This window comes from Streptomyces europaeiscabiei (genome assembly GCF_036346855.1).
GTDB lineage: Bacteria > Actinomycetota > Actinomycetes > Streptomycetales > Streptomycetaceae > Streptomyces > Streptomyces europaeiscabiei.
Map to the genome: position 1 here is coordinate 9936591 of NZ_CP107841.1, position 115343 is coordinate 10051933.

Sequence of the window (115343 nt, forward strand, 5' to 3'; positions counted from 1 at the left end):
TCGGCATGCTGGTCCCTGACCTGGCCTGGGCCTGGGCCGGCATCGTGCAGGCGGTCGTCGAAACGCTGGAGGCCGAGGGCTTCGGACTGCGCATGCTGACCGTGAACGGCGGTGAGGAGTCACTGCGCAGGCTGGGCCTGCAGGTCGCCGCCAAGTCGTTCGACGGCCTGCTGGTGATAGAGCCCGAGGGGGCCCTGGCAGCCATCACGGAACTGCACGAGGCCGGACTGCCGGTGGTGCTGATAGACGACCGCTTCCAGCGGCCGGGATTCCCCTACGTGGCCACCACCAACCGAGAGGGCGGTGAGCAGGCGGCGCGCCACCTGCTGGACCTCGGCCGCCGTCGCCCTCTGGTGGTGACCGGTCCCGAGGAGTACGGCTGTACTCAGGAACGGCTGGGCGGCTTCGTCGACGTCTATGCGCAGGCCGGGATCGAGCTCGACCCGCGCAGCCTCATCGGCGGTGACTTCCTGTTCGAGACCGCCCGGAGCGCGGTGGCGCAAGCTCTCGCGGACGGCGTGGACTTCGACGCGGTCTTCGGGCACAACGACCCCTCGGCGGCCGGCGTGCTCGCGGCCTTGCACGAGGCCGGCCTCAGGATTCCGCGGGATGTCGCCGTGGTGGGCTTCGATGACGTCGAGCTGGCGTCGTACACCTATCCGGCCTTGACCACCATCCGCCAGCCGATGCGCGAAATGGGTGAGGCAGCGGCGCGTCTGCTGCTCGACCACGTGCGCAGATCGCCCGAGGCCGCCCCCTCGCGCGTCATTCCCACCAGCCTCGTGATCCGCAGCTCGACGTTACAGCCCGAGCCCGAACCGATCTGACGTCATCGCGAGGCGCACATGATGGCGCCTCGCGGTCGGGCGGTGTGTCGCCGGTGAGTGACGCACCGCCCCTGTCTCCCCGAAACCCCGGCGGACCTCTTCGGCCTCGCCTTCCTCGCACCACGTAGCAGCTGCGCCCGCGTTCACACGGCGGCGCCCACCAGCACCTTCCGCTCGCGCGCTCCCGATCCGGGACACCGAACGGCGCGCCTGGCACACCCCGCCCGGCCCCTACCCACTCCGCGTCGGATGCCCCGGCCGCGCCCTGCGGCTGACCGCCGATGCCGCTGTCACCGCGGACGGACCCCACCCGTGCGCCGGCCCATCCGGGCGTCCGCCCGCTCTCACCCTTAGCCCCCCGCGCCTGTATCGCTCAACGGCAAGGAGCCGCATCATGCGTATCACCACCCGTCACGCTGTCAGAACCGTCCAGACCCTGTGCGTCACCGTCACGGCCGCCCTGGTGGCCACCGGCTGTGGCCGGAGCGAGGACTCCGGCCCCGGCAAGGACGCACCCGCCGAGATAGCCGCGGGCAAGGCCAAGGGGACCGTGGTCATGTGGTCCATGGGCGACCCCGACGAGGACCTGAAGGAGCTGGCCAAGAAGTTCGAGCAGGAGAACCCGGACGCGACCGTCAAGATCACAGCGGTCCCGTGGAGCGCCGCCCACGACAAGCTGACCACCGCGGTCGCCGGTGGCAACACCCCGGACATGTCCATGGTCGGGAGCACCTGGATGGCCGAGATGGCCGCCATGAACGCCTTCCAGGCCACCCCGGCGTCGATCAAGGCGTCGGACTTCTACCCCGGCCAGTGGGGCACCACCAAGTACAAGGACACCTCCTACGGCGTCCCGTTCATCGCCGACACCCAAGCGATCTACTACCGGACCGACATCACCACGAAGGCCGGCATCAAGGGCGCCCTGGCGGGCGACCGGGCCGGATACCTGAAGGACCTGGAGGCCATCCAGGCCACCGCCGGCAAGGAGAACCCCAAGCTGCGCCACGCCAGCGGGCTGGTGATGGGCTTCAACTCCTGGATCTTCTGGGTGCCGATGGTGTGGCAGCAGGGCGGTGACATCTACGACGCCAAGACCGGGAAGTTCACCTTCGACTCGCCCGAGGTCGCCAAGGCGCTGGAGTACTACGCGAGCGTCCCGAAGCAGGGCCTGGCGCCGACCGACAGGTCGGACAACGTGCAGGGCTTCAGGGACGGGCTGATCGCCGTCTACCAGGAGGGTGCGTGGGCCGGCGGCAGCTTCCACAAGGACGCCCCGGAACTGGACGGCAAGTGGAAGACCATGCCGGTGCCGTACTCCGAGCAGCCCTCCGGGTTCGCCGGCGGCAGCGACCTGGCGGTGTTCAAGGACGCCAAGAACCCCGACGCGGCATGGAAGTTCGCCCAGTTCCTGACCGAGCCCGCCAATCTCGCGGCCTATTCCAAGGCCACCGGCAGCCTGCCCCCCGCGCCCCAGGCGTGGACGGAGGGCAAGCTGACCGAGGACGAGAACATGAAGGCGTTCGCCGAGCAGCTCGAGGTCAGCAAGGCACCGCCCGCCATCACGACCTGGCAGCAGATCGCCGACGCCATCGACTCCGAACTGGAGAAGCTGATCCTCGGCAAGGCCGGCGTCGCCGAGGTGCAGAAGACGCTGCAGTCCAAGGCCACCAGTATCGGCACGGGCCGCTGAGCGCCACCGCCAAGAGCACCCCTCGTAGGGACGGATGACATCCATGTCCACGAATACGCTCCCCGGGCGGGGCGACACGGGCAAGCAGAACACCGGAGGGCCGGAGCGGAGTGCCGATCGCCGACGCCTCACGTTCCGGAGCCCGGCGCGCGGCAGGCAGGCCCGGGCCGCCTGGCTCCTCGCCGGTCCCTTCCTCGCGCTGTTTGCGGCCTTCATGCTGCTGCCGGTGGTGTGGTCGCTGCTGATGAGTCTGACCGACACACAGAGCGCGGACCTGCGCACCCCTTTGAACGTGTCGTTCGTCGGCTTCGACAACTACGTGCGGCTCTTCCAGGACGATCAGTTCTTCACGGCCCTGCGCAACACCGCCGTGTTCGTCCTGGTGGCCCTGCCCCTCACCCTGGCGGCCGGGCTCGCCGCGGCGGTCGCCCTCGACCGGGGCATCCGCCGCTTCCGGGCCGTCTTCCGGGTCGGCTTCTACCTCCCGGTGATCACCAGCATCGTGGCCGTCGCCGTGGTGTGGAAGACGCTCCTCGAACCCCGCGCGGGACTGGTGAACCTCGTCCTGGGCTGGTTCGGGATCGACGGCCCGGCCTGGCTGGCGGACACCCGCTTCGCCCTGCCCGTCATGATCCTGATGGCCGTATGGCGCAACCTGGGCACCGTCATGATCATCATGCTGGCCGGGCTGCAGTCCGTGCCCCAGTCCCTGATGGAGGCGGCAGAACTCGACGGCGCCGGGCCCTGGCAGCGGTTCTGGCGCGTCACCTTCCCGCTCCTGCGTCCCGCCCTGCTGCTCACCGCCGTCACGACCGGCATCGGCTACCTGCAGTTCTTCGACGAACCGTTCGTCATGACCGACGGCGGACCGCTGGACTCCACCCTCTCGGCCACCTTGTACGCCTACAAACAGTTCGGCAACGGCAACTACGAGATGGCGTCGGCCGCCAGCTACGTCATCTTCGTCCTCATCGTGGCGCTGACCGTGCTGCAGTTCCGCGTGCTGCGAGACAAGGACTGATGCCTCATGAGCACCCTCTCCACTCTCCCCACGGCACAACCGGGCACGGACCGTATCCTGCGGCGCCGCCGCATCCGCCGGACCTGGGGTCAGCCCTGGCTGTATCTGCCGCTCGCCGGCGCCCTGCTGCTGATGATCGCGCCGTTCCTGTGGATGCTGTCCGGGTCGTTCAAACCCGAGGCCGACATCCGCAGCGTCCCGCCCGTCCTGCTCCCCACGGCGCCCACGACCGCCAACTACGGTGAGCTGTTCAGCACGCTCGACTTCACGAGCATGTTCGTCAACTCCGTGATCGTGGCCCTCGCCGTCACCGCCGGGAACCTCATCTTCTGCTCGATGCTCGGATACGCCCTGGCCAAGCTGGAGTTCCGCGGACAGCGCGCCGTTTTCCTGCTGGTCATGGGGACGCTCATGATCCCCGGGCTGGTCACCTTCGTTCCCCTGTACGTGCTGGTGTCCAACATGCAGCTGACCGGGTCCATGCTCGGGCTGATCCTGCCGTTCCTGGCCGGCCCCTTCGGGGTGTTCCTGATGCGGCAGTTCATCTCCACCCTGCCCGACGAGCTGATCGACGCCGCCCGCGTCGACGGCTGCCGCGAACTGGCCATCTTCGCGAAGATCATCCTGCCGCTGACCAAGCCGGCCCTCGCCACCCTCGGGATCATCACCTTCCTCGGCTCCTGGAACAACTTCCTGTGGCCCCTGGTCGTGGCCCAGAACGAGAGCCAGTACACCCTCCCCGTCGGCCTCGCCCTGGCCAGCAGCGGACAGTCCTTCACCCGCTTCGGCATCCTGCTCGCCGGCGCCGTGATCGTCCTGCTGCCGGTGATGATCGTCTTCCTCCTCTTCCAGCGCCAGTTCATCGCCGGCATCGCCACCACCGGCCTGAAGTGACACCTCTGCTCCCACCGCGCCGCCCCCTGCCGCACCGGTTCCGTCCGGGGCGGCGGGCAGGCAGCGCGCGAGCCCCGCCGCGCCGGTCCGAGCTCCACCACGGCAGACGGCAGCGTCCTTGCGACGAAGCGCTCGAAGTCGCCAACCAACTCTCTTACCTGTGACGACTCATCTCTTGGAGAACAACGTGGGACAGCTGGTCCGCTCTGCGGCGTACCTGGATCCGGAATCATCCGTGGAAGCGAGGATCGAGGATCTGCTGTCACGGATGACCCTGCCGGAGAAGGTCGGGCAGCTGCTGATGCTCGACGCACAACACGGGGACCTGGCCGACATCGTGTCGGCCAAACTCGCCGGATCGGTCCTGCACGTGTCTCCCGAGCTGATGCCGCAGGCCATGGAACTGGCCGGGCGGACACGGCTCGGCATTCCGTTGCTGACAGCCGACGACGGCATCCACGGCCACTCGTTCTGGCCGGGCGCCACCATCTTCCCGACACAGCTGGCCATGGCCTGCACCTGGGACCCCTCCTTGCTCCACCGGGTGGCACGCGTGGCCGCGACGGAGATCGCGGCGACCGGAATCCACGGGACGTTCTCCCCGGTGCTGTGCATCACCCGGGACCTGCGCTGGGGCCGGATCAACGAGACGTTCGGCGAGGACCCGTTCCTGATCGGTGAACTCGGGGCGGCGATGGTGCGCGGCTATCAGGGCGAGGGCCTCAGCGACCCGACCGCCGTGCTGGCGTACGCCAAGCACTTCGCGGGCTACTCCGAAACCATGGGCGGGCGCGACGCGAGCGAAGCCGATCTCAGCCCGCGCAAGCTGCGCTCGTGGTTCCTGCCCCCGTTCGAGCAGGCGGTCCGGGCCGGCTGCCGCGGCTTCATGCTCGGGTACCAGTCGATCGACGGCGTGCCCATCACCGCGAACCAGTGGCTGATCAACGATGTGCTCAAGGGCGAGTGGGGCTTCACCGGGACGCTGGTGACCGACTGGGACAACGTCGGCCGGATGGTCTACGACCAGCGAACCTGCGCCGACCACGTCGAGGCGGCGGCGGTCGCCGTCAACTCCGGGAACGACCTCATCATGGCCACGCCGCAGTTCTTCGAGGGCGCGCAGGAGGCGGTCGCCCGCGGCCTGGTCGAGGAGAAACAGATCGATGACGCGGTACGGCGGGTTCTGCGGCTGAAGTTCGAGCTCGGACTCTTCGAGGACCCCCGCACCCCCGACCCCGAACGGCAGGCGCAGGTGATCGGCTGCCGCACCCACGCCGACCTCAACCTCGAAACAGCCCGTCGTTCCCTGGTGCTGCTGCGCAACGAGGGCATCCTGCCCTTCGAGGGCGGGCTGACCTCGGACGGAACCGGCCGCGCCGGGGGCCAGGGCACCCCGCGGACGATCGCGGTCATCGGCCCCAACGCCGACAGCCCGGAAGCCATGCTCGGCGACTGGGCGGGCGCCACCGGCCAGGTCCCGTGGATGCCCGAAGGCCATCCCCGCGAGACGGTGGAGACGGTGCTCGACGGCCTTCGCGCCGTCGCACCCGCCGACTGGACCGTCGCGCACGCCCGCGGAGCCGACATCGCAAGCCCCGCCCACGCCCCCGAGTGGTCCACCGGGCCAGACGGCCAGCCGCTGCCGCCCGTTTTCACCCCCGCCCCGGTCGATCAGGCGCAGCTTCGGGAGGCTGTCGCCGCAGCAGCGGCCGCCGACTACGCCGTCGTGGTCGTGGGGGACAGCATCGCCCTCACGGGCGAGACGCGCTCGACGGCCACGCTCGACCTCCAAGGAAGCCAGATCGCTCTGCTGGACGCGGTCGCCGCCACCGGCACCCCCGTGATCGTCGTACTGGTCCAGTCGAAGCCGAGCGCTCTCCCGGAGTCGGCACTGAACGCGGCAGCACTCATCGAGGCGTTCAACCCGGGCATGCGCGGTGGCCGCGCGATCGCCGAACTCCTCCTCGGCCTCGTCGAACCCAGCGGCCGGCTCCCGGTCTCCTTCGCCCGCCACGTCGGGCAGCAACCGGTCTTCTACAACCAGGTGCGAGGCCAGCACGGGGAGCGCTACGCGGACCTCACCCAAGACCCGTTGTTCGCGTTCGGCGAGGGCCTCACCTACACCACCGTCACCTACTCCGACCTCGTCGTGCACGCTCCGGACGTCCCCGTCGACGGCACCGTCGACGCCACGGTGCGCCTCACCAACAGCGGCAGCCGTCCGGCTCTGGAAACGGTCCAGGCGTACATCAGCGACCTGACCACCAGCGTCACCTGGGCCGAGCAGGAGCTGATGGGATTCACCCAGGTCTCCATCCCTCCCGGCGAAAGCCTGGACGTCCACCTCGGCATCCCTGCCGCGCAGTGCTCACTCGTCACGGCCGACAACCGCCGAGTGGTCGAAGCAGGTGAGTTCATGCTCCGCGTCGGCCCCAGCTCACGGCGGGAGCACCAGCTGAGCGCGGGATTCCGCATCCGGACCTGAAGCCCTCAACCGGGCCTGAAGACCCCCGCCCCGTCGGCCCGCCGCCCCGCGAACCAGAGGGCCGGCGGGGCGGGACCCATCCGACCCGGCCGCTCTGACATACGGAAAGGCACGCGTGTGTCCACCTCACCCCGCGATCCGCACCACCCCGTCGCGCACCTGCGCCCGCCCCGCAACTGGATCAACGACCCCAACGGGCTGGTCTTCCACGACGGCTACTACCACGTGTGCTACCAGTACAACCCGTCCGGAGCGACCCACGCGAACATGCACTGGGGCCACTTCCGCAGCCCCGACCTGCTGACCTGGGAGCCGCTGCCGATCGCCCTGTCCCCGAACCCCGACGGCGTGGACGCCGACGGCTGCTTCTCCGGCAACGCCGTCTCCGACGGCGACCGGCTGGTCGCCTTCTACTCCGCGCACCGCGAGGACCGCTCGTTCCAGCACCAGCCGGTCACCTGCGCCATTTCCCACGACGGCGGCAACAGCTTCCGCCCGCGCGGCGAACTGCTCATCCCCGAGCTGCCCGAGGGCTGCGCCATGTACCGCGACCCGTACGTCTGGCAGGACGGCGACGGCCGGCGGATGCTGGTCGGCGCCGCCCTCGCGGACGGCCGCGCCGCCGCCCTTCTCTACGACTCACCCGACCTGGAGAACTGGACCTACCGGGGGCCCTTCGCGGCCCGCCGTCCGGAGCCCATCGGTGGTACCGACCTGCTCACCGGCGAGGGCTGGGAATGCCCCCAATACCTCCCGGCAGCCGACGGACCCGGCGCCCTCATCGTCAGCACCTGGACCGAACCCACCGGTCCGCAGAGGGTCGCGGCCCTGATCGGCGAAGAACATGACGGCCACTTCGAGGCCGGCCCAGCGGTACTCGCCGACCACGGCCCCGACTGCTACGCGCCCGCTCTCCTGCGCGCACCGGGAAACCGGTGGCTGCTGTGGGGCTGGTCATGGGAAGCCCGCGACGAAGCCTGGGCCGTCGCGGACGGATGGGCCGGCGTCCTCACCCTGCCCCGCGAGATCCATGTCCACGGCGACGGCACACTGCGCCAGCAGCCCGCCACCGAACTGCTCGCCCTGCGCGGCGAACACACCATCCACGCCGAAGGCGCGACGCACGGCCCGCAGCCGGTGGACCTCGGCAGCGTGGGCCGCGCCTTCGACCTGACGGCCCGTCTGGAGCCGACCGGAAACGCCGGTCTGCGGCTGCTCACCACCCCGGACGGCTCCGAGTACCTCGACATCCGCCTCGATGCCGACGCGGGCGAACTGGTCGTCGACCGTGACCACGCCTCACTGGATACTCGGGCCCGCGGCGGCTCCTACCGGATGCCCTGCCCCATTGGTCAGGCGGTCGAGCTGCGCGTGGTCGTCGACCACTCCATCGCCGAAATCTTCCTGACCACCACCGGCCAGGTCCTCACCCTGCGCTTCTACCCCACAGGGCAGAGCCCGTGGCGACTTCAGGCCCGCACCGCCCCGGGTACGCGCCTCGGCTTCGCGGTCGACGCGTGGGAGCTGCACCCGCTCGTGATCAAGGAGCCGAGCACCGGCGCCGCAGAGCCGGCTCCGGCGGCGCCGTAGAACCGACTCCAACCGGTCGATCCCCCACCTCGGCAATGTCCCACCCGCTCTCCCAAGTACTGAACAAGCAGGTCCGAAGGAGGATCTTCCATGAGCTCATACGGTCTCGGACGACGCCAGTTCCTGGCCACCGCCGTCGGTGTCGCCGCCGCCTGGACCTCGGTTTCCGGCAACGCCATCGCCGCCCCGCAACCGAAGCAGACCGCACGCGGCAGTTCCGTCCGCGTGTGGCTGACGGACGTATCGGCCGACAAGCGGGTCGCCGGCCAGGACGATGTGCTGTTCAAGGCGAAGAGAACGGCCAACCCGCTCACGATCAAGATCGACGACAGCGTCAAGTACCAGAAGGTCCACGGCTTCGGCGCGGCCATGACCGACTCCTCCGCCTGGCTCATCGACAAGCTGTCCACCGCCGAGCGGACCAAGCTGATGAAGAAGCTGTTCGATCCCTCGAAGGGAATCGGCCTCAGTCTGCTCCGCTCCCCGATGGGCGCCACGGACTTCAACGCGTCCGGGAACTACTCCTACGACGACATGCCCGCCGGTCAATCGGACCCGACGCTGTCCGACTTCTCCATCCAGCACGACGTGCCGTACATCATTCCGGCCTTGCGGCAGGCCCTCTCACTCAACCCGTCCATCAAGATCATGGCCAACCCGTGGAGCCCACCAGGCTGGATGAAGACCTCCGACTCCATGATCGGAGGCACCCTCAAGAGCGAGTACACCTCCGCGCTCGCCGACTACTTCGTCAAGTTCATCCAGGCCTGTGGCGAAGCCGGCGTACCCATCTCCTACATTTCCCCGCAGAACGAACCCATGGGTACACCCACCTGGCCCGGAATGTTCCTGTCCGCGTACCAGGAAGCGGAGTTGATCCAGGAGATCGGCAAGGCGTTCGAAGCCAACGGAATCTCCACGAAGATCCTGGCCTGGGACCACAACTGGGACGTGCCCTCGTATCCGGAGACGATCTTCAGCGACCCTGCAGCCTCCAAGTACACCGCGGGAACCGGGTGGCACATCTACAGCGGCAACCCGAAGTACCAGACAGTGGTCCACAACGACTACCCGAGCAAGGAAACGTTCATCACGGAAGCCACCGGAGGCGTTTGGCAGGACAGCGACCAGACGGCGTTCAGTGAAGCCTTGGGTACGTGGATCATCAACGGCACGCGCAACTGGGCGAACGGGGTGATGCTGTGGAACATCGCACTCGACCCCGATCGGGGCCCGCTCAACAGTGACACCGCCGGTATACCCATGCTGCGGGGCCTGCTCACGATCGACCCGGCCGACGGACGGGTGACCTACAACGTGGACTACCACGCCCTCGCTCACGCCAGCAGGTTCGTCAAGCCCGGAGCACGTCGGATCTACTCGAACACCTTCGGCGAAGGAAGCGTAGAGAACGTCGCGTTCCAGAACCCGGACGGATCGAAGGTCCTGATCGCCCACAACTCGGGGAGCGCGGCGAAAACCTTCAGCGTCGCGGACGGGACACACTCGTTCGACTACACCCTGAACGCCGGCGACGCCGTCACCTTCACGTACTCCGGACCTGCGCAGAGCGGCCGTACTCCCGCAGCGACCAAGGTCTCGGACCCGACACACGACTTCACCTTCAAGTCGGCATCCGGCCCGGTCACCGTCACGTACGACCCGGCACTGCTGCCCTACCAGAACTCCGTCCGCACCGGAAACAAGCTGGTCACGTACTCCCTGCCGATCGGAGCTTCCGTCCGGACGACGGGAAGGGCGCTGAGCCGCAGCAAGTGGACCGCTACGGCTTCGGCGCAGGCGGATTGGGGGGTGGCCGCGAACGCGATCGACGGCGACATCGACACGCGGTGGAATCTCGGGCACGGACCCACGAGCGGCGACTGGTTCCAGATCGACCTGGGGAGCCCCACGAGCTTCAACAAAATCGTCATCGACACCGGCGTGAACAACTCGTTCGACTACGTCACCAAGTATCAGATCTACGTTTCGGACGACGGTGCCGATTGGGGCAGCGCGATTGCGAGCGGCAGCGGAGGCATCGGCAAGATAGCCGTCACGTTGCCGACCCGAACGGCACAGCACATTCGCGTCGTCAGTACCGCGGCCTCCGGCTTCTGGTGGTCCATCGGCGACATCGAGGTGTACGGGTCCGCGCGTGGAACCGGCTCGATCACGGCTCCGGCAGCGGTATCCAACGGCCTCCAGTTGAAGAACTGGACCAGCAAGGAAGGGGAGCAGGTCACCGCAGTATTCAACGGGACCACCGACAGCAAGAGCTTCAAGATATCCACCGACGGCTCGTACACGTATACGCTGCCAAGCGGCACCTCGGCGATGTTCACCACCAAGAAGCTGTCGAGCTTCCCATCGCCGGCCTTCAGCGATCTGAAGCCGGGTCAAGGCATGCCGCGCTCCAAGTTCATGATTCGCGGCTCTGGTTTCGGCGATGCACAGGGGCTGGGCACGGTGTATTTCGGATCGAGCTATGCCGAAATAGACACCTGGTTGGACACGAGCATCAGCGCCTACGTTCCGAAGGGACTTCCGGCGGGGAAGGTCACGGTTTCCGTGAAGGGGGCCAGCGGAGCAGACGCAGGACGATCATCGTTCGAGGTCATCGATCTAGGTTCTGCACTGCCGCGGACGGGCTGGACCGCAAAGGCTTCGGACGCGAGTCAGTGGGATGCGCCCGGAAACATGCTCGATGGCAATTCCGACACCCGGTACAGCTCCGGAACAGGGCAGTACGACGGCCTCTGGATCCAAGTGGACATGGGGCAGACTCAGGCCTTCGACAGGATCGTGCTGGATGTCGGCGGCAGCGTCAGTGACTATGCGCGGAGCGCAGACGTATACGTATCCACGGATGGAACCGACTGGACCAAGGTCTCTTCCGTGGCGGACGGCCAACGAGTCCACCTGATCTCCTTCCCGACGCAGACGGCTCGCCACATCAAAATCGTCAACACCGGCAACGTTGCGCGTAGCTGGTGGTCAGTCGCAGAATTCAACGTCTACAACTGACCCCGGCTTTCCTGTAGGGCGACCGTCGACCTTTGCCCCCGGCGCAGAGGAAGTGCCTCTTGTCGGCGGGAACAGGGAGTGCTGATGTCCTTGTTCCCGTGGACGAGGCACTTCCGGGTGCCCGTGGCGACTTCGAGCCCGCAGCGCACCGAGTACGCGCATCGGCTATGCCGTCGACATCCGCGTTGCCGGACAGCAACAGGCCCACGACGGGTTCGCCGAACCCGACCCGGCCGTGGTCGACGAACCCATCAGCGGGTCGTGCCCAAAGGTCTTCTTCCAGGTCGCGGCGGCGTCCTGCTTCTCGGAGTGCGCCAGGACGAGGGCGCCATCCAGGGTCCACGATCACATGCTCACCCGCGTCCGGCGCCGCTTCACCGGCCAACCGCCAGACACAGTCGCGCACTTCGGCGCGGGCGGTGCGCAGCGCGGCCAGGGCCCGCTGCCCGCGCCGACGACAGCTTGCTCATCAGTCGGCCGTGTTCGGGTCGGAGGCCACCCGCCCCGAACACGGCCACCAAGGACCTCGACAATCCTCATTCTTGCTGGTCAGAGGGGATTCTAGTTTGTCTGACCGTCCGTCGGACATACGCTGCCTGAAAGCGTGAAACTAGAAGGACAGGGCTCGCTGGGGCCACCTGTCGATCCTCACGGGGGACAACTGCAGATCCTCGCAGCTCGCCGACCTCATCGACGCCCGAGGGCACGGGGTCACCTATCGATCGAAGTCACATCCCGGGCCTGCCGCTCCAGGAACTTGATCAGCCTGACCTCGCTCCGTACGAGGCGTTCTCGCTCGTCGTCGGGCAACGAGGCCGACGGGTCGACGATGACCTGTGTGCGGGGCACATGGACCATCGAGCCGCAGTAGATCCGGCAGCCGGTACACCACGCGAGCCCGATGCAGCGCTCGAACCAGGCGGACTCGGGCGGGTAGAAGCGATACTTGTACGAGCGGACGGGCGTCCGGCAGTCGGCACAGACCCGCCGGTCCCCGTCGACGACCGTGTCCCAGGTCGCGACCTTTCGCCAGATCAGCCGCTCGTTGTGTGCTCTTCAAGTCGTCATGCCGACCATAGTCCCCCATGACCAGGGCCACACGGGAGCGGTTTACGCGTGCTGACGGACCTGGCGGTCCTGAGGTGTCCGGGGGTCATGAGCCCTCGCCGCGAAGGCGTCAGACCTCCCGGCCGAGGAGCACGGCGCGGGATCCCGGGGCGAAGCCCGCGAAGGACTGCTCCCAGGACTCGCCGGGCCAGTGATAGGTCACGCGGCCCTCCGAGGGCCGGTAGTGGGCGGTGTAGACCGTGCCCAGCCCCTCGTCGTACGCGTACTGGTACAGCGGCGGCGTCAGCATGGCTGCAACGTCCGTGCCCATGGCGCGATCGGCGCAGGCCGTGGTGCCGGGGGCGCGGTTCACGCCATGGCCCCGGCCTGCGCTGACGACGACCGGACGGGAGCCGTGCCGTGAGTGGTGCATGGCCCGGACGCCGGACGCCGGACGACATCCGTGGCCGACCGGTGGCGTACCTGCGAGGGTCCGAGGTGGTGATGGGCTCGCCCGGCAGATGGCGGCTCAGCTCCATCCGGGCCGGGGAGTCGAGTGCCGTCAGCCGGTGGTGCGAATCCCGCAGGGTCGGCTCCCCGGCCGACGCCGTAACCGTTCCCTGGGCCCGACCCGTTACGCGGCGAGCGCGGCCGGTTCGCCGAGGTGGGCGGCCGCTGTGCGCCAGGCGGCCGTCACCGCGGCGTGTGCCTGCTCCGTGTTCGTGGAGTGGTCGCCGGTGAGGGTGAGCGGTGCTCCGACGTGGACGTGCAGATCGGGGCGGCGCAGCGGGGCGGTGACCAGCCCCGCGAGTTGCTTGGCCGTGCTTCCCGAGGTGACCCGGCGTGCCCCTGCCTGGCCGACCGGGACGACGGGTGCGCCGGTGCGTTCGGCGAGCCGGGCCAGGCCGCTGCGGAATGCTCCGGGCGCGGCTTCGGCGGAGTCCTTGCGCAGTGGGATCCCGCCCTCGGCGTAGATGAGGACCGTCCGGCCCTCCGCCAGCGCGTCGGCGGCGAGGTCGAGCGCGTCGGCGGCGCGCGGGTCGCCGCGGTACACGGGGACGTACCCCTCGCGGGCGAGCGCACGGCCGAGCAGGGGGATGCGCCACAGGCCCGCGGCGCCCATGGCGACCGGCTGGACGCCGAGGCGGTGCAGCGCGGCGAGAACGATGGCGGGATCGGCGAGCGAGGTGTGGTTCGCGGCGACGATGCTGCCCGGCGCCACTGCGGATCCGGCGTCGACGGTCACCGTGAGACGGCCGACGGTGGGTACCAGGACGTCGGCGAGGCGGCTGAACATGGGATCTCCCGGGCTTGGCGAGGCAGATCCCCATCGTCGGCGTGCTCGCCGCGCGGATCCTGAGTGTTCGTACTCAACTTCGGGGCCGGCCGTACCCAGACGACACGGGTCTACGTCCCCAGGCCGAGATCATCGGGGACGTCGCCAGGTCCAGGCCGCCCGCCGCGATGTTGGTGAGGTGGGTGTCGATCTCCGCCCGCGTCGCGTGGCCCTTGGCCACCAACCGGTCGCGCACCTGTCGCACGGTGGCCGTCTCCAGCGCCCCACAGGCCGGGCCGGTGACAGGGAAGTAGGCGTCCGCCCGGACGTTGGTCAGGCCCGCCTCGCGCAACAGGCGTGGGAGGCGGCGGCCGTACGACAGCTCCGCGCCGCGCTCGGCGAGGAGCTCGCGGAAGCCGTGGCGGAGCTTGTTGGCCAGCCGCTGCTCGCCGGCCGGATTCGTCGGGGCAGAACCACGGCTGGAGCGCGGGGTCGGCATCCTCCAGCAGGAGCCACCCGCCGGGGCGCAGGGCATCCGTCATCACGCGCAGGGCCCGCTCGCGGTCGGCGACGTGGACGAGGACCAGTCGGGCGTGGACGAGGTCGAAGGGGCCGTGCGGTGACTCGTCGGCGGCGACGTCGTGGCGGCGGAGTTCGACCTGCGGTGCTGTCGCGGAGGCCATCCACGACATCGACCTGGTCGTACATGCCGGGGCGGTCGCCGACGCCGGCCACCGCCCCCTCGATCCCGATCCCGACGAGAACGCCCCCGCACAGCACGGTCCCCGCTGCGCTCGGGCCCGGTCGGTCGACATCTACCCCCGGAGGCCCGGGAGGCCCCGGACGATCCGGTCGATGACGGCCGTGGCCTGTTCCGGATGTGTCTCCAGCCATGTGCCGAGGTTTTCTCGGACTGCTTCCGCGACACAGGCACGCACTTCCGCACCGTCGAGCCGGCTCCGCGTGGCGCCTGAGAACTCCGTACGGTCCAGCTTCACCGACACGACCGCCGTCAGGCCCTCGCCGATCCGGTCGGCGTCGAGATCGGGGTCCGCCGCCGTGAGCAGGTGCCGTCGGCGCGCGTACGCGTCGACCGCGGCCGCCAAGCCGTCGCGGAACCCCGCCACATGCGTGCCTCCTTCGTGGGTGGGCCGACTGTTGGCGAAGCTCCGGACCTGTTCCTCGTGACCGGCGCACCATCGCAGGGCCACCTCCACGGTCCCCGCCATCCGTGGGTCCTCCCGTTCGATGGTGATGACGTCCGGGTGGACGGGGGGCTCCGTTCGCGAGTCGAGGAAGGCGACGAAGTCCCGTGTCCCACCGGGGAACCGGAATCGCGCCGACCGGGACTCTCCAGGGGAGCGCTCGTCGGTGAACGAGATGTCCAGACCCCGGTTCAGGAAGGCCAGTTCCCTGAAGCGGTCCGCCAGCACGGTGGACGAGTACTGCACGGTCTCGAAGACGTCGGCGTCGGGCCAGAAGGCGATGGTGGTCCCGCTTCGGGTCGTCGGACCCGCCGCGGTGGGGCGGGTGACGGCGACGCCGCGGGTGTACTCCTGGACCCACCGGACGCCGTCGCGCCGCACCTCGGCCGTCAGGCGGCTGGAGAGGGCGTTGGTGACGAAAGGTCCGATACCGAAGAGCCCCAGGTGGACGGCGTGGCGGTTGTCGGGCGACTCCCGCGTGGTCATACCGGTCAGCAGGGTTTCGAGACCGGGACCGCCGGTGTGACCGGCGGCCTCGACGGGCAGGCCCGGCCCGTCGTCGGCGACCCGCACGCCGCCGTCGGCCGTGAGGACGACATCGACGGATCCGGCGCGGCCGGCCACCACCTCGTTCACCGCCCGGTCGGCGACCTCGAACAGCATCTGGTAGAGGCCGCGTTCGCCGGTCGAGCCGACGTACATACCGGGCCGCTTCCGAATGGCATCCCGTCCCTCCAGCACCTCGATGTGGGCGGCGTCGTATCCGACGTCTTTCTCACTCACCAAGTCCCCCTCCGATGGAGTTCAGCAGACGTCGTCAGCCTAGGCGAATTCATGGAAAGAGCCAGGTCAGAGGCTGTTTGGCGAAGGCGTGGACGGGCGGGTGAGCGCGTGGTGGGAGGCCGTGGGGCAAGGGCTTGCGAACGACGGCCAAATCGCGGCCGGGAGGCCGCCGAGGCCGCGTACGCCTCTGTTCCGGGCGGACCTGAGGCCCCCGATTCCGGTGCCACCGCGGACTCCGTCGACCGCCGTCGGCGGAGTGACCGCGAGCATCCGCCCCGACACGTCCAGGACCACATCGACACTGCCCGGGGCGTCGGCGACCAGCAGTGGAAAGATGTCCGTGGGCGAACTCGCGGAGCGCGTCGGAATCACGCCCGCCAACCTGGCGGTGCTCGAGAACGGCCGGGCCGAGGCGGTCCGCTTCGCTACCCTCGCCGCGCTCTGCGAAGGGCTCGAATCCGGCCGGGGGATTGCTGCGTTGGGAAACATGACTGATCACACGGAGCGCCCGCTGCTCTTCCTGGACGTCGACGGAACGCTCCTGCCCTATGGGGGAGCGCGGCTCCCGTCGGCGGCCGAAGAGTGGGTCGACTGGCAGCACACGTCGAATCCGCAGCTGGCGAAGATCGACCTCGCCCACGGTCCGCGCCTGCTGCGCCTGCCCTGCGTGCTGATGTGGGCCACCGCATGGATGCACGACGCCAACGAGGTCATGGCCCCGCTCCTGGGGCTGCCGGCGCTGCCGGTCGTGGATCTGCCTCAGGCGCCGGAGGAGGACGGCGCGGACCTGCTGCACTGGAAGACCCGGGCCCTCGTCCGAGAAGCGGCCGGACGCCCGTTCATCTGGGTCGACGACGAGATCACCCACCTCGATCGCGCCTGGGTGTCACGACACCACCGAGGCCGGGCCCTCCTCCACCGCGTCGAACCCGAAGTGGGCCTGACCCGGACGGATTTCACCGTGCTCCAGGGATGGTTGGGCGGAGTGTGAAGGTACGCCCGCCGCCCGGGGCGGGGACAGGCCCCGTTCTCCTGGCGCGGCCGAAGTACTCGGTGGTGGGGCGTGCCGCCCCGGGCGGTACGCCCCACCACCGGTCGACGTGCGACTCGGAGAGGTACTACGGGACGAGTTCGAAGTCCTGGGAACCGTCCGTGGTCGCGTTCTGCAAGGTGAGAGGCGCGTCGGTGGCCGTGCCGGTCAGGTAGAGGTCCTTGTTCTTGACCGACTGCAGCTTGACGTGGCCGTTCGCGGACTTGACGACGTTCCACGTGCCCGTGGTGCTGTCGTCGACCCACTGGCCGATCCGCTGGCCGGCCGTCGCGTTGCCCGTCCAGATCGCCGCCGCCCGGCCGCCCGACTTGTTGAGCAGTGTCACGCCGCCGCCCGACTTGGTGACGACATGCCAGTACTGGGTGTCCGGGTCCGCGGCCGCTCCGGCGTCCTCGAGGACGACGTCGGGGGTGTCCCCGTTGCCGATGTTCGCGTCGGTGCTGTTGTTCCCGGTGCCGATCACCTGGCCGGTCTTCCGGTTCACCAACTGCTGGTAGGCGCCGTCGGAGTGGCCGAGATCGACCTCGGCGTGCGCGATGACAGACGTGCCCTGGTTGTTGAGGATCACGATGCGGCCGGTGCCCTCCACGTACTGAAGGTTCCGGCTGTAGCCGGCCCGCGAGGTCGTCTGGTACTCCTTCCACACACCGTCGGAGCGCCCGCTGTCGTTGACCCAGACGTTGCCGCTGCCTGCGGCGTTGTACACCAGGCGTCCGTCGGGGAGCCCGATGAGGACCGGACTGCCGCCCGCCGCGAGGGGACGGGAGCCGGCGACGACCGGCAGCGCGTCGACACCCATGCCGGTGGGGGAACCGCGGAAGAACTTCAGCGGGTCGTCCGCGATCCGGTACCGGGTGTTGGCCCCGCCGGCCCAGTACTCGTAAGTGAGCAGCCACTTGTCGTCCGCCGTCGGGACGATCGTCGTCATTCCGGGCCGGCCGCCGCCGATCTCCGTCTTGCCGCCGCCCATGTCCTCCGTCAGCCCGGCGATGTCGACGACGGGCTCGCTCCACTTCTTGCTCTTGCCGTTCCAGGTCTTGTGGACCAGGATCTGGCCGTGCGAGTCCTTGGCGGTGTCGTTCGCCGGGTCGAGCTTCGGGACGCCGGTGGCCGGATCGAAGCCGAGGTAGTCGTTCTCGTCGGAGTAGTAGCAGACGAGCTTGCCCCTGTGGACCATCAGGTACGGCTCCCAGAGGGGATCCACCTGCTTGTACTTGTTCGCGCTCGCGATGTTCTGGCCGACCGCGCCCGCGCTGCCGCCCTGCCAGCCGCCGGTCGCGACGACGTTGACCACCTGCCACGTCACGCCGTCGTCGGTGCTGGAGTACAGGGCGATCGCCATGTCGCCGCGGTCCCCGTCGTTGGACGGCGTCCAGTTCGGGTCGGCCGCCTTGCGCTCCTTGTAGTACTGGTCGTCGCCCGACACGACACTCGCCAGGAGCAGCGTGCCCGCCTTCAGATCGCCGACGCGCTCCGGCAGCACGTACAGGAACGGGTTCGTCCAGTTGCTCGTGTACTTCGCGTAGCGGGGATCCTCGGACAGGTACGCCGGGGCCTTGACCTCGGCGAGCGGCTGCCACGTCGTTCCGTCGTCGTCGCTCTTGTACACCGGCAGGGTCTGCCGGTCGGCGCTCCCCGTCGCCGTCACGACGGTGGACTTCTCGAACGACGCGACCAGGCGCCCGCTCGGCAGCTGCGCCGACTTGGGGTAGACCGCGCAGTTGCCCCGCCCCTTGAGGCACGGTTCACTGCCGAGTTGGTACACGGTCCCGCCCGTCGGGTTGTACGCCTGGGCGGCGGTCATCGGTATCGCGAGCATCGCCGATACTCCGACGACGCCGCCCAGCGCTCTGCCGAGTCTTCTTCTGTGCACAGCCACTCCTTCGGGGATGGAACAGGGACGGTCGGGGGTCTTGGGCCTCAGGCTGCAAAGCCTCAGGCTTCGGAAGCGGTGTCGGTGTCGGTGTCGGTGTCGGTGCCGGTGGAGACGAGCACGCGCACGTCCCACGGCCCGAGTTCCAGCGACGCTCCCGCCGGGACGGACGTGCCGGTCAGCGCGTCGGACAGGGACACCGGGGCGGGAACGCTCGCGGGCTCCCAGGCCCAGTTGTGGACGATGTGGACGCGGCGGCCGTCGGGTGAGGTGCCGGTCGTCGCGGTCACGGACGCCGGGAGGTCGTGCCAGGCGTGGCGGGCGGACGGTGTCAGCCACTCGGCCAGCGCCCGGCCGAGATCGCGCCCGGGGACGGTGCCGACGGTGGTCACGCGCCCCGCGCCGTGGCGGCGGGTGGTGACGGCGGGCCAGCGGCCGAAGTGCGGGTGGTCGTAGGTGACCAGCACATCGGCGTCGGTGGTGGTCAGACCGTCCGCCCAGCGGGTCGCCGTCGCGCCCTCGGGGAGGTGGAGCGGTCCGCCGGGCGCCGGTCGCACCTGCACTTCCCGCGCGAGGTTGCTGAACTCGTCGTAGCCGACGCCCGCGGCCTCCGTGAGGCGCCCGGGGGCCCGTTCGGCGCGTGCGCGGGCCTCGTGGTCGGCGTAGCCGGTGCGGGGGCCGAGAACGAGGTGGCCTCCCGCGTGGGCGTAGGCGGCGAGCCAGTCGAGGGTCGAGTCGGCGGCGATGTACAGCGCCGGGACGACGAGGACCGGGTGGCGGCGGACGGCCTCCTCGGGCGACAGGCCCTCCCGGTCACCGCTCGGGTCGTGCAGCTGACGGGCGTGCACGATACGGACCTGGCGGCCCGCGTCGAAGGCTCCCCGGTAGAAGGGGTCGAAGATGCGGTGGTAGGCCGTGGGGTCGGGCTCGCCGTCGGGCTTGGCGAGCGGCGGGTACTTCTGCATGAGCCACTTGCTGGGCGTCGAGTACACCATCGTGATGTCGGCGTCCGGTTCGAGTCCGGCGACGAGGGAGCCGGCCGTCTCGAACTCCGCGCCGAGGCGGGCGAGTTCGGCGTACGTGCGGCCGGGCTGCCCGGTGTGGGGGAGGATGCCGCCCCAGTAGGTCTCGGCGCCGAAGTGCAGGGTGTGCCAGTGCCAGTACTCGATCATCCGGGCGCCGCGCGAGACGAGCGCCCAGGCGGCCTGCCGCCACTGGCCGTCGTAGCCGGGGCGGTTGTCCCAGGCCATGCCGATCGAGCCGGCGTTGGTCTCGGTGACGAGGAACGGCTCCTGGCGGGAGGAGAACATCCAGTCGGCGGTCTGGTACAGCGACCACACGCCGGTGGTCTTCCACTTCTGCTCGTGGCCGTCGGGGGTGGGGTCCGGGAGGAGCAGGCCGTCCTGCATGTCGTAGTACGGGTTGCCGGAGGCGACGTCGATGCGGTCGGTCAGCTCGTCGTCCTCCACCCCCTGGCGGGTGTAGGAGATACAGGTGGTGACGAACTGTTCGGGCGCGGCGTACTCGCGGACGAGGTCGGCCTGCCAGCCGATGAAGTCGGTGACCTGCCGGGCCTGGAACTCCCGCCAGGCGACGTCGTATTGAGGCTGTTCGTTGCCGTCCGGCGTCCACAGGTCGGCCCAGGTGGACAGCCGGTGGGACCAGTAGACCAGGCCCCATTCACGGTTGAGGGTCTCCACGTCGCCGTACTTCTCGCGCAGGTGGTCCACGAAGCGCTGGAAGACCCCGTGGTTGTGGAAGAGGTGCAGACCGGGTTCGTTGTCGACCTGGAAGCCGATGACGGCGGGGTGGTCGGCGTACCGGGCGACGATCTTGCGGATGACCCGCTCGGCGTGGAAGCGGAAGGCCGGGTGGGTGAAGTCGATCTCCTGGCGGGCGCCCCAACCCATGCGCTCACCGGTGCGCCGCTCGGCCGTGATCTCCGGGTACTGGCGGGCCAGCCACGGCGGTGCGGCATAGGTCGGGGTGCCGAGTACGACGGAGATGCCGCGCTCGTGGGCGCCGTCCAGGACGGGCTGGAGCCAGTCGAGGTCGAACCTGCCGTTCTCCGGCTCCCAGGTCGACCACACCGACTCCCCGACCCGGATGACGGAGACATGCGCGTCGGCCATCAGGTCCAGGTCGGTCTTGAGACGTTCGGCGGGCCGCTCGTACGGCTGGTACTCGTGGTAGTACGCGGCGCCGAACAGGACGCGGTCAGGCAGAGCCGCCATGAAGAAGAACCTCCGAGAGAAAGAGTGGGGGGGAGTGGTACGAGGGCTGCGTGCCCTACTGCTTGACGCCGCCGGTGGCCAGACCGCTCTGCCAGTACCGCTGGAGCATGAGGAAGGCCACGACGAGCGGGACGATCGAGATCAGGGAGCCGGTCACGACGAGCGCGAGCATGTCGCTGCTGGCGCCGGCCCCGCCGTTCTGCGCCTGTGCGGCCCAGGAGGCCAGGCCCACGGTGATCGGGTACAGGTCGGGGTCGTTGAGCATGATCAGCGGCAGGAAGTAGTTGTTCCAGGTCGCCACCAGGGTGAACAGCAGGACCGTCACCACGCCGGGCCCCATCAGCCGCAGCGCGATCCGGAAGAAGATCCGGGCCTCGCCGGCCCCGTCGATACGGGCGGCCTCCAGGATGCTGTCCGGGACGGCGTCCTCGGCGTAGACGCGCATCAGGTACAGGCCGAACGGGTTGACGAGCGAGGGCAGGATGATCGCCCAGGGAGTGTTGGCCAGGCCCGCCTGCGCGAACAGCAGATAGGTGGGGATGGCCAGCGCGGTGGTCGGGACCATGACGGCGCCGAGGACCAGGTTGAAGGCGGCCCGGTCGCCGCGGAAGCGGTACTTGGCGAAGCCGTACCCCGCGGCGGCCGCGAGCAGAGCGGCCCCGACCGCGCTGACTCCGGCGTACATGACCGTGTTGAGCAGCCAGTGCACGAAGACGCCGTTGTCCTGGGTGAAGGTCTCCTTGATGTTCGTCAGCAGCTGCGGGGCGTCGGAGAACCACAGGCCGAAGGTGTTGAACAAATCCTGTGTGCTCTTGGTCGAGGCGATCAGCAGCCAGAACAGGGGGAGGAGGAAGTAGGCCAGGGCGGCCAGCATGGCGATCGTCAACGGGGTGCTGCGGCGGGCCTGGCGTCCCTTCCGGTGCGCGACGCGCACCGGCTTCTTCGCCGTCGCGGCGACCGTGGGCGCCGGGGATGTCGTCGTCACGGGGTCCTCCTGCGGTTCGCGGTGAGCAGGACGCCGTAGGAGGCGATCACGATGACGAGTCCGAGGAGGAAGGACACCGTGGCCGCGTAGTTGACCTGCTGGCCGGTGAAGGCGAGGGAGTAGGCGTAGAGGTTGGCGGTGTAGGAGCTGGTGATGACGTCCGGGGCGATCTTCATCAGCAGGTTCGGTTCGTTGAAGAGCTGGAAGCTGCCGATCACGGAGAACAGCAGGGTGAGCAGCAGTGCCGGGCGGAGCGCGGGGAGCTTGATCGACCAGGCGATGCGCCAGGCCCCGGCGCCGTCCATCGCGGCGGCCTCGTACAGCTCCTCCGGGATGGTGCGCAGGGCGGCGTACAGGATGATCATGTTGTAGCCGACGAACTCCCAGGTCACGATGTTCGCCAGGCTGCCGAGCATCCAGCTCTCGCTGAGGAAGCTCGGGGCCGGCAGGTCCAGGTTCCGGCTCAGCTGGGCGAACGGGCCGAAGTCCGGCCCGTACAGATAGCCCCACATGAGTGCGGCGACCACGCTGGGCACGGCGTACGGGACGAAGATGCCCAGCCGGATCACGCGCGACAGCCGCAGCAGGCCGCTGTCGAGCGCGAGGGCGAACACCAGGGCAAGCAGCAGCATGACGGGGACCTGGACCACGAAGAACAGCGCCACGCGGCCGACTCCGTGCAGGAACTGGGAGTCGCCGAAGGCCTGGACGTAGTTGTCGAGGCCGACGAAGGTCGTCCCGCCGATCAGTCGTGTCTGGAAGAGGCTGAGGTAGGCGGCGTAGCCGAGCGGGGCGAGGAAGAGCAGCAGGAACAGCACCAGGAAGGGTGCGACGAAGAGCGGTCCCGCCGAGCGGGTCCGGCGCGTGGCGGCCATCTCAGCTCCCCTTGACGGTGAAGCCCTGGTTCTTGGCGTACGTGGTGAGCCGCGACTGCCAGGAGCCGAGGGCGGCGACCGTGTCTCCCTTGTCGGCGAGGGACTTGCCGACGGTCTCGGTCCAGTCGGTCGCCGCCTGGTCGAGGAACGGCGGCCACTGGAAGGAGGGGTCCACGGTGGCGCTGATGTCGGCGAAGACCTGGTTGACCTTCTGTCCGCCGTAGAAGGACGGCGCGTCCGAGACGAACTCCGCGTCCGTGAGCAGGGCCTTGGTCGCCGGGAAGAAGAACTGCTCGGTGGCGAACATCCTGGCGCTGGCGGGGTCGGTGTTGAGGAACTGCGCGAACAGAGCTGCCGCTATGGGGTTCTTGGTGGAGCGGATGACCGAGGTGGTCGAGCCGCCCCAGTTGCCGGCGCTGGGCTTGGCCGCGTCCCACTGGGGGAGCGGGGCCGCGCGCCACTTGCCGGCGGTGGCCTTGGCCGAGCCGGAGAGGAAGGCCGGGCCCCAGGCGGCGGTGATCCAGGTGGCGTACTTGCCCTTGTTGAGCCCGGCGTACCAGCCGTCGGTGAAGTCAGGCTCGACGCTGATCACCCCTTCCTTCGCCAGCCCGCCCCAGTACGCGCCGAGCTTCTTGGAGACGGCGTCGTCGACGCCGATGGTGATGTCGCTCTTGCCGGAGGTGGCGTACGGCTTGGCGCCGGCCTGCCACAGCAGTCCGTGCCAGGCGGCGGGCTGGTTGGCCGCGAGGTTGGTGAGGTAGACGTCGGGATCGGCCTTGTGGAGCTTGCGTGCCGCCCCGGCGAACTCGTCCCAGGTGCCCGGCACGTCGATGCCGTGCTTGTCGAAGATGTCCTTGCGGTACAGCAGGCCCATCGGGCCGGTGTCCTGCGGGATCGCCCACACCTCACCGTCGGCGCCGCTGACCTGACTCCACGTCCAGTCGACGAACCTGTCCTTCAACTTGGCGGCGCCGTACGGCCGCAGGTCCAGCAGGCTGTCGGTGATGGTGAACGTCGGGATCGCCTGGTACTCGATCTGCACCATGTCCGGGGCGCCGCTGCCCGCCTTCAGCGCCGTACGCAGCTTGGTGTACTGCGGGGTGCCCTGGCCGGCGTTGACGACCTTGATCTTGATGGCCGGGTACTTCTTCTCGAAGAGCGCGATCTCCTTGGCGATGTTCGGGACCCAGGTCCAGAACGTCAGCTCGGTCGGCGTCTTCATCGCCTTGTCGATGTCGGCCTGGCCGACCGGCTCCGCGGAGCCGGAGGAGCCGCCTGAGTCACCGCCGCCGCAGGCGGTGAGGGCCGCCCCGAGCGACAGGGCACCCGTCGTGGTGAGGAACAGGCGACGGCTCATGGCGGACGAGGCGAACGTGGACGTGTTTCTGGGCATGGTGAACTCCCGCCGGTGGCGAAGGTGGCGGCACGCCTGAGGAGGGCGTGCGCAGGTGTGTGGGTGGCGAAGGGGTGGACGCGAGGACCGGGTCCGAAGGCCTGTGTGGTCGGGATCGCGTCGTGTGGACGCGGCCGACCGCGTACCGGGTGCTGCCGGTACGGCGTCGGAACGCGGCCGGAAGGAACAGGGCGAGGTGTCCGGGCAGGTGCGGAGAGGCGACTCGGGCACACTGCTGGACTCAGGGGCGGCCCTACGTCGACTGCGTGAGGGGCGCGCCGGAGTGGCGGGGGCGTGACGGGTACAGCGGCTCGATCCAGGGGTCACGCGCCGGCCGTGCGTGGTGCTGTCCGGGCGGGCGGGAGGTGATCAGTGCTGCGGGGCGGCGCCTCCGTTCGCGTGGGGCGGGGCGGGTGTGCCCACTCGGACGCGGGAGACGGTGCGCCGCCCGCGAGCCGGGGTCGTCCGGCTCGGCGGTGGCGCGGTCGAGGCACGGACGACGAGGTCGACCGGTGGGTCGCTCGGCGGCAGGGGGTCCGCGCCGGGGTTCTCGATGGCGTGCACGAGACGCTTGAGCCCCTCCTGCGCCACGGCGTCGAACAGCTGTCGCACCGTGGTCAGGGGAGGAGTCACATAGGCGGCGACCGGGATGTCGTCGAAGCCGACGACGCTGACGTCCTGCGGCACCCGGCGCCCGGCCTCCGCCAGCGCGCGGATCAGACCGATCGCCATGTCGTCGTTGGCGGCGAAGACCGCGGTGACGTCACGGTTCTCGGCCAGTTCCCGCCCGGCCGCGTATCCCGACGCGGCCGACCAGTCGCCCCGGACGACCTCGGGCAGGTCCCTGCCCTGTGCCGTCAGCGTCGACCGCCATCCCTCCAGCCGGTCCCGGGCGGCGTACCAGCGCTGCGGGCCCGCCAGGTGATGGACCGTCGTGTGGCCCAGCCCCAGCAGGTGCTCGGTGGCGGTACGCGCCATCAGCTCGGCACCGTCACCCACGTTCAGCACCGCGGGCGCGGTGACGAACGGCGGCGCGCCGATGACCAGCACCGGCACGGCGGCACGCGGAGCCATGCCGCCGTTCTCCCCCGCCTCGTCTATCGGCTCGGAGATGACGATGCCGTCCACGCCCTGGTCGAGAAGCGAGTCCACGGCCCCTGCGATACCCGCCGGATCGCCCTCCACGGTGTTGACCACGCGGAGCGCGTAGCCGGTGTCCCGCACGACCCGCTCGACCCCCATGAGCAGCGAGGCGGGACCGTACAGAGCCGTCCCCAGCGTCACCACCCCGATGGAGCGGGTCCGCCCCGAGGCCAGTGCCCGGGCGGCGTTGTTACGCCGGTAACCCAGCTGCTCGGCGGCCTCCGTGACCCGTCTGCGCACGTCCGCGGAGACGTACGGTTCGTCGTTGAAGACCCTCGACACGGTCTTCTGCGACACTCCGGCCAGCCGCGCCACATCCGTACTGCTCGGCGCCGCGGGGCCTGCGCCCCGCCCCGTACCTCGCGTCATGATGCCTCCCGGTGACCGTCACGAACAGCCCAATGATGTCAGACATCACCTCTCTGACTGCGCTGTCATGTCTGCGTAGTCATGTCTACGCAGTCACACGGCGGTCGTCAAGAGTCCGGTACGCATCCGTTCCGCGGGTTTCAGGCGTCGGCGGAGCAGTGCCTCACGCGTCGACAGTGGCGGGCCCGCGGCGTCGGGGGCGCGGTCCTCACGCGTCGGGAGCCGCGTGGACGCGTGTCCCCTCCACGAAGGTCTGCAGGACCCGGGTGGCGGCGATGTCCCCGGGCGGGCCCGTGAACGGGTCGCGGTCGAGAACGACCAGGTCGGCCGCCCTGCCGACGGTGATGCTGCCGGTGAGGGCGTCGAGGTGGTTCACATGGGCGCTGCCCGCCGTGTAGGCGGCGACGGCGGTGCCGAGGTCGAGGCGTTGTTCGGGCAGGAACTCGGGAGTGCCCTCGGGGGCGTCCGGGGAGCGCCGGTTGACGGCGACGTGGAGGGCCTGGAGCGGGTCCGGGCTGCTGACCGGCCAGTCGCTGCCGGCAGCCAAAGTCACCCCGGCGCGCAGCAGGTCGCCGAACGGGTACTGCCGGGCGCCGCGTTCGGGGCCGAGGAAGGGCAGGGTGAGTTCGTCCATCTGCGGTTCGTGGGCGGCCCACAGCATCTGGAGGTTGGCGGTGGCGCCGAGTGCCCGGAAGCGTCGCACGTCGTCGGGGTGGACCACCTGGAGGTGTGCCAGGTGATGTCGGGTGTCGCGCTGCCCGTTGGCGGTACGGGCCGCCTCGACGGCGTCGAGCGCCTCACGTACCGCGCGGTCTCCGAGAGCGTGGAAGTGCACCTGGAAGCCGAGCGCGTCGAGTTCGGTGACGTACTTCCTCAGCTCTCCCGGTTCGACGAAGCTGATGCCGCTGCCGTCCGAGGCGCAGCCGCAGCCGCAGCCGGTGAGATACGGGTCGAGCATGGCGGCGGTGTGGTTCTCGGCGATGCCGTCCTGCATGATCTTCACCGTGCCGGCACGGAACCGGCCCCCGCTCAACTCCTCCCGCCGCGCGACGAGTTCGGGGATCTGTTCGGCACCGCGCTCACGGTCCCACCACAGGGCGCCGGTGACGCGCGCGGTGAGGAGCCCCCGCTCCAGGGCAGCCCGGTACGAGGGCGCCGGGTCCGTCATGTTGGCGTACGCGCCGACGATGGCGTCCTGCCAGGCGGTGACCCCGTGGGCGTGCAGCACGGTCTGGGCGCGCAGCAGGGCGGTCAGCTGTTCCTCGGGGGTGAGGTCGGGCACCAGTCGGCCCACGAGGTGGACGGCGCCCTCCTGGAGCATGCCGGTCGGACGGCCCTCGGCGTCGCGTTCGATGCGGCCGTCGGCGGGGTCGGGGGTGCGGGCGTCGATGCCGGCCCGCTCCAGGGCCCGGGTGTTGACCCAGGCCCCGTGGTGGTCGCGGTTGGGCAGGAAGACGGGCCGGTCGGGGACGATCGCGTCGAGGGCGGCGGCGGTGGGGGCGCCGCCGGGGAAGGCCTCCAGTGACCAGCCGCCGCCGGTGATCCATTCGGCGTCCGGGTGGGCGTCGGCGTACGCCCGGATCCGCCGCAGGTACTCGGCGGGGTCGGCCGTGTCGGCGAGGTGGCACAGGCCGAGTTCCAGGCCCGCGCCCTGCGGGTGCACATGGGCGTCCTGGAAGCCGGGCAGCAGCAGCTTCCCGGCGAGGTCGACGACCTCGGTGCCGGGTCCGACGAGGGCGTGCACCTCGTCGTGGCCGACGGCGGTGATCCGCCCGCCGTGCACGGCCACGGCGGTGGCACGGCTGCGGGCGGGATCGACGGTGTGGACGGGCCCGCCGGTGAGGACGAGGTCGGCGGGGCCCGTGACCTGGGACTGCGGCATGGGGAAGAACTCCATGGGGAGATGTGGGGGACGGAGGGTACGGGTGGGCTCAGACGGCCGTGCGGTCCATGGGGAGGGCGATGGCCTCGGCGTCGGTGCCGCGTCCGGTGGCGAAGTACGGCGACCGGCGGACGTACTTGGCGACCGCGGCCATTCCGAGACCCGCCAGGACGATGACGGCGGGCAGGGAGAACATGAACCACCCGTTGTCGGGGCTCAGTTCGAAGTGGTCGCTCATGGTCAGGTACGAGTACCCGAGGTAGCCGCCGAGGCCCAGCAGGATCAGGCCGGACACGGCGGGCACACCCACGGCGAGCACCGCCGCGCGCGGCCCCTCGCGCAGCGCGGACCGGAAGCGCACGGCGCAGGCGAGCGCGGTGAGCCCGTAGTAGAGGGCGACGAGCAGGCCGATGGCGTTGACGGCGGCCAGCAGCATGTCGCTGAGCCGGGGGAGGGCGACGGCCAGCAGGGCGATCGCGGCGGCGATGGACAGCACGACGACCGTTCCGGCGGCAGGGGTGCCGTACCGAGGGTGCACCCGGGTCCACAACGGGCCCATGGTGCGGTCCCGGCCCATCGCGAGCAGCCCGCGCGCCGTGGGGATCAGCGTGGACTGCACCGAGGCCGCTGCGGAGAACATCAGGGCGACCAGGGGCAGGGTGGCCCAGGGCTCGGCGGCCAGCTTCTGTCCGAGGTACGGCAGGGCCTGCGGGCCGTTCCTGACGAGTTCGGCGAGGCTCATCTCGCGCTGGAAGGCGACCGAGGCGAACAGGAACAGCCCGAGCATGGCGAACAGGGCGATCAGCCCGCCGCGGGCCGCGTCGCCCGGCTTCCTGGTCTCCTCGGTGACGCTGAAGGCCGCGTCCCAGCCCCAGAAGAAGAACACCGCGAGGACCATGCCCTGGGCGAAGGCGGTGCCGTCGGCGATCTCGAAGGGATTGAACCAGGAGAAGGAGAAGGACTGGTCGCCGGTGACGAGAGCCCAGCCGCAGAACCCGATCAGCACGGCGTACTCGAAGACCAGCAGCGCGAACTGGAAGCGGGTCGTGGCGCGCGTGCCGGTGACGGCGAGCGCGGTGAGACCGAGCAGGAGCACCAGCCCGACGGCCGTACTGACGCCGGTGGACGTCGGATCGAGGGTGATGCCCGCCAGGGTGTCGAGACCGGCCTTGTTGGCGAAGACCAGGACGACCGAGCCCATGACGGCGCTGGTGTAGGCGCAGAAGATGACCGAGCCGACGATCGTGACCCAGCCGGTCAGGAAGCCGGGCCAGGGACCGAGGGTCTTGCCGACCCAGGTGTAGCCGTTGCCGCAGTTGGGCTCCGAGCGGTTGAGCCGGGCGTAGGCGGTGGCGATGCCGAGCACGGGCAGGAAGGCGAGGAGCAGGAGCGCCGGGCCCTGCAGACCCACGATGGTCGCGATCGTGCCCATGCCGATGGCGATGCTGGTGGTGGCCGCCGTGCTGGAGGCGGCGATGGCGACGCCGTCGACCACGCCGAGGGAACGGCGCAGTGGGATGGATGACATGGATGGCTCCTCGTGGGGAGGGGACGAGGGTGAGCCGCGCGGGACTGTGATGGAACACCGGGCGTTCGTCTTGCGTCAATGCCGTTGACATAAGGGTGCGGGGTCCGTTGACTGCCGGTACGCGGTCCCGACCGACAGGAGCCCCGCCATGACCACCCGTGTCCCGCAGGAGCGCAGACGGCGCCGCCCCACCCGCTCGGGCGTCCTGCTGTCGGAGGACCTGATCGTGCAGACCGCGCTGCGGCTCATCGGCGAGCACGGTCCGGAGGCGCTCAGTGTGCGCAGGCTCGGCACCGCCCTGGGCTGCGACCCCAGCGCCCTCTACCGCTACTTCCGCGACACCGACGACCTGGTGCTCGCCATCGCCGACCGCATCATCGGCGACGCCATGGCGGGCTTCGCCCCGGGCGGCGACTGGGTGGCGGCACTGCGCGAGATGGCCCTGCGCGTCCGCGACGGATACCTCGCCCACCCCCGCGCGGCCGCCTTCGCCTCGTACCGGGTGACCCGGCGCCCGAACGAGATCCGCGCCGTCGACACCGGCATCGGACTCCTGCTCTCCGCGGGCTTCGGACCGGCCGACGCGACCCGTCTGTATCTGGCCTTCATCGACACCGTGCTCAGCCACGCGGCCATGGACGCCGCGTACCAGGCCCTCCCGCGCGGGCAGCGCGAGGCCGACGACCGGGCGTGGCAGGACGTCTATCAAGGGCTGGACCCCGAGTCGTACCCCGCCCTGTCCGCGGTGTGCCAGGACCTGCGCACCGCGGCCAAGAGCTCCTTCGAGGACGCGGTCGACCTGCTGCTCGAAGCGCTGGCCGCCCGCGCGCCGGAGAGACGGCCCGAGGGCCGCGCCTCCCGTGCCTCCGGTCCGGCCGGAATGTGAGGAGGCCGCCCTGTCGCGGCCGGATGAATCCGCTGTTCCGGTTCGCGTTACGGAATGTCGGCGCCGCCCTCTACGGTGGTGATCGGGATGCCGACCAGGCGGTGGGGGAGGGCGACGGGCGTGCGAAGGGTTCCACCCGAGATGTTCCGGTTCACGACAGTGGAGCGGTCCGATCTGTACGGGGCCGTGCTGGACGCCTTCGGCGCGGCCGGCGAGCACCTGGAGACGGCGCTCGGGCTCGACGCGGTCCGTGAGTGGCTGCGCGGGGCGGGCTGGGCGGCCGCGGTCGAGGACGAGGAACTGTATGAGGCACTGCGCAGACTCGTGCAGTGGGAGCTGCTGGACGTGGTGCACAACCACGCGGAGAACTACCGCACGGCCGAGGACTACGAGCGGCGCAACCTGCAGTACTCGCTGACCCGCCGGGGCGAGGCCGCCCTCGCCGGAGTGCGGCACGCGCTGGAGGTCCTCGCCTCCACGGGGGCGCTGCAGACAGCCGTGCTGGAGGCGATCGCCGACCGGCTGGACGAACTGTGCCTGCTGTCCGCCGAACCCGCCTCGGCCGATCGCCGGATCTTCAGCACCCTGCGGGAGCTGGAGGGGCATCTGGACGCCCTGGTGGAGAACACCAAGGCGTTCAACGGCGAACTGCAGCGGCTGCTGCGCGCCGACAGCGCGGATCCGGAGGTGTTCCGCGAGGTCAAGGCCGCCACGGTCGCGTATCTGCAGGAGTTCCTGGTCAACCTGGACCGGCGCGGGCAGGCGGTCGCCGCCGCCGTGGCCCGCGTGGAGGAGCGGGGTATCGCCGTGCTGCGCGAGCGGGCGCTGAGCGGGGCCGAGTTACCGCCCGTGGCCGGGGAGGATCCGGCGGCCGGCTGGCTGGAGAGCCGACGGGCACGCTGGGCGGGCCTGCGGGCGTGGTTCCTGCCCGACGACGGGGCGCGCCCCCGGATCGAGCAACTGCACGACATCGCCCGGCGGGCCATCGTCTCGCTCCTTCAGGTCCTGGAGCGGATCAACGAGTCACGACGCCGTTCCTCCAGCGCCGTGCAGGACTTCCGGGAGCTGGCGCGCTGGTTCGCCGCCGCCCCGGCGGAGGACGACCTGCACCGGCTGTGGTCGGCGGCCTTCGGACTGGGCCCGGCGCGCCATGCCCACCTCGCCCACCCCGACCCGGAGTTGATCCCGTCGTCCCGGTCCTGGGCCGAGACCCCGCCCGTGGAGGTGTCGGCGCTCCTGCGGACCAGCGGACGCACGGAGCGCTTCACCCGCACGGCCAGGGTGCGGGACGTCGCGGCCGTCAGGGCGGAGCGCGCCGAGCGGGCCCGCGCGGAGCGAGCGGAACTCGCGCGGGCCTGGCGGGCGTTGGAGACGGACGGACCCGTGCGGCTGTCCTCCTTCGGAGAGCTGGATCCCGCTGTCTTCGACCGGCTCCTGGACCTGCTGGGCCGCGCCCTGTCCGCCCGGCCGGACGCGGGCGGACAGCGGCGCGCCACCACGGGGGACGGCCGGGTGGAGATCGCACTGGCTCCGCATCCCGACGGCCGGACCGCCCTGCTGCGCACGGCGACGGGTTCGCTCGCCGGACCGGACTACCTCGTCCACATCACGGAGGCGGGAGGGGCCACGGCGTTCCCGGCCCTCCGCGCCGCACGGCAGGAGGCGACGGGATGAGCACCCTCGCCAACCAACTGGCCGCCGCGGAACGGGAGGAGGTCGCCCGCGCCGTCCGCCTCCTGCTGGCCCGCCCCCTGCTCACCGAGGCCTCGGACCCGGCCGGCTTCGAGCTGGTACGACGCCGTCGCGAACCGCTGGCCCAGTGGTTCGACTACACCTGCGGCTGGACCCTGACGGTGGAGCCGCGCCGCGGCTATGCCCGCCTCGCCAAGGTCCGCGCTGACCCGGACGGCTCCCGCCCGGCCCGCAGGGCGCGTTCGGGCCGGGCCCCGTTCGACCGCCGGCGCTACGTGCTGCTGTGCGTGACCGCGGCCGAGCTGCTGTCGATGCCGATGACGACCATCGCCATGCTCGCCGACCGGGTCGTCCGGGCCACCGCCGCCGACCGGGCGCTGCCCGCGTTCGACCCGGTCCACCGCGCGGAGCGGATGGCGTTCGTCGACGTCCTGCGGCTGCTGGAGTCGTACGACGTACTGCGTGCGGTGGACGGGGCGACCGAGGCGTACGTCGCATCCCCGGAGGCGAAGGTCCTCTACCGCGTGGACACCACGCTGCTGATGCGGCTGCCCGCGGCACCCGTCGGCGCCTCCCGCCTCGCCGTACCCCCGGACGAGGTGCCCGCGCGGTTCGAGGACCTCCTCGCGGGCCTGGTGCGCGAGCGACGCTACGGCGGCACGGTCGTGGGCGACGGAACGACGGACGACGAACACGCCGAGACGGCCGCCACGGACGCCCAGCGCAATCTGAGGCTGCGTCACTCGGTGCTGCGCCGCCTCTTCGACGACCCCGTCCTGTACCGGGCGGACCTCGCCGACGACGAGCTGGCGTACGTCACCTCCCTGACCGGACGCCAGATCCTGCGCCGCTCGGTCGAACAGGCCGGCTTCCTCCTGGAGGAACGCGCCGAGGGTTTCCTGCTCGTCGACCCGGACGGGATCGCCACCGACGCCCGTTTCCCCGACGACACCTCGACCGCCCGCGTCGCCGCGCTGCTCCTCCTCGAACCACTCTGCGCCGCGCCCGCAGGGCTGCTCCCCGAACAGCTCGCCGAGGCCGGCACGGATCTGCTGCGCCGCTTCCCGCGCTGGGCCAAGGCCTATCAGTCGGAGGACGGCGCGGCCCGGCTGACCGACGACGCCGTACGCGTCCTGCGTGATGTCGGTCTGGCCCACCGGACCGGGGGCCGTGTGGTCGCGCGCCCGGCCGCACACCGGTACCGCCTGACGGAGACGACGAGTTCGGTCCCGGAAGCAGAGGGAGACAAGCAGTGAGTGTGACGGAGCTTCCGTTCCCGCGGCGGCCGGAGTTCTCCCTCCCCCGGCGGCCGGAGTCCACCGAGCCGGCCGGGACACCGGTGCGGGCGGCGGACGCATCCGGCAGCCGTTGGCAGCCGCACCGGGCGGGTATCCTCAACGTCTGGCGTTACTACGACGAGACCTTCACCTTCCACCAGGGCCGCCTGCTGCTGCGCGGCCAGAACGGCTCGGGCAAGTCCAAGGCCCTGGAACTGCTGCTGCCCTTCCTCTTCGACGCCAGCCTCCGCCCCAACCGCCTTTCCACGTTCGGCGGTTCCGAGCGCACCATGCACTGGAACCTGCTGGGCGAAGGGGCTTCCGGCAAGACCCGCGTCGGGTATGTGTGGATGGAGTTCCGCCGAGTCGCCGACGACGGCACCGAGCGCTGGTTCGGCTGCGGGGCGCGTCTGCAGGCGAGCGTCCACACCACAGGGGTGCACGCCGACTACTTCACCACCGGCGCCAGGATCGCCCACCCCGGCGGTGTGCTCCTGGTCAACGAGGCGGGACAGCCCCTGACCCGGGCCGCCCTCGCCGAAGCCCTGCACGACCGCGGCACCGTGCACGCCTCGGCCACCGACCATCGCACGGCCGTACGACGTGAACTCTTCGCAGGCATGGGGGAGCAGCGGTACGAGTCGCTGCTGTCCGCGCTGCTCCAGCTGCGCCAGCCCAAACTGTCCGAACGGCTCGACCCGTCCCTGCTCTCCACCCTCCTGTCCCGCGCCCTTCCGCCCCTGGGCGAGGGCGAGATCGCCGAACTCGCCGAGGGCTTCGAACGGCTGGACCGCCAGCGGGAACACCTCGGGCGGCTCGACGACGAGGTGGCGGCGGCCGACACGGTCGCCGCCCGGCAGCGCGCCTACGCGCGACGGGTCCTGCGCGCCGGTTCGGCCGCGCTGATCTCGGCCACCACCGAGATGGACGGCCTCACCCGCGCCGCCCGGCAGAGCGCCGAGGAGCTCGAGCAGGCCCTGACACAACGCGAGTCGGCCCGGGTCCTGCGCGAGGATCAGGAGCTGCGCGCACACGCCCTGGAGGAGACCGTCGAGGGCCTGCGGGAGAGCGACGCCTACCAGCAGGGTGAGGAGCTGGACCGGCTCCGCCGCCGCACCCGAGAAGGGGCAGCCGCCGCCGGACGACTGCGCACCACCGCCCAGGCCGCCCGGGCGACGGCGGAGGAGGACCGCAGACACGCCGACGAGGCGGCGGGCCGCGCCCGCACCCTCGAAGAGCACGCGCGCGAGGCCGCCGAGGAAGCACGCCGGTCGGCCCGGTCGGCGGGCCTGGAGTCCATCCACCACGAGGCGAACACGATCCTGCGCGCGGACCCCTCGGTGCCCCTCCCCGACGGCACACGGCGTGCGGTGGGCGCCGGCCGGCCCGAGGAATCCGGCGCCGCGCCGACGGGCGAGAACGGGGCCCGGCAGGCCCGTCGGCTGCTGCGGGGCGCGGTCACCGCCCGACGGCAGCAGGTCGCCCTCATCACGGAGGCGATGGACGACCACGGTCGCGCGGTACGCGACCGGGGCGCCGCCGAGAACCTTTTGGACGAGGCCCGTGCCCGGTTCGCGGAGACGATCGCCCGGCGGGACGAGGCGTCCGGAGCCTGGGACGACGCCCTCGCCGCACAGGCGGAACGGCTGCTCGCCTGGGCCGGGGGCTGCACGGAACTGCGTATCGCCGACCCCGGGGAACTGGCGGCGAGAGCGGCGACCGAGGCCGAGGTGACGGCCCTGGCCGAAGCCGCCGCCCGCCCGCTGGAACTGGAGATCGCCACCGCGGAGGGCACCGCCCGAGCGGCGCGTCAGGGCCTGTGGGACGAGCGGAGCCGGCTCGTGGAGGAGGTGCGGCGGCTCAGCGGCCGGACCGATCTGCCGCCCGCGCCCCCGTCCACCCGCACCACCGTCCGCACGGCGACGGCGGGAGCACCCCTGTGGCGGCTGATCGCCTTCCGCGAAGGCGTCCCGCTCCCCGTCCAGGCCGGGGTGGAGGCCGCACTGGAGGCGTCGGGCCTCCTGGACGCGTGGGTCAGCCCCTACGACGGCATCACACTGCCGGGTCACGACACCCGTGCCGAGGCCGCGCTGGCCGTGGCCGCCCCGGGGCCCAGCCTGCTGGAGGTGCTGCGGCCCGAGGAGGACATCCCCGTCCCGGTCGACACCGTGACCCGCCTCCTGGCCGGTGTCGCGTACGGCACGGGTCTGCCCGAGGGCCACTCCGCGGCCGTGTCGGCCGACGGTGCCTGGCGTCTCGCCCTCGCCACCGGGTCATGGAACAAGCCCGAACCGGCCCACATCGGCGCCCTCGCCCGACAGCGGGCCCGGCAGCGCAGGATGGGAGAACTGACCGACCGCATCGGAGGAACGAACGCCTCCCTCGCCGCGCTGGACGACCGGTTGCGCGACCTCGCCGCCCGCCGCGCCCGGCTGGACGCCGACCGTGAGGCCCGCCCCGACCACCGGGAACTCGACGCACTGCGGCGCGACCGGGACCGGGCCGAGGAGGCAGTGGCCGCCCGGGACGACGCCGTACGCGACGCCGCCGGACATCTGGCGCGGTGCGAGGGCGAGGTGGCGGGCGCCCTGCGCACGCTCGGCCGCCGGGCCGCGGAACACCAACTGCCCACCGACCGTGGCCGGTTGCGTGAACTGACCGCCGACATCGACAGGTTCCGGGACACCGCCGACAGCTGGGTGGACGCCCGCCTCACCGCGACCGCCGCGGCCGACCGGAACCACCGGACGGCCGCGCAGGCGGAGCGTTCGCGCCGGGCGGCCGAAGAACAGGCCGGGGACGCGGCCGCCGCCGAAGCGGAGGCGGCGGGTCTGAGGGCACGTCTGGAGGCGGTGGAGGCCACCGTCGGCGAAGACTACCGGCAGATCGTCGCGCGCGTCACCGAGGCACGCGACGACTTGCGCCGCTGCAGGGAGGCGGCCGCCCGGGCGGCCGATCTCCTGCTCCGCCTGGAAGGGCGTATCGGCGGGCTGCGGGCCACCAGCGGACAGGACGCCGAACGACGGGAGCAGGCCGTCCTGGTCCGGGACCGCGCGGCGCAGCGGTTCCGGCACCTGTGTCTGGTCGGGCTGGCCGAGGACGCCGGCAACGCACCGGAACCCGACGCCGGGGACGGCGCCAAGGCCACCCTGGAGGCCGCCCGCGCCGTCGCGGCGAACTGGCCCGGGATCCCGCACGCCCCACGCAACCTGGGCGACGCCGCGACCCGTCTCTCGGAAGCGGTCCACGAGGCCCGTCGGCGCCTCGGCGCCCGCGCCGACCTGGACCTGGAACCCGACGACGACGTCCAACTCTTCACCGCCACCCTGGACGGTGTACGCGTGGGGGCGACGGGCCTGCTCACCACGCTCACCCAGGAACGGGACCGCAGCCGCGACGACATCACCACCGGCGAGCGGCGCCTCTTCGACCAGATCCTCACCGGCGACATCCGTCGGCACCTCGCGGTCCGCATCCGTCAGGCCGGTGAACTCGTCGACCGCATGAACGGGCACCTGGAGCGGGTCCGTACCGCCTCCAACGTAGCCGTCCAACTCGTCTGGGACGTCCGTCCGGATCTTCCGGACAGCACCCGCACCGCCCGGCAGTTGCTGCTGAAGGACCCCGGCCGGATCACCGAGACCGACCGGGAGGCCCTGCACGCCTTCTTCCGCGCCCGTGTCGGGGAGGCCAAGGGCAGCGACACGGCCGCGAGCTGGGAGGAACAGCTCGGCGAGGTGCTCGACTACACCGCCTGGCACCGCTTCACCGTCCGCCTCGACCGGGCGAACGGCACCGGCTGGCAGCCGCTGACGAAGAAGCTGCACGGCGCGCTCTCCGGCGGGGAGAAGGCCATTGCCCTGCACCTGCCGCTGTTCGCCGCTGTCGCCGCCCACTATGAGGCGGTGCCCCTGGCACCCCGGCCGATCCTGCTGGACGAGGTCTTCGTCGGTGTCGACACCGTCAACCGCGGACAGGTCTTCGCCCTGCTCACCGCGCTCGACCTGGACCTCATGGTCACCTCCGACCACGAGTGGTGCACCTACGGCGAGCTGCCCGGAATCGCCGTCCACCAACTCCTCACCGACGGGCGCGACGACGCGGTCACCAGCGCCCGCTTCGTGTGGAACGGAACGGACCTGGAGGCCGGATGACCCCACGCGAACCGGCCCCACGCGAACTGGCCCCACGCGAACTGGCCCCACGCGAACTGGCCCCACGCGAACTGGCCCCACGCGAACTGGCCCCGGGGGAACTGGCCCCACGCGAACCGGCCCCACGCGAACCGGCCCCACGCGAACCGGCCCCGGGCGAACGCACCCTGCGCGAACCGGCCCCGGGCGAACGCACCCTGCGCCGCCCGGAACTCCGCCCGCTCTGGCACACGGTGCACAGTCGCCTCTCCTCAGGCCGCCCCGTCACCCGGGTGCGTCTCGGCCCGCTCGACGACGCCCAGCGCGAGGCCCTCGCCGATCTGCTCGGCCTGGACCGGCTGCCGGACCCCCGCCCCTCCGTCGCCCTGGCCCGTCTGGAGGAGGCCGTCACCGAACTGTGGGGCCGCACGGTACGCGAGACCGTCACCGCGCTCGTCGGCCCCCTCGACGACCGCGCGGGCGAACGACGCCGCCAGGAAGGCGAACGGGCCGAGCTGTGGGCCTGGTTGGACGGTCACGCCGTCGTGCGGGCCCAGCCCGCGCTCGCCGACTGGGCCGCCTCGTGCCGAGCCGCCGGCCTGGTCGGCGGCTCACCGGAACGCACCCGGTCCCTGCTGACCGACGCACTGACCGTGCTCGCGGCGCTGCCCGCCGAGGCGGAGCCACTGCCCGTGTTCGCGGCCCGGGTCCTGAGAGGCGACTCCCACGCCCTCGACGACGGCACCCGTCTGTCCGCCCTCGTCCTGCGGGCGCTGGCGGCCCTCCATGACGGCGTGCCGCCGCAGTCCGCGGCGGACCGGCGCGCCCTGTGGGCGCGCGCGGGCGTCGCCGACGACGACCTGTCCGCCACCGTTCTCGTCGGGGGACTGCGTCCCTCCGGCGACGGCCCGCTCGCCCGTGTGGCCCGCGTCTGCGCCGAGGCCGGGCAGGGCGCCGCCCTGACCCTCGCCCAGCTGCGGGCCCCGGGCGAGTTCACCCTCGCCGCGGATCCCGCGCCCGTCGTCCACGCGGTGGAGAACCCCAGCATCCTGGCCCTCGCCGTACGCCGCTTCGGCCCGGCCTGTCCGCCGCTCGTGTGCACGTCGGGCTGGCCCAACAGCGCGGCCGTCCACCTTCTCCGTCTCCTCGCGGACCGCGGCGCGGCCCTCCGCTACCACGGTGACTTCGACGGCGAAGGCATCCGTATCGCCGCGTATCTCCTGGACAAGACACCGGCCCGGCCCTGGCGCATGGCGGCGGAGGACTACCGCACCGCGGTCGCCCGCACCCCGCACGGCCCGCGGCCGGGCCGCCTCACCGCGGCGCCCTGGGACCCCGAGCTGACCCCCGCCATCCTCGACCACGGCACCGCCGTGGTCGAGGAACTGATGGCCGACGTCCTGCTGGCGGACCTCGCCGCGACGGTGCGGGCCTGAGCCCGGCGGCCTCGCCGCCCGCGGTGACGGCGAGCCGCTCGTGGCCGCGGGCACGACACGGCCCGTGCCGAGTTCAATCGAGGCGGCGAGCATCCTGCCCATCGCGGCCACCACCGACGGCTCCATCCGGTAGTGGACCCAGGTGCCTCGCCTCTCGGAGGTCGGCAGGCCGGCCCCCGGCCCGCCCGGCACCGCGACCTCGGCGACGGCGTGGGCGGCGTGACAGGGTGGCCTCGCCCGGGGGCCACTGCCGTCCGCGGACACACGGTTGCCGGATTTCGGCCACCGGCGGTCGCGTCGGGCGCCGCCGTCGGCCGGTCAGCCCACGTGTACCCGGGGGCGTCGGGCCCGGTTCCGTTCGGCCTCGCGCAGGACCTCTCGGGTGACGGGGGCGACCTCGCCCTGGCCGAAGAGGAAGAAGCGGAGGAAGTTGGCGAAGGGGCCGCCCTCCGTCCACTCGAAGTAGATGTGCGGTATGGCGCCGGTCGTGTCACGGACGTGCAGGAGCAGGGCGGCCAGGGCGTTGGGGATCGAGGAGGACTCCAGCGTCAGCACGCGGTAGCGGCCGTGCATCACCTCGCCCCGGACCGCCAGGCCCGCCTCGAACTCCGACGGGTCCGTGACCGTCACCTCCACGAAGACGAAGTCCTCGGCCGTGGGGACGTCGTTGTCGTGGCGGATCTGCTCGATCTTCTCGCGGTACTCGGTGAGGTCGCGGTTGTCCGGCTCGTTGGCGATGAAGCGGATCCTGCGGTGCGCGATGTCCCGTACGAAACGTTCCGCCATGTCGTCCAACTGCACACTGGTCACGCGGAGTTCGAAGGCGCGGGCCAGGCGGGAGAGGAGGGAGACGAGGATGATGCCGGCGATGAAGCAGGCGCCGATCTTCACACCGTCGGGGCGTTCGACGACGTTCAGGACGGTGGTGTAGAGGAAGACCGCCGAGATGACGCCGAAGGCGATGGTCCGGTTGCGCTGGCCGGCCTTGCGGGCGGCGATCGTCACCGCGATCGCCGCCGAGCTGATCAGGACCAGGACACCGGTCGCGTAGGCGCCGCCCTGGGCGTCCACGTCCGCGTCGAAGATCCAGGTGACCAGGAAAGCGACCAGGGTGAAGACGATGACCATCGGGCGGACCGCGCGCGCCCAGTGCGGCGCCATGCCGTACCGGGGGAGGTAGCGCGGCATCAGGTTCAGCAGACCGGCCATGGCGGAGGCGCCCGCGAACCAGAGGATGGCGATGGTGGAGACGTCGTAGACCGTGCCGAAGGCGTTCCCCAGGTAGTCGTGCGCCAGATACGCCAGGGCGCGCCCGTTGGCGTCGCCGCCCGGCTCGAACTCCTTCTCAGGGATGAGGAGCGTGGTGATGAAGCTCGTGCAGACCAGGAAGACGCTCATGATCACGGCGGCCGCCGTCAGGAGCTTCTTCGTGTCCCGGATGCGGCCCTTCGGATTATCCTCCGTGTCGCCCGGCTCGCCCTGTACGTGCGGCATGACCGCCACACCGGTCTCGAAGCCGGAGAGGCCGAGCGCGAGCTTGGGGAAGACGATCAGGGCCACGCCGATCATGACGAAGACATTGCCGTGCTCGGCGGTCAGGGCGGTCGACCAGTCGGTGACGACATGGCCTTCGGTGACGACGTGCCACAGGCCGGTCACCACGACCACGACGTTCAGCGCCAGATAGAGCGCCACCAGCGCCACCGCCACGCCGATGGCCTCCAGGAAGCCTTTGAGGAACACCGCCCCCAGCAGGGCGATGAGGATGAGCGTGATCAGAACCTGCTTGTCGTGCAGGACGTCGGTGAGGTGGGGGTTCTCGATCAGGTGGGTCGAGGCGTCCGCGGCCGAGAGGGTGATCGTGATGAGGAAGTCGGTCGCCGCGAAGCCCAGCAGGGTCAGGACGAAGAGCTTGCCCTTCCAGAACGTCAGCAGGCGCTCCAGCATCGCGATCGACCCCTCGCCCCGGGGGCTCTCCTCGGCCACGCGACGGTAGACGGGGAGCGCGCCGGCGAGGGTGACGATCACGAGGACGACGGTCGCCACGGGGGAGAGGAGACCGGCGGCGAGAGCGGCGATGCCCGGCTGGTAACCGAGGGTGGAGAAGTAGTCGACGCCTGTCAGGCACATCACCCGCCACCAGGGGCGACCCTGGTGCGCGGGCTCCGGCTCGGCGTGCGGCCCGGTGTGTCCGCCGCCCTTGCCCATGTCGGACAGACCCTCCAGCATCCACGCCCGCAGGCGGCTGGTACGGGTGCCCTCCGTGGTGGCCATGAACGCTCCTGACGTGCGGTGATACGAACGTTTCCGGCCATCGCAAGACCGCCGCATCAGCGTAGGCAACGAGTGATGCCCAGGCCATGGGGAACTGAACCGGGCGGCGTCAAGACCGCGTTAAGGTCTGCGCCGACGTCGCGCCCGCGCCCGAGGCGCCGCCCCGGTTCGGTCGCGTGCCCGCCACTGATGCGCCGCCCCGGTTCGGTCGCGTGCCCGCCACTGATGCGTCGGCCCGGTTCGGTCGCGCGCCCGCCGGCCCGATCCGGTGCCCCGTATCCAGCCCGCCCTGGCCACTCGCTTTTCCGGGGCGCGGGCGGCGGCGCGTCAGAGGTCCGTCAAGGGTGTCGGCATCGCCGTCAGGGACGTGTCAAGGCCGACCGATTCCGGCCGGCAAGGAGGTTTGCTCCAGTCGTCCGACTCATTTTTCGAACCTCTTCAAGCTCTAGGAGTTCGCGATGGCCGATGTGGCCCTCGTCGTCGTCACGGTCGCGGTGTTCGCGCTGGTGGCTCTGGTCGCCAAGGGGGTGACCCGGCTGTGACCGTCGAGAACGTCGTCGGCCTGGTCGTGGCCGTCGCCCTGCTGGGCTATCTCGTCCTCGCCCTGCTCTTCCCGGAGAGGTTCTGAGCACTGTCATGGGTCCCGTACCTGCCGGCGTCCTCCAACTGCTCGCCCTGATCGCGGCGCTGGCCCTCGTCCACCGTCCCCTCGGCGACCACATGGCCAGGGTGTACTCCTCCGACAAGCACCGGCGTGTCGAGAAGTGGCTCTACAGGGGTATCGGTGCCGACCCCGACACCGAGATGCGCTGGCCCGCGTACCTGCGCGGCGTCCTCGCCTTCTCGGTCGTCGGCGTTCTCTTCCTCTACCTCCTCCAGCGGCTCCAGGGCGTCCTACCGGGCTCGCTCGGATTCGCCTCCGTCGACCCGGACCAGGCGTTCAACACCGCCGCGTCCTTCGTGACCAACACCAACTGGCAGTCGTACTACGGCGAGCAGACCATGGGCCATGTCGTGCAGGTCGCCGGTCTCGCCGTACAGAACTTCGTGTCGGCCGCCGTCGGCATGGCGGTGGCCGTGGCCCTCGTACGGGGCTTCGCCAGGTCCCGCAGTGGTGAACTCGGCAACTTCTGGGCCGACCTGGTGCGCGGTGTCACCCGCATCCTGCTGCCGTTGTCGTTGGTCGCGGCCGTCGTACTGGTCGCCTGCGGTGCCATCCAGAACTTCTCCGGCATCCACGAGGTCGGACAGTTCACGGGCGGCTCGCAGCAGTGGAACGGCGGCGCGGTCGCCTCGACGGAGGCCGTGAAGGAGATCGGCACGAACGGCGGCGGCGTCTTCAACGCCAACTCCGCCCACCCGTTCGAGAATCCGACGCCCTTCACGAACCTCTTCGAGATCTTCCTGATGCTCGCCGTCCCGTTCGCCCTGACCCGCACCTTCGGGACCATGGTCGGCAGCGTCAGGCAGGGCTACGCGATCCTCGCCACCATGGCCACCATCTGGGTCGGGTTCGTGGCGCTGATGATGTGGACCGAGTTCGCCCACCACGGCCCGGCGCTCCAGATCGCCGGCGGCGCGATGGAGGGCAAGGAGGTCCGGTTCGGGGTCGGCGGTTCGTCGATCTTCGCCGTCTCGACCACGCTCACCTCCACGGGCGCGGTGGACTCCTTCCACTCCTCCTTCACCGGGCTCGGCGGCGGCATCACCATGCTCGGCATGATGCTGGGCGAGATCGCGCCCGGCGGCACCGGCTCCGGCCTCTACGGCATGCTCGTCATGGCGATCATCGCCGTGTTCATCGCCGGGCTGATGGTCGGCCGTACACCCGAGTACCTGGGCAGGAAGATAGGCACCCGCGAGATCAAGCTCGCCGCCTGCTACATCCTCGTCACGCCCGCGCTCGTCCTCGTCTTCACCGCGGCGGCCATGGCCCTGCCGACGCCGGGCCGCTCCATGACGAACTCCGGCGCGCACGGATTCTCCGAGATCCTCTACGCCTATACGTCCGCGTCGAACAACAACGGCTCGGCCTTCGCCGGGCTGAACGCCGACACCCGGTGGTTCAACAGCACGCTCGGCATCGCGATGCTGCTGGGCCGGTTCCTGCCGATGATCTTCGTCCTCGCCCTCGCCGGTTCGCTCGCAGAGCAGAGACCCGTGCCGGTGACGGCGGGCACACTTCGCACCGAAAAGCCCCTGTTCACGGGGTTGTTGGTGGGCGCGATCCTGATCATCACCGGGCTGACCTACTTCCCGGCCCTCGCGCTGGGCCCGCTCGCCGAAGGACTGGCGTCATGACCACCGACGTAACGAAGCAAGAGGACGAGATGTCCACGGCCACTCCCACCCGGGCGCCGCACAGTGACGTGCCCACCGGGCACGGGTCCGGCGAGGGCCGGGTCGGCGCCGGACTCTTCGACCCCGGGCAGCTGATCAGGTCGCTGCCGGACGCCCTCCGCAAGCTCGACCCGCGCGTGATGGTCAAGTCGCCCGTCATGTTCGTGGTGCTGGTCGGGTCCGTACTGACCACGCTCTTCTCGTTCGCGGACCCGACCGACTGGTTCGGCTGGACCATCAGCGCCTGGCTCTGGCTGACCGTGGTCTTCGCCAACCTCGCGGAGGCGGTCGCGGAGGGACGCGGCAAGGCGCAGGCCGACACTCTGCGCAAGGCCAGGACGGACACCGTCGCCCGTCGGCTCTCCCCGGACACAGCGGCCGAGGAACGCGTGCCCGGCACCGAACTCCGCGTCGGCGACCGCGTCGTCTGTGAGGCCGGTGACATCATCCCCGGCGACGGTGACGTCGTCGAGGGCGTCGCGGCGGTCGACGAGTCGGCGATCACCGGTGAGTCGGCCCCGGTCATCCGGGAGTCCGGCGGCGACCGGTCCGCCGTCACCGGCGGGACGAAGGTCCTCTCCGACCGCGTCGTCATCAAGATCACCACCAAGCCCGGTGAGACCTTCATCGACCGGATGATCAACCTCGTCGAGGGCGCGGCCCGGCAGAAGACGCCCAACGAGATCGCGCTGAAGCTCCTGTTGGCATCGCTGACCGTCGTGTTCCTGCTGGCGGTGGCGACCCTGCCCCCGTTCGCGGACCACGCGGGCACGCACCTCACGATGGTCGTCCTGGTCGCGCTGCTGGTCTGCCTCATCCCGACCACGATCGGCGCGCTCCTGTCCGCCATCGGCATCGCGGGGATGGACCGGTTGGTCCAGCGCAACGTCCTCGCGATGTCCGGCCGGGCGGTCGAGGCCGCCGGAGACGTGTCGACGCTCCTGCTCGACAAGACGGGCACGATCACCCTCGGCGACAGGCAGGCCGCCGAGTTCGTTCCGGTGCGTGGCACCACCGAGTCCGAGGTCGCCGACGCCGCCCAGCTCTCCTCGCTGGCCGACGAGACACCGGAGGGCCGCTCGGTCGTCGTACTGGCGAGGACGAGCTACGGGCTGCGGGAACGGCACAAGGGAGAGCTGACCGGTGCCGAGTGGATCGCCTTCACCGCCCAGACACGGATGTCGGGTGTGGACGTCGACGTGCGCAAGGTCCGCAAGGGCGCGGCCGGTTCGGTCACCGCCTGGGTGCGGGAGCGGGGCGGAACGGTCGCCGAGGATGCGGACGGGATCGCCGATCGGATTGCCGGAGCGGGCGGCACGCCCCTGCTCGTGGCGGTCGAGGACGCCGACGGAGCACGGGTGTTGGGCGTCATCCACCTCAAGGACGTCGTCAAGGACGGCATGCGTGAGCGGTTCGAGGAACTGCGGCGCATGGGCATCAGGACCGTCATGATCACGGGCGACAACCCACTGACCGCGAAGGCGATCGCCGAGGAGGCGGGCGTCGACGACTTCCTCGCCGAGGCCACCCCCGAGGACAAGATGGCCCTCATCAAACGGGAGCAGGCCGGTGGCAAGCTCGTCGCGATGACCGGCGACGGTACGAACGACGCGCCCGCGCTGGCCCAGGCGGACGTCGGTGTGGCCATGAACACCGGGACCTCGGCCGCCAAGGACGCCGGCAACATGGTCGACCTCGACTCCGACCCGACCAAGCTCATCGAGATCGTCGAGATCGGCAAGCAACTCCTCATCACCCGGGGCGCGTTGACGACGTTCTCCATCGCCAACGACGTCGCGAAGTACTTCGCGATCATCCCGGCACTGTTCGCTGCCGTGTACCCGGGCCTGGACAGGCTCAACATCATGCGGCTGTCCTCGCCCGACTCGGCGATCCTCTCCGCGGTCGTCTTCAACGCGCTGATCATCATCGTGCTGGTGCCGCTCGCGTTGCGGGGTGTGCGGTACCGGCCGATGAGCGCGGACAGGCTGCTCCGCCGCAACCTCGCCGTCTACGGTCTCGGCGGTCTCGTCGCGCCCTTCATCGGCATCAAGATCATTGACGTACTCGTCTCGCTCATCCCCGGGATCGGCTGAAGGACATGAACACCTCCCTTGTGAACACCGCCCGCCTCCTGGGGGCGGGACTGCGGGCCCTGCTCGTGCTGACGCTCGTCACCGGGGTCGTCTACCCGCTCCTCGTCACCGGCTTCGCCCAAGCTCTCTTCCACGACAAGGCGAACGGCTCCGAGATCAGGGACCACACCGGCCGGGTCGTCGGCTCCTCGCTCATCGGGCAGTCGTACGACCTGCCGCCGAAGAAGGGCCAGGAGACCCCGGAGGCCGACCTGAAGTGGTTCCAGGGCCGCCCCGCGCGCGGCCTCGGCACCAACAGCGTCAACACCCGCTACAAGCTCATCCTCTCCGGTGCGACCAACCGCTCCGCCGACAACGAACAGCTCATCCGGTGGGTGAAGGACGCCAAGGCCGCTGTGATCAAGGACAACTCCGTGGCCGGCCACCCGGTCGCGCCGTCCGACGTGCCCGCCGACGCGGTCACCTCCTCCGGCTCAGGCCTGGACCCGGACATCTCCCCGCAGTACGCCGACCTCCAGGTCCGCCGGGTGGCGGAGGAGAACGGACTGCCCGTCGGCCAGGTGCGGAAACTCGTCGACGAGCACACCGACGGCCGCACCCTCGGCTTCATCGGTGAGCCCCGGGTGAACGTCCTCGAACTGAACATCGCGCTCAAGGCACTCGCGGCGAAGAGCTGAGGGCACCCTGTTCGCCGCCGGCCGGGCACTGGGGCTGGCCATCGCCGCCGTACCGGCGCTGCTCTCGATGGCCCTCCCGGCGGAGGTGTTCGTCAACCTGGTGCGGGTGGCCGCGTTGTGCGGGGCGGCGGGGATGGCGTTCGTCCTGGACGATCCCGCCCGGTACACCACCGGTGTCCTTCCCGTGCCGCGTCCGCTGCGGCAGGCGTTGCGCGTGGCCGTCGTCCTGCCGGCGGTCACGGCCTGGTGGGTGGCGGTGCTGGCCGTGCTGTGGGCGGGCACCGACGCCGGGGAACGGGCCGCGTTGCCGTCGGGGGCGGTCACGGCCGAGGCCGGCACACTGTGCGCGCTGGCGCTCGCTCTGGCCGCGGCGACGGTGCGGTTCAGCGCCATGAGTGTGCCGGGGCCCGCAGTGGCGGGCGCCGTGCTGGCGCTGCCGGTCATGGCCGGCGCGCTCCTCCCGCCACGCTTCGCGCTCTTCGCACCGCCGGGCGACCTGCGCTGGAACGACGCCCACGTGTTGTGGGCCGGAGCTCTCGCCGCCGTGCTCACCGCCTGGCTGGTGTGCGCCCCGGAGCCGCGCCGCCGCTTGGGAGGCCTGCGCCCGCAGCGCGGTGGGGGCGGCTGACCCTCACCGTCCGCCGGTGGGGAGTGCCGCGGTGCCGGGACCGGGACCGGAGTCCTGGGGCCCGGCATGTCTCCGCCCAGGACGCGGAACCGTCCACCCGCCTCGCCCCCGCCGGGGCCACCGCAAGCTCGCCAACCGCAGTGGCGGGAGCTGGAGGACGACGCCTCGACCTTCCTGTCACGTGCGACGGGTGGCCTCGACATGAGGGAGGACCGTCACACGGGGCGATGGCATGTCTCCTGGCCGCTGCCGGTGTGCCCCATGAACTCCTCGGCCCGGAAGAGGCCTCGGAACGCCGGCCGCACCTCCGCATCACGGGCCCCGTGCTGTACCAACCCGACGCGGACCTCGTCGTCGACGCCGATCGGACCGTCGAGGCCTGCGTGCGGCGCGCGATCATGGTCCACGGTCATGGCCCCAGCCACCCCCCTGCGTCCCGGCGACGCCCTGCAGTTCGACGGCGAGGACCCGCGCGGCCCCGAACGCCTCGTCGAACTCCCGATCCGCTTCCTGACGGTGACGGCTTTCGGGGACAGCCCCCAGCACTGAGCCCGAGCGTCGGGGCCGGTATCGCACCGTGCGCAGTGCCGGGCGCCCCGGACCCGCCATCTGGCGGAGGTCCCACGCCGACCGCTCACGCAGGTCCGTGAGGCGGCGCCGTTCCGGGAGCGCGGCGGCTGGAGGCGGGGACGGGCCCCGGACCGCAGCGGCGCCCGGACCGTCACCGGCGACGCCGCGGGTGCGGGCCCCGGCCGTACGGGAGAACCTGGGTGGACCTCCCGGAGGAGAACGATCATGACCCGACCGGTCCACGCATCCTCGCGCGGGGTGCGCCGGATCACCTTGGACGCCGCAGGGGTGCCGCTGTCCGCCCTGCTCGTCGAGCCGCCCGACGGTTCCGCGCGTGCCGTCGTGGTCGCGGTGCACGGCGGGGGCATGAACGCGGGCTACTTCGACTGCCGGGCCCACCCCGGGCAGTCGCTGCTGACCCTGGGGGCGGGCCTCGGCTACACCGTCCTGGCCGTGGACCGGCCGGGCTACCGACACTCCGCCGCCCGGCTGTCCCAGGGACAGGACCTGGCGGAGCAGGCCGTCTCACTGCGTGCGGCTCTGCGGGACTTCGCCTCCCGCCACACCACGGGCGCGGGTCTGTTCCTCCTCGCCCACTCCTACGGCGGCAAGGTGGCGCTCACCGCCGCCGCGGACCCCACCGGTCTGCCGCACCTGCTCGGGCTGGACATCTCCGGCTGCGGGCACGTCTACGCCGTCGAGCCGCACGAGTTGCCCACCACCGACGACGACGGTGGCCGACTGCGCAGGAGCTGGGGGCCGCTGCGTCTGTATCCGCCCGGCACCTTCGCGGCGATCGGCTCGGTCGTCGAGCCCGTGCCCGCCCTGGAACGGGCCGAGCTGGCCCGCTGGCCGTTGCTCTTCCGTGCCACAGCGCCCCGCGTCCGCGTGCCCGTACGGCTGACCTTCGCCGAGCACGAGGCGTGGTGGCGCCACGACGACGCGTCCCTCACCGATCTGGCGGCGCACTTCACGGCCACCTCGCGTGTGCACGTCGATCGCCAGCCGGCGGCCGGGCACAACATCAGCCTCGGCTGGGCCGCCCGCTCCTACCATCTGCGCGCCCTCGCGTTCCTCGAAGACTGCCTGGCCTCCCGCGAAGCGACCCTCACTCCGCACCCCGCCGTCCGCCCCCTGCCGTCCGCGACGGCCTCCTGACCCTCCCCCGCCCACTCGGGACAGCCTTCCGCTCGCTGTCCGTCCGCGACTTCCGGCACTTCGGGTGCGGACAGGTGCTCTCGGTGTCCGCAGATAGCACAGGCCGCCGGCGGCCGGCCATCGCAGTGAGCCGGGCGGCGACCCGCGACACCGGGCCGGGCGCCCGCCGTGCACCCCCTGATCCTGCGGGCTCCGGCCCCTCGCCGCCCTCCTGGACGGCAGGATCCGGCTCATCGGTAGCCTGCTTCTTCATGACGCGCGCTTGGATTCTGCCGATGCTGCTTGTGTGCTGCGGCTCAGTCGTCGCGACGGGGCTGATCTTCAGAGGGAGCCCCGTCGGAGCTTTGGCACTCCTGGTCGTTTTCGTACTGCTGGCAGGCGTGAACTCGCCTCTGCTCTTCCCGAAGTCCATCGGTGCGCTGGAAGCGCAGAGCCGCAGCGCGGTCGACGGGCGGCCGGTCGTCTACTGGCGGTCGGGCTGCAAGTACTGCCTCCGACTGCGCATCCGGCTGGGCCGAAGCGCCCGGCAGATGCACTGGGTCGACATCTGGCGCGACCCGGCCGGAGCGGCGGCGGTGAGGTCGGCCAACCATGGCGACGAGACCGTGCCGACCGTGTTCGTGGCGGGTCGGCCGCACGTCAACCCCACTCCGGAGTGGGTGCGCGAACAGCTCGTCCCTCCCGCTTGAATCCACGCGACGGCATGGCTGCCGGTGGCGCGACGGTGCGTGTCTCCTCGACGTCGGCGGTGGGTGCGGTCGGCGACGACGTCCCGGAGTCCGACCGGCGTAGGCTCCGCGTGGCCGCCGACTTCCCGGCGCCCCTGCGGCCCGCCGCAGTCGACGGTCGCAGCGATCCGAGCGGAGCTTGGTCCGGTGGAGTGAAGCCGGGGACGTGTATGGACAGTGCGAGGACTCACTCTCCCCGCATCCACGCCCGCGTTCCGAACGAGGCACACGCGCGTGAGGCCACCGCGGCCGCTTCGCGCAGGGCATCCGCGAAGCCCGGCGACGTCACATCGTCCTGCACCGCGAGACGGTGGGCGAGCGCACCGTGCAGGACGTCACCCGCGCCGAGCGTGTCCGCTACTTGTACGGCAGGGACGTCCACCGCGCCCCCGGCGTGGGGCCCCGCCCACAGGATGGGCTGCCCGCCCCGGCTGACCGCCGACCAGCCGACCCCGTTGTCCCGCAGGAACCGCAGGGTGTCCGTCGGCGCGGCCGTCCGCGTCCCGGCGCCGGGCGGGCGGAAGTCGTCCGAGCAGACGGCCACGTCGATCCACGGCAGCAGCCGCTCCGTGCCGGCTTTCCAACTGCCCCCGTCGAGAACGGTCCGGCGTCCGGCGGCACGCGCCGCGCGGGCGGCGGCCGTGGCCAACTCCAGGTGGTGGCCGTCGAATTCGACGACGTCACAGGCCGCCACCAGCGCGTCGAGGCCGTCGGGCGGGGCGAGCCGGTGCGCCGTCGCGTTGGTCGAGGAGACGGCACGGTCTCCGCTGGACGCGGTCACCAGGACGGACGACACGGCGGGCGGCTCGACCGAGCCGGCCGCCAGGTCCACCACGTTCACGCCCAGCCGGTCCAGGTCCGCCGCCACAACGATCCCCAGCGGATGGCAGCCGATCGCGGTGAGCAGCGTGGCCGAGCCGCCCAAGTGGGCGAACGCGACGGCCGCGTTCGCGGCCGGACCGCCCGCGGCCACGACCTGCTCACGAGCCGTCAGCTTCTCGTTGACCCCCGGCACATGGTCGACGAGCTGGATCACATCCAGCGTGCACAACCCGACGAACAGACCCTGTGGACGTTTCCGCGCCGCCACCGCCGGCTCGTGGACTGACTCCATCAGGGTTTCCGCTCTCGTGTCGCACGGTCGACTCGGCGACCATCTTCCACGACGGTCGCTCGGACGGCATCGGTCGCGATGGACCACTGCCCCTGCGTCGGCCGACGGGGAACGGTTCGCCGGTGAGAGGCCGGTCCTGCCCGGCCTGTCAGGTCAGCACCCTGCGGACGAGGTGTAGGAGGCGCTCCTCCAAGCGCCGTTGAGGTAGATGTGGTACACCCCGTCGATCCGCCGGAAGGTGACCTGCCCCGAGTTCTCCCATCCGACGTACCTGATGTCCCGGTTGTTGCCGAGGTCGGTGAGGGAGTTGTCCGCGACGCCCATGGTGAGGGGCCCCGCGCTGCCGTCGTCTTTCAGGCCGTACCAGTTCTGGAAGGCCTTGGTGGCCGCGATGGTACCGGTGCCGAAGTCGCAGTCGATGGCGCCGGTGTAGAACCCCTCAGCCTTCATGACCAACTGCCACAGCGCCACCGCCCTGGTGTTGTTGTTGGAGTTGTGGTCCACGGGGCCCTCGTCGCCCCAGTCGTTCCGCACACCGGCGTTGCCCCAGTCGGCGCCACCGATGACGCCGCTGGAGACCGACGCGCCGGCCGTCGGCGCCGTCAGGACGCCGCCGCAGACGACGGCCGCGGTGGTGAGGGCGAGGGTGATGCGCTTGGAGAGTCTCAAAGGTTGTCCTTTCCTATGACGGCGATCGTCACCGAGCCGTCGGGGTCAAAGGTGGTGGAGTCGCGTCCGGCGGTGCGCCGGGACGGAGAGCCGACGCCCGCGTACAGCCGTCCGCAGGTCGCGGGCGCGACTCAACCGGGTCGGCGGGACGAAGTCCTGCCCTTGTGACACATGGCAGGCACACCGGTCGGCCCACTCCACCCGGTGGTTCGGGCCGCGACGCGGCACCAGGACTCGAGTGTCACGGGTGAGGGGTGGGATGTCGTTGTCGATCGGCGCCACCTCGTTGACAACGCGTGCCGGACCTTTCCCCGCGCGGGTCATGGGTGCAGCCGGCGGTATTCCTGGGGACTGAGCCCGTGGGCGGTGCGGAAGGCTCGGCTGAAGTGGGCGGGGTCCGTGAACCCCCAACGGGCGGCGATGGCGCGGACGGGGTGCGCGTGCAGGCGAGGGTCGGCCAGGTCGCGGCGGCAGAGCTCCAGCCGACGGGTGCGGATCCATCCGGCGACGGTCATGTCCGCTTCCCCGAAGAGCCGGTGCAGGGAGCGCAGAGAGATGTTGTGGGCTGCCGCGATCATGCTCGGGGACAGCTCGGGGTCGCCCAGGTGCCGCTGGACGAAGGCACGGATCTCCAGCAGTCGCGCATCGCGTTGGGTACCCTCCGGCACCGGGGTGCCCGTCTCCAGGTGATGGGCCAGGAAGGCGGTGACCAGGTCGAGGGTGACGGTCGTCAGGCGGGCGCCGTCCGCCACGGTGTAGGCGGCGGCGTCCGCGGTGAGTTGGGTGAGGTAGCCGGACAGCAGGGCGCCCATCGGCTCCCGCCCGGACAGGCGCGTGCCCGTGAGCCGGCGGACCTGGTCGGCCGGGAGCGGCAACAGCGCCCGGGGGAACTGCACCATCACTCCTTGCACCGTGTCGTGACCGGCGGCCGCCCAGCCATGCCATGGACGCGAGGTGTCGTAGAGCACGGCTTCGCCCGGCCCACTCGTGATGTCACGGCCGCCCTGCAGGATCCGGTGGCTCCCGCGCAGGGTCAGCAACAGTTGTAAGGACTCGGGATCGGAGGAACGGATCATGCTCGCCGGCCGACGTGACTCCAGCGACGGATAGGCCAGTGAGGACACCTGCACCCCGCCCAGATCCAGCACCTGCGCGTCTGCCCGGAAGTCCGCTTCATGGTCACTGCGGAGCACGCTGGGGGCGAACGAGCAGGCCGCCCTGTCGTACCAGGAGGAGAACCGCTCGGCGACCGGCAGGTCCTGCGTCCGGAATCGCGTCACCAGCACCATGCGCTCTCCCACGACGAGGCCCTGCTCGTCGGCCGTTCCCTCAACACCCTTACGGAGGCCGGTACTTGCGCTGAGGGAAGTACCGGTGCCATTCGGCTCCGGTGATCTTCGGGAAGGTCGTGACGTGGAACCTCCCAGAAGGCCCGTGGCCTCCCGCCCACGCCCCAACCGCCCTGCCCCTGCGGCGAATTCGACTAACGGACCGTCCCCGTCGTCCAGCGGTCGCTCTCCGCGCGGCATCGCCGCCCCTCCCCCATGGTCCCCGCAGTCCCTGTGGCTCCCCGTTCCCCCGTGCCACAGGCGGCACTGCTGCTCCGCATTTTTCAGGAGTTGCGTGTTCGGCACCAGTGACCGACGCGAACGATGTGCCGGTCGACGTGTCCGGAGCGCACGGCCCGACCGGCGGCAGCCGGAGGAGCACGGGCCATACCCCGAGAACTGAACGCCACGGGAGGGAGCACGAGCATGATCAAGCGAACGCCGTCACCGGCGCGGCAGCCCCCTTCCTCGCCGCAGCCGCAGCCGCAGCCGCAGCCGCAGCCGCAGCCGCAGCCGCAGCCGACCCGGCCCCGGTGCCGTCGGCCCGGCCCCGGCCCCGGCGCCCAGCGCCTCGACCGACACGGCCCATGGGCGCACCCGCCCGCCCCTCCTCCCCTCGCCACTCCCGCTTACTCCCGCCACTCCCACCTCACAGGCGCTCGCAGAACCGGGCGCCTGTGAGGCATGCGGCGTGGCAGGGTAGGGGGTCGGGCGTTTCGGTCGGTCGCGCGCCATGCGTGGCATGCCCGGCGCACAATGAACCCTGAAAGCAGTGCATGCAGTCGATCTGTGAGCCCATGGACGACGGCTCCGGTCGTACGGAGAGAGGGAACGATGGGCGAGCAAGGTGTCGCCTCGGCCGCGGTCGACGCCAGGGGGCTGGTCATCGCATGGAGTGCGGGCGCCCGACGGGTCCTCGGGTACGAGCACGCGGAGGTGGTCGGCCGCCGGGCGGCCGACCTGCTGGCCGATGTCCTTCCGGCCTCGGCCCGGAGCCGTCTCGCCGAGCCGGCCGACTGGCAGGGCCCCGTACACGCGCGGCATCGGGACGGTCACGGCGTGGAACTGGAGCTGGAGGCGCACCCGCTCCTGGACTCGGCGGGGGAAGCCCAGTGGTTTCTGACGGCCACGGTGCCGGAGCCCGCCGCGCGGCTGCGTAGATGGGCCCTGGACCAGCTCCCCGTTCCGATCGCGCTCTTCGACCAGGACGGACTCGCGGTGTCCGCGAACTCCGCGATGGAAGGGGTGATGGGCAGGCCGCAGAAGGACCTGCTCGGTCGACGGGTGGGGGAGTCCGTCGACGGAAAGCGACGGATCCCGGGCTTCGAGGGACTCGACGACGCGGTGCAGCGCGTACTGCGAACGGGTGAGCCGATGCCGTACGAGGCCTGGCTGCGCGCACCGGGCGAGGCCCGTGAGCACGCGTGGCTGGTGTCGCTCAGCCCGCTGAAGGACGACAGCGGCGAGGTACGGGGCATGTGTCTGGCCGCGATCGACAGTACGGAGCAGTTCCTGGCCCGCCGGCGTCTGAGCATGCTCAACGAGTCCGGCAACCGGATCGGCTCCACCCTGGACGTGACGCGCACCGCCGAGGAGCTCGCCGAGGTGTGCGCGGATCATCTCGCCGACTTCGTCGTCGTGGACCTCCTGGACTCGGTACTGGCCGGTGAGGAGGCCACCCCCTCGCCCGGTACCGATCCCCTCGTCTTCCGCCGCACCGCCCAGCGGTCCGTGCTGGCCGGCTGCCCCGAAGCCGTGATCCCGGTCGGGAGCAGGCACACCTACGTCGAGGGGTCGCCGCCGGGCCGCGCGCTGACCACCGGCCGGGCCCTGCTGTACGAGGTCGACGACGCCACCGGGCAGCCCTGGGCGGGCTCACCGGAGCGTGCCCGCAGTATCGAGGTCCACGGCATCCACTCGATGATGGCCGTGCCCCTGCGCGCCCGGGGCATCACCCTCGGCCTGTCGATCCTCGCCCGCCACCGCACGGCCGAGCCCTTCGGCGAGGACGATCTGCTGCTGGCCGAGGAACTCGCCGCCCGCGCCGCGGTCTGCGTCGACAACGCCCGCCGCTACACCCGCGAACGCGCCATCGCCCTCGAACTGCAACGCAGTCTCCTGCCCCACCGCGCACCCCGGCAGGCCGCCGTCGAGGTCGCCTCCCGCTACCAGCCGGCCAGCACACGCGCCGGGATCGGCGGCGACTGGTTCGACGTCATCCCCCTGTCCGGCGCCAGAGTGGGGCTCGTCGTGGGCGATGTCGTCGGCCACGGTGTGCAGGCGTCCGCCACCATGGGCCGGCTCCGCACCGCCGTCCGCACCCTGGCCGACGTGGACCTGGCGCCGGACGAGCTGCTCACCCAGCTGGACGACATCGTCCTGCGCCTGGACTCCGAGCGGACGGCGGACGAGGCCGAGGACGCGGAGAGCCCGGGCGAGATCGGCGCCACCTGCCTGTACGCCGTGTACGACCCCGTCTCGCGCCGCTGCTCCATGGCCAGGGCCGGTCACCCGCCACCGGCGCTGATCGGTCCGGACGGCGAGGCCGCCTTCCTCGACCTGCCGATCGGGCCGCCGCTGGGCGTGGGCGGGCTGCCCTTCGAAACCGCGGAGTTCGACGTCCCCGAGGGCAGCGTGTTCGCCTTCTACACCGACGGCCTGGTCCAGGCGCCGGACCGCGACCTGGACGACGGACTCGCGCGGCTGCGCCAGGCTCTCTGCGGCACGGGCCGTCCCCTGGAGGAGACCTGTGACGCGGTGCTGCGGAACCTGCTGACGGAGCGGCCCGTCGACGACGTGGCCCTGCTCCTGGCCCGGACCCGGGCACTGGACGCCGACCGGGTCGCCACCTGGGACGTTCCCGCCGACCCCGCGTTCGTCGGCCATGCCCGCAAGCTGGCCTGCGATCAACTGGCAGCCTGGCGGCTGGAGGAGGCCTCCTTCGTCACGGAACTCATCGTCAGCGAGCTGGTCACCAACGCCATCCGCTACGGCGGGTCCCCGATCCAGCTGCGGCTGATCCGCGAGACCACACTGATCTGCGAGGTCTCGGACTCCAGCAGCACCGCTCCGCACATGCGCCGGGCCCGCGCCTTCGACGAGGGCGGCCGTGGCCTCCTGCTCGTCGCCCAGCTCACCCAGCGCTGGGGCAGCCGCCACACCCGCACGGGCAAGACCATCTGGGCCGAGCAGGCTCTCCCCGACGAGGAGCAGAACGCGTAGACAGCCGACGGCGCCGACGACGGTGGAACTTCTTGACCGCCGGTCGACGCTCCACGATGCTGTGTTGCGGTAGGTGCGATGCGTACCGTATTAAGCAACTGCAGACTCAGGTCTCGTTACTGCCGAGGAGTGGCCATGGCTCACCAGGTCCGTGCTGTCGTCGCGCGGGGCAAGGGTGCCCCCGTCAGCCTGGAAACGATCATTGTGCCCGACCCCGGACCGGGGGAGGCCCTGGTGAAGATCGAGGCCTGCGGGGTCTGCCACACCGATCTGCACTACAGGGAGGGCGGCATCAACGACGAGTTCCCCTTCCTGCTGGGCCACGAGGCGGCCGGCGTCGTGGAGTCGGTGGGGGAGGGTGTCACCGATGTGGCCCCCGGTGACTTCGTCATCCTCAACTGGCGTGCGGTCTGCGGGCAGTGCCGGGCCTGTCTGCGCGGACGCCCGTGGTACTGCTTCAGCACCCACAACGCGAAGCAGAAGATGACCCTGCTGGACGGCACCGAGCTGTCTCCGGCGCTGGGTATCGGCGCGTTCGCGGAGAAGACGCTGGTGGCGGCGGGGCAGTGCACGAAGGTCGACCGCGCCGCCTCCGCGGCCGCCGCCGGTCTGCTGGGGTGCGGGGTGATGGCCGGCATCGGCGCGGCCATCAACACCGGCAACGTCGGGCGTGGTGACAGCGTGGCCGTCATCGGCTGTGGCGGCGTCGGGGCCGCGGCGGTCGTCGGGTCGAACCTGGCGGGCGCGGCGAAGATCATCGCGGTGGACATCGACGACGCCAAGCTGGACACCGCCAGGAAGCTGGGCGCGACCCACACCGTCAACTCGAAGAACGTCGACGCGGTCGAGGCGATCCGCGAGCTGACCGGCGGCTTCGGCGCCGACGTCGTCATCGAGGCGGTGGGCCGCCCGGAGACGTACAAGCAGGCCTTCTACGCCCGCGACCTGGCCGGCACGGTCGTCCTGGTCGGCGTCCCCACCCCGGAGATGAAGCTGGAGCTGCCCCTCCTCGACGTCTTCGGCCGCGGTGGCACGCTGAAGTCCTCCTGGTACGGCGACTGCCTGCCCTCCCGCGACTTCCCGATGCTCATCGACCTGTACCTCCAGGGTCGGCTGGACCTGGACGCCTTCGTCACGGAGACCATCGCGCTGGACGACGTGGAGAAGGCCTTCGAGCGGATGCACCGCGGCGACGTACTGCGCTCGGTCGTGGTCCTCTGATGGCCGCCCGCATCGAACATCTCGTCACCTCGGGGACGTTCTCACTGGACGGCGGCACCTGGGACGTCGACAACAACGTGTGGATCGTCGGCGACGACGAGGAGGCCGTCGTCATCGACGCCGCACACGACGCCGGGGCGATCGCCGAAGCCCTCGGCGGGCGCACGCTGCGGGCCATCGTGTGCACGCACGCCCACAACGACCACATCGACGCCGCGCCCGAACTCGCGGCGCGCACCGGGGCTCCGATCCTGCTCCACGCCGGCGACCTGCCGCTGTGGAAGCAGACCCATCCCGACCGGGCACCCGACGGCGAACTCACCGACGGCCAGGTCCTCACCGTGGCGGGTGTCGACCTGACCGTGCTGCACACTCCCGGCCACGCTCCCGGGGCGGTCTGTCTGTACGCGCCGGTCCTGACGGCTCTCTTCAGTGGCGACACCCTGTTCGCGGGCGGGCCGGGAGCGACGGGAAGGTCGTACAGCGACTTCCCGACCATCGTCGACTCGATCCGCGACCGGCTGCTGACGCTGCCCGGCGACACCGTCGTGCACACCGGACATGGTGATGCGACCACCGTCGGCGCGGAGTCCCCGCACCTCCAGGAGTGGATCGACCGCGGCTTCTGACCGCCCCCGCGACAACCCCCGCACGGCGCCCGTACCCCCCTGTTCCCGCAGGTGGTACGGGCGTTTCGGGCTGCCCCGAGGACGGTCGGCGGAGCCGCCCGAAGCGGGCCCTTCGACGCCTTGACAAGGATTCTGGGCGACCTCAGACTGTTGTTGCGCTTACCGCAATCCGTTTCGCTATACGCACCCGAGGTGTCATGATGATTCCCGCGTGCCGTCTCGCAGATCTCCCGCGAGGCGAGGCCATCCGGCTCGACATCGACCCGCCGGTCTCGGTGTTCCACACCGACGACGGCGAGGTGTTCGCCATCGACGACACCTGCACCCACCAGGACGCCTCGCTCGCCGACGGCTGGCTGGAGGGCTGCGAGGTGGAATGCCCGCTGCATGCTTCGAAGTTCGACCTGAGGACGGGTGCCGTCGACTCCCCGCCGGCCAAGCTTCCGGTCCGGACCCACGAGGTCGTCATCGAGGACGGCATGATCCACGTCCGGGTGTCCACGGACGCCCCCAATCTGCCGCCCTGCGTCGCGGCCCGGCTCGCCGGAGGTCCCGCGTGAGGACCGTGGCCGTCGTGGGCGCCTCGCTGGCCGGTCTGTCGGCGGCGCGCTCGTTGCGGAAACAGGGCTACGACGGACGGCTGGTCGTCATCGGCGACGAGTCCCACCGTCCGTACGACAGGCCCCCGCTGTCCAAGGAGTTCCTGGCCGGCGACCTGGGCGAGGCCGACCTCGCCCTGGAGACGGACGGCGAGGACCTGCGGGCCCAGTGGCTCCTCGGAGCCCGCGCCACCGGCCTGGACCGCACCCGGCGTGCGGTCCGGCTCGCCGACGGCAGGGAGATCCAGGCCGACGGCCTCGTCATCGCGACCGGCGCGGCCGCACGCCGGCTGCCCGGTTCCGAGGGCCTGGCCGGCGTCCACGTCCTGCGCACCCTGGACGACGCCCGCGCCCTGCGGGACGAACTGGTCCAGGGGGGACGGCTGGTCGTGATCGGCGGCGGATTCGTCGGCGCCGAGGTGGCCTCCACCGCCTATGCGCTCGGGCTGGAGGTGACGGTCGTCGAAGCGGCACCCACGCCCCTCGCCGCCCCGCTCGGCCAGGCCATGGGCAGCATCGTCTCCGCCCTCCATCTGGACCACGGCGTACGGCTGTTGTGTGGAGTCGGCGTCAAGGGCCTGAGCGGGGAGCGCAAGGTCGAGGCCGTCCTGCTGGAGGACGGCCGCAGCATCCCCGCCGACCTCGTCGTCGTGGGGGTGGGCGCACTCCCGTGCGTCGACTGGCTGGAAGGATCCGGCGTCGCGCTCGACAACGGCGTGAAGTGCGGCGCGGACGGCCGCACCAGCCTGGCCGGCGTGGTCGCGGTCGGCGACTGCGCCTCCTGGTACGACCCCCGCGCGGGCGAGCATCGCCGCGTGGAGCACTGGACCGGCGCACTGGAACGCCCGGCGGCGGCCGTCGCCACCCTGCTGGCCGGGGGAGCGGTGGAACCGGGTGTGCCCCGGCCGCCGTACTTCTGGTCGGACCAGTACGGCGTCAAGATCCAGTTCGCCGGTCACGCGGCCGGCGCCGACAGCGTGACGGTCGAGGAAGGCGCACCCGACGACCGCAACATCCTGGCGGTCTACCGGCGCGCCGGCCATCCGGTCGCCGTCCTCGGGATGAACCAGCCACGGCTGTTCACCCGTTGGCGCAAGCAGCTCGCCGCCGCGGCCTCCTGACCCGGCACGCGCTCCACCCCACGCTGCGGCCGCCACGGCACGCAGCGTCGCTTCACCTCCACCGCCGTCCGGATTCGCTCTTCCCGGCGCGTGACCGCCCGATCCACGACGTTCCTCCGAGGAGTGCCCTGTGACCTCGACCAGCCTGCCGGACAGCCTGATCGCCACCCTCCCCGGCTCCTCCTACACCGATCCCGCGATCTTCGCACTGGAACAGGAACGCATCTTCGAGACGATGTGGTTCTGCGCCGCCCGCTCCTCGGACCTGGCGAAGCCCGGTGCCTTCCGCACCGTCGACGTGGGCCGCGAGAGCATCCTGATCACCCGAGCCCGGGACAACTCGATCCGCGCCCACTTCAACGTCTGCCGGCACCGTGGGGCCAAGCTCTGCACGGAGGAGAGCGGCGAGGTCAAGCGGGCCTTCCAGTGCCCGTACCACGCCTGGACCTACGGCCTGGACGGCAAGCTCGTCGCGGCTCCCAACCTCACCAAGATGCCCGACGTCGGCCGCACCGAGTACGGCCTGGTGAGCGTGGCCGTCCGCGAATGGCTCGGCTACGTCTGGGTCTGTCTCGCGGAGAACCCGCCCTCGTTCGAGGAGGACGTGCTGGGCGCGGTCGTCGAGCGGCTCGGCGACGTCGAGTCGATCGAGCGCTACGACATCGACAACCTCTCGGTGGGCAAGCGGATCGTCTACGACGTCAAGGCCAACTGGAAGCTCATCATCGAGAACTTCATGGAGTGCTACCACTGCGCCACGATCCACCCCGAACTCACCGAGGTGCTGCCCGAGTTCGCGGACGGCTACGCGGCCCAGTACTACGTCGGGCACGGCGCCGAGTTCGGTGAGGAGGTCCAGGGCTTCACGGTGGACGGCTCCGAGGGGCTGGACCGCATTCCCGGCGTCGCCGAGGACCAGGACCGCCGCTACTACGCGATCACCGTCAGGCCGCAGGTCTTCATCAACCTCGTCCCCGACCATGTGATCTTCCACCGGATGTACCCGGTGGCCGTAGACCGCACGATCGTCGAGTGCGACTGGCTCTACCTCCCGCACGTCGTCGAGAGCGGCAAGGACGTCAGCCGGTCCGTGGAACTCTTCGACCGGGTCAACCGGCAGGACTTCGAGGCGTGCGAGCGGACGCAGCCCGGAATGCACTCACGGCTGTATGCCAAGGGCGGTGTACTGGTGCCCAGCGAGCACCACATAGGCGCCTTCCACGACTGGGTGACCGAGCGCCTGGGCGGCTCGCAGTAGCCGGGCGGGTCAGCCCAGGTAGCCCATGCGGTGGCTGATCTCCTCGGCGCCCTTGATCAGCACGGGGGCCAGCTCGCGCATCCGCTCCTCGGTGAACCGGTACGAGGGGCCGGAGGCGGTGAGCGCCGCTATGACCTCGCCCTCCCGGTCGAGCACCGGCGCGGCCATGGCGTGCAGGCCGATCTCCAGCTCCTCCTGGGTCCAGGCGTAACCGGCCTCCCGTACCTCGACGAGGTGCTTCTCCAGCTTCGTCCTCGAGGTGATGGTGTGCGGTGTGACCTTCTTGAGGCCGGCCTCGGCGAGCAGCGCGGCGCGCTGCTTGGCGGGCAGATAGGCCAGCAGGACCTTGCCGCTCGACGTCGCGTGCAACGGGGTGAGCTGGCCGACCCAGTTGTGCGCGGTGACCGCTCCGGGACCGCGCACCTGGTAGAGGTTGACCGCGTAGTGCTCCTGCAGCACGGCGATGTTGACGGTCTCGCCGATCTCCTCGGCCAGGCTCTCGCAGACGGGGCGGCCCTGCTGGGTGATGTCGATGCGTCCCGTCACCGCGCCGGCCAGGCGTACGATGCCGAAGCCGAGGCGGTACTTGCCCCGCTCGCCCGCCTGCTCCACCAGGCCGCGCGCCTCCAGGGCGCCGAGAAGGCGGAAGGCGGTGGACTTGTGAACTTCGATTTCCGCGGCCACTTCGCTGACGCCCGCCTCGCCCCGGTGGGCCAGGATCTCCATCACGCTGATGGCGCGGTCCACGGACTGCACTCCGCCGGCCTGCGAGTTCGAGGTCTCCGTGTCGTTGCTGTAGTTGCTCACAGTGAAACTATACGCGTAGTAAACAACACCATTGCAAGTAACGACGGCGAAACACTGACCTTGCAAGTTGCGTTGTTCGCAACCTAGTGCGTATAGCGCTACTCGACTAGCATGCTCGCGTATCTACGGCGCGAGCGAGACGAGGCACCATGGCTCCCTTGCAATACGACTTCGTCATCGTCGGCGGCGGATCAGCCGGCTGTGCATTGGCGAACAGACTCTCCGCGGACCCGGCGAACCGGGTGCTGGTGCTGGAGGCCGGCCGGTCCGACTACCCGTGGGATGTCTTCATCCACATGCCCGCGGCGCTGACCTATCCGATCGGCAGCCGGTTCTACGACTGGAAGTACGAGTCCGAGCCCGAACCCCACATGGGCAACCGCCGCGTCTACCACGCCCGCGGCAAGGTGCTGGGCGGCTCCAGCAGCATCAACGGCATGATCTTCCAGCGCGGCAACCCCATGGACTACGAACGCTGGGCGGCCGACGCGGGGATGCAGAACTGGGACTACGCGCACTGTCTGCCGTACTTCCGGCGCATGGAGAACTGTCTCGCCGCCGACCCGGACGACGAGTTCCGCGGCCACGACGGCCCCCTCGTCCTCGAACGGGGCCCCGCGACCAACCCCCTCTTCGGTGCCTTCCTCAAGGCCACCGAGGAGGCGGGCTACGCACCCACGGACGACGTCAACGGCTACCGGCAGGAAGGCTTCGCCAAGTTCGACCGCAACGTCCACCGCGGACGTCGGCTCTCGGCCTCGAAGGCGTACCTCAAGCCCGCCACCAAGCGGCCCAACCTCACCGTGAAGACCCGTGCCCTCGTCACCCGTGTCCTCTTCGAGGGCAAGCGCGCCGTCGGTGTCGAGTACCGGCGCGGGCGCGGCGCCCCCCAGCAGGTCCGCGCCGGGGAAGTGATTCTCAGCGGCGGCGCGATCAACTCCCCGCAGCTGCTGCAGCTCTCCGGCGTCGGCAACGCCGAGGAGCTGAGCGCCCTCGGCATCGACGTCGTCCACGACCTCCCGGGCGTCGGCGAGAACATGCAGGACCACCTGGAGGTCTACGTCCAGTACGCCTGCAAGCAGCCGGTCTCCATGCAGCCGTACATGGCGAAGTGGCGCGCGCCCTTCATCGGGCTGCAGTGGCTCTTCCGCAAGGGCCCCGCCGCCACCAACCACTTCGAGGCCGGCGGGTTCGCCCGCAGCAACGAGGACGTCGAGTACCCCAACCTGATGTTCCACTTCCTGCCGATCGCCGTCCGCTACGACGGCTCCTCGCCGGCCGGCGGCCACGGCTACCAGGTGCACGTGGGACCGATGTACTCCGACGCCATCGGCTCGGTGAAGATCAAGAGCAAGGACCCGCGCGAACACCCCGCGCTGCGGTTCAACTACCTCTCCACGGAGCAGGACCGCCGTGAGTGGGTCGAGGCGATCCGCGTGGCCCGCAAGCTCCTCAGCCAGCCCGCGCTCGCCCCGTACAACGACGGGGAGGTCTCGCCCGGGCCGCAGGTGGAGTCGGACGAGGAGATCCTCGCCTGGGTCGCGAAGGAGGGCGAGACCGCCCTGCACCCGTCCTGCACCTGCAAGATGGGCCCCTCCACCGACGAGATGGCCGTCGTCGACCCGGACAGCCTGCGGGTGCACGGCGTCGAGGGGCTGCGCGTGGTGGACGCGTCGGTGATGCCGTACGTCACCAACGGCAACATCTACGCACCGGTGATGATGATCGCGGAGAAGGCCGCCGACCTGATCCTGGGCAAGGAGCCGCTGGCGCCGTCCAAGGCCGCGTACTACCGCCACCGTGACGCCCAGCAGCAGGCGGGGTAGGGGTTGAGCGCCGCAGGACTCCGGGCGCTGCTGAACGGCGTCCGCTACGAGGTGCTGCCCGCGAAGGCGACCGAGGACAAGGTCCTCGCCCATGTTCCGCGCGACGTCGTCGTCACCGTGACGGCGTCGCCGGTCAAGGGCCTGGAACCCACCCTCGACCTGACCGCCCGGCTCGCGGCGCACGGCCACCGCGTCGTCCCGCACGTGCCCGCGCGGCTGCTGCGGGACGACGCGCACCTCAAGGACGTCGTCGACCGGCTCCGTGCGGCGGGCGTGGACGACGTCTTCGTCCCGGCGGGCGACGCCGACCCGCCGGCCGGGGCCTACGACGGGGCGCTGCCGGTGCTCCGCGGGCTGAGTGAGCTGGGGGCGCCCTTCGCGCGCGTCGGTGTCACCGGCTACCCCGAGAGCCATCCGCTCATCCACGACGACATCACCGTCCAGGCGATGTGGGACAAGCGCGAGCACGCCACGTACATCGTGAGCAACCTGTGCTTCGACCCGCGCGTGCTCGGGGAGTGGATCGCCCGGATACGGGGCCGGGGCATCGCCCTGCCCGTGCACGTCGGTGTCGCCGGCCCCGTTCAGCGGGCGAAGCTGCTGTCCATGGCGACGAAGATCGGTGTGGGCGAGTCGACGCGCTTCCTGACGAAGCACCCGTCGTGGTTCCTGCGGTTCGCGACGCCCGGGGGGTACACGCCGGAGAGGCTGCTGACGCGTACCGAGGAGGCGCTCACCGCGCCCGCGTCGGGGGTGGCCGGGCTGCACCTGTTCACGTTCAACCAGATCGCCGAGACGGAGGCGTGGCGCCGCGCGCTGCTGGAGCGCCTCGGCGGCTGAAGGAGCCCCACGGCCGTATACGAAGACGGACGGGCCCGGAGCGGCAAAGAGGCAGAGCGGCAAGGGGCGGATCAACAAAGGGCGGAGCCGGAAGTCCGGCTCCGCCCGCAGTCCTGCCGTATCGCTCAGCGGAAGACCACCGTGCGGTTGCCGTCCACCATGACGCGGCTCTCGCTGTGCCACTTCACCGCGTGGGCGAGGACCTGCGCCTCGACGTCCCGGCCGACGGTGACCAGGTCGCCGGGGTCCAGCGAGTGGTCGACCCTGACCACGTCCTGCTCGATGATCTGCCCCTCGTCCAGGTCCGAGGTCACGTAGTGCGCGGTGGCGCCGACGAGCTTCACCCCGCGGTCGTAGGCCTGGTCGTACGGCTTCGCGCCCTTGAAGCTGGGGAGGAAGGAGTGGTGGATGTTGATGGCGCGGCCCTCGAACTGCTTGCACAGGTCGTCGGAGAGGATCTGCATGTAGCGGGCCAGCACCACCAGGTCGATGTCCAGGTCGCGGACCAGCTCCAGCAGGCGCGCCTCGCCCTCGGCCTTGGTGTCCCTGGTGACCGGGATGTGGTGGAAGGGGATGCCGTAGGTGTCCGCCAGCCCCTCGAAGTCCCGGTGGTTGGAGACGATCGCGGGGATCTCGATGTTGAGGGTGCCGGTGCGCGAGCGGAAGAGCAGGTCGTTCAGGCAGTGACCGAACCTGGACACCATGATGAGCGTCCGGGTCGGGGTCGACGCCTCGCTCAGGACCCAGGTGATGCCGTACGCCTCGGCCACGGGACCGAATCGGTAACGCAGAGTTTTCAGGTTCGCGTCCGGGTCGGAGACGTCGAAGTGGACCCTCATGAAGAATCGGCCCTGGCGACGGTCGTCGAACTGCTGGCTCTCCAGGATGTTGCCCGAGTTCCTGACGAGGAAGCCGCTCACCGCGTGGACCAGTCCGGCGCTGTCGGGACAGGAGAGGGTGAGGACGAACTCACGGCCAGGTTGCGGTCGAGGGGACATGATGGCCTCCGTCGGTGCGTATTGCACAACATGGTGAGCGATACGCAACATGGTCGGCTCGACGCCGCTCGCGGTCAAGAGTCGTCGGGTAAGTGCTCTCATGGTGAAATCGTCATCAGCCAACCCCTTGACGTATGTCTATGGCATTCGCAAAGGTGTTCCACCACAAGCAATTGAATGCACGATGCGCAACGCATTTCAGCTGAAGGGCTTGGCGCGTGGCAGATCTGTATGTGGCTGGGGAATGGCGGGATCCGGTGGCCGGAGGGCGCCGGGAGATCCGCTGTCCCGCTGATGGCACGCTCACCGCGACCGTTTCGGAAGGGACACGTCCCGACACCGAGGCGGCGATCGCCGCGGCCCGCGGCGCCTTCGACGAGGGACCCTGGCCGCAGACCCCCGAGCGGGAGCGCGGAGCGTTGCTGCTGCGCACCGCCGACATCGTCGAGCGCGACTCCAAGGAGTTCGCCCGCGCCGAGTCGCTGGACTCCGGAAAGCGGCTCGTCGAGAGCGAGTACGACATCGCCGACGTCGTCTCCTGCTTCCGCTACTACGGCGGTCTCGGCGGAACCGACGCCGGCCGGGTGATCGACACCGGACGCGACGACGCCGTCAGCCGGGTCGTCTACGAGCCCATCGGTGTCTGCGGGCTCATCACTCCCTGGAACTACCCGCTGCTGCAGGCCAGTTGGAAGGTCGCCCCGGCCCTCCTCGCCGGCAACACGATCGTCCTCAAGCCCAGCGAACTCACCCCCTCCACCTCGATCCTGCTGATGAGGGCATTGGCGGAGGCCGGACTCCCGGCCGGCGCCGCCAACCTCGTCCTGGGTACCGGACCCGAGGTGGGCGCCGCCCTCTCCGAGGACCCGCGTGTCGACATGGTCTCCTTCACCGGGGGCCTGGAGACCGGCAAGCGGATCATGGCCACCGCCGCGGCGACCGTGAAGAAGGTGGCGCTGGAGCTCGGCGGCAAGAACCCCAACGTGATCTTCGCCGACGCCGACTTCGAGACGGCCGTGGACTTCGCCCTCACCGCCGTGTTCCTGCACTCGGGCCAGGTCTGCTCGGCCGGCGCCCGCCTGATCGTCGAGGACTCGATCCACGACGCCTTCGTCGACGAGGTGGTCCGCCGCGCCCGGCAGATCCGGCTCGGCGGTCCCTTCGACCCCGAGGCCGAGACCGGGGCACTGATCTCCGCCCAGCACCGGGAGAAGGTCGAGGCGTACGTCGCGGCGGGGATCGCCGAGGGCGCCGTGCTCCGCTGCGGCGGCACACGGCCCGACGACCCGGCCCTCGCGGATGGCTACTACTACCCGCCGACCGTCCTCGACGAATGCCGGCAGGACATGCGCGTGGTGCACGAGGAGTCCTTCGGACCCGTGCTCACCGTGGAGCGCTTCACCGACGAGGACGACGCCGTACGCATCGCCAACGACACCGAGTACGGACTCGCCGGAGCCGTCTGGACGCAGGACGCGGGCAAGGCCCAGCGGGTCGCCCGGCGGCTGCGCCACGGCACGGTGTGGATCAACGACTACCACCCCTATGTGCCGCAGGCGGAATGGGGTGGCTTCGGGCATTCGGGCGTGGGCCGGGAGCTGGGACCGACCGGCCTGAACGAGTACCGAGAGCCCAAACACATCTGGCAGAACATCCAACCCCGGCCGCAACACTGGTTCCGCGGCTGAATGCCGAGAAGAGGTCGATCGTGACCCCAACACAGACCGAGGCGCCGCAGCGGCGCAGCACCCCCGAGGACTCGGACGGTACTCCGGTCATATCCGTGCGCCGGCTGTGGAAGGTGTTCGGGCCGAAGGCCGACCGGGTGCCGGAGTCCGAGGAACTGTGCGGTCTCACCCGCCGCGAGCTGATGGACCGTACGGGATGCACCGCCGCGGTGCGCGATGTGAACTTCGACGTCCGCAAGGGCGAGGTCTTCGTCGTCATGGGTCTGTCCGGCTCCGGCAAGTCCACGCTGGTGCGATGTCTGACCCGGCTGATCGAACCCACCGCCGGGGAGATCGTCTTCGAGGGCGAGGACATCCGCGAGGCGGACCCCAAGCGTCTGCGCGACCTCAGGCGCCGCAAGTTCTCCATGGTCTTCCAGCACTTCGGGCTGCTGCCCCACCGCCGCGTCGTCGACAACGTGTCGTTCGGCCTGGAGATCCGCGGCATGAGCAAGGCCGAGCGCACCAGACGGGCCCTGGAGGTCGTCGAACTCGTCGGTCTCTCCGGCTACGAGAACTCCTACCCCGACCAGCTCTCCGGCGGTATGCAGCAGCGCGTCGGGCTCGCCCGGGCCCTGGCCGGCGACCCGGACGTCCTCTTCTTCGACGAACCCTTCTCGGCACTCGACCCGCTGATCCGCCGTGACATGCAGAACGAGGTCATCCGGCTGCACCACGAGGTCGGCAAGACGATGGTGTTCATCACCCACGACCTCTCCGAGGCCCTCAAGCTCGGCGACCGCATCCTCATCATGCGCGACGGCAAGATGGTCCAGTGCGGCACCGGCGACGAACTGGTCGGGGCCCCGGCCGACGACTACGTACGCGAGTTCGTCAAGGACGTCCCGCGCGCCGACGTCCTCACCCTGCGGTGGATCATGCGCCCGCTGAACGACGGCGACGCCCTGGACGGCCCCGAGCTGGGCCCGGACGTCGTGGTGCGGGAAGCCACCCGTGCGGTCCTGGCGGCCGACAAGCCGGTCAAGGTCGTCGAGAACGGTGAACTGATCGGCATCGTCGGCGACGAGGAGATCCTCGCGGTGGTCGCCGGGCAGGAAGGCGGCATGTGATGACCGTCGCCGTGGAGAAGCCCGAACAACCGCAGAAGCCGGAACCGCCCCGCAAGACGGACTCCGCGCCCCCGGCCGCCACCCCCGCCGCCCGCGTGCGCCAGGTCGGGCGCGGCACGGTGGTGGCCGCGATCCTGATCGCCTGGCTGGTGCTCTTCGCCGTGCTGCGCGGCAAGCAGACCCTCACCCTGGCCGCGGCCGACCTCACGGACCTGCACCGGTGGATCAACGATCTCAACGACTCCATCGGCGCCAACCGGAACTCCAACCCGCTCTTCCTGTACTTCTTCAACGAGATCCGTCTGGTCATCGACACCCTGGTGACCTTCATCCAGGAACTGATCTCCCAGCCCTCGGCCGATCGCCCCCTCCCGCAGATCGGCTGGCTCGGCGTCGTCGGGATCACCGGCTACGTCTCCTGGGCCGTGGGCAACTGGCGGGTGGCGCTGCTCGCCGTGGCCGGCTTCACCTTCTTCGGGCTGCAGGGTCTGTGGCAGGAGAGCATGGACACGCTGGCGCTCACCGTCTCCGCGGTGTTCGTGGCGCTGCTGTTCGCGATCCCGCTGGGTGTGTGGGCGGGGCTGTCCGAGCGGTTCAACCGGGTCGTGACGCCCTTCCTGGACTTCATGCAGACGATGCCGACCTTCGTCTACCTGGCCCCGCTGACCCTGTTCTTCCTCATCGGCGGCGCCTCCGCCACGATCGCCACCGTGATCTACGCGGCGCCGCCCGCGATCCGCATCACCGCGCACGCCATCCGGTCGGTGCCGGAGACCACCGTCGAGGCGGCCGACTCGCTGGGCGCGACCCGCCGGCAGGCGCTGCTGAAGGTTCTGCTGCCGATGTCCAAGCGGACCGTGGTGATGGGCGTCAACCAGTCGATCATGGCCGCTCTGGCCATGGTGACCATCGCCGCCCTGATCGACGCGCCCGGCCTCGGCAAGACCGTCCTTCAGGCCCTGCAGTCGCTGGACGTGGGCACTGCCTTCAACGCGGGACTCGCCATCGTCGTCATGGCGATCGTCCTCGACCGGGTCACCACCGCCGCCAGCGCCCGCCAGGAGGCTGCCCGGCGCTCGGACGGCCGGTTCGTCGCCTGGCGGCGGCCGCTGCTCGCCGTCGGCGGCGTGGTCACGGCCGTCCTCGTCTACATGTCGCACACCTACGTGTGGGCCGCCGAGTTCCCCAGCGAGGGCGGCGTCGGCTCCTCCATCGCGAGCGCGGCGGACACCACGACCACCTGGGTGCAGGACAGCCTCTCCGGCCTCACCAACGCCTTCCGTGACGCCATCACCAACGGCCTCCTCAACCCGTTCCAGTCGCTGCTCACCGACTCCCCGTGGTGGCTCGTCGCCGCGGTGCTCATCGGGCTCGGCACGGTGCTCGGAGGCTGGCGCGCCGGCGTCACCACGGCCGTGTGCGTGGGCCTGCTGCTCGGCACGGGCCTGTGGTCGGACAGCATGACCACGCTGGCGTCGACCCTCGTCGCGACGGTGCTGGTGATGGTGCTCGGCATGGCCTTCGGCGTGTGGATGGGGCGCAGCGCCCTGGCGGACCGGGTACTGCGGCCCACCCTGGACGCGGCGCAGGTCATGCCGCCGTTCGTGTATCTCGTGCCGTTCCTCGCGCTGTTCGGCGCGACCCGCTTCACGGCCATCGTCGCCGCGATCGTCTACGCCGCCCCGGTCGCCATCAAGATCATCGCGGACGGTGTGCGGGCCGTGCCGGCGGCCACCGTCGAGGCGGCCACCTCTGCCGGGTGCAACACCTGGCAGATCATCACCAAGGTTCAACTGCCCATGTCACGCAGTGCGCTGACGCTCGCCACCAACCAGGGCCTGATCTATGTACTGTCGATGGTCGTGGTGGGTGGCCTGGTGGGAGCGGGCGCTCTCGGTTACGACGTCGTGGCCGGATTCTCCCAGGGGCAGCTGTACGGGAAGGGACTCGCGGCCGGGCTCGCGATCGTCCTTCTCGGAGTCATGTTCGACCGGATCACTCAGGCCGCGGCGCGGCGCGTAAGCGCATAAGGAGCACTGACCATGGCAACACGGATACGACAGTGGAGAGCCGGCGTGGCCGGACTGGCCGTTCTCGGCCTCGCCCTCACCGCCTGCGGCGGTGCGAAGGTCGGTGAGAGTTCCTCGGGTTCCGACAGCTCGGGCGACTCCGGCAAGTGCGGCACCTTCAACCTCGCCGTCAACCCGTGGGTCGGCTACGAGGCGAACGCGGCGGTCGTCGCGTACGTCGCGGAGAAGGACCTCGGCTGCAAGGTCACCAAGAAGGACCTGAAGGAGGAGATCGCCTGGCAGGGCTTCGGGACGGGCGAGGTCGACGCCGTCATCGAGAACTGGGGCCACGACGATCTGAAGAAGAAGTACATCACCGACCAGAAGACCGCCGTCGAGGCCGGCGCGACCGGAAACAAAGGTCTGATCGGCTGGTACGTGCCGCCGTGGCTGGCGAAGGAACACCCCGACATCACCGACTGGAACAACCTCGACAAGTACGCCGACAAGTTCAAGACCTCGGAGTCGGGCGGCAAGGGTCAGCTCCTCGACGGCGACCCGTCGTTCGTCACCAACGACGAGGCTCTCGTCAAGAACCTGAAGCTGGACTTCAAGGTGGTGTACGCGGGCAGCGAGACCGCGCTCATCCAGGCCTTCCGCAAGGCCGAGAAGAACAAGGAATGGGTGATCGGCTACTTCTACGAGCCCCAGTGGTTCATGGCCGAGGTGCCCCTGGTCAAGGTCAAGCTGCCGGAGTACAAGACGGGCTGCGACGCCGACGCGGAGAAGGTCGCCTGCGACTACCCCGTCTACGAGCTCGACAAGATCGTCAGCACGAAGTTCGCCGAGTCGGGCAGCCCGGCCTATGACCTGGTCAAGAACTTCACCTGGACCAACGACGACCAGAACACCGTCGCCAAGTACATCGCCGTGGACAAGATGACGCCCGAGGCGGCGGCCGAGAAGTGGGTCGACGCCAACCGCGACAAGGTCGAGGCCTGGATCAAGTAACCCGGGGCGGGAACCGGTCGAACATGCCCGGTGGGCGGCGTGCACGGATGTGCGCCGCCCACCGGGCATCGCCGTGTTCCGGGCCGTTTCGAGGACCCTGTCCGGTGCCGTGTCCGGTGGTGTTCTCCTCGGGTCACGGACCTCTTGACACCCCCTCCCCGAGACAGGCACATTGAGTTGCGCAACCTGAACCATGTTGCGCAGACAGCAACTGAACCGGCTGGACTAGTTTTCAATCGGAGGTGCGGCGATGGCGGGACCCCGAGTGGTCATCATCGGAGCGGGAGTCGTTGGCGCGGCCCTCGCGGACGAGATCTCCGCGCGCGGCTGGACCGAAGTGACCGTGGTCGACCAGGGCCCGCTCCCCGCCACCGGGGGCTCCTCGTCACACGCCCCGGGCCTGGTCTTCCAGACCAACCCGTCCAAGACCATGACCGAGCTGGCGCGCTACACCGTCGAGAAGTTCTGCTCCCTCGACGTCGACGGCCAGCCCTGCTTCCTGCAGGTCGGCGGCCTCGAAGTGGCCACCACCCCCGAGCGCCTGACCGAACTGCACCGCCGCCACGGCTGGATCACCGCCTGGGGCATCGAGGCCCGCCTGCTGAGCGCCGACGAATGCGTCGAGCAGCACCCGCTGGTGAACCGCGACAAGGTCCTCGGCGGCCTCCTGGTACCGACGGACGGCCTCGCCAAGGCGGTTCTCGCCGTCGAGGCGCAGATCCGCCGGGCCACCGAGCGCGGCGTGACCTTCCTCGCCCGCCACGAAGTCCTCGACGTGACACAGACCGACGGCGAGGTCACCGGCGTCCTCACCGACCAGGGCGAGATCCCCGCCGACATCGTCGTGTGCTGCGCCGGCATCTGGGGCCCGAAGATCGCCCGCATGGTCGGCATGAACCTTCCGCTCACCCCGCTCGCCCACCAGCTCGCCTGGACCGGCCCGGTACCGGCGCTGGCCGGCCAGACCGAGGAGGCGGTGCGGCCGATCCTGCGCCACCAGGACGCCGACCTCTACTACCGCGACCGCTTCGACGGCATCGGCATCGGTTACTACGGCCACCGCCCGATGCCCATCTCCGCCGACGACATCCTGTCCGTGGACGAGGCCGACGAGATGCCGTCGGTCATGAAGTTCACCGAGGAGGACTTCGCCGACGCCTGGACCGAGACGCAGTCCCTGCTGCCCGCGACGGCGGAGGCCAAGGTCGAGGAGGGCATCAACGGCCTGTTCTCCTTCACCACCGACGGCTACCCGCTCCTCGGCGAATCCCCGGACGTCAAGGGCTTCTGGGTCGCGGAGGCCGTCTGGGTCACGCACTCGGCGGGCGTGGGCAGGGCCGTCGCCGAATGGCTGGTCGACGGCTACTGCTCCTCCTTCGACCTGCACGAGTGCGACGTCAACCGCTTCGAGCCGCACCAGCTCTCCCCGGAGTACGTCCTGGCCCGCGACTGCCAGAACTTCGTCGAGGTCTACGACATCCTCCACCCCCTCCAGCCCTCCGGGAAGCCCCGCCCGATCCGCACCAGCCCCTTCCACGCCCGCCAGCAGGAGCACGGCGCCGTCTTCCTGGAGGCGAACGGCTGGGAGCGCCCGCAGTGGTACGAGGCGAACGCCGCACTGGTCGAGGGCCGCAACATCCCCACCCCGAACGACTGGGCCGCGCAGTACTGGTCGCCCATCGTCGGCGCCGAGGCCCAGGCCACCCGCGAGACCGTCGCGATGTACGACATGACGGCCCTCAAGCGCCTGGAGGTCACCGGCCCCGGCGCCGCCGACTTCCTGGAGCGGCTGGTCACGAGCAAGGTCGCCAAGTCCGTCGGCTCGGTGACGTACACGCTGCTGCTGGACCACGACGGCGGCATCCGCAGCGACATCACGGTCGCCCGCCTCGCCCGCGACGTCTTCCAGGTCGGCGCCAACGGCAACCTCGACCTCGACTGGTTCACCCGCCACCTCCCCGCCGACGGCACGGTCCAGGTCCGCGACATCACCCCCGGCACCTGCTGCATCGGCCTCTGGGGCCCGCTCGCCCGCAAGGTCCTCCAGCCGCTGACGGACGAGGACTTCTCGGCCGACGGCCTGAAGTACTTCCGCGCCAAGCGCGCCCACATCGGCTCCGTCCCCGTCACGGCCATGCGACTGTCGTACGTCGGCGAACTCGGCTGGGAGCTGTACACCACGGCCGACCTGGGGCAGAAGCTGTGGGACACGCTCTGGGCCGCCGCCCGGCCGCTCGGCGGCGTCATCGCCGGCCGCGGCGCCTTCAACAGCCTCCGCCTGGAGAAGGGCTACCGCTCCTTCGGCACCGACATGACGTACGAGCACGATCCGTACGAGGCCGGCGTGGGCTTCGCCGTCAAGCCCGACAAGGACGACTTCATCGGCAAGGCGGCGCTGGAGCGCCGCAGGGCCGACGTACGGCGGAAGTTGACCTGTCTCACCATCGACGACCCGCAGGCGGTCGTCATGGGCAAGGAGCCGGTGTACGACGGCGACCGGGGCGTCGGCTACGTCACGAGCGCGGCGTACGGCTACACGATCGGCAAGCCGATCGCCTACGCGTGGCTGCCGGTGGAGCTCGCGGTGCCCGGGACCACGTTGCACATCGGGTACTTCGACCAGCGCGTCGAGGCCGTGGTGGCCGAGGAGCCGTTGTTCGACCCGACCATGTCCCGTCTTCGTGGGTGAGGGTTCGAAGGGGGTGCGTCGGTGGGGCGCCGGTGGGGCGTCGAGCGAGTGCAGGTGCGTCGTGGCTCGGGTTCTTGGAAGGAGTGCCGTCGGTGAGCGCACAGTTGCTTGATGGGAAGGCCACGGCAGCCGTTATTCGTCGTGAACTTGCCGAGCGTGTCGCCAAGTTGACCGCCGCGGGTGGCCCTCCGCCCGGGCTCGGGACCGTTCTCGTCGGTGACGATCCCGGTAGTCGGGCCTACGTCGGTGGCAAGCATCGGGACTGCGCTCAGGTGGGGATCGCCTCACTGCGCCGGGAGCTTCCCGCCGACGCGACTCAGCGGCAGGTCGAGGACGTCATCGACGAGCTGAACGCCGATCCGGCCTGCACCGGCTACATCGTGCAGCTGCCGCTTCCGCGCCACCTCGACGCCAACGCCGTACTGGAACGCATGGACCCGGCCAAGGACGCCGACGGCCTGCACCCGGTCAGCCTCGGGCGGCTCACCCTCGGGGTCGAGGCACCCCTGCCCTGCACCCCGCGCGGCATCGTCGAACTGCTCCGCCGGTACGAGGTGCCCCTCGCCGGGGCGCGGGTCTGCGTGATCGGACGTGGCATCACCGTGGGACGGCCCCTCGGCCTGCTCCTCACCCGCAGGTCCGAGAACGCCACCGTCACCCTCTGCCACACCGGGACCACGGGCCTGGCCTGGCACGTACGTGAGGCGGACATCGTCGTCGCGGCGGCCGGCTCACCCGGGCTGGTCACCAAGGAGATGCTGCGCCCCGGCGCGGCCGTCCTGGACGTCGGTATCACCCGCACCGACCAGGGGCTGGTCGGCGATGTGCACCCGGACGCCGCCCAGGTCGCCGGATGGCTCGCGCCGATGCCCGGGGGAGTGGGACCGATGACGCGGGCGATGCTCCTCGCCAACGTCGTCGAGGCCGCCGAGAGGAACGCGAACCCCGTATGAACGCGAACGCCCGTAGGGACGCGACCGCCTGCATGAACGCGACCGCCTGTATGAACGCGTCGGGCCCCGACCGCCCGCTCTGTCCGCACCTCTCACACGACGGAGACGTCCGATGAGCCCCCGTACCCCTGGCGCCGAGCTGCCCGAACACCCCGACTGGCTGTGGCGCACGCCGGAGCCGAAGCGTTCGTACGACGTGATCGTCGTCGGCGGCGGCGGACACGGTCTCGCCACTGCCCACTACCTCGCGAAGAACCACGGCATCACCAACGTGGCCGTGCTGGAGAAGGGCTGGCTGGCGGGCGGCAACATGGCCCGCAACACCACCATCATCCGCTCCAACTACCTGTGGGACGAGAGCGCCGGCATCTACGAGCACGCGCTCAAGCTGTGGGAGGGCCTCGCCGAGGAGCTCGACTACCCGATCCTGTTCTCCCAGCGCGGTGTGCTGAACCTCGCCCACAGCCTCCAGGACGTACGGGACAGCGTGCGCCGTGTGGAGGCGAACCGGCTGAACGGCGTGGACGCCGAATGGCTCGACGCCGACGGGGTCAAGGACGTCTGCCCGATCGTCAACATCTCCCCGGACGTGCGCTACCCGGTCCTGGGCGCCACCTACCAGCCGCGCGCGGGCATCGCCAAGCACGACCACGTGGCCTGGGGCCTGGCCCGCTCGGCTGACGCCGCAGGCATCGACATCATCCAGAACTGCGAGGTCACCGGTCTGGACGTGGTCGGCGGCCGGGTGGTCGGCGTGCAGACGACGCTCGGCCCGATCGCAGCCGGCAAGGTCGCACTCTGCTCGGCGGGCCACACCTCGGTCCTGGCCGCCATGGCCGGCATCGAACTCCCTCTCCAGAGCCACCCGTTGCAGGCACTCGTGTCGGAACTGCTGGAGCCGGTGCACCCGACGGTCGTCATGTCCAACGCGGTCCATGTGTACGTCAGCCAGGCCCACAAGGGCGAGCTGGTGATGGGCGCGGGCATCGACTCGTACAACTCCTACACGCAGCGCGGCGCGTTCCACATCATCGAGGAGCAGATGTCCGCGGCCCTGGAACTCTTCCCGGTCTTCGCCCGCGCCCACGTCCTGCGCACCTGGGGCGGCATCGTCGATGTCAGCCCCGACGCCTCCCCGATCATCGGCCTCACCCCGGTCGACAACCTCTACCTCAACTGCGGCTGGGGGACGGGCGGCTTCAAGGCCACCCCGGGTGTCGGCTGGGTCTACGCCCACACCATCGCCCACGACACCCCCCACCCCCTCAACGCCCCCTTCTCGCTCGACCGTTTCACCACCGGCGCGCTCGTCGACGAGCACGGCGCGGCCGCGGTGGCCCACTAGGGAGCCCAACCATGCTGCTCATCACCTGCCCGTGGTGCGGGCCCCGCGACGAGGCCGAGTTCCACTACGGCGGCCAGGCACACGTGCCCTACCCCGAGACCCCGTCGGCCCTCACCGACGAGGAGTGGGCCCGCTACCTCTTCTTCCGCGACAACACCAAGGGCCCGTTCGCCGAACGCTGGAGCCATGCGGCGGGCTGCCGCAAGTGGTTCAACGCGGTACGGGACACGTCGACGAACGAGATCCTGGCGGTCTACCGGGCGGGGGAGCCCCGTCCGGCCGCGGAGGACCTGAGGCGTGCGGCGCTCTCGCCTGCCCGCGAGGTCTCCGCAGCGCCTCCGGCGAGCTCTGCGCCACGTCCGGTCACCCCTCGGCCGAACCCGGCACAAGCGGCCCGCCCGGCTCGTGAGGACGAGGCCGTTCAGGCCGAAGAGGGGTCCTCCGGGGGCGCAGCCCCCAGGGAGGGGTCGGGTAGCGGCGGCGGGGGCGCCGCATCCGTCAGCGGCTCTGCCGCGGGCCAGCCCTTCCGCCATCTCACCCGAGGCCGAATCGACCGCGCCGCCCCCCTCACCTTCACCTTCGACGGCACCGCATACCAGGGCTACCAGGGCGACACCCTCGCCTCCGCCCTCCTCGCCAACGGCGTCATCCAGACCGGCACCAGCATCAAACTCGGCCGCCCCCGAGGCATCTTCTCGGCCGGCGTCGAGGAACCCAACGCGGTCATCCAGATCGAGGCCCCCTTCCCGGAGCCGATGCTCCCCGCGACGACCGTCGAGCTGTACGACGGCCTCGTGGCGAGCAGCCTCCCCGGCCAGGGCCGCCTGGCCACCGAGCCCGACCCGGCCCGCTACGACGCCGTGCACGCCCACTGCGACCTGCTGATCGTCGGCGCGGGCCCGGCCGGCCTCGCGGCCGCCGCGGCGGCCGCGAACAGTGGCGCCCGGGTCATCCTCGCCGACGACCAACCACACCTGGGCGGCAGCCTCCTGGGCACCGGCGAACACCTCGACTGGGCCGAGGAGACCGCCGGACGCCTCGACACCGCCCCGGAGGTCCGCGTACTGCGCCGCACCACCGTCTTCGGCTACTACGACGACAACCACCTCCTCGCCGTGGAACGCCGCACCAACCACCTGGGCGCGGGCGCCCCCGGACACGTCTCCCGCGAACGCGTCTGGCGCATCCGGGCCCGCCGAGTCGTCCTCGCCACCGGCGCCCACGAGCGCTCCCTGGCCTTCGCGGACAACGACCGCCCCGGCGTGATGCTGGCCGCCTCGGCCCGCACCTACGCCAACCGCCACGGAGTCCTGCCGGGCCGCCGGGCGGTCGTCTTCACGACCAACGACAGCGCCTACGCGGCGGCCCTGGACCTCGCCGCGGCGGGCGTGGACGTCACGGCGATCGTCGACACCCGCCCCGAACCGGGGGAGTGGGCGCGGCGCGCCCAGGAGGCCGGCATCGAGGTGCTGGCCGGGCACGCCGTCACCGGCACGGAGGGCGACCCGCGCCTCACCACCGTGACCGCCGCCCCGCACGGGGAGCCCGCGGAGCAGCGGCGGTTCGCCGCCGACCTCCTGCTGGTCTCCGGCGGCTGGAACCCGGTCGCACACCTCTTCAGCCAGGCGGGCGGCAGACTGCGCCACGACGAGACACTGGGCTCGTTCGTCCCCGACAGCTGCCGTCAGGCGGTCGAGGTGGCGGGCGGCGCGAGCGGAGAGTTCGACCTCGCCGGGGTTCTCGCACAGGGCGCCGCCGCCGGTGCGCGCGCGATCGAGGCCGAGGGCTACACCCCGGAATCCCCTCTCCTCCCGGACGTGGCCGCACCGCCGCGGCCGACTCCGCCCATGCATCTCTACGCCGTGCCGGACGCCTCCGGCGCACCCCGCTTCGTCGACCTCCAACGAGACGTCACCGTCGACGACCTGACCCGCGCGACCGGCGCCGGCATGCGCTCGGTGGAGCACACCAAGCGCTACACCACGGCCGGCACCGCCAACGACCAGGGCAAGACCTCAGGGGTCCTGGCCAGCGGCGTGGTCGCCGAACTGCTCGGCGTGGACATCTCCGCGCTCGGCACGACCACGTTCCGGCCGCCGTACACGCCGGTCTCCTTCGCGGCGCTCGCAGGCCGTGACCGCGGCGCTCTGAGCGACCCGGTCCGCACGACCGCCGTCCACGAGTGGCATGTCGCGCACGGCGCCCTGTTCGAGAACGTCGGCCAGTGGAAGCGCCCTTGGTACTACCCGCAAGGCGGCGAGACCATGGAGGGGGCCGTGCTGCGCGAGTGCGCCGCCGCCCGCGACGGCGTCGCCTTCATGGACGCCTCCACCCTCGGCAAGATCGACGTCCAGGGCCCGGACGCCGCCGTCTTCCTCGACCGGCTCTACACGAACATGATGAGCACCCTGAAGGTCGGCATGATCCGCTACGGCGTCATGTGCCGCCTGGACGGCATGCTCTTCGACGACGGCACGGTCATCCGCCTGGCCCAGGACCGCTTCCTGGTCACCACGACCACCGGCAACGCGGCCGCCGTACTGGACTGGATGGAGGAGTGGCTGCAGACCGAGTGGCCCGAGCTGAAGGTCCACTGCACGTCCGTGACCGAACAGTGGGCCACCGTCGCCCTGGTCGGCCCCCGCTCCCGCGACGTCCTCGGCGCACTCGCCCCCCGACTGGCCGTGTCCAACGACGACTTCCCGTTCATGGCCTGGCGCGAGACGGCTGTCGCCGGCATCGAGGCCAGGGTCTGCCGGATCAGCTTCTCCGGCGAACTCGCCTACGAGATCAACGTGTCACCGTGGGACGCCCTCACCCTGTGGCAGGCGTTGTACGAGGCCGGAGCCCCGTACGGCATCACCCCGTACGGCACCGAGACCATGCACGTCCTGCGCGCCGAGAAGGGCTACCCCATCATCGGCCAGGACACCGACGGCACCGTCACCCCCCAGGACCTGGGCATGAGCTGGGTCGTCTCGAAGAAGAAGCCCGACTTCATCGGCAAGCGCTCCTACGCCCGCGCCGACACCCTCCGCGCCGACCGCAAGCACCTCGTCGGCCTGCTCCCGGAGGACCCCGGCACCTTCCTCCCCGAGGGCACCCATCTGGTCGCCGACAGCGTCCTGCCCGCCCCGCCCGTCCCGATGCTCGGCCACGTCACCTCCAGCTACCGCAGCGCCGCCCTCGGCCGGACCTTCGCGCTCGCCCTGATCAAGGGTGGCCGGGACCGCATCGGCGAGCGGCTGTACGCCCCCGTCGGCGACCGGCTGGTCCCGGTGACCGTCGCAAGCCCCGTCCTCTACGACCCCGAGGGAGCCCGTCGCGATGGCTGACACCGCACTCACCGTCCCGCCCCGCAGCCCCCTGGCCCACGCCGCCGACCGCCTGGCCATCGCCACCCGCACCTCTCAGGGCGCGGTCCGGCTGGCCGAACTCCCCTTCCTGACGCAGCTCGACATCCGCCTCGACGCCAAGGGAGCGGCGGCCGACGCCATCGGCCTCGCCCTGGACCTCCCACTCCCGCTCGAACCCAACACCGTCGTACGCGCCGGGCAGCTGACCGCGCTGTGGCTGGGACCGGACGAATGGCTGCTGGTGGGCCCGCCCGGCAGTGCGCAGGACCTGGAGGGCCGGATCCGAACGGCCGCAGGGGACGAGCCCATCTCCGTCACCGACGTCTCCGCCCAGCGCACCACCCTCCTCGTCTCAGGCCCCCGCGCCCGCGACCTCCTGTCGCACGGCTGCGCCCTGGACCTGCACCCACGTGCCTTCGGCGCCGGCCGCTGCGCCCAGACCACCCTCGGGCGCACCCAGATCATCCTGATCGCCCGTGACGAACCCGCGTCCGGCTTCTGGGTACTGGTCCGCTCATCCTTCGCCGACTACCTGACGGACTGGCTGCTGGACGCGGCGACGGAGTACATGCCGGCCTGAATCCACCATGTGTGCGCCTCATGGACAGCTGAGCCGCGGGTGGGCGGCGTTGGTGACTCAGGCTCCGCCATAGCCGGACGTCTCGTCGTCCGGGTCTTCGGTGGCGTACAGGGTGGGCCCGAGGCGCGCGGCCAGCGTGTCTCCAGCCATACGTGTTTGGACCACTGTGCCGTCGTCGCCCACCGTCAGCGCTGCGTAGTAGCCCAGAGCCGTCCAGTCCGAGGGCACGTGGAAGAAGAATTGAACTACGTCGCCCGGGTACTCGTCGCGCAGCAGGGGAAGCAACTTCCGCAGAGTGCAACCGCCGCTCAGGCCACTGATCATGACAGTCACTTGATCCGGTGCCGACCGCCACGCCCGCACATGCGCGCAGCCCTGCCAGCCATCGAAGGGTCGTACGCATTGCTCGTCGCGGATCATTTCGGGATAGGCAGGTTCAATGGCCAAGGGGAGGTCCCTTCTTCTCGGTTCTTTCCCGGCTCCAACGCCCCACAACAGCAGGTCCGCACAGCAGGTCCACGGTACGGGCGATGCGGCGTCGGTGACCGTCCCGGCAGCCGATGCGGCTGTCCGGGACGGTCGACGGAGGGTGTGGCGGCAAACCGGTCGGACCGGCGAGCGACGTCTTCGCGCTGGGCGCGGTACCGGCCTTCGCCGCGACCGGGGCCGAGCCGTTCGGGGTCGGCTCGACGCACGCCCTCAGTTTCCGCGTCGTGTGCGAAGAACCCGACCGGCACTCCGAGGAGCCCGGAAAGAGGCCCACGGTGACCACGCCGGTGCACCGGCCGGCCGACACTTCCGGTGACCGGCCGGCCGTCACCCGGACAGTTACCGAGCCCGACTTGCTCCACGCCCCGCACGGCCACGAACGCACTGGTCAGGGCTGTTCCCCTAACACTCGATGATGTTCACCGCCAGTCCGCCGCGGGCCGTCTCCTTGTACTTGACGCTCATGTCGGCGCCGGTCTCCTTCATCGTCTTGATGACCTTGTCGAGGGAGACGTGGTGTCGACCGTCGCCACGCAGGGCCATGCGGGCGGCTGTGACGGCCTTCACGGCGGCCATGCCGTTGCGTTCGATGCAGGGGATCTGGACGAGGCCGCCGACGGGGTCGCAGGTGAGGCCGAGGTTGTGTTCCATGCCGATCTCGGCGGCATTCTCGACCTGTTCGGGGGAGCCGCCGAGGACTTCGGCGAGGGCTCCGGCGGCCATGGAGCAGGCGGAGCCGACCTCGCCCTGACAGCCGACCTCGGCGCCGGAGATGGAGGCGTTCTCCTTGAAGAGCATGCCGATGGCGCCGGCGGCCAGCATGAACCGTACGACTCCGTCCTCGTCCGCGCCCGGGACGAAGTTGATGTAGTAGTGCAGGACGGCGGGGATGATGCCGGCCGCGCCGTTCGTGGGGGCCGTCACCACCCGGCCGCCCGCCGCGTTCTCCTCGTTCACCGCCATCGCGTAGAGGGTTGTCCATTCCATGGCGTGCGTGGCCGGGTCGCCCGCCGCGCGCAGCGCCCGCGCGGTGAGGGCGGCGCGGCGACGGACCTTCAGGCCGCCGGGCAGGATGCCCTCGCGGGTCAGGCCGCGGGAGACACAGGCCTGCATCACGCGCCAGATGTCGAGGAGACCGGAGCGGATCGCGTCCTCGCTGCGCCAGGCGCGCTCGTTCTCCAGCATCAACCCCGAGATGGACAGACCGGTTTCATGGGTGAGACGGAGCAGGTCGTCGCCGCTGTGGAAGGGGTACTTCAGCACGGTCTCGTCGAGTTTGACGCGGTCCGTGCCGACCGCGTCCTCGTCGACGACGAAGCCGCCGCCGACGGAGTAGTACGTCTTCGACAACAGCTCCGTGCCCGCCGCGTCGTAGGCCCGGATGGTCATGCCGTTGGCGTGGTACGGCAGCGTCTTGCGGCGGTGCAGGACCAGGTCCTTGTCGGAGTCGAAGGCGATCACTCGGGTGTCGCCGATCTCGACGCCCAACAGCCGTAGCGTTCCGGTCGACTTGATGTGGTCGACATCGTGCTCGGCCTGATTGATGTCGACCGTGTGAGGCTCGTTGCCCTCCAGGCCCAGGAGTACGGCCTTGGGGGTGCCGTGGCCGTGGCCGGTGGCGCCCAGCGAGCCGTACAACTCGGCGTGGACCGTGGCGGTCCGGGTGAGTGCGCCGTCCTCCTTCAGACGGACGGCGAACATGCGGGCGGCGCGCATCGGGCCGACCGTGTGGGAGCTGGACGGGCCGATGCCGATCGAGAACAGGTCGAAGACCGAAATGGCCACGGTGACTCCTCAGAACGGGCGGTGGTGGGGCACACGGTCCGGGTGCCCCACCGGGGTCTCACTTCCCCAGGCCGGGGTAGAGCGGGTGTTTGTCGGCGAGGGCCTTGACCCGGGTCCTGAGGGCATCGGCGTCGTAGGACGGCTTCAGCGCCTCGGCGATGACGTCGGCGACCTCGGTGAAGTCCTCGGCGGTGAAGCCGCGGGTGGCGAGGGCGGGGGTGCCGATGCGCAGGCCGGAGGTGACCATCGGGGGACGCGGGTCGTTGGGGACGGCGTTGCGGTTGACGGTGATGCCGACCTCGTGGAGGCGGTCCTCGGCCTGCTGTCCGTCGAGTTCGCCGGCGCGCAGGTCGACGAGGATGAGGTGGACGTCGGTGCCGCCGGACAGGACGTCGACGCCGGCCTCCCGGGCGTCGTCGGCGGTCAGCCGCTCGGCGAGGATCCGCGCGCCCTCGACGGTGCGGCGCTGGCGCTCCCTGAACTCCTCGGAGGCCGCGACCTTGAAGGAGACCGCCTTGGCCGCGATCACGTGTTCCAGGGGGCCGCCCTGGAAGCCGGGGAAGACGGAGGAGTTCAGCTTCTTCGCGAATTCCTTCTTCGCCAGGATGATGCCGCCGCGCGGGCCGCCGAGGGTCTTGTGGGTGGTGGAGGTGACCACGTCGGCGTGCTCGACGGGATTGGGGTGCAGTCCGGCGGCGACCAGGCCCGCGAAGTGCGCCATGTCGACCCAGAGATGGGCCCCGACCTGGTCGGCGATCCGGCGGAACTCGGCGAAGTCCAGCTGACGCGGGTACGCCGACCAGCCCGCGATGATCACCTTCGGGCGGTGCTCCTTGGCGAGCTTCTCCAGTTCGGCCATGTCGACGAGGCCGGTGGCGGTGTCGACGTGGTAGGCGACGACGTTGAACTGTTTGCCGGAGAAGTTCAGGCGCATGCCGTGGGTGAGGTGGCCGCCGTGGGCGAGGTCGAGGCCGAGGATGGTGTCGCCGGGCTGGGCGAGGGCGAAGAGGGCGGCCTGGTTGGCGGAGGCGCCGGAGTGGGGCTGGACGTTGGCGTATTCGGCGCCGAAGAGGTCCTTGAGGCGGTCGATGGCGATCTGTTCGGTGACGTCGACGTGTTCGCAGCCGCCGTAGTAGCGGCGGCCGGGGTAGCCCTCGGCGTACTTGTTGGTCAGGACGGTGCCCTGGGCCTCCATGACCGCGACGGGGGCGAAGTTCTCCGAGGCGATCATTTCCAGGGTGGACTGCTGGCGGTGCAGCTCGGCGTCGACGGCGGCGGCGACCTCGGGGTCCAGCTCGTGCAGGGGCGTGTTCAGAAGCGACATGCGTACGACCTCGTCTTCTCAGCCGGCGGTGCGTATTGAGCAACTTGTCGAGCGATACGCAACATCGTCCAAGAGGTCGGGGGTCCGGTCAAGGGCGTCGGCGGAGAACCGGCGCTCCGCCGACGCGCTCGTCGGCGCTGTCCGAGCCGGTGCTTGACCCTTCTGGGGCGGCGCGACCCGCTTCGGCGAGGCCGGACGATCTTGTCTAGGTCGAGCACCGGACAGTCGCAGGGCGCGGGCGGCCTGCCGGGATCGATGATCTCGGCCTGCGGGACGCGGCGAAGCGCCCGGCCTGCAGGCCGTGACGGACCGGGCGCCTCGCCGTTCACCTCGCCGCACCTCGCCGCACCTCGCCGCACCTCGCCGCACCTCGCCGCACCTCGCCGCACCTCGCCGCACCTCGCCGCACCTCGCCGCACCTCGCCGCACCTCGCCGCACCTCGCCGCACCTCGCCGCACCTCGCCGCACCTCGCCGCACCTCGCCGCACCTCGCCGCACCTCGCCGCACCTCGCCGCACCTCGCCGCACCTCGCCGCACCTCGCCGCACCTCGCCGCACCTCGCCGCACCTCGCCGCACCTCGCCGCACCTCGCCGCACCTCGCCGCACCTCGCCGCACCTCGCCGCACCTCGCCGCACCTCGCCGCACCTCGCCGCAGATCCCGCAGATCCCGCAGATCCCGCACATGCGGCGCCACGGTGATTCGGTCGGTCAGCGGTGCGTGGCGGGCGCGGAGCGGCACGCCGGGGAAGGCGTCCGAGGCGTAGGTGGTGCGTCGAGGTACGGCAGTTCCTCGGAGCGGAGGACGAGGCCGCCCACAGGGTGTGCCGCGGGGTCATGCCGGGAGGAAACCCGGCCACCAGGGCGGGACGTTCCCCGGGCACAAGGGGTCGGGGTAGGAATCCGGCATGCCGAGCCATGTCACGAGGAACCAGGTGAACCACAGGGTGACGACGAACCCCGCGGCCAGTGCCGCCCACTGATGACGTCGTCCGAGGGTGCCGTGCAGGATCGTCCACGGGATCGCGGCGGCGATCCACACGAGCGGGGCGAGGAGGAGCAACGTCATGCCGTTGGCGGCACCGATGCCGACGTCACAAGCCGCCCAGGCCCTCCCGATGACGGCAACGGACACCACCGCAGCCAGTCCCCCGAAGAGGACACCCAACACCGTCCCCCTGAACCAGGGGTTCGGAGGACTCGACGGCCCCGCTCCCGCCATTTTCCACCTCTCCTCGTCGTGGAGGCGGAGCGTAACAACATGCGGGGGGCAGCTTCTCGGCTACCGGGGCGAGAGAATGTCGTGGTAATTGTGGTGCAGAGCGAGCAGGTGTGCTGCACACTTCCCGGGTGATCGTTCTGCAGCCCGTCCTGGAGCTCTGCGCCTCCGACGGCTTCACCCTCTGGTCCGTCGCCGAGTGCGAGCCGTACGGCTTCCTGGCGCTCCATGGCGCACTCGATCCCGCCGAGGTCGGCACAGCGGTGATGAGCATCGCCGACTACAACAACCTCGATCCCGAGGACGACGGCCGCGCACCGCGGCCCGCCGACCCGCTCGGGGGCTTTCTGCACGGACTGCTCACCATGGACGACCTCCTGTCATCCGGCGGTCTGCGGATCACTGACACCGCAACCGGCACCACGCTGCTGCCGGGCTGCTGCACCAGCCTCAACGAGAGAGGCGACTGGCTGGACGTCGTCGACGGCAAGGGCTGCGCCTCCTTCGGCCACGACCCCGCATCGCTCGTCGAACGGCACGGCGAAATCGTCCGGTTGACCCTCGACGCCGAGCACGACAACAGCGCGGTGATCGAGCTACCCGTCACGGACCTGCGCCGCCTGCTCGCCGGTGCGGAGCGCGACCTGAACGCATTCCTCCAACTGGCTGCCGCCTGGGCCGCCCTGCACCTGCCCGACTACGCCACCCCCGTCGCCTCAGCCCTCGGCCGTGCGCTCAACGTGCCGCCGCCAATTGGGGGTTGAAGGCCCGCGCCAGCCGGGTTCCCTGCGCTCCCGACGTGGTTGCCAACCCGCACGGCACCTCTCCGCACCACCTTGGCCGGTTCACCTGGCGGTCCGCGGACCGTATCGGGGCGGAACCCGCTGGAGCCCGGCACCGTGGCCGCCATACCCGCCCCCGGCGTCTCCGTCTCGCCGGCGTTGGCAACCCGCGCATCGACCCGTCCGTGTCCGGCAGCGCTCGGCGACACCGACCTCTGGGGCAGGTCGCCGATTGGGCTCCGCCTGTGCGGTGTGGACCGTCTCCTCGCCCACGAAACGGCCACCGACCGCATGTCGAGCGACTGCCTGACCCACGTCGAGCGAGTGCCGACCGCACGTCGACCGGCCACCGACCGCATGTCGAGCGACTGCCTGACCGCACGTCGACCGACCGCCTGACCTCGGCGGGCTTCCGGGAGCCGACCCGTACCGACCGGCGCCGGGAACGCGGGATCTGACGTCGCGCCGACGCCAGATGGGACGGTTCGGTACTCCCGTGGTCGACTGCGCCCGGCCGTTCCGCTCGGACGGTGTGGATCCTCGGCCCGAACGCGGACGGGGCAAGGTGCCGCAAGGTTGAGGCCTCAAGCACCCGGTGAAAGTTTGGTAAGGCTCGCCTTATATTGTGTCGTCGAGACCCCGGATGCCGCTGCCGCACACCGGGGGCGCGATCTGCCCGCCGCAAGACAGGACCGACCATGCGCACCACTCCCCGCCGCCTTCTGGCGGCTCTCGCCCTCACCCCGATGCTCGCCGGTTGCTTCGCCTCCGGCGAGGACGGCTCAGGTGCGAGTGGCGGGTCGGGAGCGGCCGGCCGCCTGCGGATAGCCCTCGCCGTGCCGCCGGTGCAGGCCCTGTCGCCGTACAGCAATGACGCCACCGTGCTCAGCAAACTCTCGGTGGCCGAAGGACTCACCGCCCTGGACGAGGACGGCGCGGCCGCACCCGCGCTGGCGAGGTCCTGGACCCGGAAGAACGCCACGACCTGGACCTTCGAGCTGCGCAAGGCCACCTTCCAGGACGGCACCGACGTCACCGCCGCGTCGGTCGTCAACGCGCTCGACCACGCGAACGCGGCCGAGACCAAGCCGCGTGTGCTGAGCGACGTGACGCTGACCGCCGAGGCCGACGACGCCGACACCGTCACCATCAGCACCAAGACCGCCGATCCGGTCCTCCCGCTGCGCCTCGCCAGTCCCGCCCTCGGCATCCTCTCCGAGAAGGCGTACGCCACCGACGGCACCGTCAGCCCCGTCGGCACCGGCACCGGCCCCTTCGCGATCACCAAGCTGACCGGAAAGACCAAGGCCACCCTCGACCGCTACGACGGTTACTGGGGTGGCAAGGCCAAGGCGTCCGGCATCGACGTCAGCTGGATCGCCGACGGCACCGCCCGCGCCAACGCCCTGCGCGGCGGCGACGTCGACATCGCCGAATGGATCCCCACCGCCCAGGCGAAGCTCCTCGACGAGAACACCCGCCACGAAGTGCCCTCCGTACGCACCGACAGCCTGATCCTCAACACCGGCAGCGGCCTCTTCACCGACGCGGCCCTGCGTGCCGCCGCCCGTGAGGGCGTGGACGGCGGCGTCCTCGTCGACTCCGTCTTCGGCGGATACGCCGACCCCGCGCAGGGTCTGTTCGGGCCGGCCGTCTCGTGGGCCGCCGACCGGCGCGTCGAGGTGACCGGCCGGGCCAAGGCCGCGACCACCGCGCAGGTGAAGGCGGAGACGAAGGGCAAGACCCTGCGCCTGGCCACGTACACCAACCGCGCCGAACTCCCCGAGGCCGCGACGGTCCTCCAGCAGCAGCTGGAGAAGGCCGGGTTCACCGTGAAGCAGGACGTACGCGAGTACACGCAGATGGAGGCCGACCTCCTCGCGGGCAGGTACGACGCCCTCGTCTTCTCCCGGGTCACACTCCTCGACACCGGCGACGCGGTGGCCTACCTCGCCAGCGACTACACCGGCGACGGCGTCTACAACATCGCCGGCCTGAATGACGAGAAGGTCGACGAGGCCATCAAGTCCGCCGCCGGGGAGGGCGACACGGCCGAGCGGCAGAAGAAGATCATGCAGGCCGAGGCGGAGATCCTGCGCACCGACGCCGTCGTCCCGCTGGTCCATGAGAAGGTCGTGCAGGGCATCTCCGACGACGTCGAGGGCGTCCTCCTCGACCCCCGCGAGCGCTCCCTCGTCGACGTCGACACCCGCCTGAAGTAGCCGCCGATGAGCACCACGTCGTCAGCCGCCGCCCAGGGCGGTCAGACCCGGTGGCACGCGGGAGCCGGCCGCGTCGCCGCGGGAACCGCGCTGCTGGCGGCCGTCGCCTTCCTGCCCTGGCTGTCCGGTGTCGACCCCGCCCTGACCGTCCTGCGCGCCCGCTCCGCCGACCAGGACCCGACCCCGGCCCAGCTGACCGCCGTACGCGAGCAACTGGGTCTGGAGGAAGGGCCGTTCGCCCACTTCACGCGATGGCTGGGCGGTCTGGTGCGCGGCGACGCGGGCACCTCCTGGGTGTCGGGCGAACCGGTGCTGCCCCAGGTGACGACCGCCCTCGCGGTCTCCGTCACGCTCGTGCTGGGCGCGCTGGCGGTCACCACCGCGGTGGCCGCGCTCGTCTGCGCCCGCACGCTCCACCTCGGCTCCCGGCGAAGGCTGCGGCGGAAACGGGCGGGCACCGTGGCCGCCGTCCTCGCCGCGTTGCCCAAGTTCCTGCTCGCCTCACTGCTGGCGACGGTGTTCGGGGTGTGGCTGGGCTGGTTCCCCCCACAAGGCTGGGAGGGGCCGCGGTCGATGGTGCTGCCCGCCCTCGCCCTCGGTGTGCCCTCCGGGGCGATGATCGGCGGTCTGCTCGACCAGTCCCTGCCCGCCGCCTTCAACGAGCCGTGGGCACGGACCTGGCTCGCCTACGGATACTCGGGCGGCCGCATCGCGCGCACCGCGCTGCGCCGCGCCCTGGCCGGGGTGCTCCCGCAGCTCCTGCCGACCGTCGTCGCCCTGGTCGGCGGTGCGGTCGCGGTGGAGAAGATCTTCAACATCCCGGGCCTCGGCCGTCTCGCACTGGACGCGGCGATCGCCCAGGACATGCCGCCGCTGCAGACCGCGACGCTGGCCTTGGTCCTGCTCGGCGTCTGCGCCGGCTTTGTCATCCAGGCGGTGCGGCACGCTCTGCTCGGCCCGGCCCTGCGGGACGGCGCGCTGCCCGCCCTGCACCCGCCCACGCTCGTACGGACGCGGTCGCTGCCCTGGGTCATCGGATGCTGCGTCGTCGCCCTGCTCGCTCTGGTCGTGTCCGGCCTTCTGCGCGACCCCTTGCACGTGGAGACGACAGCCCGGCTGCTGCCACCCTCCTTCGCGCATCCCCTCGGCACCGACTCGCTGGGCCGCGACCTGCTGGCCCGGCTGGGCCACGGAGCCCTGCGCACGATCGGCGCGGCCCTCGCGGTGACCGTGGTCAGCGCCCTCGTCGGACTTGTCATCGGTACGGCCGCACGGCTGGGGGCGGGTCTGACCGAAGTGGTGTCGACGCTGCCGGCCGTCCTCGCCGGACTGCTCACGACGGCGGTGACCGGACCGTCGGTCTGGGGCGCCGCGTGCGCGGTGTGCGTGGTGGCCTGGACCCCGTACGCCGCCCAGGCCGCAGCCCTGCTCGAACAGGAACGGGCCAGCGGCCACCTGCTCGCGTCGGTCTCCCTCGGCGCGGGCCCCACCTACCTCCTGCGCCGCCACCTGCTGCCCGCGGTCCTGCCCGCGGTGGTGCGCAACGCCCTGCTGCGACTGCCCACCACGGTCCTGGTCCTGGCCTCCCTCGGCTTCCTCGGCCTGGGCGAACAGCCGCCCACCCCGGAGTGGGGCCGCCTGCTCTCGGAGAACCAGCCCTACGTGGAACTGGCACCCTGGACCGTACTCGGCCCGGCCACCGCCCTCGTCCTCCTCTCCGTCCTCGCCGTCTCCGCCACGGCATGGGGACGCACCCGAACCCGACGCCACACCACGGGGCCCGCTCCCGCCTGACCGGCAGGCGACCTCGTGAACGCTGACACGGGACCCCCCACGCGCCCTCGGCACCGTCAGGGGCATCGACACTCCTGCCGTCCTTGTCCCGACGCACGGGTGCCGGGGCACCTCGGTGGACGACCTGGTGACCCCGGCCTCGACAGCGGTCTGGACAGCCGTCTGGACAGTGGTCTGGACAGCGGTCTGGACGAAAACCCGCACCGGCGAGCCGGGGCGCTCCGCGCCGCCAACCGCGGCAACGCCGAACTCCGCACCCTCCGGCTCGCCCGGCCCCGACCCGACGGGACCGGTGCCCGTGCGGTCAGTGCTTCTGCGCCACGGCGCCCAACTGCGGTACGACCGTGGGCTCGTCGCCGGGACAGGGGCGCCACAGGGAGCACGGGACCAGGCCCGGTTCCAGGAGTGTCAGGCCGTCGAAATACTGGCTGACGTCCTTGACCTTGCGTGCCGTGACCGGCGGCTTGGCGTTGGCGTTCCAGAATTCCATCGCCTCCAGCTGGAGCTCGCCGCCGAGTTCGGGCTCGGTCGTGGGATGGGTCAGCACCAGGAAGCTGCCGGGGGCGAGCGGCTCCAGGAGCCGACGTGTGATGGTCTGTGCTTCGGTGTCGTCGAGGACGAAGTTGAGAATGCCGAGCAGCATGAGGGCGACGGGCTCGGTGAAGTCGAGTGTCCGGCCGGCGATGCGCAGGATGGTGTCCGGGTCGTGCGCGTCGGCGTCGACGTAGACGGCGGCACCGTCCTCGGTGCTGGTCAGCCGGGTCCGGGCGTACGCGAGAACCACGGGGTCGTTGTCGACGTACACGATCCTCGACGCGGGTGCGACGCGCTGGGCTATCTCGTGGGTGTTCTCCAGGGCGGGCAGGCCGGTGCCGATGTCGAGGAACTGGCGTATCCCATGCTCCTCGGCCAGGTGGCGCACGGCGCGGGTGAGGAACTGCCGGTCGGCGGACGCGATGTCACGGATGACGGGAATCAGGCCGGCGACGTGATCACCGACCTGGCGGTCGACCTCGTAGTTGTCCGTGCCGCCCTGCCAGTAGTTCCAGACGCGGGCGTTGTGCGCCGTGTCGGTGTCGGGTCGCTTGAGCGGGGTGTCGTCGTCGGCCTGGATCTCGCTCACGTCTTCCTTTCCTCGCACGCCCAGGAATGCGATGGCTGCGGGCAGTTGAGGCCCGCCGCGGCGTGACGTGGCGTCATTGTGCCGCTCCCGTTCCCCTTGCGTCGCGGGGAAACGGCCGGTTCGGGTACGGACGGGCCTCACGCCACGGCTCGCCATGTCCATCGGCTCCTGACAGCTGCCAGAGCGGGCTCGGGAAGCCGGTGCCTGCCTGCGGGACCGACGGGCAGTCGTCGCCCGACCCGCCGCGCGTTCAGGACGAGTCACCCGCAGGCGGCGGCCGCGCCCGACGCCGAACTCAGGATGCGGCGGCCGATTCGGCGACCTCGGCCACCTCGGCGACATGGCCGGTGCCGGCCGCTTCGTCCTGCGCCATGCGGAGGAAACGCCGGATCGCCTCGGTCGACATGTCGAGGGCCTCGGAGGCGGACTGCTCGTCACCGAACATCTGCACGGCTTCGGTGACAGCCACGGCCAGTTCGGCTTCTGCCTTGCGGACCTTCACCTCGGCCTTGTCCACGGTGTCTACGACCGCCAACTGGCGGCGCTGCTTCTCCTGAAGTCGCTGCTTGCGGGAAAGTGTCTTGTCAGAGTTCTGCACAGTCATGACCAAGATCATAATTGGTCGGGCGCGCAGCCATGAAATCGCCAACTCACCCGCCATGCCGCGATGTTCATGGCCCATCGGCTCCGTCGAGGCTCCGTCGCGGTGCCGCCGCCCTGCAGACCGTCAGGCTTCGAGCGCTGCGCGAAAGGGACCCGCCCGGCCTTGATCGAGGTACCCGTGACGCTGCGCCACCCGACACCCCGGACCGTCGCGGGGAGGCGGCGGGTACCGTCACAGTGTCTCGGCCGCTCGGCATGTGAACATGCTTGTGAGGCCGGGTGGGCAGGGTGTCGGATCGGGCAGAGTTGGACAGTGCACGCGGTGAATGCACCGGTGAGAACCACGGTGAGTGCCCCCAGGGGTGGCACCGGTCGCAGGTTGCGAAAAGGGGGATGATGCGTTCTCTGACCTTCGTCTTCGGTACGGGGCGCAGCGGCTCGACGGCGCTGTCACGCATTCTCAACGCCCACCCGGACGTGCTGAGCCTGAACGAGTACATGGCCTCGGTGGGCGACGCGGCCTTCCCCGAAGGGCAGGTGGGCGGCGAGGAGTTCTGGCAGGCGCTCTTCCGGCCCGCGCCGCACTTCGAGCAGATGATCCGCAGCGGGCTGCCGCTGCCGGAGTTCCTCCACACCCGCCGCCCCGGACGGTACTCGGCGCGCACCGAGGGCATTCCCGCGCTGTCCCTGATGGTGCTGCCCCACCTCACCGACGACCCGGACGGACTCCTCGACGCACTCGGCGCGGCGGTGGTCCGGTGGCCGGAGCGCACCGCGGCCGAGCACCACCGGTCCCTGTTCGGACTGCTCTGCGCCCGGTTCGGACGCACCGCCGTCGTGGAGCGCTCCGGCTACTCCACCGGCTGGGTACGGGTACTGCGGGAGGCCTTCCCGGACGCGAAGTTCGTGCACATGTTCCGCAACGGTCCGGACTGCGCCCTGTCCATGAGCCGTCATCCCGGCTACCGCATGATCTCTCTGCTCCGCGAGATCAAGACCCGCTCCGGTATCGACAGCTTCTCCGCCCTGACCCCCGAGCACGTCCGCGCGCTGCCCCCGGACCTGGCGCCCCTGCTCGACGAATGCTTCGACCCCGCGCTCGTACGCGACCGGCACATCCCTCTGCGGACCTTCGGTGCCCTGTGGTCCGAACTCGTCATCGAGGCAACGGAGTTCCTCACCCGGCTCCCTGCCGACCAGCGCACCACCCTCGCCTACGAGAACCTGCTGGACCAGCCGGCCCAAGAGCTGACCCGCCTGGCGGACTTTGTCGGCGTGGTTCCCCTGCCCCAGTGGTTGCACACCGCGTCCGCCCTGCTCGACCACAGTCGGCGCGGCTCCGCCCGAAGTCTGCCTGCCGCGGACCTCGCCGAACTGCGGGCCGACTGCGCCCCGGGCCATCGCGTCCTGGGGGTATAGCGTTCACCCGTAGTGGTTGCAATGAGCTGGCAGGGTTGTTGCGTTGTTGTCGATTCCATTGCAATGAAAACCTGCTCTCTAGCTGCAGCTATTCCATCCCTGTGCAATTTGTATGTTGTCACATCCGTGAAGGCAACGTAGCGTTTCCGTATCAGGAAACAGTGCGTCGGCGTCTCGTAGGTCGAGGTGCATGTTTCGCGGAATGCGTGTTCACGGGGGTCAATGTCATGGGGACAGTGCGGAGCCGGTGGCAGACGGCACCCGGCGCGCTCACCGCCTTCGCCCGCTTCGTGCTCTGCGGCGGCGGAGTGGGGCTCGCCTCCAGCTTCGCGGTGGCGGCCCTCGCCTCCTGGATTCCCTGGGTCCTGGCCAACGCCCTGATCACCGCGGCTTCCACCCTCCTCGCCACCGAGCTGCACGCCCGATTCACCTTCGGTGCGGGCGGGCGTGCGACCTGGCACCAGCGCGTGCAGTCGGCAGGGTCCGCGGCGGCCGCGTACGCCGTGACCTGCGTGGCGATGCTGGCCCTGCAGCAACTGGTGGCGGCACCCGGTGCGGTGCTCGAACAGGTCGTCTACCTGTCCGCCTCCGCGCTCGCCGGCGTCGCACGGTTCGCGGTGCTGCGCCTTGTCGTTTTCGCGCGGAACCGCTCGCAGGCCGCGGTCGCCGTCCGCGCCACCCGTCCCGTGCACCCGACCGTGGCCCGCGCCGCGGCACCCGCCGGCCCGGCTGTGCTCTGCCGAGCAGTCTGACCGGCCGGCCTGACCGAGCCGCCGCAGCGCGGCTCGGCCGTCAGGGGCGGGGCTGCCGCTAGCCCGTGAACGTCATGGCGTATCCGTGGGCGGGGTGCTGCGGAACCGGGCGGGACGGCACCGAGCGGGACGGAACCGAAGCGGCGGAGGGAACGTTCGGGTGGGCTGCCTCGTTGCCTTCGAGTCCGTTCTCGTCGTCTTCCTCGGGAGCATCGTGCCGAAGCCCACGCCCGCACCCTCCGCAGTCCTCCCCGTACTTCCGACACTGAGCGCGCAGGCCGAGCGACTGATCGAGCTGGGTGTGCACGAACTCGCCGGACTGCCCGCCGACGACCTTCGTACCTTCGCCGAGGCCGCCGAAGCGGCTGATGCACCCGAGTCCGGCGACGGCGCCCTGCTCACGGTTCACCCGGACCTTGTTCCTGCCTCCGCCCTCGCGCCGCTGCTCCGACGGGACGGCAAGCCGGGATTCGTCGTCACCGACATGCCCGACGTCGACCGCTTCGCCCCCTGCGCCATCGAGCTGCCTGACGCCCGCCTCTACCTCGTCACCGGCCTTGACCGCGGTGACCACATGGCCAACTGGAGCCCGGAGGAGGCGCTGCCCGTCCTCACCAAGGAGGACCGCACGCCGCTGCTGCTCACCGAGGGCATCCACTGGGTGCTCCAGCAGCCGGAGGTTCTTGAGCGCAACCGCTGCTTCATGACCATCGGCTCCCGACTGCGCAAGGAGAACGGCACGCTGGACGCCCGCACACCGGCGATCTGGATCAGCAACGGCACCGGGCGGGACGGCAGCGAGCGCCGCAACGCCCCCAAGATCGGCTGGTGCTGGTGGGGCAACCGGCACACCTGGCTGGGCTTCGCCTCCGCGACGGGCCGTGGGATCCAGGACCTGTAAGGAGCCGTGACCATGTGACGGGGTGGGGAAAGCGTCGCGTCACGCCTTGCTGTCGTTGCCGTTGCCTCGAGGACGGTGAGCGAGGAACGGGGTTCATCGGGGGGTTCTCCAGGGGCGAGGCCGTCAAGGGTGAGCGCTGTGTCGTCGGCCCGGACCACGGCCGACGACACAGCGGGGTAGCTGGGAAGGGCGGGTTCCGGTTCGGGGGGCGATGAGCTTGACGGTGTTGGGCCAGCCGTAACCGCCGTCACGCAGCTGCAGCGCAATGTGCAGCAGCCGGAAGCCCTCCAGCGCACGACGGCCGTACGAAGCGGCGACGGCCCGGAAGCCGTCGCCGCGTGTTCGATCTGGGGGAACGTGTCAGCGCTGTGTGTAGAGGAAGCCGAGCTTGTCGATCTCGTCACCGGCGCGCCCGTGGAACCCGGCGATCTGCCAGCCCGACGGCACGGTGCGCGTCACGCAGTCGGACGTGGTGGTTCCGCCGGACAGGCTCCTGCCGAGGTTGGTCGTGAACTTGGCGGAGAAGATCCGGGTGTGGCCGCTCTTCTGGCCCTGGCAGAGCTGGGCGGAGGTGACGTACTCCCCGCTGCCCAGGGACAGTGACGACAGCGTGCCGCCGGTGCCGCCGTGGTGGAGGACGGTGCCGTTGCCGAGCGTCAGGCCGACACCGTCGACACGGGAGCCGCTGCGCAGGGAGAGGGTGACAGGGCGCGCTCCCGCCGGTACGGCGTCGATGTCGGTGTAGTAGTCGCCGTGGGGCCCGCCGAACTGATCGCTGAGCCGGAAGTCCGGATCGCGCGACCAGGAGAAGCCGACCGCGACCGGGTCGTGGTCGGACAGCATGAGCCCGCCGTCGGTGAGGAACTTGGCGTGTTCGTTGTTGTAGGACGTGGCGTCGAGCGACACGAGTTTGCTGCCGCGGTACAGGACCTTGTCGACGATCTCGCAGGTGTTGGGCACCGTGGGGCCGGTCTGGTCACAGACCAGGGCGTCGCTGCCCTTGACCGGCGGGGTACCGCCGCGGATCAGCTGTACCCAGGGGTCGGTGAGGCCGTTGGCGGCGGCGAACTCGGCGATGGTGTCGCCGCTGCGGGTGTAGCGGGTGTTGGTGTCGCCCATGACCACGACGGCGTTGCCGGCCGAGTGGGTCTTGATGAAGGCCGTCAGCTGGCTGAGGTTGTCGGCGCGCGAGGCCAGGTCGCCGGCGTTGGTGCCGGCGTTGGTGTGCAAGTTGTAGAAGTCGGCATACACCCCTTCGGCGAGGCGCACCCGCATGAAGGTGAACCCCTTGGGGGTCAGGCAGTCGCCGGAGTCGAACTGGCAGGAGTTCCAGCGCACCCGCTCGAAGTCGTCGATGTCGTAGGGCAGCGTGGACAGGGTGTTCAGCCCACTGCCGATGCCTGCGCCGCCGCTGGTGGGAGTGCGGTGGGCGTGCGTGGTGTCGCCGGCGTAGAGATGGGCGTGGTAGTTGAAGTCCTCCTCCACGTGCACGATGTCGTACGGTGCGATGCGCCGGCCGATCTCCGTGGTGCTGGACTCGCGGGGCGTGGACGCGCTGGAGAGGATCTCCGGCAGGCCCGCGACGTTGTAGGTGAGGGCGTTGAAGGACCCGGAGGCCGGGTCCGCGGCAACGGCGGGCGACGCGTTCGTGACGAACCCGCCGCAGGTGAGGGCCGCGGCCGCGAGGCAGGTGAGAAGACGGCGCATGAAGCGGTACTCCTGTGAAGTGGAGAGGGGCAGCGGGAACTTACCGCTGGTAACTCACTTCTGTCGCCGGTTGGGTCGGAGGAGATCGAAACTTGACCGCGTGGTCCAGGCCAGGGGCCTGGAGCCGGGTCGGGGCGCGAGAGGGCGCCCGTCGTGGCATCGCCCGCCTCGTCCTCCGAGAATTGCGTCCGGACGGTCGCGAGGTTGGTGACACTTCGACTCGGGTCGGGGCTGCTGGTGGAATTCATGAGCTGCGGAACGGGGAGTGAGTGGGAGGCACTCACTCGTCCGAAGTGTCGTGCCGCATCTGTCGATCTGCCAGAACACGGATCGTCCCAAGCGCGTAGGAGCGGCGGCCGAATGGCTTGGGGGCCTTCGGCGGTAGCTGCCCTTCTACGTTGGTTGCGGTGCTGTTGCGGGACGCCCGGGGATCGCTCCCCGGGGGTGGCACCGGCGTCAGCCGGTGTCTTCTCGTTTCAATGCCCCTTGCCCGGGAGCCTTGCGGGCTCCGGGACGTCCAGGGGCTCGGCGAGCGTTTTGGGTCTCCCCCCTATCGGAGGCGACCGTCTTGAGCTTCCTTTGCGCCGCGTCGACGATGTTCGCGGTGCTGTTCACGTGTCGCTGTACGACCGCCCCGCACGAGGGGCAGTGGAACTTGCTGCACGACGGGTCGGAGCTTGGGTTTCGCTCCTTGCACCTCGCGCAGCAGGCGGTGACGGGCTCACCCTGGTTGAGGACGACGAGTTGCGAGCCGTACCAGGCGGTCTTGTATGCGAGCTTCTTGCGCAGGCTGCCCGGGCCGGCGTCCAGGAGATGCTGGTTGAGGCGGGCCTTGGCCGTAACGTTTTTGCGGGGCTTGCCGCGGGTGCCCTCGGTCGAGCTGGTGAGAGCGGTGATGTCCAGGTCCTCGATCGCCACGTGCGTGAAACCGGTGGCCAGCTTCTTGGACAGGCCGTGCAGGAACGAGGCGCGTCGCACCGTGACCTGCTGGTGGGCGCGGGAGACCCGGGCGGTGGCTTTCCTCCACCGCCCCGACCCCTGTCGGCAACGGGACATCGCGCGCTGGGCCTTCGACAGCGTGGCCAGACTGTCGGCGAGAAGACGGGGGTGGTGTACGACGGCGGTGGCGGGCTCGGCCGGGTCGAGGGGGCTGGACAGGGCGGCCAGGTGGTGGGAGCCGAGGTCGACGCCGACGAGGCCGCCGGCACGCTGGCGGGCGGTGGGCCGGCCGATCTCCTCGACGCGTCCGCCGTTCTCGGAGGCCTTCTCGGCCAGGATGCGGCTCAGGTACGGGGTGCGGGTGCCGTCGTCGTGGACGTGCTCCCACAGCACGGGCACGTCCTGCTGCACCTTGGCCAGCACGGAGGCGTACCAGCGGTGGCCGCCGCGGCTGACGGTCACGGACTGGATGACAGCCTGCCCGCGGCCGACGAGCCGCGCGAGGCGCTTGCCGGAGTCGTGGATGCGGATGCTGCCCAGGCCTGGCATCACCAGGCGCCGGTAGCCCTCCAGGCGGATGATCGGCCTCATCACGTCGTGGAAGAGGGAAAACGACTCTGCGTGGCCTTTCTTCTTGAATCGGGGGTATCCGTGGCGCTGGCCGGCACGGCGGCCGGAGAGCGAGTCCTGCCAGTGATTCCAGGCGACCTGGGCGCGGTCGAAGCCGGAGGTGAAGCAGTAGACGTTGACCTCGCTCCACCACGGGCTGCCGCCCTCCTCCTTGGGCAGATCACGTTCCATCCGCCACAGGTTGCTGGTGTCGGTCGCGGTCGGCGTGCGGAAACCGGCGCTGAACGCCTGGGCCTTGAGTGCGTTCACCGTGGCACGGCCTTCGGCCAGGAGTTGGCGTTCACGGGTGGTACCGGCGGCGTCCGCGCGGGCGGTGGCCAGCCGAAGGACGAGGGCCTCCTGCCCGGCCGGGGACTGCATCGCGGCCGGCGGAGGCTTGCCGACGACGGTGAGTGTGAGGCTCTTGCGGTGGTGGTCCCACACCCTGATGCGGTCGGTGAGCTCGGCACCGTCCGCCTTGATCCGCTCCTTGGCCTCGGCTTCGGTCAGCCCCGCCTCGAGGTAGGCGGTCCGGCGGTCGGCCCATGCCTGGTGGGCTCGGGTCTTCTTGGCCACGGCGTAGTTGTAGGCCCACCGGCAAGCGCCGGAATAGCGGGACAGGGCGGCGCGCTCGGGATCGGAGGGGTCCAGGGTGAACCGGTACGCCCGCAGTACCTCTGCCACGGGCATCGTCACGGCCGCGGAGCCGTGCCCCGGCCCTGCGGGGTTGGATTTCGCCGCCACGCGTGGTGTACCTCCGGTTCCAAGTCGCTGTGCTGGACCGCAGGTTGCCATGAGGCAAAGGTCGCTGGTCACGCGCCATACCGTCATGTTCGGCGGGTAGCCGAAAAGGACTCTTACACTGGCATTTGCCTCAGCTTGAGCAGGATAGGAGCTTTCGCTGGCACGTGAAGCAAGCACGCGTGCCTGTTTTGGGTCGCTCCGGTAGATCGCCTGGTGGTTCCTGTGGTGAGGCAAGTGGTGAAGTCACAGTCCGCTTTGGCTCCCAACGGAACGCGACGGCATGGCACATGATCAACGATGGCTGCTCCATGGCAATCTGCGGTCCAGCACGATGACTTGGAGCCGGAGGTAGACCGCCATAGTGGCGAACAGCAATCCCACTGTCAGAAGGCGCCGCCTGGGCGCCGAGCTCCGCCGGCTCCGTCAGGCCAGCGGGCTGAAGAGTGCAGAAGCGGCCGAGCGGCTCATGGTCTCCCAGCCCAAGATCAGCCACTTGGAGAACGGTCGCCGCGCCATCAGCCCCCGCGATGTACGCGATCTGTGTGCGATCTACGGAGTGACGGACCAGCAGGTCATCGACTCGCTGATGCGGATGGCCAAGGAATCCGGACAGCAGGGCTGGTGGAACGTCTACGGTGACATTCCCCAGAGTGTCTACGTCGGCCTGGAGGCGGACGCCGCCACCGTCCACGCATACGAGCCCATGGTGATCCCCGACCTGCTGCAGACCCCCGCCTACGCCCACGCGGTCATTGGGGAAACGATCCCTCTGCTCACTGCCGAACAGGCCGCCACACGTCTCAAGGTGCGGCTACGCCGGCAGCACCGGATCTACGACCCGGCCTGCCCGCTGCGTCTGTGGGTCATCGTGGACGAATCGTCACTGCGCCGTGTCGTCGGCGGCGAGGAGATCATGCGCGAGCAACTGGAGCACCTGAACACGCTCGGCGTGGAGCCCCACATCACCGTGCAGGTCCTCCCCTACACGGCGGGTGCCCACCCGGGTTTCGCAGGACGATTCTGCATCCTGAGGTTCGCCGACAGCCCAGAGGCAGTGGTGCACCTGGAACGCTTCACCAGCGATCTCTACCTGGAGAAACCATCCGACGTGCAGCACTACAGCGTGATGTACGACCACCTCCAGGCCCAGGCTCTCGACCCTGACAGCAGCCGCGACTTCATCACCGACGTCACCGAGACGTACGTCGACGCGGCGAGCCGTCCCTGAGTGCCGGAATCGTGAGAGGCGAGGCGGCAGGCAGCCAGGCGTGCCGGCAGGCCAGGCCCGTACGGGACCGGCTCACACTCGGTTCGCTGGATCCGACCAGCTGGTTGAAGGCCAGATCGGCCGGCCGGGTCTCGAAGAGCGTGAACCGGACGGTGTCGGCGTGTCGTTGGGCGGCGGGTGATCTGCGCTCGGAAGCGAGGGGTATCGCCTACTCGCCTTGCGGCATGCATGCATGCCGCAAGGCGAGTAGGCATGCATGCCGGCTTCCGCCGTCCTCGGCTGCGGCATCCTTGAGGGTCGGCCGGTGTCCGTACCGGCCCCGTCCGTACACGACGGCACAACGCACAACTCGAACAGCGCGCCGCCCCGCGCGGTCGGACACGCGTACAACTCCGCCCGGAAGCATGACACTTCCGCGATCGCATCCCGCAGGGCACTCTGATGCCCCAGATCCAGGACCACGGCCTTCGTACTCTCTCCTCTGCTCCGTGACGGCGCACAGGATCGGACGCAGGCCGCCTTCACGTCCGCCGAACCGCGAAAACGGTGGTCAAGTACGGCTCACCCTCGATGCCGGAGCCACATGACAGGCTCAGGGGGTGAAGACCTGGTCGAGGCGGTCGATGGTCCCGTCGCTGCCGAGGTGGTAGGTGAAGACCAGGCCGGAGTTCGGGTGCGCCTCGAGCCAGTCGAGGAACTCCTGGACGCCGATGGGCTGATTCTCCGTGCTTTCCACGATGGGGTTGGTGACGGTGATGTCCGCGGCCTGATCCATCGGGATGAAGGTCTCCTTGCCGACCGTCTCGAACGGCGCACCGTCCGAGTCGGGGGTGCCGCATCCCCAGTTGCCGTGCTTGACGATCAAGCTGAGGAATCCCCCTTCCGGGGTGTAGCGGTAGACCGCGATCTCGTCGGGGGAGATGGGCATCTTGTGGTCGCAGTCGTCGGCTGCTTCGCCGCCGGTGCCCGCTGAGGGCGTGGCCGTGGGGGTCGGTGACGTGGAGGCAGTCGTTACGCCCCCGGGGGTCTTGGCCCCGCTGCTCGGGTCCGTGGAAGCCTTCGCGTCGGGCTTCTCGCCCGTCGTGCCCGCCGGTGCCCCGGTCTTGTCGGTGCTGTCGCTGGTCGACGACGCGGTCGATGTCGCGTCACCGTCGGCGCCCCCCGTACCGCCGTCACCGGAGCATCCTGTGAGGCCCAGCGCCCCAGCGGCGCACACGCCCAGCACAGCTGCCTTGACGGCGCCCGGTCTGCGGCGGCTCTTCCTCGGCGTCAGGTTCATCGTTCGTCCCCCGTCTTGGGTGTTAGAGGTCTCCGTGGGCCTCGTCGGCTCGGGAGCAAGGGACGAGTTTCAGCCGTCGGCAGTTGCACGTCCTGGCTAGATTGTGCACGTTGACGTCGCCGGTGCGGATCGGCGGGTTCCGACCTGTGCGCCGAGCGACAACCAGGAGAGCGGACCAAGCGAACAGGGGCAGGCCGTGGCCGCCGCGGTGGGAGCCGGACGACCGGTCGAAGCTGCGGGCGCCGGGGCCGGTGTTCGCCCCGGCGCTTCCCGGTGACTGCCGGGAGGTGTTGTCGGGTCAGCGGTGCGGGGCCGGTCCGCGGATGCGCGGTCCCGGCCCCGCCGCGGGGCGTCACGCCTCGCAGGCGCTCTTCGTGTCGCTCGTGTCGGCGGTGCAGGTGTCGGTGTTGGCGCCCCCGTTGAGGGAGTCGTTTCCGAACACGCCGTCCACGGCGTCGAGGGTGTCGTTGCCGGCCCCGCCGCTGTGGGTGTCGCTGCCGGCGCCGCCGACGAGGATGTCGTTCCCCGTCCCGCCCACCAGCAGGTCGTTGCCCCCGAAGCCGGACAGGATGTCGTTCGTGCTGCCGCCGGTGAGCGTGTCGCCGAACTGGCTGCCGTAGACGTTCTCCACGTCCGAGAGGACGTTGTCGCCCTCGCCGCCGATGCCGTCGTCGGCGGCGTTGTCGATGTCGACGACCACGCCCGAGCCGCTCTCCAGATAGCTGACGAGGTCTGTGGTGCCACCCCCGCCGCTGAGCCGGTCGGCACCGGTGCCGCCGATGAGGAGGTCGAAGGTGACGCCGCCGTTCAGGGTGTCGTTGCCCGCGCCGCCGTTGAGGATGTTGCTGCCGGGGCTGGGACCGCCGTTGATGACGTCGTTGCCCGACTCCCCCCTCATGTCCCCTCGGATGTTGCCGGTCTTGGTGATGATGTCGTTGCCGTCCCCGGCGTTGACCACGACCGTGTCGTTGTTGAGGTTGACCGGGCAGGCCACAGTGCCGTTGCCCTGAAGTGTGCAGCCGACGCCCGCGGTCAAGGTGTCGGCAGTGTCCTGGATGACGACGCTGCTCCCCGACAGACTGACCCGTATGTTGTTCGCGCGGCCGGCCGCCGCGTTCACGACCACGTTGGTCCCGCTCTTGAACACACCGGTGGCCGCGCTCGCGGGTCCTCCGGTCAAGGTCACCGCGGAACCCGCCATCGCCGTGACCACCATGACCCGGAGTAACGCTTTTCTGCCCATGGGCTTCCTCTCGCTCGCGTGAATCGACCTGGCCGCGCACCGCCGGTGCGTCGAACCGGTTCTACGGTTCCAGGGGAACTCCGGCGGTACATGGGGGAACGGCCCCCATGTACCGCCCGCGCGGCCGGGCCGCCCGTAGAGCGGAGGGCATGCACGGGGAACCAGTGGGCTCAGACGTAGACACCTGATTCGAAGCCGAGCTCCTCCCACCTCTCCTCGGTGAAGGGAACGCCTCCGTCCACGGACACCATGCAGGTCACGTCGATGTCCCAACGGCCGTCGTCACCGACGAGAACGCTGTCGACGTTGACCACGTCGTAGGTGTCCAGGCGGATACCCAACCCGGGGAAGGGCGGCACCGGCAGCCTCAGTTCGCGCAGCCATGTGCCGTCGGGCGTGTACGCCACGAGCAGTGCCCGTATGGGGCCGTCGACCAGCCTCTTGCTCACGGTACTTTCCTCTTCACCGGTGGGTCGGCCCGGACCGGCGTGGGGCGGGCCCGCTGCCACGACGCTATCAGCCTGTTCGCCCGCTCAACGCCGGTCTGTCCGCTCGGAGTTGGCGGCAGGGCCACGGTCCCGGTCCAGCCCTGCCTCACGCGTCGTAGAGGTGGAAGCCGCGGCCGCTCTTGCGGCCGAGGTGGCCTGCGGCGACCATGCGTCGCAGCAGGGCGGGCGGCGCGTACAGCGGCTCCTTGAACTCTTCGTACATCGACTCGGCCACCGCCTGCGCGGTGTCGAGGCCGATGAGGTCGAGCAGGCGCAGGGGGCCCATGGGGTGGGCGCAGCCCAGCTCCATGCCCTGGTCGATGTCGTCCGGGCGGGCGCCGCCGGACTCCACCATCCGTACCGCGCTGAGCAGATAGGGCACGAGGAGCGCGTTGACGACGAATCCGGAGCGGTCGGGTGCCTGGATGACCTCCTTGCCCAGCTGTGCGGCGAAGTCCCGGGTGCGCCGCACGGTCTCCTCGCTGGTGGTGAGGGCAGGAATGAGCTCGATCAGCCGCTGGACGGGCACGGGATTGAAGAAGTGCATGCCGATGAGCTGTGCGGGCCGGTCGGTGGAGACCGCGAGGTCGACGATGGGGATGGAGGAGGTGTTGGTGGCGAGGATCGCCGTGGGGTCCTCGACCGCCTTGTCCAGGGCGCGCAGGACGTCGGTCTTGATGTCCCGGTTCTCGGCGACGGCCTCGACGACGAACTGTCGGTCGGCCATGTCGCTGAGGTCGTGGGTGAAGGACAGCCCGGCCAGGGCCTGGTCCCGCTGCTGTTCGCTGAGCTTGCCACGCCGTACGCCCCGGTCGAGGGAGGCGGTGATGCGGCGGCGGCCGGCTTCGACGGCGTCGTGGGTGGCTTCGGCGACACGGACGTCGAGGCCGCTCTGGGCGGCGACTTCGGCGATGCCGGAGCCCATGAGGCCGCAGCCGACGACGCCGAGGCGGGTGACGGGATCCATCAGGGGGTCCTATCTGCTGGGTGGCCGCGCGAGTGGCCGCGCGCGGGCTTCCGGGGCTGGGGTTCAGACGTTGCGGCGGTACTGGCCGCCGACCTCGAAGAAGGCCTCGGTGATCTGCTGGAGCGAGCAGACCCGGGCGGCGTCCATGAGGACGGCGAAGACGTTGCGGCCGCTCACCGCCGCGTCCTTGAGAGCGGTCAGGGCGGCGTGGGCCTGGTCCCGGTGGCCGGCCTGGTACTCCCGCACGCGGTCCAGCTGGGACTGCTTCTCCACCTCGGTGGCGCGGGCCAGCTCGATGACACCGGGCTCGGCGGTGTCGGCGTGGGGATTGCGGAAGGTGTTGACGCCGATGAGGGGCAGGGTGCCGTCGTGCTTGCGGTGTTCGTAGAGCATCGACTCGTCCTGGATGCGGCCGCGTTGGTAGCCGGTCTCCATGGCGCCGAGCACGCCGCCGCGTTCGTTGATCCGCTCGAACTCCTGGAGTACCGCCTCCTCGACCAGGTCGGTGAGTTCGTCGATGATGAACGATCCCTGGAGGGGGTTCTCGTTCATGGCCAGGCCCCATTCCCGGTTGATGATCAGCTGGATGGCCAGGGCCCGGCGTACGGATTCCTCGGTGGGGGTGGTGACCGCCTCGTCGTAGGCGTTGGTGTGCAGGCTGTTGCAGTTGTCGTAGATGGCGATGAGCGCCTGCAACGTGGTGCGGATGTCGTTGAAGTCCATCTCCTGGGCGTGCAGGGAGCGGCCGGAGGTCTGGACGTGGTACTTCAGCTTCTGGCTGCGCTCGCCCGCGCCGTAGCGCTCCCGCATCGCCACGGCCCAGATGCGGCGGGCGACCCGGCCCAGCACCGCGTACTCCGGATCCATGCCGTTGGAGAAGAAGAACGACAGGTTCGGGGCGAAGTCGTCGATGCGCATGCCCCTGGCGAGGTAGGCCTCGACGTAGGTGAAGCCGTTGGCCAGGGTGAACGCCAGCTGGCTGATGGGGTTGGCCCCGGCTTCGGCGATGTGATAGCCGGAGATGGACACCGAGTAGAAGTTGCGGACCTGGTTCGCGATGAACCACTCCTGGATGTCGGCCATCATCCGCAGGGAGAACTCGGTGGAGAACAGGCAGGTGTTCTGGCCCTGGTCCTCCTTGAGGATGTCGGCCTGCACCGTGCCGCGCACGTTCGCCAGCGCGTGCGCGGTCAGCTCGGCGGCCTCCTCGGGCGACGGGTCGCGGCCCTCGGCGGCGCGGAACCTGTCGGCCTGCTGGTCGATGACGGTGTTCAGGAAGAACGCCAGGACGGTCGGCGCGGGCCCGTTGATCGTCATGGAGACCGAGGTCGTCGGCGCGACCAGGTCGAAGCCGTCGTAGAGCGCCTTCATGTCCCCCAGCGTGGCCACCGACACCCCGGAGGTGCCGACCTTGCCGTACACGTCGGGACGTTCGTCCGGGTCACGGCCGTAGAGGGTGACCGAGTCGAACGCCGTGGACAGACGGGTGGCCGGCTGGCCTTCGGAGAGCAGCTTGAAGCGCCGGTTGGTGCGGAACGGGTCTCCCTCACCGGCGAACATCCGGGCCGGGTCCTCGCCGTCGCGCTTGAAGGGGAACACTCCGGCGGTGAAGGGGAAGTGGCCGGGGAGGTTCTCCCGGCGCCAGAAGCCCACGAGTTCCCCGTGGTCGGTGAACCGGGGCAGCGCGACGCGGGGAATCCTGTTGCCGGACAGGGACTCGCGGGTCAGCCTGGTGCGGATCTCCTTGTCCCGGACCTTCACAACCTGCTCGTCGCCCGAGTAGGAGGCGACGACGGCGGGCCACTTCGCGATCTGCTCGCCCAGGTCGTGCGGGAGCCGTCGGCGGGCGTCCGCCAGCAGCGACCCCACGTCGTCCGCGTCGAGACCGGCGTCGACGAGCTCGCCCCTCACCGTGTCCAGACGCTGCACCCGGCGTGCGGCCTCGGCCAGCCGGCCGGTCTCGGCGTGGTAGGCGCGGACGGCGTCGGTGATCTCGGCGAGATAGCGCACCCGGTCCGCGGGCACGACCTGGCGGATGCCGGAGGAGTGCCGCGCGTCGACCGGTCGCAGTGTGCCCTCGGGCAGCGGCAGCCCCTTCTCGGCCAGGGCGGTCTTCACGTGCTGGTAGAGCGCGGTGACGCCGTCGTCGTTGAAGGTGGCCGCCGAGGTGCCGTACACCGGCATGTCCTCGGGCCGCATGCCGAACGCCTCGCGGTTACGGACCAGTTGACGGCCCACGTCACGCAACGCGTCCTTGGCGCCGCGCCGCTCGAACTTGTTGATCGCCACGACGTCGGCGAAGTCGAGCATGTCGATCTTCTCCAGCTGCGAGGCGGCGCCGAACTCCGGCGTCATCACGTACATCGAGGTGTCGACGAACGGCACGATCGCCGCGTCGCCCTGCCCGATGCCCGGCGTCTCCACGATCACCAGGTCGAAACCGGCGGCCTTGACCACGTCGATCACGTGGGACAGGTGCTCGGGCAGCTCGCGGCTGCCGCGGGTGGCCAGGCTCCGGAAGAAGACCCGGCTGCCGTCGAGGGAGTTCATCCGGATCCGGTCGCCGAGCAGGGCACCGCCGCCCCGGCGGCGGGTCGGGTCGACCGCGATCACGGCGATCCGCAGCTTGTCCTGCTGGTCGATGCGGAACCGGCGTACCAGTTCGTCGGTCAGCGAGGACTTGCCGGAACCGCCGGTGCCGGTGATGCCCAGGACCGGTGTGATCCGGGCCGAGGCGGCGGCCCGCAGCCGGTCCAGGAAGTCCTCCGGCAGCTTCCCGAGTTCGGCTCCGGTGACGGCACGGGCGATCGCGAACCGGTCCCCCGCGAGTACGGCGGCGACCTCGGCCGGCTTGCCGTCCCACAGGTCGAAGTCGCAGTCCCGCACGACCGAGTTGACCATCCCGGCCAACCCCATCCGCTGACCGTCCTCCGGGGAGAAGATGGTCACCCCGCTCGCCCGCAGCCGGGCTATCTCCTCGGGCACGATGACGCCGCCGCCACCGCCCACCACCCGGACGTGGTCCGCCCCCTGCGCGCGCAGCGACTCGACCAGGTACTCGAAGTACTCCACGTGTCCGCCCTGGTAGGACGAGACCGCCACACCGTGGGCGTCCTCCTCCAGCGCCGCGTCCACGACCTCCTGCACCGACCGGTTGTGTCCGAGGTGGATCACCTCGGCGCCCTGGGACTGGAAGATCCGCCGCATGATGTTGATCGACGCGTCGTGTCCGTCGAACAGGGCCGAAGCCGTGACCAGGCGGACGGGGTGCACGGGTTGGTGCAGGTCGCTCATGGGGGCCTTCCCGGACGGTTCGGTGTGACACTGCTACAGAGATACTAGGACGTCCTAGTAAATTGCCGGAAGTGGCCACGAGGATGTGAGCAGCGGCACAGGGGCTGTGCGGGCGGTCCCCCGGGTCAGAGGTCGAGTACCAGGCGCGGCTCGCAGGAGCGGGAGACACAGATGAGCATGGTGTCGCCGGCGGCCCGCTCGTCCTCGGTCAGCAAGGAGTCGCGGTGGTCGGGCCTGCCGCCGAGAACGTCGGTCTCGCAGGTGCCGCAGGTGCCCTCACGGCAGGAGAAGTCCACCGCGACGCCGGCCTCCTCCAGTGTTTCGAGCACCGAGCGGTCCGCCGGCACCATCAGGGTGAGCCCGGAGCGGGCGAGTTCCACCTCGAAGGCCCCGGCCGAGCCGGCCCCGGCCACCTCTGCCGGGGCGAACCGCTCGACGCCCAGCGTGCCCGGGGGCCAGTCGGCGGACTGCTCCCGTACGGCCCGCAGCAGGGGTGCGGGACCGCAGGCGTGCACCAGGGTCTCCGGCTCGGGCCGGCCGAGGAAGGCGGCGAGGTCCAGCAGGCCGTACTCGTCCTGAGGGCGGATCAGCGCGCGGTCCTCGTACGGGGCGAGACGGTCCAGGAACGCCATGGAGGTACGGGTGCGGCCGCCGTACAGCAGACGCCAGTCGGCCCCCGCGGCCTCGGCGGCCTCGACCATGGGAAGAATCGGTGTGATGCCGACGCCTCCCGCGACGAACAGATGGCGTGCTGCGGGCCGCAGCGGGAAGTTGTTCCGTGGTCCGCGGACCCGGACGGTGTCGCCTTCGCGCAGGTGGTCGTGGACGTACACGGAGCCGCCGCGGCCCCGCGGCTCGCGCAGCACGGCGATCTGCCAGGCCTCACGTTGCTCGGGGCGCCCGCACAGGGAGTACTGACGGATCAGGGCGCCGCCCTCGCCGTCGTCTCGGTCCAGGAGTACGTCGATGTGGGCGCCCGGCGTCCAGGCGGGGAGTGCGTCGCCGTCCGGGCGGCGCAGCGTGAGGGAGAGGACACCGTCGGCGGCGGGGGCGCGGGTCGCCACGGTGAGGATCGTCTCGGCCAGGGACGGTCGGTCGTTCATGGTGTGTCAGCTCCGGGGTTCAGGCCTGCGCCGGGACGTGCAGCAGCAGCGCGTCGCCCTGACCGCCACCTCCGCACAGGGCCGCCGCTCCGCTGCCGCCGCCGCGTCGCCGCAGCTCCGCCGCGAGGGTCAGCACCAAGCGGGCGCCCGTCATGCCGACCGGGTGGCCGAGGGCGATGGCGCCGCCGTTGACGTTCACCTTCTCCAGGGGAATGTCCAGGTCTCGTACGGAGGCGAGGGCCACTCCGGCGAACGCCTCGTTGATCTCGAACAGATCCAGGTCGGCGGCCTTGAGCCGGCCGTCCCGGGACAGGGCGTCGCGGACCGCCCCGGCCGGCTGGACGAGCAGGGAGGGGTCGGGGCCCGCGACCGTGCCGTAGGCACCTATCCCGGCGAGCGGGGTCAGACCCTCCCGCCGGGCGCGCTCCGCGCTCATCACGACGACGGCCGCGCCGCCGTCGGAGAGCTGTGAGGAGTTGCCCGCGGTGATGGTGCCCCCGCCGGAGAACGCGGGTCGCAGGCGCCCCAGGCTCTCGGCGGTGCTGTCCGGCCGTACGCCCTCGTCGGTGTCCACGACCGTCCCGCCGTGGCGTCCCGGCACCGTGAACGGGACGATCTCGTCGGCCGACGCGCCGGACTCCTGGGCGTGGGCGGCCCGTTGGTGCGAGAGCGCGCCGTACTCGTCCTGCTCCTCTCGGGTGAGCCCGAACGGCTGCTGGTACCGCTCGGTGGCCGCGCCCATGGAGACGCCGTCGAAGGCACACACGAGGGCGTCCCGGTCGAGGGCGTCCTCGACGGCGGCGGCACCGTACTTCCAGCCGGTGCGCGCTCCGCGCAGCAGATGGGGGGCGCCCGACATGGACTCCATGCCGCCCGCGACGACCACCTCGTGCCGGCCGGACGCGATCATGAGGTCGGCCAGGGCGATGGCGTGCAGACCCGACAGACAGAGCTTGTTGACGGTGCTCGCGGGGACGGAGAACGGGATGCCGGCGCGGATCGCGGCCTGCCGAGCCGGATTGGGGCCGGCCCCGGCCTGCACGACATGGCCCATGACGACGGCTTCCACGGCGGCCGGGTCCAGGTGTGCGGCGGCCAGCGCCGCGCCGATGGCATGGGCGCCGAGGTCGACGGCGGACACGGTGCTCAGGGCGCCCATCAGTTTGCCGATGGGCGTTCTGGCTCCGGCGACTATGACGGATCCGGGCATGGCCGGGACCTCCTGCGGGAGTGGGGGCGGGTCGGCCCGGGGGACGAGAGGGCGGGTCAGACGGAGGGCGAGGGGGCGGGGCGGGCGGCGGGTGGAGGGCTGGGGTGAGGGGGCTGGTCAGACGGCCGCCTCGGCGGGCCGCTCGGCGATCATGTGGGCCGTCTCGTTCACCGAGTGCAGGACGATCCGGCCGCCCGGCAGCCGCCGCACCCTGCTGACCGAGGTGTAGCCGGGATGGAACCAGAACATCGTGGGCAGGCCGAGCACGGTCGCCAGATAGGTGTTGGTGATGCCTCCGTGGCACACCACCGCGACCCGCCCGCCGGAATGGGCGTCGAAAACCGTGTCCATGGCCCGTACGGCACGCGCGCGGAAGGCGTCCCAGTCCAGATCGGGCACGAAGTCCTCGTACCGCCCCTCGGCGAGGGCCGCCGCCCGAGGATCGTCGGCGCCGATCTGCTCCGGTGGGGTGTAGGGCTGGGAGACGTCCGTGTCCCACTCGCGCAGGTCGTCCAGCACGGTCGCGGTCATGCCCGTGAGCCGTTCCAGGGGTGCCACCGTCTCGCGGGCTCGCTGGAACGGGCTCGTGTACAGGGCGTCGACGTCCTCGTGCATCAGCCAGGCGGCAAGACGCTCCGCCTGGGCCGTGCCCTGCGGCGACAGTCCCGGGTCGTACACGCCCGCCACGGGGAGACCGTGCCGGATGAGGAGGAGTTCGGTCATCGATGATCCTTCGTGCGAGGGGTCGGGGGCCGGAGGGCGTTGTCGGGGGTTGTCGGCGGTCGCGGGTCGGCCCGGTTCAGCCCGCGATGGTCCGCTCGGACTGCCAGTAGGGGCGGCGCATCGCGCGCTTGTCGAGCTTGCCCATCGCGTTGCGCAGGAGCTCGGGAACGAACTCGTACGACTTCGGGCACTTGTATGCGGCCAGCCGGTCGCGGCAGAACCGGTCCAGCTCCTCGGCCGGCGTCCCGTCCACGGCTGCCACGACCAGCGCCCGCAGCGACTCGCCGAAGTCCGGGTCGGGCACGCCGATCACCGCGACCTCGGCGACCGCGGGGTGCTGCCGCAGCACCGCCTCGCTCTCGGCCGGGTAGAGGTTGACACCGCCGGAGACCACGACGTCCGCGGCCCGGTCGGTGATGAAGATGTAGCCCTCGACGTCGACGTAGCCGATGTCGCCGAGGGTGAAGACGCCGGGGGAGAGGTAGGCGGACTTCGTCTTGTCCGGGTCCGCGTGGTAGCGCACGCCCTGGTCCTCGGGCGCGCGGAACGCCAGCAGTCCCCGTTCGCCGGGCGGCAGTGGTTGGCCGTCGTCATCGGTCACCAGGACCTCGAACGGGGGCCGGGCGCGCCCGACCGAGCCCGGATGGGCCAGCCACTCGGTGCTGCTGATGCGGGCCACGGTGCCCGCCTCGCTCGCCCCGTACGACTCGGTCAGCACCGGACCGAACCACTCGATCATGGCCCGCTTCACGTCCGGCGGACACGCGGACCCGGTGTGGGAGACCTGCGCGAGGCTGGAGACGTCGTACCGGGCACGTGTCTTTGCCGACAGGGCGAGCAGCCGTTGGAAGTGGGTGGGCACCATGACCGTGGAGGTGACCCGCCACTTCGTGACACGGCTGAGGAAGATCGCCGGGTCGTATCTGCCGAGTACGACCACTTGTTGCCCCGCCGCCAGATGGCGCAGTGCCGTCAGAGGCGCGTTGTGCTGCAGCGGCCCGCACACCAGGTGCGGGCCGGGCGGGAATCCGGACCGGGCGGACATCGCGGCCAGATAGGCGGAGCTGTCGGCGACCGGACCGCTCACCCAGCGCACCTCGGTGCCGCGCGCCCGGCCGGTGGTTCCCGAGGTGTAGACGAGGGGCGGCCGGGCGGGCCGGTCCGCGGGGACGGTGCGCCCGGTGGGCGCGGCCGCCAGCCACAGGTCCCAGTCGAAGGCGTGCCCGATCGCCGGGGTCCCGTGCAGCACCAGCGGCAGACCCAGTTCCCGGGCCGCGTCCAGAGCGGCGCCGGCGCCCGCGGGTCCGGCGATGATGCCGGTCGCGCCCGCGTCGGTGATCTGGTCCACGAGTTCGCCCGACGTCAGATGCCGGGACGCGGCCACGGTCCCCACGCCGGCCCGCAGTCCGGCCAGATGGGCCACCAGTGTCGGTATGGCGTTGTCGCCGAGCACGACGACCCGGTCGTGCGGACCGGGCGCGAGCTCCAGCAGCCGTCCCGACGCCCGCGCCAGCTGGTCCGCGAGTTCGGACCAGGACAGCACCTCCCAGTCGTCCACGAGGGCGGGTTCGTCCGGGGTGTTCCGGACGCGACGGTCGAGTGGCAACTGCGACATGGCTCCTCCGGGCGGCTCCTCGGTCCTCTCCCGCATTCAGGGAGAGTCGATGCGGAGACTGTAGCGTTTATCAAGAAAGTGCGGAACACTCTGACCCAGGCCGAGCGCATCCCCGCATGATTGAGCGGATGGTTCGGATGCTTCCTGATCACTGTTACTGCAACTGTCATCTGGTAAGTGTCGTTCCAAGGAGGAGTCATGTCCCCGCCCGATCCGGACGCGTGGCGCGCACAGGTCCGACAGTGGCTGGCCACCGTGCTCGAACCGGCGAGAGCGCCGGAGACGGCCTCGGAGGCCGCCGACCTCGCCGTGTTCCACAACCTTCCCGAAGCCGAGGAGCGTCTGCTGCTGGAGCACTGTCGCGCCTACCAGCGGGCCCGCTTCGACGCCGGGTACCAGGCGCTGACGCTGCCCGCGGACCTGGGCGGGGCGGGCCTGACCGCCGCCCACGTGGCGGCCTTCGCCGAGGAGGAGTCCGCCTTCGACGTGCCGCAGTCCACCGAGCTGATCAGTGTCACCGTGCGCCTGGTCGCGATGGCCGTCTCCCTGTTCGGAACGGCCGAGCAGCGCCGTGACTTCGCCCGCGCCTTCCTGCGCACCGACCTGCTGGCCTGCCAGCTCTTCAGCGAACCCGGCGCCGGCTCCGACCTCGCCGCCGTCCGCACCCGCGCCCGGCAGGAGGACGCGGGCACCGCCATCGCGGCCGAAGCCGGCAGCGGGGGTGACTGGGTGATCGACGGGCAGAAGGTGTGGACCTCGGGAGCACAGTTCGCCGACCATGGCCTGCTGCTCGCCCGCACCGATCCGGACGTCGTCAAACAGGCGGGCATCACCGCCTTCCTGGTCCCGATGGACGCCCCCGGTGTGGAGGTGCGCCCCATCCGCCAGATGAGCGGCGGCGCCTCCTTCAACGAGGTCTTCCTCAGCGGTGTCCGCGTCCCGGACCGGCTACGGATCGGGCGCCCGGGCCAGGGCTGGGAGGTCGCCACCACCACCCTCGGCTTCGAACGGACCGCCTCCGGCAGCGGCAACCGGCGCAAGGGCGGCACCTTCACGGACGTTCTCGCCCTCGCCCGCTCGCTGGGCCGCACCGACGACCCACTGGTCCGCCAACGCCTCGCCGACCTGTACGTCCGCACCGAGCTGCGCGCCGCCACCGTGGACCGCGTCGCCAGAACGAACGCCTCCGGCGGCATGCCCGGCCCCGAGGCGTCCCTGACCAAGCTGATGGCCTCCGACCTGCTCACCCGAACCGGGCAGGTCGCCGCCGACCTCATGGGCGGCCGGATCTGTGCCGACACGGGAGAGCCGGGCACGTTCGCCTGGACGCAGCATCTGCTCGGCGCCCCCGGCTACCGGCTGGCCGGAGGCACCGACCAGATCCAGCGCAACCTGATCGGCGAGCGCGTACTGAGGCTGCCGCCGGAGCCCCGCGTGGACCGGGTGCCGTTCTCGCGGCTCACCGACAACTGAACGACGGCACACCCGTCACCCACCACAAAGGAGTGAGAGCGATGGATCTGGGACTGACAGGCGCGAAGGCACTGGTGACCGGCGCGAGCCGGGGCATCGGCCGGGCGATCGCCGCAACCCTGGCGGCCGAGGGCTGCGCGCTGGCGCTGTGCGCCCGGGGCGAGGAGGCGCTGGCCAAGGCCGCCGCCGAACTGCGCGGCGAGGGTGCGACGGTGTTCGCCGAGCCGGTCGACGTCACCGACCCGGCCGCGCTCGCGGGCTTCGTGGAGCGGGCGGCCGGCGCCCTCGACGGACTGGACCTGCTGGTGTCCAACGTCTCGGCGGGCAACGTCAAGGGCCCCGAGTCGTGGGAGGCGAGCCTGCGCGGCGACCTGATCCCGTTCGCGGGACTCGTCGGGGCGGCCCTGCCCCACCTGGAGGCCTCCGACCGGGCCGCCGTGGTCGCCATCGGCACCACCAACGCTTCCGACACGGCCCGACCCGCCGGGGCCAACTCCTACTCCGCGCTGAAGGCCGCCGTGGTCCAGCACGCCTCGGCCCTCGCGCACGCGCTCGCGCCGAAAGGCATCCGCGTCAACACCGTCTCGCCCGGCCCCGTCGACTTCCCCGGCGGAGCCTGGGAGACCATCCGCACCAGCCGTCCGGAGGTGTACGAGGAGGTCCTCGCCAAGCTGCCGATCGGCCGCTACGGCACCGCGGAGGACGTGGCGGGCGCCGTGGCGTTCCTGCTCGGCCGGACCGGCTCGTTCTGCGTCGGGGTCAACCTCGTGGTGGACGGCGGGCTGCTGACCCGCGTCCAGTACTGAGCCGTGCCGGGCCCGGCCGGCCGTCTGGACGCCGTACTGGTCTGCGGCGGCAGGTGGCACGACTTCGACCACGCGCGGCTGCGGCTGCTGGAGCTGCTGGACGGTCACCCCCGGGTCCGCACGCGGGTCTACGAGGACTACGACTGCGTACCCGCACTCCAGAGCGCCGACCTCCTGGTCACCTACACCTGTGACGTACGGCCCCGACCGTCGCAACGGGCCGCGCTGGCACGGTTCGTGGAGCGGGGCGGGCGCTGGCTCGCCCTGCACGGCACCAACGCGGTGATCGAGTCGCCCCCTCCCGGCGGACCGCGGGTGTTCACCACTCCGCGGCTCCTCGGCGAGGTCGCCGCCGTGCTCGGCAGCCAGTTCCTGGCCCACCCGCCGATCGCGCCGTACGAGGTACGGGTGACCCGGCCGGACCACCCGCTGGTCGAGGGCGTCGAACCGTTCACGGTCACCGACGAGCTGTACGTGTGCGAGCTGTACGGCGAGCTGGAGGTGCTGCTCCATACCGACTACAAGGGTCCGTGCCGCGGCTTCGCGGAGAGCGACGCGGCGCTCGACGACGCGCCGCGCCCCGTCCTGTACCTCAAGCGGCACGGTGCCGGTGAGGTCTGCTACTTCACCCTCGGCCACTGCCGGGGCCGGTACGACGTGCAGGATCTCGGAGTGGACGACACCGGGCGCGTGGACCGGGGGCCGTGGGAGACACCGGAGTTCCTCACGGTGCTGCGACGTTGTGTGAGGTGGGCGGTGGGTGTGCGGGGACCGGAGTAGTTCGCCCCCGCCGCCCCGTCCCCTCCCCCGTTGAGGGGACGGGAAGGGGCGGCGGGGGCGAAAGGCGCTGGGCCTGCCCCCTCGTTCAGCCGTGCGGCGGCACCACCGCCCGCCCGTTGATGTCCCCGGCGTGCAGACGCTCGTAGGCCATCGGGGCCTGCCCCACCCTGAGGTACTGCAGAGCCTTCACTCGCGGTCCTCCTCACCGGGAGCGGGTGTCGCGGGAGCCCCGGGTCCCTCGTGCGAGGGGTTCCCCCTGCGGCGGCGCAGCACAGCGGGCAGGGCGATCCGGCCACCCGTCAGGACCAGCGCGACGATGAGGACCGCACCGGTGAACAGACTCGCGGCCCACGGCGCGCTCGTGGCGAGCCCGAGGCCGGTGACGCCGGTGCCGAGCAGCAGGACCGCGAGGACCGTGCCCCAGGCGTTGAAGCGGCCGGCGCGCAGCTGGGTCGCCCCGACGAAGGCCGCGGCGTAGGCCGACAGCAGATACGGGGTGCCCGCGGTCGGTGATCCCGATCCGACCGAGGACGCGAAGACGATTCCGGCGAACCCGGACAGCAGCGCGGACGACACCAGGGTCAGAAAGCGCAGCCGGTCGGTGCGCACCCCTTGCAGCCGAGCCGCGTCCGTGTTGAAGCCGGTCGCGTACAACCGGCGCCCGGTGGCGGTGTGTTCCAGGAGGAACCAGATGGCAGTCGCGGCGAGCAGCAGATAGAGCACCGGCAGGGTGATGCCGCCCGCGTCGAGCTGCGCGATGCTCGCGAACGGCTCGGCCAGCAGCCGTACACCGGTGATGGAGCTGTCGTTGGTGACCATGGTGATCACCGACTGGATCAGCGCACCGGTCGCCAGGGTCGCGATGAAGGAGTCGACCCGCAGCACCACCACCACGATCCCGTTGACGACCCCGATCACCAGCGCGGCGGTCATCGCCAGGGCGATCGCGGCGGCGGGTCCGAGCCCGGTGGAGACCAGGAAGTAGGCGGTCAGCACGCTGGTCAGCGACATGGTGAAGGCCACGGAGAGGTCGAAGACCCGGGCGGCCAGCGGGGGTACGACGCTGAGCGCCACCAGTCCGGCCACGGCGTTGCCGTTGAGTATCTGCTTGACCGTGGTGGTGGTCGGGAACGTCTCCGGTGCCCAGACGGAGAAGAGCACGGCGATGACCAGCCACACGTACACGGCGCCGATGTTCCGGAACGACAGGGACGCCGCCAGCAAGGCCTTGGCGGACGCCGCCCGCCGGACCCGTGCGGTCGGCACGGGCACC

86 protein-coding genes and 3 pseudogenes (2 of these 89 cut by a window edge) are annotated in these 115343 nt (G+C 70.7%); 49 read left to right on the plus strand and 40 right to left on the minus strand.

Going from position 1 to position 115343, the window contains the following annotated elements:
• The 7 genes from OG858_RS43140 to OG858_RS43170 form a co-directional block, all read left to right on the plus strand.
• A protein-coding gene (locus OG858_RS43140) for a LacI family DNA-binding transcriptional regulator (protein WP_086748053.1) crosses the window boundary here: on the plus strand, positions 1–827 show its 3' portion. The gene continues 187 nt to the left of window position 1, outside the view; 827 of the gene's 1014 nt are visible here — the last part of the coding sequence; its start codon lies off the left edge, out of view; the stop codon is at positions 825–827.
• Between the two features lie 394 nt (positions 828–1221).
• Positions 1222–2520 (plus strand): extracellular solute-binding protein, encoded by a 1299-nt coding sequence (locus OG858_RS43145; RefSeq protein WP_319260133.1) that lies wholly within the window; start codon positions 1222–1224, stop codon positions 2518–2520.
• 34 nt (positions 2521–2554) lie between these two features.
• On the plus strand, positions 2555–3541 hold the full coding sequence (locus OG858_RS43150) for a carbohydrate ABC transporter permease (RefSeq protein ID WP_086747627.1): 987 nt from the start codon (positions 2555–2557) through the stop codon (positions 3539–3541).
• A gap of 6 nt (positions 3542–3547) precedes the next feature.
• Positions 3548–4435 (plus strand): carbohydrate ABC transporter permease, encoded by an 888-nt coding sequence (locus tag OG858_RS43155; RefSeq protein ID WP_086747626.1) that lies wholly within the window; start codon positions 3548–3550, stop codon positions 4433–4435.
• Positions 4436–4622: 187 nt separating this feature from the next.
• Positions 4623–6920 carry a glycoside hydrolase family 3 N-terminal domain-containing protein gene (locus OG858_RS43160; RefSeq protein ID WP_319065468.1) on the plus strand — a complete coding sequence of 766 codons (2298 nt, stop codon included), beginning with the start codon at positions 4623–4625 and terminating at the stop codon, positions 6918–6920.
• 117 nt (positions 6921–7037) lie between these two features.
• Positions 7038–8510 carry a glycoside hydrolase family 32 protein gene (locus OG858_RS43165; protein ID WP_086747123.1) on the plus strand — a complete coding sequence of 491 codons (1473 nt, stop codon included), beginning with the start codon at positions 7038–7040 and terminating at the stop codon, positions 8508–8510.
• Between the two features lie 90 nt (positions 8511–8600).
• Entirely contained in the window at positions 8601–11537 is a 2937-nt protein-coding gene (locus OG858_RS43170) for a discoidin domain-containing protein (protein WP_328543869.1), read from the plus strand.
• Between the two features lie 711 nt (positions 11538–12248).
• Here OG858_RS43170 and OG858_RS43180 read toward each other — a convergent pair.
• The 5 genes and pseudogenes from OG858_RS43180 to OG858_RS43200 all read right to left on the minus strand — a co-directional run bounded on the left by OG858_RS43180 (position 12249) and on the right by OG858_RS43200 (position 15848).
• Positions 12249–12395, minus strand: a complete 147-nt coding sequence (locus OG858_RS43180; protein WP_179200850.1) for a hypothetical protein — start codon at positions 12393–12395, stop codon at positions 12249–12251.
• A 319-nt stretch (positions 12396–12714) separates the two neighbouring features.
• On the minus strand, positions 12715–12915 hold the full coding sequence (locus OG858_RS43185) for a hypothetical protein (protein ID WP_319065287.1): 201 nt from the start codon (positions 12913–12915) through the stop codon (positions 12715–12717).
• A 303-nt stretch (positions 12916–13218) separates the two neighbouring features.
• Positions 13219–13881, minus strand: coding sequence for a lysophospholipid acyltransferase family protein (locus OG858_RS43190; RefSeq protein WP_086747127.1), 663 nt, complete (start codon positions 13879–13881; stop codon positions 13219–13221).
• A gap of 73 nt (positions 13882–13954) precedes the next feature.
• Positions 13955–14519: pseudogene (locus tag OG858_RS43195) on the minus strand (methyltransferase domain-containing protein); the annotation flags it as partial.
• A 156-nt stretch (positions 14520–14675) separates the two neighbouring features.
• Positions 14676–15848: an ATP-binding protein gene (locus tag OG858_RS43200; protein ID WP_256960248.1), complete on the minus strand. Its 1173-nt coding sequence runs from the start codon at positions 15846–15848 to the stop codon at positions 14676–14678.
• Positions 15849–16182: 334 nt separating this feature from the next.
• On the opposite strand from OG858_RS43200, the pseudogene OG858_RS43205 reads away from it, so the two are divergent.
• Positions 16183–16284 (plus strand): annotated as a pseudogene (locus tag OG858_RS43205) (helix-turn-helix domain-containing protein); the annotation flags it as partial.
• A gap of 51 nt (positions 16285–16335) precedes the next feature.
• The gene (locus tag OG858_RS43210) at positions 16336–16839 is read left to right on the plus strand and encodes an HAD domain-containing protein (protein ID WP_086747125.1); all 504 of its coding nucleotides are present in this window, start codon (positions 16336–16338) and stop codon (positions 16837–16839) included.
• A 127-nt stretch (positions 16840–16966) separates the two neighbouring features.
• Here the strand turns inward: OG858_RS43210 and OG858_RS43215 are convergent, their stop codons facing one another.
• From OG858_RS43215 to OG858_RS43250, 8 genes are all read right to left on the minus strand, one after another.
• On the minus strand, positions 16967–18718 hold the full coding sequence (locus OG858_RS43215; protein WP_319065467.1) for an RICIN domain-containing protein: 1752 nt from the start codon (positions 18716–18718) through the stop codon (positions 16967–16969).
• 116 nt (positions 18719–18834) lie between these two features.
• Positions 18835–21006 carry a beta-galactosidase gene (locus tag OG858_RS43220; RefSeq protein ID WP_319065286.1) on the minus strand — a complete coding sequence of 724 codons (2172 nt, stop codon included), beginning with the start codon at positions 21004–21006 and terminating at the stop codon, positions 18835–18837.
• A gap of 55 nt (positions 21007–21061) precedes the next feature.
• Complete coding sequence (locus OG858_RS43225) at positions 21062–21991, minus strand: carbohydrate ABC transporter permease (protein WP_107482355.1); 930 nt, start codon at positions 21989–21991, stop codon at positions 21062–21064.
• Positions 21988–22866: a carbohydrate ABC transporter permease gene (locus OG858_RS43230; protein ID WP_319260145.1), complete on the minus strand. Its 879-nt coding sequence runs from the start codon at positions 22864–22866 to the stop codon at positions 21988–21990. The genes OG858_RS43225 and OG858_RS43230 overlap by 4 nt, the downstream gene beginning before the upstream one ends.
• Position 22867: 1 nt before the next feature.
• Positions 22868–24259, minus strand: a complete 1392-nt coding sequence (locus OG858_RS43235; RefSeq protein WP_327725813.1) for an ABC transporter substrate-binding protein — start codon at positions 24257–24259, stop codon at positions 22868–22870.
• A 369-nt stretch (positions 24260–24628) separates the two neighbouring features.
• Positions 24629–25771 carry a LacI family DNA-binding transcriptional regulator gene (locus OG858_RS43240; protein WP_319065283.1) on the minus strand — a complete coding sequence of 381 codons (1143 nt, stop codon included), beginning with the start codon at positions 25769–25771 and terminating at the stop codon, positions 24629–24631.
• A gap of 208 nt (positions 25772–25979) precedes the next feature.
• Positions 25980–27653 (minus strand): amidohydrolase, encoded by a 1674-nt coding sequence (locus OG858_RS43245; RefSeq protein ID WP_328543868.1) that lies wholly within the window; start codon positions 27651–27653, stop codon positions 25980–25982.
• A gap of 49 nt (positions 27654–27702) precedes the next feature.
• Complete coding sequence (locus OG858_RS43250; protein ID WP_086747025.1) at positions 27703–29181, minus strand: APC family permease; 1479 nt, start codon at positions 29179–29181, stop codon at positions 27703–27705.
• Positions 29182–29329: 148 nt separating this feature from the next.
• Here OG858_RS43250 and OG858_RS43255 point away from each other — a divergent pair, with 148 nt between their 5' ends.
• The 5 genes from OG858_RS43255 to OG858_RS43275 all read left to right on the plus strand — a co-directional run bounded on the left by OG858_RS43255 (position 29330) and on the right by OG858_RS43275 (position 38605).
• Positions 29330–30067: a TetR/AcrR family transcriptional regulator gene (locus tag OG858_RS43255; RefSeq protein WP_328543867.1), complete on the plus strand. Its 738-nt coding sequence runs from the start codon at positions 29330–29332 to the stop codon at positions 30065–30067.
• Between the two features lie 120 nt (positions 30068–30187).
• Positions 30188–31741, plus strand: coding sequence for a TIGR02677 family protein (locus tag OG858_RS43260; RefSeq protein ID WP_328543866.1), 1554 nt, complete (start codon positions 30188–30190; stop codon positions 31739–31741).
• The gene (locus OG858_RS43265; protein WP_327725815.1) at positions 31738–33015 is read left to right on the plus strand and encodes a TIGR02678 family protein; all 1278 of its coding nucleotides are present in this window, start codon (positions 31738–31740) and stop codon (positions 33013–33015) included. Before OG858_RS43260 ends, OG858_RS43265 begins: the two co-directional genes overlap by 4 nt.
• Positions 33012–37190 (plus strand): TIGR02680 family protein, encoded by a 4179-nt coding sequence (locus OG858_RS43270; protein ID WP_408059460.1) that lies wholly within the window; start codon positions 33012–33014, stop codon positions 37188–37190. The genes OG858_RS43265 and OG858_RS43270 overlap by 4 nt, the downstream gene beginning before the upstream one ends.
• Entirely contained in the window at positions 37187–38605 is a 1419-nt protein-coding gene (locus OG858_RS43275; protein ID WP_328543865.1) for a TIGR02679 family protein, read from the plus strand. The genes OG858_RS43270 and OG858_RS43275 overlap by 4 nt, the downstream gene beginning before the upstream one ends.
• A 78-nt stretch (positions 38606–38683) precedes the next feature.
• On the opposite strand, the pseudogene OG858_RS43280 reads toward OG858_RS43275, so the two are convergent.
• Positions 38684–38779: pseudogene (locus OG858_RS43280) on the minus strand (transcriptional regulator); the annotation flags it as partial.
• A gap of 144 nt (positions 38780–38923) precedes the next feature.
• Complete coding sequence (locus OG858_RS43285) at positions 38924–40879, minus strand: APC family permease (protein ID WP_319260158.1); 1956 nt, start codon at positions 40877–40879, stop codon at positions 38924–38926.
• Positions 40880–41417: 538 nt separating this feature from the next.
• Between OG858_RS43285 and kdpF the strand changes: the two genes are divergently transcribed.
• The 5 genes from kdpF to OG858_RS43310 all read left to right on the plus strand — a co-directional run bounded on the left by kdpF (position 41418) and on the right by OG858_RS43310 (position 46620).
• Positions 41418–41507 (plus strand): K(+)-transporting ATPase subunit F, encoded by a 90-nt coding sequence (gene kdpF / locus OG858_RS43290; protein WP_046702884.1) that lies wholly within the window; start codon positions 41418–41420, stop codon positions 41505–41507.
• Positions 41508–41515: 8 nt separating this feature from the next.
• Positions 41516–43180 carry a potassium-transporting ATPase subunit KdpA gene (gene kdpA / locus OG858_RS43295; protein ID WP_086750649.1) on the plus strand — a complete coding sequence of 555 codons (1665 nt, stop codon included), beginning with the start codon at positions 41516–41518 and terminating at the stop codon, positions 43178–43180.
• Positions 43177–45315 carry a potassium-transporting ATPase subunit KdpB gene (gene kdpB, locus OG858_RS43300; RefSeq protein ID WP_328543864.1) on the plus strand — a complete coding sequence of 713 codons (2139 nt, stop codon included), beginning with the start codon at positions 43177–43179 and terminating at the stop codon, positions 45313–45315. Before kdpA ends, kdpB begins: the two co-directional genes overlap by 4 nt.
• A gap of 5 nt (positions 45316–45320) precedes the next feature.
• The gene (locus OG858_RS43305; RefSeq protein ID WP_086754293.1) at positions 45321–45992 is read left to right on the plus strand and encodes a potassium-transporting ATPase subunit C; all 672 of its coding nucleotides are present in this window, start codon (positions 45321–45323) and stop codon (positions 45990–45992) included.
• Positions 45993–46059: 67 nt separating this feature from the next.
• The gene (locus OG858_RS43310) at positions 46060–46620 is read left to right on the plus strand and encodes an ABC transporter (protein ID WP_256961175.1); all 561 of its coding nucleotides are present in this window, start codon (positions 46060–46062) and stop codon (positions 46618–46620) included.
• 215 nt (positions 46621–46835) lie between these two features.
• Here the strand turns inward: OG858_RS43310 and OG858_RS43315 are convergent, their stop codons facing one another.
• Positions 46836–47033, minus strand: coding sequence for a hypothetical protein (locus tag OG858_RS43315; protein ID WP_179201501.1), 198 nt, complete (start codon positions 47031–47033; stop codon positions 46836–46838).
• Here OG858_RS43315 and OG858_RS43320 point away from each other — a divergent pair.
• The 3 genes from OG858_RS43320 to OG858_RS43330 all read left to right on the plus strand — a co-directional run bounded on the left by OG858_RS43320 (position 47032) and on the right by OG858_RS43330 (position 49037).
• Positions 47032–47169 (plus strand): hypothetical protein, encoded by a 138-nt coding sequence (locus OG858_RS43320; protein ID WP_256961176.1) that lies wholly within the window; start codon positions 47032–47034, stop codon positions 47167–47169. The two genes, OG858_RS43315 and OG858_RS43320, sit on opposite strands and share 2 nt — an antisense overlap.
• A 246-nt stretch (positions 47170–47415) precedes the next feature.
• Entirely contained in the window at positions 47416–48348 is a 933-nt protein-coding gene (locus OG858_RS43325) for an alpha/beta hydrolase (protein ID WP_179201502.1), read from the plus strand.
• Positions 48349–48599: 251 nt separating this feature from the next.
• Positions 48600–49037, plus strand: a complete 438-nt coding sequence (locus OG858_RS43330; protein ID WP_319065276.1) for a glutaredoxin domain-containing protein — start codon at positions 48600–48602, stop codon at positions 49035–49037.
• Between the two features lie 226 nt (positions 49038–49263).
• Here the strand turns inward: OG858_RS43330 and OG858_RS43335 are convergent, their stop codons facing one another.
• From OG858_RS43335 to OG858_RS43350, 4 genes are all read right to left on the minus strand, one after another.
• Positions 49264–50190 (minus strand): PfkB family carbohydrate kinase, encoded by a 927-nt coding sequence (locus OG858_RS43335; protein WP_086753931.1) that lies wholly within the window; start codon positions 50188–50190, stop codon positions 49264–49266.
• Positions 50191–50343: 153 nt separating this feature from the next.
• Entirely contained in the window at positions 50344–50859 is a 516-nt protein-coding gene (locus OG858_RS43340; protein WP_086753929.1) for a peptidoglycan-binding domain-containing protein, read from the minus strand.
• Between the two features lie 320 nt (positions 50860–51179).
• Positions 51180–52148 (minus strand): AraC-like ligand-binding domain-containing protein, encoded by a 969-nt coding sequence (locus OG858_RS43345; RefSeq protein WP_319065275.1) that lies wholly within the window; start codon positions 52146–52148, stop codon positions 51180–51182.
• 483 nt (positions 52149–52631) lie between these two features.
• A complete protein-coding gene (locus OG858_RS43350) occupies positions 52632–52784 on the minus strand; it encodes a hypothetical protein (RefSeq protein ID WP_328543863.1) in 153 nt (50 codons plus the stop codon).
• A gap of 237 nt (positions 52785–53021) precedes the next feature.
• Between OG858_RS43350 and OG858_RS43355 the strand changes: the two genes are divergently transcribed.
• From OG858_RS43355 to OG858_RS43380, 6 genes are all read left to right on the plus strand, one after another.
• Complete coding sequence (locus OG858_RS43355) at positions 53022–55409, plus strand: SpoIIE family protein phosphatase (protein ID WP_319065272.1); 2388 nt, start codon at positions 53022–53024, stop codon at positions 55407–55409.
• A 135-nt stretch (positions 55410–55544) separates the two neighbouring features.
• Positions 55545–56630 (plus strand): S-(hydroxymethyl)mycothiol dehydrogenase, encoded by a 1086-nt coding sequence (locus OG858_RS43360; RefSeq protein ID WP_037698163.1) that lies wholly within the window; start codon positions 55545–55547, stop codon positions 56628–56630.
• Complete coding sequence (locus tag OG858_RS43365; protein ID WP_319065270.1) at positions 56630–57259, plus strand: MBL fold metallo-hydrolase; 630 nt, start codon at positions 56630–56632, stop codon at positions 57257–57259. The genes OG858_RS43360 and OG858_RS43365 overlap by 1 nt, the downstream gene beginning before the upstream one ends.
• Before the next feature lie 197 nt (positions 57260–57456).
• Positions 57457–57819, plus strand: coding sequence for a bifunctional 3-phenylpropionate/cinnamic acid dioxygenase ferredoxin subunit (locus tag OG858_RS43370; RefSeq protein ID WP_037698159.1), 363 nt, complete (start codon positions 57457–57459; stop codon positions 57817–57819).
• A complete protein-coding gene (locus OG858_RS43375; protein ID WP_328543862.1) occupies positions 57816–58979 on the plus strand; it encodes an NAD(P)/FAD-dependent oxidoreductase in 1164 nt (387 codons plus the stop codon). Before OG858_RS43370 ends, OG858_RS43375 begins: the two co-directional genes overlap by 4 nt.
• Positions 58980–59109: 130 nt before the next feature.
• Positions 59110–60237 (plus strand): aromatic ring-hydroxylating oxygenase subunit alpha, encoded by a 1128-nt coding sequence (locus tag OG858_RS43380; RefSeq protein ID WP_086753183.1) that lies wholly within the window; start codon positions 59110–59112, stop codon positions 60235–60237.
• A 9-nt stretch (positions 60238–60246) separates the two neighbouring features.
• On the opposite strand, the gene OG858_RS43385 is transcribed toward OG858_RS43380, so the two are convergent.
• Complete coding sequence (locus OG858_RS43385; RefSeq protein WP_086753191.1) at positions 60247–60993, minus strand: IclR family transcriptional regulator; 747 nt, start codon at positions 60991–60993, stop codon at positions 60247–60249.
• A 200-nt stretch (positions 60994–61193) separates the two neighbouring features.
• Between OG858_RS43385 and betA the strand changes: the two genes are divergently transcribed.
• Together betA and OG858_RS43395 are read left to right on the plus strand one after the other, a co-directional pair.
• Positions 61194–62870: a choline dehydrogenase gene (gene betA / locus OG858_RS43390; RefSeq protein ID WP_086753185.1), complete on the plus strand. Its 1677-nt coding sequence runs from the start codon at positions 61194–61196 to the stop codon at positions 62868–62870.
• Positions 62871–62873: 3 nt separating this feature from the next.
• On the plus strand, positions 62874–63710 hold the full coding sequence (locus OG858_RS43395; RefSeq protein ID WP_086753187.1) for a methylenetetrahydrofolate reductase: 837 nt from the start codon (positions 62874–62876) through the stop codon (positions 63708–63710).
• 125 nt (positions 63711–63835) lie between these two features.
• Here OG858_RS43395 and purU read toward each other — a convergent pair whose 3' ends face one another.
• Positions 63836–64708, minus strand: coding sequence for a formyltetrahydrofolate deformylase (purU, locus tag OG858_RS43400; protein WP_037698147.1), 873 nt, complete (start codon positions 64706–64708; stop codon positions 63836–63838).
• 218 nt (positions 64709–64926) lie between these two features.
• Between purU and OG858_RS43405 the strand changes: the two genes are divergently transcribed.
• From OG858_RS43405 to OG858_RS43445, 9 genes are all read left to right on the plus strand, one after another.
• On the plus strand, positions 64927–66396 hold the full coding sequence (locus tag OG858_RS43405) for an aldehyde dehydrogenase family protein (protein ID WP_086753189.1): 1470 nt from the start codon (positions 64927–64929) through the stop codon (positions 66394–66396).
• Positions 66397–66416: 20 nt separating this feature from the next.
• On the plus strand, positions 66417–67505 hold the full coding sequence (locus OG858_RS43410) for a quaternary amine ABC transporter ATP-binding protein (protein ID WP_037698142.1): 1089 nt from the start codon (positions 66417–66419) through the stop codon (positions 67503–67505).
• Entirely contained in the window at positions 67505–69535 is a 2031-nt protein-coding gene (locus tag OG858_RS43415; RefSeq protein ID WP_328543861.1) for an ABC transporter permease, read from the plus strand. The genes OG858_RS43410 and OG858_RS43415 overlap by 1 nt, the downstream gene beginning before the upstream one ends.
• 12 nt (positions 69536–69547) lie before the next feature.
• Positions 69548–70525, plus strand: coding sequence for an ABC transporter substrate-binding protein (locus OG858_RS43420; RefSeq protein ID WP_086752942.1), 978 nt, complete (start codon positions 69548–69550; stop codon positions 70523–70525).
• Between the two features lie 250 nt (positions 70526–70775).
• Positions 70776–73214, plus strand: a complete 2439-nt coding sequence (locus OG858_RS43425) for a GcvT family protein (protein ID WP_319065263.1) — start codon at positions 70776–70778, stop codon at positions 73212–73214.
• Positions 73215–73306: 92 nt separating this feature from the next.
• The gene (locus OG858_RS43430) at positions 73307–74167 is read left to right on the plus strand and encodes a bifunctional methylenetetrahydrofolate dehydrogenase/methenyltetrahydrofolate cyclohydrolase (protein ID WP_328543860.1); all 861 of its coding nucleotides are present in this window, start codon (positions 73307–73309) and stop codon (positions 74165–74167) included.
• A gap of 112 nt (positions 74168–74279) precedes the next feature.
• Complete coding sequence (locus tag OG858_RS43435) at positions 74280–75512, plus strand: sarcosine oxidase subunit beta family protein (protein WP_328543859.1); 1233 nt, start codon at positions 74280–74282, stop codon at positions 75510–75512.
• A gap of 11 nt (positions 75513–75523) precedes the next feature.
• A complete protein-coding gene (locus OG858_RS43440) occupies positions 75524–78847 on the plus strand; it encodes a sarcosine oxidase subunit delta family protein (RefSeq protein WP_086750959.1) in 3324 nt (1107 codons plus the stop codon).
• Positions 78840–79448, plus strand: coding sequence for a sarcosine oxidase subunit gamma (locus OG858_RS43445; protein WP_319269623.1), 609 nt, complete (start codon positions 78840–78842; stop codon positions 79446–79448). The genes OG858_RS43440 and OG858_RS43445 overlap by 8 nt, the downstream gene beginning before the upstream one ends.
• A 57-nt stretch (positions 79449–79505) precedes the next feature.
• On the opposite strand, the gene OG858_RS43450 is transcribed toward OG858_RS43445, so the two are convergent.
• The 4 genes from OG858_RS43450 to OG858_RS43465 all read right to left on the minus strand — a co-directional run bounded on the left by OG858_RS43450 (position 79506) and on the right by OG858_RS43465 (position 84269).
• The gene (locus tag OG858_RS43450; protein WP_319065258.1) at positions 79506–79772 is read right to left on the minus strand and encodes a hypothetical protein; all 267 of its coding nucleotides are present in this window, start codon (positions 79770–79772) and stop codon (positions 79506–79508) included.
• Positions 79773–80339: 567 nt separating this feature from the next.
• Positions 80340–81722: an L-serine ammonia-lyase gene (locus tag OG858_RS43455; RefSeq protein WP_328543858.1), complete on the minus strand. Its 1383-nt coding sequence runs from the start codon at positions 81720–81722 to the stop codon at positions 80340–80342.
• Between the two features lie 58 nt (positions 81723–81780).
• Positions 81781–83046: a serine hydroxymethyltransferase gene (gene glyA / locus OG858_RS43460; protein ID WP_328543857.1), complete on the minus strand. Its 1266-nt coding sequence runs from the start codon at positions 83044–83046 to the stop codon at positions 81781–81783.
• Between the two features lie 836 nt (positions 83047–83882).
• Positions 83883–84269: a hypothetical protein gene (locus tag OG858_RS43465; RefSeq protein ID WP_086753743.1), complete on the minus strand. Its 387-nt coding sequence runs from the start codon at positions 84267–84269 to the stop codon at positions 83883–83885.
• Between the two features lie 128 nt (positions 84270–84397).
• Here OG858_RS43465 and OG858_RS43470 point away from each other — a divergent pair, with 128 nt between their 5' ends.
• The 3 genes from OG858_RS43470 to OG858_RS43480 all read left to right on the plus strand — a co-directional run bounded on the left by OG858_RS43470 (position 84398) and on the right by OG858_RS43480 (position 89064).
• Positions 84398–85030: a hypothetical protein gene (locus tag OG858_RS43470; RefSeq protein ID WP_328543856.1), complete on the plus strand. Its 633-nt coding sequence runs from the start codon at positions 84398–84400 to the stop codon at positions 85028–85030.
• Between the two features lie 716 nt (positions 85031–85746).
• The gene (locus OG858_RS43475; RefSeq protein WP_319264684.1) at positions 85747–87270 is read left to right on the plus strand and encodes an ABC transporter substrate-binding protein; all 1524 of its coding nucleotides are present in this window, start codon (positions 85747–85749) and stop codon (positions 87268–87270) included.
• Between the two features lie 6 nt (positions 87271–87276).
• Entirely contained in the window at positions 87277–89064 is a 1788-nt protein-coding gene (locus OG858_RS43480; RefSeq protein WP_328543855.1) for an ABC transporter permease subunit, read from the plus strand.
• 304 nt (positions 89065–89368) lie between these two features.
• On the opposite strand, the gene OG858_RS43485 is transcribed toward OG858_RS43480, so the two are convergent.
• On the minus strand, positions 89369–90187 hold the full coding sequence (locus OG858_RS43485; RefSeq protein ID WP_319065807.1) for an SAM-dependent methyltransferase: 819 nt from the start codon (positions 90185–90187) through the stop codon (positions 89369–89371).
• 295 nt (positions 90188–90482) lie between these two features.
• Positions 90483–90791: a hypothetical protein gene (locus OG858_RS43490; RefSeq protein WP_086754306.1), complete on the minus strand. Its 309-nt coding sequence runs from the start codon at positions 90789–90791 to the stop codon at positions 90483–90485.
• A 395-nt stretch (positions 90792–91186) separates the two neighbouring features.
• Here OG858_RS43490 and OG858_RS43495 point away from each other — a divergent pair, with 395 nt between their 5' ends.
• The 3 genes from OG858_RS43495 to OG858_RS43505 all read left to right on the plus strand — a co-directional run bounded on the left by OG858_RS43495 (position 91187) and on the right by OG858_RS43505 (position 93862).
• On the plus strand, positions 91187–92209 hold the full coding sequence (locus tag OG858_RS43495; RefSeq protein ID WP_328543854.1) for a sulfotransferase family protein: 1023 nt from the start codon (positions 91187–91189) through the stop codon (positions 92207–92209).
• A gap of 227 nt (positions 92210–92436) precedes the next feature.
• Entirely contained in the window at positions 92437–92961 is a 525-nt protein-coding gene (locus OG858_RS43500) for a hypothetical protein (RefSeq protein ID WP_319065811.1), read from the plus strand.
• 214 nt (positions 92962–93175) lie between these two features.
• Positions 93176–93862 carry a DUF5701 family protein gene (locus OG858_RS43505; protein ID WP_319065930.1) on the plus strand — a complete coding sequence of 229 codons (687 nt, stop codon included), beginning with the start codon at positions 93176–93178 and terminating at the stop codon, positions 93860–93862.
• A gap of 360 nt (positions 93863–94222) precedes the next feature.
• On the opposite strand, the gene OG858_RS43510 is transcribed toward OG858_RS43505, so the two are convergent.
• Positions 94223–95569, minus strand: a complete 1347-nt coding sequence (locus OG858_RS43510) for a jacalin-like lectin (protein ID WP_319065812.1) — start codon at positions 95567–95569, stop codon at positions 94223–94225.
• 456 nt (positions 95570–96025) lie between these two features.
• Positions 96026–97861, minus strand: a complete 1836-nt coding sequence (locus tag OG858_RS43515) for an RNA-guided endonuclease TnpB family protein (RefSeq protein WP_328543853.1) — start codon at positions 97859–97861, stop codon at positions 96026–96028.
• 358 nt (positions 97862–98219) lie between these two features.
• Here OG858_RS43515 and OG858_RS43520 point away from each other — a divergent pair, with 358 nt between their 5' ends.
• Positions 98220–99089 carry a helix-turn-helix domain-containing protein gene (locus OG858_RS43520; RefSeq protein ID WP_086752356.1) on the plus strand — a complete coding sequence of 290 codons (870 nt, stop codon included), beginning with the start codon at positions 98220–98222 and terminating at the stop codon, positions 99087–99089.
• Between the two features lie 592 nt (positions 99090–99681).
• On the opposite strand, the gene OG858_RS43530 is transcribed toward OG858_RS43520, so the two are convergent.
• The 9 genes from OG858_RS43530 to OG858_RS43570 form a co-directional block, all read right to left on the minus strand.
• Positions 99682–100368, minus strand: coding sequence for a hypothetical protein (locus OG858_RS43530; RefSeq protein ID WP_086752355.1), 687 nt, complete (start codon positions 100366–100368; stop codon positions 99682–99684).
• 352 nt (positions 100369–100720) lie between these two features.
• Positions 100721–101611, minus strand: a complete 891-nt coding sequence (locus OG858_RS43535) for a calcium-binding protein (RefSeq protein WP_328543852.1) — start codon at positions 101609–101611, stop codon at positions 100721–100723.
• A gap of 170 nt (positions 101612–101781) precedes the next feature.
• Complete coding sequence (locus OG858_RS43540; RefSeq protein ID WP_086751873.1) at positions 101782–102060, minus strand: hypothetical protein; 279 nt, start codon at positions 102058–102060, stop codon at positions 101782–101784.
• A 145-nt stretch (positions 102061–102205) separates the two neighbouring features.
• The gene (locus OG858_RS43545) at positions 102206–103066 is read right to left on the minus strand and encodes a 3-hydroxybutyryl-CoA dehydrogenase (RefSeq protein ID WP_319318049.1); all 861 of its coding nucleotides are present in this window, start codon (positions 103064–103066) and stop codon (positions 102206–102208) included.
• A gap of 63 nt (positions 103067–103129) precedes the next feature.
• The gene (icmF, locus tag OG858_RS43550) at positions 103130–106360 is read right to left on the minus strand and encodes a fused isobutyryl-CoA mutase/GTPase IcmF (RefSeq protein ID WP_319065815.1); all 3231 of its coding nucleotides are present in this window, start codon (positions 106358–106360) and stop codon (positions 103130–103132) included.
• A 125-nt stretch (positions 106361–106485) separates the two neighbouring features.
• Positions 106486–107463 (minus strand): PDR/VanB family oxidoreductase, encoded by a 978-nt coding sequence (locus OG858_RS43555; RefSeq protein ID WP_319318053.1) that lies wholly within the window; start codon positions 107461–107463, stop codon positions 106486–106488.
• A gap of 19 nt (positions 107464–107482) precedes the next feature.
• Positions 107483–108673, minus strand: a complete 1191-nt coding sequence (locus tag OG858_RS43560) for an acetyl-CoA C-acyltransferase (protein ID WP_319065816.1) — start codon at positions 108671–108673, stop codon at positions 107483–107485.
• A 117-nt stretch (positions 108674–108790) separates the two neighbouring features.
• The gene (locus OG858_RS43565; RefSeq protein ID WP_327747772.1) at positions 108791–109396 is read right to left on the minus strand and encodes a histidine phosphatase family protein; all 606 of its coding nucleotides are present in this window, start codon (positions 109394–109396) and stop codon (positions 108791–108793) included.
• A 76-nt stretch (positions 109397–109472) separates the two neighbouring features.
• Positions 109473–111011 (minus strand): AMP-binding protein, encoded by a 1539-nt coding sequence (locus tag OG858_RS43570; protein WP_319065817.1) that lies wholly within the window; start codon positions 111009–111011, stop codon positions 109473–109475.
• A 198-nt stretch (positions 111012–111209) separates the two neighbouring features.
• On the opposite strand from OG858_RS43570, the gene OG858_RS43575 reads away from it, so the two are divergent.
• Genes OG858_RS43575 through OG858_RS43585 form a run of 3 tightly spaced genes read left to right on the plus strand, consistent with a single transcriptional unit; the run spans position 111210 to position 114070 of the window.
• On the plus strand, positions 111210–112484 hold the full coding sequence (locus tag OG858_RS43575) for an acyl-CoA dehydrogenase family protein (protein ID WP_319065818.1): 1275 nt from the start codon (positions 111210–111212) through the stop codon (positions 112482–112484).
• A 41-nt stretch (positions 112485–112525) separates the two neighbouring features.
• Positions 112526–113290 (plus strand): SDR family NAD(P)-dependent oxidoreductase, encoded by a 765-nt coding sequence (locus OG858_RS43580; RefSeq protein ID WP_086754427.1) that lies wholly within the window; start codon positions 112526–112528, stop codon positions 113288–113290.
• A gap of 3 nt (positions 113291–113293) precedes the next feature.
• Positions 113294–114070: a ThuA domain-containing protein gene (locus OG858_RS43585; protein WP_319065819.1), complete on the plus strand. Its 777-nt coding sequence runs from the start codon at positions 113294–113296 to the stop codon at positions 114068–114070.
• A gap of 186 nt (positions 114071–114256) precedes the next feature.
• Here the strand turns inward: OG858_RS43585 and OG858_RS43590 are convergent, their stop codons facing one another.
• Positions 114257–115343: the 3' portion of an ABC transporter permease gene (locus tag OG858_RS43590; RefSeq protein ID WP_327725831.1), read on the minus strand. Its footprint extends 29 nt past the window's final position; only the last 1087 of its 1116 coding nucleotides appear in the window; its start codon lies beyond the right edge, outside the window — the gene reads right to left on this strand; it ends in the stop codon at positions 114257–114259.

Bases quoted from the DNA above. Each gene is read 5' to 3' on its own strand.
- OG858_RS43145 (WP_319260133.1), top strand. From the start codon at position 1,222: ATGCGTATCACCACCCGTCACGCTGTCAGAACCGTCCAGACCCTGTGC.
- OG858_RS43150 (WP_086747627.1), top strand. From the start codon at position 2,555: ATGACATCCATGTCCACGAATACGCTCCCCGGGCGGGGCGACACGGGC.
- OG858_RS43155 (WP_086747626.1), top strand. From the start codon at position 3,548: ATGAGCACCCTCTCCACTCTCCCCACGGCACAACCGGGCACGGACCGT.
- OG858_RS43170 (WP_328543869.1), top strand. From the start codon at position 8,601: ATGAGCTCATACGGTCTCGGACGACGCCAGTTCCTGGCCACCGCCGTC.
- OG858_RS43180 (WP_179200850.1), bottom strand. From the start codon at position 12,395: ATGGTCCATGTGCCCCGCACACAGGTCATCGTCGACCCGTCGGCCTCG.
- OG858_RS43185 (WP_319065287.1), bottom strand. From the start codon at position 12,915: ATGGGCACGGACGTTGCAGCCATGCTGACGCCGCCGCTGTACCAGTAC.
- OG858_RS43190 (WP_086747127.1), bottom strand. From the start codon at position 13,881: ATGTTCAGCCGCCTCGCCGACGTCCTGGTACCCACCGTCGGCCGTCTC.
- OG858_RS43210 (WP_086747125.1), top strand. From the start codon at position 16,336: ATGACTGATCACACGGAGCGCCCGCTGCTCTTCCTGGACGTCGACGGA.
- OG858_RS43215 (WP_319065467.1), bottom strand. From the start codon at position 18,718: ATGCTCGCGATACCGATGACCGCCGCCCAGGCGTACAACCCGACGGGC.
- OG858_RS43220 (WP_319065286.1), bottom strand. From the start codon at position 21,006: ATGGCGGCTCTGCCTGACCGCGTCCTGTTCGGCGCCGCGTACTACCAC.
- OG858_RS43230 (WP_319260145.1), bottom strand. From the start codon at position 22,866: ATGGCCGCCACGCGCCGGACCCGCTCGGCGGGACCGCTCTTCGTCGCA.
- OG858_RS43235 (WP_327725813.1), bottom strand. From the start codon at position 24,259: ATGCCCAGAAACACGTCCACGTTCGCCTCGTCCGCCATGAGCCGTCGC.
- OG858_RS43240 (WP_319065283.1), bottom strand. From the start codon at position 25,771: ATGACGCGAGGTACGGGGCGGGGCGCAGGCCCCGCGGCGCCGAGCAGT.
- OG858_RS43245 (WP_328543868.1), bottom strand. From the start codon at position 27,653: ATGCCGCAGTCCCAGGTCACGGGCCCCGCCGACCTCGTCCTCACCGGC.
- OG858_RS43250 (WP_086747025.1), bottom strand. From the start codon at position 29,181: ATGTCATCCATCCCACTGCGCCGTTCCCTCGGCGTGGTCGACGGCGTC.
- OG858_RS43255 (WP_328543867.1), top strand. From the start codon at position 29,330: ATGACCACCCGTGTCCCGCAGGAGCGCAGACGGCGCCGCCCCACCCGC.
- OG858_RS43265 (WP_327725815.1), top strand. From the start codon at position 31,738: ATGAGCACCCTCGCCAACCAACTGGCCGCCGCGGAACGGGAGGAGGTC.
- OG858_RS43275 (WP_328543865.1), top strand. From the start codon at position 37,187: ATGACCCCACGCGAACCGGCCCCACGCGAACTGGCCCCACGCGAACTG.
- OG858_RS43285 (WP_319260158.1), bottom strand. From the start codon at position 40,879: ATGGCCACCACGGAGGGCACCCGTACCAGCCGCCTGCGGGCGTGGATG.
- kdpA (WP_086750649.1), top strand. From the start codon at position 41,516: ATGGGTCCCGTACCTGCCGGCGTCCTCCAACTGCTCGCCCTGATCGCG.
- kdpB (WP_328543864.1), top strand. From the start codon at position 43,177: ATGACCACCGACGTAACGAAGCAAGAGGACGAGATGTCCACGGCCACT.
- OG858_RS43305 (WP_086754293.1), top strand. From the start codon at position 45,321: ATGAACACCTCCCTTGTGAACACCGCCCGCCTCCTGGGGGCGGGACTG.
- OG858_RS43310 (WP_256961175.1), top strand. From the start codon at position 46,060: ATGGCCCTCCCGGCGGAGGTGTTCGTCAACCTGGTGCGGGTGGCCGCG.
- OG858_RS43320 (WP_256961176.1), top strand. From the start codon at position 47,032: ATGGCCCCAGCCACCCCCCTGCGTCCCGGCGACGCCCTGCAGTTCGAC.
- OG858_RS43315 (WP_179201501.1), bottom strand. From the start codon at position 47,033: ATGACCGTGGACCATGATCGCGCGCCGCACGCAGGCCTCGACGGTCCG.
- OG858_RS43325 (WP_179201502.1), top strand. From the start codon at position 47,416: ATGACCCGACCGGTCCACGCATCCTCGCGCGGGGTGCGCCGGATCACC.
- OG858_RS43330 (WP_319065276.1), top strand. From the start codon at position 48,600: ATGACGCGCGCTTGGATTCTGCCGATGCTGCTTGTGTGCTGCGGCTCA.
- OG858_RS43335 (WP_086753931.1), bottom strand. From the start codon at position 50,190: ATGGAGTCAGTCCACGAGCCGGCGGTGGCGGCGCGGAAACGTCCACAG.
- OG858_RS43345 (WP_319065275.1), bottom strand. From the start codon at position 52,148: ATGGTGCTGGTGACGCGATTCCGGACGCAGGACCTGCCGGTCGCCGAG.
- OG858_RS43355 (WP_319065272.1), top strand. From the start codon at position 53,022: ATGGGCGAGCAAGGTGTCGCCTCGGCCGCGGTCGACGCCAGGGGGCTG.
- OG858_RS43360 (WP_037698163.1), top strand. From the start codon at position 55,545: ATGGCTCACCAGGTCCGTGCTGTCGTCGCGCGGGGCAAGGGTGCCCCC.
- OG858_RS43365 (WP_319065270.1), top strand. From the start codon at position 56,630: ATGGCCGCCCGCATCGAACATCTCGTCACCTCGGGGACGTTCTCACTG.
- OG858_RS43370 (WP_037698159.1), top strand. From the start codon at position 57,457: ATGATGATTCCCGCGTGCCGTCTCGCAGATCTCCCGCGAGGCGAGGCC.
- betA (WP_086753185.1), top strand. From the start codon at position 61,194: ATGGCTCCCTTGCAATACGACTTCGTCATCGTCGGCGGCGGATCAGCC.
- purU (WP_037698147.1), bottom strand. From the start codon at position 64,708: ATGTCCCCTCGACCGCAACCTGGCCGTGAGTTCGTCCTCACCCTCTCC.
- OG858_RS43415 (WP_328543861.1), top strand. From the start codon at position 67,505: ATGACCGTCGCCGTGGAGAAGCCCGAACAACCGCAGAAGCCGGAACCG.
- OG858_RS43420 (WP_086752942.1), top strand. From the start codon at position 69,548: ATGGCAACACGGATACGACAGTGGAGAGCCGGCGTGGCCGGACTGGCC.
- OG858_RS43425 (WP_319065263.1), top strand. From the start codon at position 70,776: ATGGCGGGACCCCGAGTGGTCATCATCGGAGCGGGAGTCGTTGGCGCG.
- OG858_RS43435 (WP_328543859.1), top strand. From the start codon at position 74,280: ATGAGCCCCCGTACCCCTGGCGCCGAGCTGCCCGAACACCCCGACTGG.
- OG858_RS43440 (WP_086750959.1), top strand. From the start codon at position 75,524: ATGCTGCTCATCACCTGCCCGTGGTGCGGGCCCCGCGACGAGGCCGAG.
- OG858_RS43445 (WP_319269623.1), top strand. From the start codon at position 78,840: ATGGCTGACACCGCACTCACCGTCCCGCCCCGCAGCCCCCTGGCCCAC.
- OG858_RS43450 (WP_319065258.1), bottom strand. From the start codon at position 79,772: ATGATCAGTGGCCTGAGCGGCGGTTGCACTCTGCGGAAGTTGCTTCCC.
- glyA (WP_328543857.1), bottom strand. From the start codon at position 83,046: ATGTCGCTTCTGAACACGCCCCTGCACGAGCTGGACCCCGAGGTCGCC.
- OG858_RS43465 (WP_086753743.1), bottom strand. From the start codon at position 84,269: ATGGCGGGAGCGGGGCCGTCGAGTCCTCCGAACCCCTGGTTCAGGGGG.
- OG858_RS43475 (WP_319264684.1), top strand. From the start codon at position 85,747: ATGCGCACCACTCCCCGCCGCCTTCTGGCGGCTCTCGCCCTCACCCCG.
- OG858_RS43480 (WP_328543855.1), top strand. From the start codon at position 87,277: ATGAGCACCACGTCGTCAGCCGCCGCCCAGGGCGGTCAGACCCGGTGG.
- OG858_RS43490 (WP_086754306.1), bottom strand. From the start codon at position 90,791: ATGACTGTGCAGAACTCTGACAAGACACTTTCCCGCAAGCAGCGACTT.
- OG858_RS43495 (WP_328543854.1), top strand. From the start codon at position 91,187: ATGCGTTCTCTGACCTTCGTCTTCGGTACGGGGCGCAGCGGCTCGACG.
- OG858_RS43500 (WP_319065811.1), top strand. From the start codon at position 92,437: ATGGGGACAGTGCGGAGCCGGTGGCAGACGGCACCCGGCGCGCTCACC.
- OG858_RS43510 (WP_319065812.1), bottom strand. From the start codon at position 95,569: ATGCGCCGTCTTCTCACCTGCCTCGCGGCCGCGGCCCTCACCTGCGGC.
- OG858_RS43530 (WP_086752355.1), bottom strand. From the start codon at position 100,368: ATGAACCTGACGCCGAGGAAGAGCCGCCGCAGACCGGGCGCCGTCAAG.
- OG858_RS43535 (WP_328543852.1), bottom strand. From the start codon at position 101,611: ATGGGCAGAAAAGCGTTACTCCGGGTCATGGTGGTCACGGCGATGGCG.
- OG858_RS43545 (WP_319318049.1), bottom strand. From the start codon at position 103,066: ATGGATCCCGTCACCCGCCTCGGCGTCGTCGGCTGCGGCCTCATGGGC.
- icmF (WP_319065815.1), bottom strand. From the start codon at position 106,360: ATGAGCGACCTGCACCAACCCGTGCACCCCGTCCGCCTGGTCACGGCT.
- OG858_RS43555 (WP_319318053.1), bottom strand. From the start codon at position 107,463: ATGAACGACCGACCGTCCCTGGCCGAGACGATCCTCACCGTGGCGACC.
- OG858_RS43560 (WP_319065816.1), bottom strand. From the start codon at position 108,673: ATGCCCGGATCCGTCATAGTCGCCGGAGCCAGAACGCCCATCGGCAAA.
- OG858_RS43565 (WP_327747772.1), bottom strand. From the start codon at position 109,396: ATGACCGAACTCCTCCTCATCCGGCACGGTCTCCCCGTGGCGGGCGTG.
- OG858_RS43570 (WP_319065817.1), bottom strand. From the start codon at position 111,011: ATGTCGCAGTTGCCACTCGACCGTCGCGTCCGGAACACCCCGGACGAA.
- OG858_RS43575 (WP_319065818.1), top strand. From the start codon at position 111,210: ATGTCCCCGCCCGATCCGGACGCGTGGCGCGCACAGGTCCGACAGTGG.
- OG858_RS43580 (WP_086754427.1), top strand. From the start codon at position 112,526: ATGGATCTGGGACTGACAGGCGCGAAGGCACTGGTGACCGGCGCGAGC.